This window comes from Allobosea sp. 10L422 (assembly GCF_056395345.1).
The window spans coordinates 226920-340381 of record NZ_JBFTJI010000004.1 but is presented as its reverse complement, the minus strand read 5'-3'; the positions used below and the strand labels follow the sequence as shown (position 1 = coordinate 340381).

The window sequence follows — 113462 nt, the reverse complement described above, 5'->3', positions numbered from 1 at the left end:
AGGCGCGAGATCGATGGCGGGGGAAATCGAGGCCCGCAGCGTCGGCAGGAGCGCCTTCACCCGGTCGACCACACCGATGATGTTCGCGTTGGGTTGCCGGAACAAGACGAGGAGAACGCCCGGCTTGCCGTCGACGAGCCCGGCATTGCGCAGATTCTCGACCGAATCCGTCACTTCCCCGATATCGGACAGCCGGATGGGGGCGCCGCCGCGATAGGCGATGGTTAGAGAGCGATACTGTGCCGCCTTTTCCGCCTGGTCGTTGGCGTAGATCTGGTAGCGTCGATCGCCGACATCGATCCCGCCCTTGGGGCTGTGGGCATTGGCGCTGGCTATGGCGGCACGGACATCCTCCAGGCCGATGCCGTATTTATAGACGGCCTGCGGATTCAACTCGACCCTGACGGCTGGCAGCGAGCCGCCGCCGACGAGGACCTCGCCGACACCCTCGACCTGAGACAGCTTTTGCGCGAGCACCGTGGTGGCCGCGTCGTAGAGTTCGCCCCGGGTCTTGGTATCCGAGGTCAGCGTCAGGATGAGCACGGGGGCGTCCGCCGGATTGACCTTTCGATAGGTCGGATTCGCACGGAGGCTTGCCGGCAGGTCGGCGCGAGCCGCATTGATCGCAGCCTGTACGTCGCGCGCAGCGCCGTCGATATCGCGGTTCAGGCCGAACTGGAGGGTGATCCGCGTTCCCCCGACCGTGCTTGACGAGGTCATCTCCGTCACATTGGCGATCTGGCCGAGATGGCGCTCCAGCGGGCTCGCGACGGTCGCCGCCACATCTTGCGGGCTGCCTCCCGGCAACGTGGCCTGGACCGAGATCGTCGGGAAATCGACTTCCGGGAGCGGCGAGACGGGGAGTTGGAAGAAGGCGACGGCACCCACCCCTGCCAGCCAGGCGGTCAGCAGCGTGGTCGCAACCGGGCGGCGGATGAAGGTCCGCGACGGGTTCATGGCCCAGGCACTTCGTGGGACGGCGGCAGGGCCAACCGGGCATCGGTGGCGCCGACGGCCAGCCGATCGAACCAGAGATAGATGACCGGCGTCGTGAACAGGGTCAGCAGCTGGCTGAGCAGCAGCCCGCCGACGATCGCGATACCGAGCGGATGCCGGAGTTCGGAGCCCGCGCCGGTTCCGAGCATCAGCGGCAGGGCCCCCAGCACGGCAGCCATCGTCGTCATCAAAATGGGCCGGAACCGCAGCAGACAGGCCTGACGGATCGCCTCGCGCGGTGTCCTCCCCTCGTTACGCTCGGCGTCCAGCGCAAAATCGATCATCATGATCGCGTTTTTCTTCACGATGCCAATCAGCAGGATGATGCCGATGATGGCGACGATGGTGAGTTGCTGGCCCGCCATCATCAGCGCCAACAATGCGCCGATGCCCGCCGACGGAAGCGTCGAGAGAATCGTGAGAGGGTGGATGAAGCTCTCATAGAGCACGCCCAGCACGATATAGACCGTCACGATCGCCGCGAGGATGAGCAGGATCTGGTTCGACAGCGACGACTGGAAGGCCTGCGCTGCGCCCAGGAAGCTGCTGGTCACGCTTTCCGGCAGGCCGATTTCGGCCTGGGCCTGCCTGATCGCAGTCACGGCTTCGCCGAGCGAGGTTCCGGGTGTCAGGTTGAAGGAGACCGTGGCCGAGGGAAACTGGCCGAGATGCGAGACCTGGAGCGGTGCGGTGCCCTCGCGGATCCTCGCGACGACCGCCAGCGGGACAGGTCCACCGCCCACCGCCGACGGCAAATAGATCGCCGAGAGCGAACGCAGGGAGGTCTGCAGCAGCGGATCGGCCTCCAGGATGACACGGTACTGGTTCGCATTGGTGAAGATCGTGGAGACGATGCGCTGACCGAAGGAATCATAGAGCGCGTTGTCGATCGTGGCCGGGGTGATGCCGAAGCGGGCCGCCTGGTCGCGGTCGATGTCGACGAAGACGGCGAGCCCTCGTGCGGAGATGTCGCTCGCGACCTCGGCGATCTGCGGCAGCGCCGCCAGCCGCTCGACCAGTTTCGGCGTCCATTCGGCGAGCTGAGCCGCATCGGCATCCTGCAGGACGAACTGGTACTGCATGCGGCTGACAATGCCCTCGACCGTGAGGTCCTGCACCGGCTGCATGTAGAGCGAGATGCCCGGCAGCGCGGCCGTGCGCTGTCGCAGGCGCTCCATCACCGCCGCGATGTTGGATCTGCGCTCCTCGTGAGGCTTCAGGTTGATCAGGATGCGCCCGCTGTTCAGCGTGCTGTTGGTGCCGTCGACCCCGATGAAGGAGGACAGGCTGGCGACATCGGGATCCTCCAGGATCGCGGCGGCGAGCGCCTGCTGCCGGCTGGCCATCGCGGCGTAGGAAACGGACTGCGGCGCCTCCGTGATGCCCTGGATGACCCCGGTGTCCTGCAGCGGGAAGAAGCCCTTGGGGATGACGGCGTAAAGGTACCCCGTCAGCCCGAAGGTCCCGAGCGCGATCAGCAGCACCAGCGTCTGCCGATCGAGCACCCAGTCCAGCATGCGGCCATAACCCGCAATGATGCTGTCGAAGGCTTCCCGGCTGACGCGCTGGAAGCGGTTCTCGCGCGCCTCGGCGGCCGGCTTCAGAAGCTTGGCGCAGGCCATCGGCACCAGCGTCAGGGAGACGACGGCCGAGATCAGGATCGTCACCGCCAGCGTCACCGCGAACTCGCGGAACAATCGGCCGACCACGTCGCCCATGAACAGCAGGGGGATCAGCACCGCGACCAGCGAGACCGTCAGCGAAATGATGGTGAAGCCGATCTGCTCCGAGCCGCGCAGGGCGGCCTCGAGCGGGGAATCCCCCTCCTCGATGTAGCGCGAGATGTTCTCGATCACGACGATCGCGTCGTCGACGACGAAGCCGGTCGAGATGGTCAGCGCCATCAGCGTCAGGTTGTTGAGGCTGAAGCCCATCAGATACATCGCGCCGAGCGTCCCTACGAGCGAGAGGGGAACGGACAGGCTCGGGATCAGCGTCGCGCGCGGGCTGCGCAGGAAGACGAAGATCACCAGCACGACGAGCATGACCGCCAGGGCGAGCTCGTATTCGACGTCGCGGACCGAGGCCCGGATGGTCACCGTGCGGTCGGTCAGAATCGTCATGTCGACGGCTTCCGGCAGCGACGCCTTGAGTTGCGGTAGCAGCGCCTTGATGCTGTCGACCACCGAGATGACATTGGCGCCCGGCTGACGCTGGATGTTCAGAATCACAGCCGGCGTCGCATTCATCCAGGCACCGAGCTTGTCGTTCTCGGCGCCGTCGACGACCTCTCCGACATCGCTCAGCCGAACCGGAGCGCCGTTCTTGTAGGCCACGATCAGGGAACGGTAGCCGTCGGCGGAGCGGATCTGGTCATTGGCATTGATCGTCGAGGCCCGCATCGGCCCGTCGAAACTGCCCTTGGGCGTGTTGATATTGGCATTGCCCAAGGTGGTGCGCAGGTCGTCGATGTTCAGGCCGTAGGCGGCGAGCTTGCGGATATCGGCGCGGATCCGCACGGCGGGGCGCTGGCCGCCGCTGATGGTAACGAGACCGACCCCGGGAAGCTGCGAAATCTTCTGCGCCAGCCGTGTATTGGCGAAGTCCTGCACCTGCGTCAGCGGAACGGTGGCGGAGGTCAGACCGAGCGTCAGGATCGGCGCGTCGGCAGGGTTGACCTTCGCGTAGATCGGAGGCGCCGGCAGGTCCGCCGGCAGAAGGTTGCCGGCGGCGTTGATAGCGGCCTGAACCTCCTGCTCCGCCACGTCCAGCGAGATGTTCAGGTCGAATTGCAGAGTGATGACCGAGGCGCCGCCCGAACTGACCGAACTCATCTGGTTCAGGTTCGGCATCTGGCCGAACTGCACCTCGAGCGGCGCCGTCACCGAGGAGGTCATCACATCGGGGCTGGCGCCCGGATAGAAGGTCTGCACCTGGATGGTGGGGTAGTCGACCTCGGGCAGAGCCGCCACAGGGAGAAACCGGAAGGCGAGGATGCCCGAGAGCATGATCGCCACCATCAGCAGCGTGGTGGCCACGGGCCGCAGAATGAAGGGCCGGGACGGGCTCACGGGCCTGGCCTCGCGCCCGTGCGGCGGCCGGAGCCCGCGGCCTGCGGCGGCGTTGCGTCGGGCGGCGCCCGCACGCTGATCCTGGCGCCTTCGCGCAGCTTGTCGGCGCCGTCGATGACGACCGCGTCGCCCGGCTTGAGGCCCGACAGGATCTCCACATGATCGCCATCGGTCACGCCGAGCTCGACCTTGCGAACCGAGACGGTGTCGTTGGGGTTGACGATATAGACGAAGGTGCCGGGCACGCCGCGCTGGACGCCCGCCGACGGGATTTGCGTCACGCCCCTGCGCGTGTCGAGCAACAGGCGGATATTGACGAACTGGTTGGGATAGAGCGATCGCTCCCCGTTCCCGAAGGTCGCGCGCAACTTGATCGTGCCCGTGGTGGGATCGATCTGGCTGTCGAAGGTCTTGAGGGACCCATCCGCGAGTTTCGTCGTGCCGCCGCGGTTGAAGGCCTGGACCGGCAATGTCGCGCCCGCCCGCAGGCGCGCGGCGATCGCCTGGAGATTGTCCTCCGGCAGGGTGAAGAGCACGCTGATCGGCTCGAGCTGCGTGATCACGACGATGCCGCTGGCGTCGCCGGCCGTGACGTAATTTCCCGCGTCGACCTGGCGTAGACCGGCGCGCCCGTCGATCGGCGAGACGATCCTGCAATATTGGAGATTGACCTCGGCGGCCGTGACCTGCGCGTGATCCGCCGCGACCGTGCCCTCATATTGGGCGACCAGCGCGACCTGCGTATCGAGAGTCTGATGCGGCACGGCGTTCTGGGCTGAAAGGCTCCTGTAGCGCTGCAGGTCGACCCGTGCCCCGCTGAGCAGCGCCTCATCGCGCGCCAATTGCCCCTTCGCCTGAGCCAGAGCGGCCTCATAGGGACGTGAATCGATCTCCGCGAGCAGATCGCCCTTCCGGAGATCCTGCCCCTCCTCGAAGTCCACCGCCAGGAGCTTTCCTGCGATCTGGGACCTGATCGTAACGGTCGCGAGAGCAGTCACGGTACCGAGAGCATCGAGGTTGATCGCGATATCGCCTTGCGTCGCTTGCGCGGACACGATCGACATCGCTGGAACGCTGCGATTGGACCCCGCTGGCTTCTCGCCGCCCGGTCGCACCCACCACCACAATCCGAGCCCTGCCGCGACCAGCGCGATCAGCACCAAACCAGGAAGGCCGGCCCGCGACTTCCGCGAGACCGCCGGCGAACGATCCGTGGCAGGAGCTAAGGCCGGGAACTCGGGCTTCTGGTTCATCGCTGCACCGATGCCGCATAGAACGCCCGCAGGATGCTATACGCATTTGCGCGGCGCCGCACATGAAACAGGCGTAATCCAGCGTTAATCTAGCCCGGAACGACGCGCTTCAGCCTGCATGAGGCGAACTGCTATGGTTGCTGCCGCATCAGCTTCGCATGCAACGACGGTGGCCGGTCATGCCAAGCAACGCAGCCCTCGCCGGATCGGAACAGCGCTCTTCCGGAGGCCCGTCGCATCCCAGGGATCTCGGGCGGAATGTGCTGGCGGGTTTGACGCTCGCGGCGATCACGATCCCGGAGCAGATGGCAACGGCGCGCCTCGGCGGCTTTCCAGTGCAGGCGGGGTTATTCGCCTTCGTCGCAGCGACGCTCGGTTTCCTGCTGCTGGGAGCCAGCCGTGTCCTCACCGTCGGCGCCGATTCGACGATCACCCCCATCTTTGCCGGCGCACTCGCCGCGCTTGCGGCGGGGGGCATCATCGCACCGACGGCTGCGCCGACCCTTGCCGTGCTGGTCGGCGTCCTCCTTCTGGGGGCCGGCTTCCTGCGCTTTGGCTGGATCGCGGATCTTCTCTCGACGCCGGTCGTGTCCGGCTTCCTGGCCGGCATCGCAGCCCATATCGTCGTGTCCCAGCTCCCGAGCCTGCTGGGGCTGAATGTGCAGGCGAGCAGTCTGCCTCCCCGGCTGGCGGAAATCTGGGCGGCGCGTGCAGGTAGCAATCCGTTCTCGGTCATGCTGGGTCTCGGCGTGCTGGCCGTCATCGTCGCCTGCGAAAAGCTCGCAGCCTGGCTGCCCGGCGCGCTGATCGCCTTCGCCTTGGCGACGGCGGCGGTCGCCGCTCTCGGTCTGGAGAGCCGCGGCGTCGCAGTGCTCGGCTCGTTGCCGACGGGGTTGCCGCCATGGCCCGGCTTCGATCTGTCCTGGGCCGATTTGCGGTCTCTCATTCCGCTGGCCCTGATCATCGCGCTCATCGTGATGATGCAGACGGCGACGGTCAGCCGATCCTTCCGCGATCCCGATGGGCGCGAGCCCGATGTCGGGCGTGATTATCTCGGACTGGCGGGTGCCAATCTGCTCGCCGGCCTGGCAGGCACCTTCCCGGTTAACGCCAGCCCGCCGCGGACGGCCATCGTCGTCGAGAGCAGGGGCCGGAATCCCGTCGCCGGTCTCGCCGCCGCGGCGCTGGTTCTGGGTCTCGCGCTCTTCGGCGGCGATGTTCTCGCCAATGTCCCGGAAGCGGCCTTTGCCGGCGTCCTCTTCTTCGTGGCCGGGCGGATTGTGAGGGTGGGACTGATCGCGCAGATCGCGCGCCAGAGCCCGCAGGAATTCGCCCTCGTCCTGCTGACCGCTTTTGCCGTTTCTCTGCTGCCGATCGAAAGCGGCGTGGCGATCGGCATCGGCCTGTCGCTGTTGCACGGCATCTGGATGACGACCCGCAGCCATCTGGTCGAGTTCGGTCGGATCGCGGGCACGACGATCTGGTGGCCACCGGGGTCGGGGCAGCCATTGACGACGCTGCCTGGCATCCTCGTCGCCGGCTTTCCGGCGCCGTTGCTCTTCGCGAATGCGTCAGGTTTCCAGCAGGAGCTGGTCGATCGGCTCGCAGCGCAAAAGCCGAGGCTGGTGGTCTTGGAGGCCAGCGGCATTGCCGCCATCGACTATACGGCGGCGCAGTCGCTGCTCGCCGTAGCCCGGGCCTGCGAAGCGCAGGGAGCGGCCTTCGCGATTGCGCGGGTGGAATCCGCACGGGCCCGCGAAGCGCTGGAGCGCTTCGGCATTATCCGCGCGATCGGAGAAGACCGGATTTTCCACAGCGTCGACGAAGCTGTTACCCGGCTTGGCGGTGTCCTTCCTAAATCTTGGGACCTCGCCACCCCCGCCGATCCGGCGCGTAGTGAGCGGCAACCCTAGACGGTGGCGTAAGGCGCTGGCGCGTTGGTCGACCTCGACGCGTCGTTGACCGCGTTCAGAGCCATCAAATGCTTGGCGCGCTCGAGGCAGGCCGGCTGCTCGCTGCGATAGCGCCGGCCGATCTCCATCATCAGGACGGTGCCGGGCAGGAACGTCAGCTCGGAGAAGATTTCGTCCCAGTCGATATCGCCCCAGCCAAGCGGCATGTGCAGGTCGCCGATGCCGAGCGCCGTGTATTCCTGCAGATGATAGCCCTTGTAGAACGCGGTTGGCCGCCCGAATGAATCATGGACGTGCAGATGGCCCGCGACGGGCGCCATGGCGCGAAGCTGCTCGCGGAAGTCGAGCCCCTTATAGGTCGCCTCGATATAGGCGTGGCTGAAGTCGATCAGGGCGACCAGATTGGGATGGTCGACGGCCCTCACCGTCTCCGCGATCCCAGCCGGTGTCTGACGGTATTGGCCAGCCTCCGTTGTGAAGATGTTCTCCAGCGCGATGCGCACGCCGTAGGATTTCGCGAATTCGGCAAGTTCGTGCAGAGCCTCGCGTTCCCGCCGGTCGGCATCAGCCCTTTCGAAGAGCTGCTCAGCGCGCAGAAAGCCGCCGTGATGGACGAGGATCCGCGAGCCGACCCGATCGCAGAGCTGGACCAGCGCTTTCGCCGCCTCGAGCTGATAGCGCAGCGTGTCCGGGTCCATGAAGTTGGACGAGACCAAGCCATGCATCGAGTAATTGAACGGGAACTGGGCTGTCAGCCTTGCGAGCCTGTCGGCGCGCTCCTCGATGATGCGCCCGCCCGCAATGAGATCGATGCTGGTCGGTGTCAGCTCGACCGTCTCCACGCCGAGATCTGCGAGACGCTTGAGATCGCTTTCCAGGCTGTCGAGTTCGCCGTCCGTCGAGGCGGCGACAAAGCCGGTCGAGATGATGTGATTCATGGAGGTCTCCAGTCGAAGCAAACTCAAGGATCAGGCCGTGATCGTCTCGCGCAGCGCGAGCGCCAAATCGGGGCTGTCCGAAGTCATGCGGCCGATATTGCGCCCGAGCCAATGGCGGATTCCAGCTTCGTCGTTGACCGTCCACACGCAGAGGCGGTCGAGTGCGAGCCTGCTTCGGATCAGCTCCCACTCGGCGTCCAGCAGCTCATGATGAACAGCCACGATCTCGGCCAGATCCTCGACGCGGTCGAGGAAGGCGGGGAGCCCACCCTGTCGCGCGGCCCAGGCAGCATTGACCGAGACGAGGCGAGCGACCTGCGGGGCATGGCGTCGGCATTCCTCCAGCACGGAGGTGTCGAAGGACGTCAGATACGACCGCTCCTCGATGCCGAAACGGGCCAGCTCGGCGGCCACGCGCGGGGCGATGCCGGGATAGGGAGTTCCGGTCTCGTCAATCTTGATCTCGACATGCAGCTCGATGGCCTTTGCGGGCGCCAGGATTTCGAGCACTTCCGCCAAGGTCGGGATGGTCTCGTCGGTGTCCTTAAGCTTCATGGCCTTGCGCGCTTCGGCCGATAACTCGCGCACCGGCCCCGCCCCCTCAGCGGTGCGGTCCAGCGTCGCGTCGTGGATGACGACGAGTTCGCCGGCCTTCGTCAGATGCACGTCGAACTCGATGCCGTCGACGCCGAGCATCAGCGCGTTTCGGAAACCGGTGAGCGAATTCTCCGGCCAGAGATTGCGGGCGCCACGATGGCCTTTGATCAGGGTCATGCCAATTCCCTCGGAAAGCGGCGTCTCTAGCGGATGGTCGGGTCGAGCTTGTCGCGCAGCCAGTCGCCGACCAGCGAGATGGAGAGCGTCGTCAGCATGATGACGATGGCGGGGGCGAGCATGATCCAGGGCGCGCGCGTGAGATATTCCCGCCCGAAGCCGACCATGTTGCCAAGGCTCGTTTCGGGTGGCTGCACGCCGAGCCCCAGAAACGAGAGGCCGGATTCCATCAGGATGATCTCGGGGAAAGTCAGCGTCATCGACACGATCAGCGTCGAGGCGACATTGGGCAGGATATGGCGCAGATAGACCCGCGTCGGCGTAGCTCCGAGCTGGACAACAGCCGCAGCATAGCCCTGCGCGCCGGCGGAGATCGCAAGGCCGCGCGCGATGCGCGCATAGCGCTCCCAGCCATAGAAGCCCATCAGGCAGACCAGGAGCACCATCGACGAACCGAAGAAGGCGAGCACCGCCAGCGACATGATGAGGAATGGCAACGCCGCCTGGAAATCGGCCAGAGCCAGCACGACATGCTCGACCGTTCCGCGAAACTGCGCCGCCAGGAAGCCGAGCAGCGTGCCGAAAAACGCCGAGAGCAATGTCGCTCCAAACGCGATCACCAGCGAAATGCGGATGGACTGGATGAGCCGCGAGAGCACATCGCGGCCGAGTTCATCGGTGCCGAGCAGATGCCTGAGACCGCCCGGCGCCGCGAGTCGGCTGGCCAGGTCCATGGAGGTGATGTTGTAGGGGCGAATCTGATCAGCGAAGGCGGCAACGATGATCATCGCCAGCAGCCAGATCACGCCAAGGCCGACTGTCAGGGGAAGCTTCAGCCGCAGAAGCGCGACAAAACCACCCCTCGGTTCAGAGGATGGTGCTTCGTGGAGATCGATGGCAGCCATGGGGTTTTTCCTCAATGACCGGAGGCCTGCGCGCGCAAGCGCGGGTCGAGCCAGCCATAGAGCAGGTCGACGACGAGGTTGGAGACGACCATGGCCGCGGCGACGATCAGCAGGATGCACTGCACCACGGCGAGATCGCGGTTCCCGACCGAGACGACCAAGAGCCGCCCGATCCCCGGCCAGGAGAAGATCGACTCCACCACCACGGCACCGGCGATCAGCGAGCCGACCATGAAGCCGACGATGGTGACGATCGGCACCGCCGCGTTCGGCAATGCGTGCCCCAGGACCACCTCGCGCCATTTCAGCCCCTTTGCGGAAGCCGTGCGAATATAGGGCTGGCCCATCACCTCGATCATCGCGCTGCGCGAGAAGCGGGCGAGGATGCCGATGCCGCCGATGCTCATTGTCAGGGTCGGCAATATGCCGTGCACCCAGGTGTCCTGTCCGCCGGAGGGCAGCCAGCGCAATGTGATCGAAAAGATCAGCACCAGCACCAGGCCCATCACGAAGGACGGGATGGTGAAGCCGAATACGGCGGCGAGCATGACGCCGCGATCGGTGAAGCTCTGGCGGTGCAGCGCGGCATAGACGCCCGCAGGGATGCCGATGATCAGCTTCAGGATCAGCGCCGGCAGGGTCAGCTGCAGGGTCGCCGGCACGCGCTCCAGCACCAGATTCAGGGCGGAGGCCTTGTCGCGCATCGACATGCCGAAATCGCCCGAGAAGATCGCTTTCAGATAGGCGACGTATTGCACCCAGAGCGGCTGATCGAGGCCCCAGGCCTTGCGGAAGGCGGCGAGGGATTCCAGCGGCACGTCGGGGCCGAGCATAACCTGCGCCGGATCGCCCGACATACGCAGCACGACGAAAGCGAACGTCACCACCGCCAAGATAGTGACAAAGGCGCGGAACAGGCGGACGAGAGCGAAGCGGAACATGGCGCCCTACCCTATGCGGCTGCAAGTGCGGGTTCGCCCGTCAGGACGTGGCAGGCTGCTGTCCGCCCCTCGCCGATCCGGCGCAACTCCGGCACTTCCGCCCGGCAGACGTCGCGCGCCAGCGGGCACCGTGGATGGAAGGCACAGCCGGAGGGCCTGTTGGCCGGGTTCGGCGGCTCCCCCTGCAGAATGACGCGCCCCTGCAGCTGCTTGCCAGGCTCCGGCACACTGGAAACGAGCGCTCTTGTGTAAGGGTGCTGCGGCGACCGGAAAAGCACATCGGAGGAGGCCCCCTCGACGATGCGGCCCAGATACATCACGGCGACCCGGTCGGCGATGTTGCGCACCACCTTCAGGTCATGGCTGATGAAGACCATGGCGATGCGGGTCTGATCCTGCAGGTCGCGCAGCATGTTGACGACCTGCGCCTGGATCGAGACGTCCAGCGCCGAGACCGGCTCGTCGCAAACCAGGAGCCTGGGTTTTGAGGCGAGCGCGCGGGCGATGACGGCACGCTGCCGCTGGCCGCCGGAGAGCTCGTGCGGATAGCGCCCGGCCTGATCCGGCCTCAGGCCCACAGCGGCCATCAGCTCCGCCACTCGGGCCCCGCGTTGTTCTCTCGGCAGCAGATCGTGGATCTCCAGCGGTTCGCCGATCTGCGCGGCGATCGTCAGGCGACGGTCGAGCGCCGCGAGCGGGTCTTGATAGACGAACTGCATACTGGCTCTGAGCGCCCGCCATGCGCCCGTATGGAGCGCCGGCATCGGCTGCCCGTCGTAGAGCACCCTTCCCTCCTGCGCGTCATCGATACCAAGCAGCATGCGGCCGAGGGTGGACTTGCCGGAGCCGGATTCTCCGACGATGCCCAGCGTTTCGCCGGGCATAACGGTGAGCGAGACGCCGTCCACCGCGCGCACCGGCACCGAGCGACCAAAGAGGCCGCGTCGGATCTGATAAACGCGCACAAGCCCGCGCGCTTCGACGAGCGGCGTCATGCCGGCACCCCCTCGGCAATTCGGGCCGGAACCGGCGCGGCGGGGGGAACCGGGCGGATGCAGGCGAGCTTGCGCCCATTGTCGAGAGCCAGCAGCGGCGGGCGCGCCTCGTGGCAGGCGTCCGCGACGCGCGGGCAGCGCGGCGAGAACGAGCAACCCTTCGGCAGATGCTGCGGATGGGGCACCGTGCCCGGGATAGGGCGCAGCCGCTCGCGCCCGCCATCGAGGCGCGGGATCGCGTCGAACAGACCACGTGTGTAGGGATGGCGCGGCTCCGCGAAGAGACCGGCGACGCGCCCCTCCTCGACGATGCGCCCGGCATACATGACGCAGACGCGCTCGCAGACCTGGCTGACGGCGCCGAGATCATGGCTGATGAAGACTGTCGCCATGCCCGTCTCGCGTCTCAGCCGGGCCAGCAGATCGAGAATCTGGGCCTGGATCGTGGCGTCCAGCGCCGTTGTGGGTTCGTCGGCCACGAGGACGTCCGGCTCCCCGGCCAGCGCCATCGCGATCATCAGGCGCTGGCACTGGCCGCCCGAAAACTCATGTGGGTAGAGGTCGAAGCGGCGGCGGGCGTCGGGGATGCCGACCATCTCCATCAGCCGCAGCGCCTCGGCGCGGGCCGCCTCGCCGCGAAGACCGCGATGGACGGCAAGCGCCTCGACGATCTGCCGGCCGATGCGCAGCACCGGGTTGAGCGAACTCGACGGGTCCTGGAAGATCATGGCGATCCGTCCGCCGCGCACGCCTTCGAGGACAGAGCGTGCCCCGCCGATCAGCTCCTGTCCCTCCAGCTTCACCGAACCGGAGACCGCGGCCTTGCCGGGCAAGAGGCCCAGCGCCGCCAGCCAGGTGACCGACTTGCCGCAGCCGGACTCGCCGACCAGGCCAAGCGCTTCTCCCCTGCCGACGTCCAGATCGATGCCATGGAGAACCTGCACGCCGTCGAAGGCGACCGTGAGGCCGCGCAGTTCGACGAGTCTGGAGTCGGCTGTGCCGAACATGCCCATAGCCATTCCGTCGTTTCAGAGAATGTCGAAGTCTCCGGCGGCCTTCCGGCCGCCGGAGATCATCACCGAGGGCCGATCAGATGGCCCAGTTCGCCGCGCGGAAGTCCATGGCGAAGGCCGGTGCAGCCTTCCACTTCAGCGAGGATTTCATGCCGGTGAAGACCGCGTTCTGGTGCAGGACCTGATAGGCCGGGTCCTCGCGCTCGCAGATCTCGAGCATGCGAGCGATGGCCTTCTTGCGCAGCGCCCGGTCGGTCGAGGTTTCCATGACCACGGAGAGCTGGTTCATCTCCGCGTTGGTCCAGTCCTTCATCTGCTGGAGCTCGCCGTTCGGGCCGTACTGGACGACCATCGGCGTGATCGGATCGTTGATGTTGTTCGAGGCTGACCAGTCGCGCACGCCCTTGACGCCGTTGCGATCATGGATCTGGCCCCAGTTCTCCTTCATCTCGATCTCGACGTTGAGGCCGACCTGCTTCCACATCTCGACCATGATCTGCCCGTTGGCGGTCTGGTTCGTGTAGTAATTGTTGAGCAGGCGGAAGGGGATGCGGTCCCCCTTGTAGCCGGCCTGTTTCAGCAGGTCGCGGGCGAGCGCGGGGTTGAATTCCGGCGCCTTCCAGCCTTCGATGAACATGTCCGTGGCCCGGAAGGACTCGAACTGCAGGCCGGCGGGGACGACGGTCTTGCCGGCCCAGAGCGCATCGACGATCGCCTGACGGTCGATCGAATGCGTCATGGCGCGGCGCACCAGCGGGTTCGCCAGGACCGGGTTCTCGATGTTGAAGACCGAGACGCGATGGTTCCAGATGGTCGAGCTCTGCACCTCGAAGCCCGGCGCTTTCTGGATGGTCGCGATCTGGTCAGGCGGCAGGTCGCAGGCGAAGTCGTACTCGCCCGAGAGCAGACCGTTGACGCGCGACGCGACTTCCGGGACCTCGACGAAGCGGATCTGCTCCAGCGGCGGGCGGCCGCCCCAATACTGGTCGAAGGCAACCAGCGTCAGCGAGACGTCCGGCCTGAACTCCGCGACCATATAGGGGCCCGTGGTGACCGGCTTGCGCGCCCAATCGGTGTAGCTCTTCGCCTCGTCCCAGGCGCGGCGATTGGTGATCTGGCTGCCGGCCGAGTAGAGGCGACCTTCAAGCGTCACGTCGGGCGTCGCGTTGTGGAAGCGCACGGTATACTTGTCGACGGCCTCGACGCCGGCGAGCGCCGGCCAGAGGCGGCGCGCGATGCCCGGCACGGAAGCCGGCAATTCCTTGACCGTGGTCGGCTTGTGATCGTCGGCGAAGATGGTCTTGCCGCCCTTCGGCTCGGTGTTGCCGAACAGGCGCTCCTTGGAGAAGGAGAACACGACGTCGGCAGCGGTCAGCTCGTCGCCATTGTGGAACTTCACGCCCTGGCGCAGCTTCAGCTCCAGCGTCTTGTCGTCGATGCGCTTCCACTCGGTGGCGAGACCGGGGAGCGGGCCCTGGTTGCCCATCCAGTCGCGCAGGATCAGGCCTTCCCACAGGTTCGGAAAGAAGACGCGTTCGCCGACATTGGACTGCTCGTTCCAGACGTCGAGCGTGCCGTTGATGGTGATCTTCTGCACTGCAATGGTGATGGAACGCCGCTTGCCCTGGGCAAGGACCGGGCGCGGCAGAATCAGGGAGCCGGCAGCCGCCCCGAACAGGCCGAGCGCGCCGCGTCGATTGATAGGAAGCACAGGGAGTCTCCTTCGGTCGCAACCGGCCTGGAAGGGGTCACGGTTGAATTTGCAGGAGGGCTCTAGGTCCGCGATTTAACATTCGCATGAAGGTTCGGACGGGTGCGGGGCCGGGCTCCGTCGACGTCCCGCATGAACCCGCCGGATCGGCTTCGCGCAAGCCGGCGGGGATGATCTCGATCGGCCTTCCGAACCGGCCAAAACTGACGAGAAAAATTTCGCTTGTCGGCCGGGCCATGGCCGCGAGTGCATTTCCGCAAGGCCGGGAAACATGGCTCGAAGGCGCCCAGCGCGGGACAACGCCTCATATTCCGCAGAACGCCGGCTATCGCGCGTGCGCCATCCTCTTCAGCGAGGCGATTGATATCGTCCACCGCGAACGTCGTCTGCCTCCCGCCGGCCGAAGCCGCGTGCCATCCAGAGCGCGCATGCCGTCAGCAAGAAGAGAAAAACACCTGGCGCGATCACGAGCCACGGCGCCCGCGAGAAATAGGGCCGTGCTTCGGCGATCATCGTTCCCCATTCCGGCGTCGGTGGCGCAACACCGATTCCCAGAAATCCGAGGGCGGCAATGTTCAGGATGTTGTGTCCGAACTGAAGGGCCAGCAGCCCGGAGAAGACAGGCAGGAGCTGGGGCAGGATGTGCCTCCTGACCAGGTACAGCCGCCGCCCTCCTGCGGCCCGGGCGGCGGTGACGAAATCGCGTTCCCGCAGCGAAAACGTCGTGGCCCGTGCGATCCGGGCATATTTCACCCAGCCTGCCGTGGACAGGGCGAGGACGAGCGAGAGCCCGCCACCGCCGAGATAGACCGACAGGATCAGGGCGATCACGATCTGCGGCAGCGCCGTCAGCACGTCCATCGCGAAGGTCAGGGAGCGGTCGAGCGTCCCGCCGATCGCGGCGGCCAGCGTGCCGATGCCCAGGCCGATCGCGAGGGACAACGCCACGATTGCCAACGAAAGGCCGATATCGAACACGAAGCCGTGTGCGATCCGGGCGAGCACGTCGCGGCCGAGATGGTCGGTCCCGAGGGGGAATTCCGCTCCGGGCGGCCGCAGGCTGTCGCGAAGCGAGCCGTCGAGGGGATCGCGCAGCAACCCGCAGCCGATCGGCACCAGCAGAAGCGCCGCCAGCAGGATGAGCGGCCAGGCTGCCCTCCAATGCCGCGTCATCATGCCCTCCCGTCGAGCTCGATGCGCGGATCGATCCGCGCGACGGCCAGATCGGCGGCGAGATTGACCGTGGACACGGCCAGCGCGATCGCGCCGATCGCGCCGAGAAAGGCTGGGCCATCATGGCTGTCGAGCGCCTCGGTCAGGTAGCCGCCCAGGCCGGGGATCGAGAATAGCCGCTCGACCACCACCACGCCGCCGATCAGGAAGGCGAATTGCAGCGCGAGATAGGGAATCAGCGGCACGAGCGCGTTGGGCAGGGCGTGGACGAGCAGGACCCTGCCCTCGCCCAGCCCCTTAGCTCGCGCCGTTGCGATGTGAGGGGCGTCGAAAGCCTCGCTCAGGGCATCGTCCAGCAGAATGGCGTTGAAGCCGAACTGGCCCAGAGCCAGGACGGCGACCGGCAAGACCAGATGCGCCCAGCCCGCGAAGCCGCTGACCGGCAGCCAATCCAGACCGATCGCGAAGAGTATGATCAGAAGCGCGCCGAGAAAGAAGGCGGGCAGCGCCACCGAACAGACGGCGAGAAGCTCGAGCCCCCGGGCGGCGAGCGGCGTCGCGACCGAGCGCTTCAAGGCGACGAGCCCGAAAGTCAGGACGAGCGACGAAAGCGTCGCCAAGATGGCGAGGAGGCCGGTCGCGGAGAGACGCCAGCCGAGCTCGGTCGCGACCGGCCGACCGGTCCGGATCGAGTGGCCGAGATCTCCCCCCAAGGCGCCGAGAAGCCAGCGGCCATATTGCACGACCAGAGGGGCATCGAGGCCGAAGCGCCCGGCGATGGCCGCGACATCCGCCCGCGAGACGGCCGCTGTCTGGTCCCGGACGAAGACCCGCGTGAGGATCACCGCTGCCGGCTCTCCCGGAACCAGTCGCAGAAGCACATAGGTCAGAAAGGTGGCGGCCAGGACGATCGTGACCGCCAGCGCCAGCCTCCTGACGACATAGGCCGTCATCTAGGGAGCGACCGTCATGCGCGGATCGAGCATGTAGTCATGGGCGATCGGATTGAAGGCGTAATTGGCGATGCCAGGCTTCATCACGACGTTGACGCCGTAATGCGCGATGGTCAGGCAGGGCTCGTCCGCGGCGACGATGCGCTGGACGAGGTTGTAGGCGGCAGTGCGTTCGGCTTCGTCGCGCGTCGTCAGCACCGTCGCGAGAGCCTGGTCGACCTCGGCATTGGCGTAGCCCCAGCTATTGATCACCCCCTTCGAGTGATAGGTCTGGCGCAGGTAGAAATCCGGATGCGGATACATGGCCGTCGCCAATGCGGCGAGCCTGGCATCGCCGGGCTTCATCTCCCTGGCGATGGCGGCGAAGGTCGTGACCTTTATCTCGACGGGCACCCCCAGCTTGCGGAGCTGGTTCTGGAGTGCCCCGGCGATCGGCACGAGCCCTGGTCGCTGCGCATAGGTGTATAGGGTGAAGCCGAGCGGCTTGCCGTCCTTCGCCATGACGCCGCCCGGGCCCGGCGCATATCCGGCTTCGGCCAGCAGCTTCCGAGCGGCCGCGAGATCAGGCTTGGGCAGGACGATCGATCTGTCGGCGAAGGCCATCGTGTCGGGAAAGGCCCCGATGCCCGCGCGGCCCATGCCGAACAACACGTATTGCACGATCTCTTCCCGATCGATGGCGAGCGAGAGCGCCTTGCGGATGCGGGCGTCGGCGAAGGGCGTATCCTTGAGACTGCCGAAGCTCAGCACGTAGTTGCGGGCGGTGACGTTGCGCGAGACGGTGAAGCCCTTTCCCGCGAGCATGTCGAGGTCGCCATAAGGGACCTCCGAGGCGAAATCGACGCTCCCCTTCTGCAGTTCGAGCGAACGTGTGGTCGGATCGGGAATTCCGCGGAAACTGATCGCGGGGATCGCAGGCTTCTCACCCCAATAACCATCGAAGCGCTCGGTGGCGAAGCTCTGTGCGGCCGGCTGCCAGGCCGAAATCCGGAAGGGGCCGGTGCCGATCGGGCGCTCGATCGCGCCATCGTCCAACCGTGGCGAAGCCGGCGACACGATCGCCGCGCTCGAATAGACCAGGGCCGCGGGTAGCGCCGGGAACGGCTCGGAAGTGGTGATCGCAACCGTATTGGTATCGCGCGCCGCGAGATCGGCGATCCTGGTGTAGCTTCTGACGGTGCCGCTTCGCTTCAGCGTGTCGGACAGGCTCGCGACCACCGCCTCGGCCGTCAGCGCCGAACCGTCATGGAATCTGACGCCCTGCCGCAGCTTGAAGAGCCAGACCGTGTCGCTTTCGCGCGTCCACGATATGGCGAGCCCCGGCCCGAGCGTGAAATCCGGGTTGCCGGCCACCAATGTCTCGGTGACCATCGCCTTTTCCTTCATCAGGGTGCCGTCCTGAGAAGGGTCGAGCGTGGGAATCTCCCAGATCTCGGCCACGCGCAGCGGCCGCTCCTGTGCGGCTGCGACGGAAGCGACGAACAGCGCCCCAATCAGAACCAGCTTGCGCAGATGGGCGCGAGGCATGAGGTGCCACCGTATGACGTTTTCGTCCAAAATTCATACGGCAGCGGCGGCGGGCTGTATCGCTGAAATGTTGAGCAGCACGGAGCCGAAAATGCTCAGTGATCGTGCTCGTGAGGATGCCGATCCTCGGTTGCGGTCGCGTCGGGCAGGATCTGAAGATGACCGTGCCGGACGCCGCGCTGGCTGATGACGCCGTCGGCAAAGGCGCGGACTTCACCGCTCGCTCCACGCAGCACCGAGACCTCCAGGCATTCATGTCGATCGAGATGGACATGGAGGGTGGCGACCGAGAGGTCGTGATGGTCATGCTGCCGATTGGTCAACCTGCGCGCGAGATCCCGCGTCTCGTGATCGAAGACATATGCCAGCGTCGCAAAGCAGGGAGCGGCGGGGTCGGTGGCGGTCTCCGTCCGGGCGGCATGGCGCAGAATGTCCCGGATCGCCTCGGAACGGCTGCCATAGCCTTTCGATACGCTGAGCGTATCGACGAATGCGAGAAGTTCTGCATCGATGGTGATCGTGACCCGTTCCACTTGCACCCCTATTCCGACCCCACGGCCCGGCTGGAAAATTGAGCGAGCACCCGACATTTGCGAGACGCAGATCGCTCGCGTCAGGCGCCGGTGTTGCCGCCTCTAGGATTGAAAGAGACGGCTGTATTGCGTTTCGTGCCAGGCGCTCGCCATGGCCAAGGCCGGGGACAGGCTGCCGATCTCGTCGTCGCCGATCGAGCGAGCGCATTCAGCCGCTTCCTCGATTGCGCCCGCGGCCTCGATGAGGATGCGCTGACCGGCGGTATGGCCGAGGGGGACCAGCCGGATCGCCGCGTTCACCTGTCCTTCGACATAGATCCACAGCAGGCCGCTCAGCGCCGCCGTCGGCGCAATGCACCAATGATGTGCGGCCAGGGCAAAAGCCCCCGCGAACGACAGCTCGCCGGCACAGTGGCCCGCGGCCGCGGGAACTGCGAGATCGGCGAGGAGGCGCAGAAGCGCCTCGCCCAGACGCCTGTCCTCGAGCTGGAATTCGCGGCTTTCGCGCCCCGCCGCGAGCCAGGCGTTGGCCGCGCGGAAGCGCTCAACGTCGCCGGCGGCCAGAGCGTTCGCCATGCGCCAGAACAGCGCGCCGTCCAACTGCGCCACATTCGTCCGGAGCGTGCCCAGTATCCAGTCGCCGGCGGTCCTCTCGTCACGAACCCAGCCGGCCGTAACGGCTGCTTCGAGGCCGCGAGAATAGGAGAATCCACCCACCGGCAAGCCCTGGCTGACCAGGCGCAGCAGATGCAGCGGCATGGTTTCCGGTCTCGGCGGCTGATCCGGCGCAGCGCCCATCGCTCACGCTCCCGCCGGGGCGGCCTCAGCCGGACGGCCCTCGAACAGCCCGCCCTGCTCGACGATGAAGTCGACGATGCCGTCGACGCCATGGCCGCGCGAAAGATCGGTGAAGCCGAAGGGCCGAGCTCCGCGCATCCGCGCCGCATCCCGCAGCATCACGTCGAGGTCGACATTCACATAGGGCGCGAGGTCGCTTTTGTTGATGACGAGGAAGTCGGAGCGGGTGATCCCCGGCCCGCCCTTGCGAGGGATTTCTTCGCCCTGGCAGACGGAGATGACGTAGAGCGTCAGGTCGGCAAGGTCGGGCGAAAAGGTCGCCGCCAGATTGTCGCCACCGGATTCGATGAAGACGATGTCGAGATCGGGAATCCGGCGATTGAGCTCGGCGATGGCCTGCAGGTTGATCGAGGCGTCCTCGCGGATCGCCGTATGCGGGCAGCCGCCGGTTTCGACGCCGACGATGCGATCCTCGGGCAGTGCCTGGAGGCGTGCCAGGATCATGGCGTCCTCCTTGGTGTAGATGTCGTTGGTGATGACGGCGATCGAGAACTTATCCCGCATCGCCTTGCACAGCTTCTCGGTCAGCGTGGTCTTGCCCGAGCCGACGGGACCGCCGATGCCGACGCGGAGAGGACCGTTCTTTGATATCATCGGTGCAAATGCCCTCGGGTTGGAAACCGGGCGAGCTTGCATGCAAGCTTCGCTCCGCCGGCTTCAGCCATGGTGATGATCATGATCCCCATGGCCGTGGGAATGCCCATGCGCGTGGCCATGGCCGGAATAGGCGCCGCGCACAGGGGTGAACGCCGAGGTGATCTCCTCTACGGCGGCGCCCAGCCCTTCGAGCATCGCCTTGATGACGTGATCGCGCAGGATCAGTATCCGGTCGGCCTCGATCGCCGCGGCCAGGTGACGGTTGCCGATATGCCAGGCCAGCTCGGCGACATGCAGGGCATCGCGGCCGCGGACCGCATAGAGCGGCTCTTCCGCGGCGGCGATCTCGACGACGCCGCTGCCTTCCAACAGCAACTCGTCCCCATCCGCGAGCACGACCGTGTCGGGGAGATCGATCAGAATCTTCCGTCCGTCCTCGAGCCCGATCGCTCGTCGGCGCAGGTGGCGCTCATCGTGCGGGAGAACTGCCCTGCCGAGCACCGGTTCGTGGCTTGGACCGCTCTGCGAAGCTCGCCTGACCGCAATCGCCTTCAACATATCGCCTCTCGCAGCCTGTGCCCCTCGCGGCGCTGGGACCCGTTCCGAGCCGGACGGGCTTTCCGCCGCCAAGGCAAGCGGAGGGCCAATGTCCCGAAACGACGTTCCCTGCCGCATTTGGTGGCTCTTCATCCCTGGCCAGGCAAGAGTCATGGTGGACCGGCAACGCCGAAACGGCGGGCATATGGCGCCGATTGAGGCAGTTTCAGCCAATTCTGCCGTTTTTGTAGACCGCCGCGCCCGATGGCCAGGATGACAGCAGACGAGGTCCCGACATAGTCTCGCATTCGAACCGCGAGCTGGAATCCCTGATCAAAACCTCATCCATGGATGCTCTCGCGCCAGTTCCCTCCGTCGAAGCCGCACGACCGCCCGCGGGCTCTGCCGAGCGCGCCCACTATACCGTCCAGCCGAGCGATTGGCTGGCGGAGCTGGAGCTGTGGTTCGCGGTTGCAGCCGGCAAGACCCGGCTTATGCGCCGGCGCCATCTCGGGCCGCTCGTCGTCCAGCAGCCCTTTCATCCCGAGAAGGACGGGACCTGCCATGTCTATCTGCTGCATCCGCCCGGCGGCGTGGCGGGCGGCGATCGGCTAGAGCTGAGCTTCCATCTCGAAGCCGGGGCCCGCGCCGTGCTGACGACGCCCGGCGCGACCAAGTTCTATCGCAGCGAGCACGGCTTGTCCGTGCAATCGAGCCGGGTCGCAGTCGGGCCAGGAGCGGTCTGCGAATACCTGCCGCAGGAAACCATCTTGTTCGACGGTGCCGATGCTCGTCTCGAAACGCAGGTGTCGCTCGCGCCCGACGCGACCTATGTCGGGTGGGATTTTCTCTGCCTCGGCCGTCCGGCCGCCCATGAACGCTTCACGACAGGCAAGCTGAGCCAGCGCGTAGAGATCACGCGAGACGGCAGGCCGATCTGGTTCGAGCGGGTCGAGATCGCCGGTGGATCTCCCCTTCTCAGCGCGGCCTTCGCGCTCGCCGGGCAGCCCATCTTCGGGACGATGGTCTATGCCGGCGCGATCGGCGAGGATGCGGCGGAACGCGTGCGCGCCGCCAGCGGCGCGAGCGGCGAAGGCGTGTTTTCAGTCAGCCAGCTCGAGGATGTCGTGGTCTGCCGTTATCTCGGGGCGCGGGTATCGGAAGGCAAATCGTTCTTCCTCCGTGCATGGGATTTGCTGCGGGCGGCCGGCCAGGGCAAGCCCGCCAGCCCGCCGCGCATCTGGGCGACCTGAAGAAGGTCGCTTGCACCCCGGAACAGCGGCAGCACGGTCAAAGGCAGGAACGAGAGAAGGCCATGGAACTTCTTCCACGTGAGAAAGACAAACTCCTCCTCTTCACGGCAGCCCTGCTGGCGGAACGGCGCAAGGCGCGCGGGGTCAAGCTCAATTACCCCGAGGCGGTCGCCTATATCTCCGCGGCCATCCTCGAAGGCGCACGGGACGGGCGCACGGTCGCCGAGCTGATGTCCTATGGCGCGACCCTGCTTGGCCGTGACGACGTCATGGAAGGCGTGCCGGAGATGATCCACGACGTCCAGGTCGAGGCCACCTTTCCCGACGGGACCAAGCTGGTCACCGTCCACAGCCCGATTCCGTGAGGTGCCGCGATGATTCCGGGTGAGTTCTTCATCGAGGATGGCGAGATCGAGCTCAATGCCGGGCGCGAGACGCGCTCGGTCGAGGTCGCCAATTCCGGCGACCGGCCGATCCAGGTCGGCTCGCATTATCATTTCTACGAGACCAATGCGGCGCTGCATTTCGATCGCGCGGCGGCGCGGGGCTTCCGGCTCGACATTCCGGCCGGGACGGCCGTGCGCTTCGAACCCGGCCAGTCGCGCACCGTCCGTCTCGTGGCGCTCGCCGGCGACCGGGCAGTCTACGGCTTCAACGCCAAGGTCATGGGCAAGTTGGAGAGCTGAGATGGCGCGCATCACCCGCGAGAACTACGCGTCGCTCTATGGCCCGACCAAGGGCGACCGCATCCGCCTCGCCGACACGGAACTCGTCATCGAGATCGAGGAAGACCACACCGTCTATGGCGACGAGGTCACCTTCGGCGGCGGCAAGGTCATCCGCGACGGTATGGGCCAGAGCCAGCGCAATGCCGCCGACGTGGTGGATCTCGTCATCACCAATGCGGTCATTCTCGACCATTGGGGGATCGTGAAGGCCGATGTCGGCATCAAGGATGGGCGCATCGCCGCGATCGGCAAGGCCGGCAATCCCGATATCCAACCCGGCGTCGACATCGTCATCGGCCCGGGCACGGATGTCATTGCCGGCGAAGGCAAGATCCTGACTGCCGGCGGCGTCGATGCCCATATCCATCTCATCGCGCCGCAGCAGGCGGAGATGGCGCTTGCCAGCGGCACGACGACCTTCGTCGCCGGCGGCACTGGGCCTTCCGTCGGCACGCTCGCCACCACCGTGACGCCGGGTCCCTGGTATATTCACCGCATGCTCGAGGCGATCGAGGAGCTGCCGCTCAATGTCGGCCTCCTCGGCAAGGGCAATGCGAGCCTGCCCGAGCCGCTGCGCGAGCAAATCCGGGCCGGCGCCATCGGCCTCAAGCTGCATGAGGACTGGGGCACGACCCCGGCCGCGATCGACTGTTGCCTCTCCGTCGCCGACGAAATGGACGTCCAGGTCGGGCTGCATTCCGACACGCTGAACGAGAGCGGCTTCGTCGGTGACACCTTCGCGGCGACGAAGGGCCGCGCGATCCATTCCTTCCATACGGAAGGTGCCGGGGGCGGCCATGCCCCGGACATCATCACGGCTGCCGGCCAGGAGAACATCCTGCCCTCCTCGACCAATCCGACCCGGCCCTACACGGTCAACACCATCGACGAGCATCTGGACATGCTGATGGTGTGCCACCACCTCAGCCCGCGGATTCCCGAGGACGTCGCCTTTGCGGAGTCGCGCATCCGCAAGGAGACGATCGCGGCGGAAGACATCCTGCACGATCTCGGCGCCTTCTCGATGATGTCGTCGGATTCGCAAGCGATGGGCCGTGTCGGCGAGACGATCCTGCGCTGCTGGCAGACCGCGCATAAAATGAAGGTGCAGCGCGGTCCGCTGCCCGAGGACAGCGAACGCAACGACAATTTCCGCTGCAAGCGCTATGTCGCGAAATACACGATCAATCCCGCGATCACCCATGGCTTCTCCCATGAGCTCGGCTCGATCGAAATCGGCAAGCGCGCCGATCTGGTGCTCTGGAAAACGGCCTTCTTCGGCGTCAAGCCGTCGCTGGTCCTGATCGGCGGCATGATTGCCACCGCGCCGATGGGCGACCCGAACGCCTCGATCTCGACGCCGCAGCCGGTGCATTACCGGCCGATGTTCGGCATCATGGGGCGTGCGCGGGCCAAGACCGGCGTCACCTTCGTCTCGCAGGCGGCGCTCGATGATGGAATCGGCGACAAGCTGCAGCTGCAAAAACAGCTGGTGGCGGTGAAAGGCACGCGCGGCATCCGCAAGAAGGACATGATCCACAATGCGCTGACGCCGAAGATCGAGGTCGATCCGCAGAACTATCAGGTGCGTGTCGACGGCGAACTCATCACCTGCGAGCCGGCGACCTCGCTTCCCATGGCGCAGCGATACTTCCTGTTCTGACGTCCGAGGGGTTCGGCACGGCCGCCTCGCCGTGCCCCCTGCCCGCTCCGCCGGGTTGAGCGTTCCTCGTCGGCAGGATCGTTCAGCGCGCGGCGGTGCAATCAGGTGGACCGCCGTCCGCGCCCATTGTCGGCAGCGAGACGCGCGTAACAGGCCGCTGGACAACCGCGTCGAGGCGATGCGGCAGACCGGCGTGGCCATGAAGAACCGGTTCAAGAAATCCAGCCTTCGCGGCTTCGCGGTCAATTTGCCCGAGCGTTGAACCGCCGCTTTATCCTATACCGCTCCGGTGGGGCTCTCGCCCGAGCAGACTCACGCTGAATAAGGATCTGATCGATGCTGGTGGATGACTTCCGTTCGGATACGGTCACGCGCCCCGACCAGGGCATGCGGGCCGCGATGGCTGGCGCCGAGGTGGGCGATGCCGTCTACGACGATTGCCCGCCCACCAAGCGCCTGGAAGCGATGACCGCCGAGAGGCTGGGAAAGGAAGCCGCCCTCTTCTTCCCCACTGGCACGCAGGCCAATCTCGCCGCTCTGATGGCCCATTGTGGCCGCGGCGACGAATATCTCGTCGGCCAGATGGCTCACACCTATCGGCTCGAAGGCGGCGGCGCGGCCGTGCTGGGCTCGATCCAGCCGCAGCCCTTGCCCAATGAGCCGGACGGCACGATCGCGCTCGACGCCATCGCCAATGCAATCAAGCCCAACGACTTCCATTTCGCGATGACGCGGCTGCTGGCGCTGGAGAACACCTTCAACGGCCTCGTCCTGCCCGATGCCTATTTGGAGGCTGCGACCGGGCTTGCCCGCTCGCGCGGCCTTGCCACCCATCTCGATGGCGCCCGGCTAATGAACGCAGCCGCGGCGAGCAACCGCGACGCGGCCTGGATCGCCGGGCAGTTCGACACGGTGTCGATGTGCCTCTCGAAGGGGCTGGGCGCGCCGATCGGATCGATCCTCGTCGGCCCGAAGGACTTCATCGAGAAGGCCCGCCGGATCCGGAAGATGCTGGGCGGCGGCATGCGCCAGACCGGCGTGATCGCTGCGGCCGCCATCTACGCCCTGGAGCACAACGTCGCGCGGCTCAGCGAGGATCACCGGCGCGCTGCGGATCTCGCGGCTGTGCTCGCGTGTTTTCCGGACCTCGGCGCGGGACCGGCGCGGACGAACATGGTGTTCATGACGCCGAAGGGGCTCGACACAGCCACCCTCGCCGCATTTCTGCGCGAGCGCGGCATCGGCGTCAGCGGCCGCTACGGGACGCTGCGCTGGGTTACCCATCTGGATGTGGATGACGCGTCCGTCGAGCGGGTTGCCGAAGCCTGCGAGGCCTTCTTCGACAAGCAGAAGCTCTCAACAGAGTTGAGATCCAACGCCTAAAGCGCGGGCCAGTCACCGTTTTTCCGGATTGCGAAAGCCGGGCGTGCGGCGCTTCTCCGCTGAAGCGTTGCAGCTCGCGCTGTGTGACCTGCATCACTGCGTGGCGCCACGAATGGACGCACATTCCCGGTCGCCGGGGGGCGAAAGCCAGTGCACCCGTTCCGGAGGAGCCATCATGCCTGCACACAGCCTTACGACGCTGACGGCCGGAAAGACGAGCATCGCGAGCTCGGCCGTCGAAGCATTTGCCGCACAGCTGAGCGGCAGCCTCCTCGCCCCGCATGATGCAGGCTATGACGACGCGCGCGCCATCTGGAACGGAATGATCGACCGCAAGCCCGGGCTGATCATACGCTGCATGTCCGCCGCCGATGTCGTCAGCGCGGTGCGGTTCGCGCGCGACAACGGGTTGCTCGTCTCGGTGCGCGGGGGCGGCCACGGCATCGCCGGGAACGCCGTTTGCGACGGCGGCCTGATGATCGATCTTTCGCCGATGAAATCAATCCGCGTCGACGCGGCAGCGCAGCGCGCCCGGGTCGAACCGGGAGCAACCCTCGCCGATGTCGACAGGGAGACGCAAGCCGCCGGGCTGATCGTGCCGACGGGCATCAATTCGACCACAGGCATCGCCGGGTTGACGCTGGGCGGGGGCTTTGGCTGGATCACACGGAAGTTCGGCCTGACCCTGGACAACCTCATATCGGTCGAGATCGTCACCGCCGATGGCGAACTCCGGCGGGCCAGCGAGACGGAAGAGCCCGACCTGTTCTGGGCCCTGCGCGGCGGCGGCGGGAATTTCGGCGTCGTGACGGCGTTCGAGTTCCGGCTGCATCGGTTTGGCCCTCAGGTCTTCTCGGGCCTCGTCGTCCATCCGCTCGACGATGCCGAGCTCATCCTGAAGAACTATCGCGCGGCGCTCGAAGCCGCCCCCGACGAGCTGACATGCTGGGCCGTGATGCGAAAGGCGCCGCCTCTTCCGTTTCTACCGGCGGAGTGGCACGGCAAGGAGGTGCTGATCCTCGCAATGTGCTACTGCGGCGACATCGCCGAGGGCGAAAAGGCCACTGCGATGCTGCGTTCGATCGGGAGGCCGATCGCCGATGTCGTCGGTCCCGCCCCGTTCACCGCGTGGCAACAGGCATTCGATCCCCTGCTCACGCCGGGCGCCCGCAACTACTGGAAGAGCCACGATTTCACCGAGCTCTCGGATGCTGCCATCGATATCCTGCTCCGTGCGGCGCGCCGGCTGCCGGGGCCGGAATGCGAGATTTTCATCGCGCATGTCGGCGGTGCCGCAGGCCGCGTGGCCGCCGCCTCCACGGCATTTCCCCAGCGCAGCTCCCATTTCGTGATGAACGTTCATGCGCGCTGGCGTGAACAAGGCATGGATCCGGCCTTCATTGGCTGGGCACGAGAGCTCTTCGAAACCGCGAGACCGCTTTCCGCCGGCACGGCCTATATCAATTTCATGCCGGCCGACGAGGCAGATCGCGTCCAGGAGGCCTACGGTGCCAGTTATCAGCGCCTCGCCATGCTGAAGTTACGCTACGATCCATCCAACCTGTTTCGCATGAATCAGAACGTGACGCCGATGACGAATACAATGGCGGCATAAGCACAGGGGCATTTCCACGCATTCCCGAACCGTGGAGATGCCCTATCGCTTGTTTTGGCGCGCTTTCTTTGCGCTATCGGGCGCCCGCTCGCCTGGAAGCGCCCTCGTCCGGCGGAAGCGGTTTCCGGCAGTCGCAGGGCGGCAAACGCCCCGGCGGCCGAGATCGACGAATGTCGGTGGCAGCGCCGAGATCGGCGATTGCTGCAGCGCCGCGAGCCGGAAGTTGCGATCGGGCCGATACGCAAGCGCCGCAAGCCTCAGCCGCCGGAAACGGCGTTCTTCGATTTATCCTGCCGGCCTAGTGTGCGCATACTTGCCGGATGGAGGGGGGCAGATGATGCGGGCTTTCTTGATCGCGTTTCTGTGCACGGCGATATCGACGGCGAGCGCGGCGGCCGACACGCTGGCACGGGCTCGCGAGACCGGCACGTTGCGGCTTGGCTTCCGGGCCGATGCGCCACCGTACTCCTATCGCACGTCCAGGGGCGATCCTTCCGGATACATCGTCGACCTCTGCCGCGAAGTTGCTGCCAGCGTGAAGAACGCGCAAGCCATCCCGGCGCTCAAGCTCGAATATTTCGAGGTCTCATCCGCGAATCGTCTCGAAGCCCTGCGCGATGGCAAGATCGATCTTCTTTGCGACCCGACTTCGATGACGATGTCGCGCCGCGCCATCGTCGATTTTTCGCTCCCGACCTTCATCGACGGCGCCGGCGTGCTGCACCGGAGCAACGAGGTCGTCCGCCTTGAGGATCTTCGCGGCAAAAGGATCGGCGTCCTGCGGGGCACGACGACCGAAGAAGTCCTGAAGGCGACGTTGGGGCAACTCGGAATCCAGGCCGAGATCATCCCGATGGCAACTCATCCCGACGGTGTCCGGAGCCTCTCCGCCGGCAAGATCGACGCCTATTTCGCGGATCGCGGGATCCTCAGCTATCATCTGCTGAACAGCCCGAACCGCTCGGGCATGAAGCTTTCCGACCAGTATTTCACGTTCGAGACCTACGCGCTGGCTCTGCCGCGCGGCGACGAAAAGCTGCGCTTGCTCGTCGACGCCACGCTGGCGGAGCTCTATCGCACCGATCGTGTGAAGGAGATCTACGCCCGCAGCTTCGGCAGCTTCCCGCCCGATCAGTTCACGCGCGCCCTCTTCGTCATCAACGGCGTGCCGAAATAAGGCGCGGGCCAGAGCGCGCGATACCCTGCGGACGACGAGCCCCGCCAGCGGGCAATTATGCAAGCCTGCGCTTGGCGCGGTTACGACGCGCCAAGCGCAATGGCGAGGGTCAGGGCCCGACGAGTTGCCCGCCGTCCACCACGATGCTTTGGCCGGTGACCCAGCTCGCCTTGGCGGAGGCGAGGAAGAGCACGACCTCGGCGACTTCCTCGGGCTTGCCCATCCGGCCAAACGGGATGGTGGCCAGCGTCGCCTGATAGAGCGCGGGGTTCGAGGTCTTTCGATCCTCCCAGGAACCGCCCGGGAACTCGATCGAACCGGGCGCGACGCAATTCACCCGGATCCCCTTGCGCGACAGCATCTTCGCCTGGCTCGCCGTATAGTGCATTACGGCCGCCTTGATGGCGCCGTAGGGCGCCGAACGCGAGGAGGCGCGCAGGGCCGAGATCGACGAGATGTTCACGATCGACGAGCCCGGTTCCATGTGCGGGATAGCCGCGTGGCTGCCGCGAACGACAGCCATCATGTCGACGCTCAGCGAGGCGGCCCAACCGTCCTCGTCGTCCGATTGGCCGAAACCGGAGGCGTTGTTGACGAGGATGTCCAGCCCGCCGAGGGCCTTCGCCGCCGCGGGCACATAGGCCGCAATCGCATCCGCGTCGGCGAGGTCGACGCTGGCCGCATGAGCGGTGACGCCGAGCGCCTCGATCTCCCGGCGCGTCGCCTCGAGCGGGCCAGCGCCCCGGGCACAGATCGAGACAGATGCGCCGCCCGCCGCGAAGCCGAGCGCGATGGAACGCCCGATGCCACGGCTGCCGCCCATCACGATCACGCGTTTGCCGGTGAATTCCTTGGTCATGCGGGCACTCCCCCTCCGCTTGTGCAGCGCCTTATAGCCGCGGTGAAGGGGGTGGCTTCAAGGCCCGCCAGCGCGCGGGCAGGGTTGCGCGGCGGGCGGGCGCGGATGTCAGGGCTCCCGCCGGTTTGACGTTAGGCGAGACAGCCGGACCAAACGCTGGCCCCTCAAGAAGGTCCGCTGCGGCTTCGCCTTCGCAATCGCCAACTCGACGCCAGGCAGATCGAACGACCGCGACTGGTCAGCCGCAGTCATGGCATATCTTTTCGGATATCCGGCGGATTGCCGGCCCGAGCGTGTTGCCGTGGACTAACTTGCCGCACGTCGCCGGCGGTATTCCGGGACTGGCAGGCCGCCCCACCCCCAGTTGTCGAGATCGACTTCCTCGATCACCACGAAGGTGGAGTCGAGCGGCTTGTTTAGGACATCGAACAGGAGCTGACTGTCGCTGGCGATGAGCCTGGCCTTCTCCTCGGCGGTTACCGAGGTACGGCCAGGGCCAGAGCCCTCCCGCGTGACCTGGATGGTGACGATCGGCATGAAAGCCTCCTTCTGGTTTGGCTTGCGCTTCAGTGGCCGGCGCTCTGTCCGCCGTCGACATGCAGGATCTCGCCCGTGACGAACGGAGCGCTCTCGAGGAACAGCACGGCGTCGACGATGTCCTTGATCTCGCCCATCCGCTTGACCGGGTGGAGATTGGCCAGGAACTCGTGCGTCTGGGGGGCGTGCATCGGCGTCTTGATCACGCCGGGCGAGACCGCGTTCACACGGATGCCGCTCTGAGCGTATTCGATCGCAAGCGCCTTGGTCGCCGAATTGATGCCGCCCTTGGTCAGATTGGCGAGCACGGTCGGGACGCCGGCGATCGCGTGGTCGGACAGGCTTGTGGTGATGCTGACGATGTGGCCCGAGCCCTGCTTCAGCATCGCGCCCGCGGTCTTCTGGGTGATGTGGAAGAAACCGGTGAGATTGGTCGCGATCTTGCTGGCGAAGTCTTCGGCCGTGTAATCGGTGAAGGGCTTGGCGATGAAGATGCCGGCATTGTTCACCAGCGTGTCCACCCGTCCGAAGCGGGCCAGCGCCTCACGGACGACCGCCTCGGCCGTCGCGGGATCGGCGATATCGCCGGGAACCGCGAGAATGTCCGGGTCAGCGCCCTGCTTGATGGAGCGCGACGTCGCGACGACGCGATAGTTGCGGTCGCGGAACCCCTTGACCAGAGCGGCGCCGATGCCCTGCGAGGCACCGGTGATGATCGCCACCTTCCGTTCGTTGCTCATGATGATCCTCGTCTTTGCGACAGCTCGCGGGACGCGCGCCGCCCGGCCGGTTCGGCCTGACGAGAACGATTTTCGGAAATTTCACCCTTCGACTGAATGCGCGACGTTCGGCAGTCATTCTTCCATAAATCGGAAGAGTTACTGTCTCAGCCATGCATCGCCACCGACTCCGCCGACAGCCGAGCGAAGTCCGCGCGCAGCCGGGGCACGGCGAAGTCGAGGAACGCCCTAACCTTCGGGAGGCTCGAACGCCCCTGCGGCAGCACGAGATTGACAGGGCGAGCCGGTGGCTCGGCGTCCCGCAGCAGGAGCTGGAGCGATCCATCCTGCACGCGCTCGGCGACGTGGTAGGTGAGGAGGCGGGTGACGCCCAGCCCACCGACGGCCGCACCCAGCGCCGCCCGCACGCTGTTGACGATGAGCCGCGGCTTGAACTGGACCGCGCGGGGAACCGAGCCGCCCTTCGCGGGCGGGAAGACCCAGGCATCGCGCCCGAAATCCGTGCAGGCGACAATGCTGTGCCTGCTGAGGTCGCCCGGCTCTTCAATGCGCGGGTGCTGGCTGAGATAGCGCGGTGCGGCCACGATCACCGGCCTGACGTCCCCGCCGATGCGGATCGCTGTCATCGCGGAATCGGGTAGCTCCAGGATGCGCAGGGCGATGTCGATCCGCTCCTCGATCAGGTTCGCGCCCCGCACGAGCAGGACGAGATTGACCGAGACAGCCGGGAAGGCCTCGACGAAGGCGTCGATAATAGGCCGCAGGATCTCCTCGCCGCTGATTGGCGGCGCCGTGATGGTCAGGGTGCCGCGCGGCGCGACACGCTCGCCGGCCGCCACGGCCTCGGCCTCCTGCAGCTCGGCAAGGACGCGGCGGCACGCGGCGGCATAGCGCTCGCCGATCTCGCTCAGCCTGATCGCCCGGGTTGTGCGGTGGAGCAGCGTCGCGCCGACCTGCTGCTCGAGGAAGGCGATCGCCCGGCTCACCGCTGCCGGGGAGCGCCCAAGCTGGCGCCCCGCCCCGGCGAGGCTCCCCTCGTCCAAGGCGGCTATGAAGACCTTCATCGCGTCGATGCGATCCATGCAGTGCCAATAGCCTCGTAGCGTCCAGCCTTCGCGGTTTCAGCAGCTTGTCAAGCGCGGAGGGCCGGCGACGGACAGCAGGCTTGCCCCATTGACGCGCGCCGCCGGGGCCGGCCCGGCGCGACGTCAGGGCCGTGCCGTACGGGCTTTCGTTCCTCTTTCCGTCCAGCGGCGGAAACCACCGGCTGCTGTTTGTGATCGGCGCCGCAGCGACGATTCTGGCCTCGGCCATCGACTCGCTGAGAACTGATCCGCAAGTGGCTCCCGGCGGACGCGCATCGCGGCTAAGCTCCGTTCCGCCCGCCGACAACCGGGCACCAATCGAAGAGGTTCATCGTGAGCGCGACAGGAAATACGAGACTTCTGGATCTCCTGGGCATCGAGCTGCCGATCATCCAGGGGCCCATGGCCCTCGCGACGACACCGGAGATGGTGATCGCCGTGAGCGAGGCCGGCGGGCTCGGCTCGCTGGCGGGTGCCCAATACAACGAGGCGGGACTGCGCGCAGCGCTCGACAAGGTGCGGGCCGGCACGCGGCGGCCGATCAACGTCAATTTCTTCTGCCATACGCCGCCGGCCGACGATCTGGCGCGCCAGGCGGCCTGGCTCGCAAGGCTGTCCGGCTATTATGCCGAGGCCGGGCTCGATCCGGACATGCCGAAGACGCCGGGCGGACGCACGCCCTTCGACGCCTCGCTCGCGACTGTCATCGAAGAATATCGGCCCGAGGTGGTCAGCTTTCATTTCGGCCTGCCCGCACCCGAATTGCTCGAGCGGGTGAAGCGCACCGGCGCCAAGGTCATCGCCTCCGCCACCACGGTGCCAGAGGCGCGCTGGCTCGCCGAGCACGGCGTCGACGCCGTCATCGCCATGGGCGCCGAGGCTGGCGGCCATCGCGGCACTTTCCTGACCGACCGGATCTCCGAGCAGGTCGGCACCTTCGCGCTGGTGCCGCAGGTCGTCGATGCCGTCTCCGTGCCTGTCGTCGCGGCGGGCGGCATCACGGACCGGCGCGGCGTCAGCGCCGCCTTCGCGCTCGGCGCCGCCGCCGTCCAGGTCGGCACCGCCTATCTGTTCACGCCGGAAGCGAGCATCTCGCCGATCTACCGCAAGGCCCTCGGCATGAGCGAACGGCCGACCGCGATCACCAACCTGTTCACCGGCCGGCCGGCGCGCGGCATCGTCAACCGCCTGATGGCGGAACTCGGACCGCTGTCGGGGCTTGCGCCGGCCTTTCCGACTGCCGGCACGGCGCTGGGGCCGCTGCGCAGTGCAGCCGAGGCGGCGGGGCGCGACGACTTTACCCTGCTTTGGGCCGGCCAGGCCTTCCCGCTTGCAAGACCAATGTCGGCGGCAGCTCTGACACGGACGCTGGCGGGCCTGGGCGCATGACGGTATCGGAAGGCTCGTGGACAACCATTGCGCGCTGCGGGATCGGCGCGTTGCAACCGAAGGCCGGATGCGCGGAGGTCCGCCTGCAACGATGTCGCCGCAGGTCGCCCTTGAATAGCGGCGCATGCCATGCGCATCATCGACGATCGTCAGCATCGGCGCGCCGGCCCATACCAGCAATGGCGATGCCAATGGCGCCCGCATCCGGAGCCGACGGCCTATGCCAAGCGCTTCACCGGCCAGTACGCGCACCCGCCATCCAAGCGCTGCATCGGCACAACTCGGCGCAGGAGGTGACACACAAGTTCGCCAAGGCAGCGATAGATGACGCCGGGGGCGATCAGGCCCTGGCGGACATGAGCGCGTAAACACACTCAAGACATTCGCAAAGGGAGGAGTCCGATATGAGCGACACTCTGCAACACAGCGAACCTGCGGGTGGAGCGGCCAAGGTGCCCGGTGTTGACCTGAAGCTCGAGGTCGTCGCCATCCCCGTCGCGGATGTCGATCGTGCGAAGCGCTTCTACGGCGGGTTGGGCTGGCGGCTGGATGCCGACTTCCGGGTCGGTGACAGTTTCCGCGTTGTGCAGTTCACGCCGCCGGGCTCGCCTGCCTCGATCCACTTCGGCACCGGCATTACTGCGGCTGCGCCCGGCTCGGCCAGCGGTCTCTATCTCGTCGTCTCGGACATCGAGATCGCGCGCGCCGAACTCGTCAAGGGCGGCGCCAAGGTCAGTGAGGTCTTCTACCGGACGGGGCCGGGCCAGCCGGCACTCAGCGGCCGGGATCCAGAGAGGCGCAGCTATCGCTCATACGCAACCTTCACCGACCCGGACGGCAATGGCTGGCTGCTGCAGGAGATCACCCAGCGCTTGGCCGGGCGCCTGGATAGCGGCAACACCGTGTTCGCCTCGCCAGGCGATCTCGCTGCTGCGCTCAAGCGCGCTGCGGCCGCTCATGGCGAGCACGAAAAGCGTACCGGCGAGCACGACGAGAACTGGCCGGAGTGGTACGCCGACTTCATGGTGGCCGAGCAGAACGGCGCGCCATTGCCGAGCTGAGCCGCGCCGCCTGGCACGAGGCCGGCGGCCCACATGAATGCGCCCGCGTTTGCTCTCGCAGCAAGGATGGAGGCTCACGCCATGGAGCAAAGCTTCGACGCCATCATCATCGGGGCCGGGCAGGCTGGCCCTTCCCTCGCGGCACGGCTGACCGCTTCGGGGATGAAGGTGGCCTTCGCCGAGCGCCACCTGTTCGGCGGCACCTGCGTCAATACCGGCTGCATGCCGACCAAGACACTCGTGGCAAGCGCCTATGCCGCGCATCAGGCCAACCGCGGCGCCGAGTACGGGCTCACGATCGACTGCCCGATCCGGATCGACATGGAGCGGGTTCGGGCCCGCGCCAACACCGTCACGATCAATGCCCGCACGGGCGTCGAGACCTGGCTGCGCGGCATGGACGGGGTGACAGTCTTCCTGGGGCATGCGCGTTTCGAAGGCCCTGACCGCGTCCGCGTCGACGAGGCCCTTCTGCGAGCGCCTCGCATTTTCATCAATGTCGGCGGGCGTGCGAGCGTGCCGGACATGCCGGGCGTCGAAGCGGTCGACTACCTCACCAACACCTCCATTCTCCGGCTCGGCACCGTCCCGAAGCATCTGGTCGTCGTGGGCGGGAGTTATATCGGCCTTGAATTCGCGCAGATGTATCGGCGCTTCGGCGCGGAGGTCACGGTCGTCGAGAAGGGGCCGCGGCTGATCGCGCGTGAAGATGAGGACGTCTCCGATGCCATCCGGGAGATCCTGACGGACGAAGGGATCGCGGTTCGCACGAACGCGACCTGCATCGCATTCAAGCCGCACCCGGACGGCGTGGCTGTTGGCGTCGATTGTACCGCCGGCGCCCCCGAGGTCGTCGGCTCGCACGTCCTGCTGGCGGTGGGCCGCCGGCCGAACACCGACGATCTCAGCCTCGACAGGGCCGGCGTGACGACGGATGCCCGGGGCTACGTCACCGTGGACGACGGCCTCGCCACCTCCGTTCCCGGTATCTGGGCGCTGGGCGACTGCAACGGCAGGGGTGCCTTCACCCACACCGCCTATAACGACTTCGAGATCGTCGCGGCCAATCTCCTCGACGGCGCGAGCCGCCGCGTCAGCGACCGCATCCCCGCCTATGCGCTCTATATCGACCCGCCGCTCGGCCGTGTCGGGATGACCGAGACCGAGGCCCGCAAGACCGGGCGCCCCCTGCTGGTCTCCAAGCGGCCGATGACGCGGGTGGGCCGCGCGGTAGAACGGGCCGAGACCAAGGGGTTCATGAAGGTCGTTGCCGACGCCGACACGAAGCGGATTCTCGGCGCCGCGATCCTCGGCATCAGCGGCGACGAGGCGATCCACGGCGTCCTGGACATGATGAACGCCGGCGCCCCCTACCCGACCCTGCAATGGGCCGTGCCGATCCACCCGACCGTCTCGGAGCTGATCCCGACCGTGCTCGGCGATCTGCGGCCGATCACTTGAACCATGGCCTTGGTGCAAAGGGGGCCCACTGACATGAGGTGACACCGAGTCATCGCTTCTGTGTGATCCGTCCATGGCAGCTGACCGCCGGGGCGACCGCAACTGTCCGAACGCGGAGGTATCTCGATGGCCGACGCATTGCCGGAACCGCTCAGGTCAACGGCCGGCACACTCCGGCAGTTCTCGAGCCTGCACGATTGGCGGCGGCAGGTTGCCGATCTCTATGCGACCGTCCGCTCCATGCCGGGACGCGAGGGCTGGGAGCACTGGCGCAGCACGCGCGACCGGCTCTTTCGCGAACACGCCCAGTCGCCGCTCCCGCCGGAACGGCGCGCCGGCTTCCGCGGCATCGACTGCTTCCCTTACGACCCCGCACTGCGCTTCGATGTCGGCCTGCAGAGCACCGGCGATCGCGAGGCGATCGACATCCGGCTCGGCGAGGACGAGGCGGTCCGGCTCGTCCCGTTCGCGCTTACCGACGGATTAAGTGCCGCGCTCGGCAAGGAGCTCACACTCTACTGGATGACCGGCTATGGCGGCGGCCTCTTCCTGCCCTTCGGCGACCTGACGAACCGCGACGAAACCTATCCCGCCGGGCGCTATCTCCTCGACACGATCAAGAGCGCCGACCTCGGCAAGACCGATGACGGCCGGCTGATCCTCGATTTCAACTTCGCCTACTTTCCATCCTGCGCCCATTCCGACGCCTGGGTGTGCCCGCTCGCGCCGATTGAGAATAGTTTGCCGGCAGCCGTCCGAGGCGGGGAACGGAACCCGCCGCCCACCGGATAGTTCGCGCATGAGCCTATCGGTCACCAGCCACCACGGCAGGGCAATTTCCTGCGCTATCGCTTGCACCGGCCGCCCCGCTTGCTAGCCTGTCATCCACCGACGCTCAGGAGCTTACCGCCATGCGTCCCATCTCCATGCTCTTCGCCGCTGCCGCGCTCATCGTCTCATCCGTGACGGCCGTCACGGCCCAGACCATCAAGATCGGCTCGAAGAACTTCACCGAGCAGTTCATCGTGGCGGAGCTTTATGCCGCCGCGCTGGAGAAGGCCGGCTTCAAGGTCGAGCGCAAGATCAATCTCGGCGGCACGCTGGTCGCGCATGAGGCTCTGAAGAGCGGCGCGATCGATCTCTATCCGGAATATACCGGCACCGGCTTCAACGCGGTGATGAAGGCGACGACGACCGAGACGGATCCCGAGAAGGTCCGTCAGATCGTCAAGGCCTACTACGAAAAGGAGTTCAACCTGACCTGGCTGAAGCCGTCGAACATCAACAACGGCTATGCGATCGTGGTCCGGCCGGAGACGGCCAGGGAATACAACCTCAAGACCCTCAGCGATCTCGGCAAGGTCGCGAACAAGCTCAGTCTCGGCGCCGGCACCGAATTCGTGGACCGGCGCGACGGCCTCGCCGGGCTGAAGGAGGTTTATGGCGCCGAGTTCCGCGAGTTCAAGCAGTTCGCAGCGTTGCGCCTGCGCTACGACGCGCTGACGCAGAAGCAGGTCGACATCGCCAACGGCTTCTCGACCGACTGGCAGATCGCGGCCGAAAAGTTCGTCGCGCTCGACGACGACAAGGGCCTGTTCCCGCCCTATTTCCTGGCGCCTGTCGTTCGCCTGGACATCGCGAAGAACGAGAAGGTGGTCGCGACCCTGGAGCAGGTGAACGCGCTGCTCGACAACGCCGTGATGCAGGAGCTCAACCGGCAGGTCGAGGTCGACAAGAAGGAGCCGCGCACCGTCGCGGCGAACTTCCTGAAAGCCAAGGGTCTGTAAGCGTTCGGCCCCGGCGGTCCTCTCATGACCTGGACGATCGAGAACTACGACCGCCTGCTTCTCGCGCTCTGGGAACATATCCAGCTCGTGGGAACCGGCCTCCTGATCGCGCTGGCGATCGGCCTGCCGCTCGGCGTCTTGTCCGCGCGGCGCCCGCGTCTGGCGCTCGGCGTCCTCCTGGTCGCCGGCGGGCTCTACACCGTGCCGGCCCTGGCGATCTTCGCGCTGCTCATTCCCTATCTCGGCCTCGGCTTCTGGCCGGCCATCGTGGCGCTCGTCGCCTATGCGCTCCTGATCATCATCCGCAACACCGCGACGGGCTTGCGCGAAATCCCACCGGACATCCTCGATGCGGCGGATGGCATGGGCTACGGCAAATGGCGCCGCCTCTTCGCCATCGAATTGCCGCTGGCGCTGCCGGTGATCATCGCCGGCATCCGCATCACCGTGGTGACTCAGGTCTCGGTCGCCACCGTCGCCGCCTTCGTCAATGCCGGCGGGCTCGGCGACATCATCTTCCAGGGCATCACCCAGGACTTCGGCGAAAAGGTCGTGATCGGCGCCGTCGTCACCTCGGCGCTGGCGATCTTCTGCGACGAGAGCCTGCGCAGGTTCGAGGTTTGGGTGCGCGCCCATCAGGCGGAGCAAGCCTGATGTTCGGCTGGATCTCGGCACATCCGCAGAGCTTCGTCTCCGCGATCCAGGACCATCTCTGGCTGAGCGCGACATCCCTCGCCGCCGTGCTGCTGATCGCCCTGCCCGGCGGCCTTGCCCTGACCCGTCATCGCAGCTGGGCTCAGCCCGCCATCGCGCTCGCCAACATCCTGAGGACCGTGCCTTCGCTGGCGCTGCTCGTCCTCATGCTGCCCGTCCTGGGAACGGGTTTCCCGCCCTCGGTCGTGGCGCTGACGCTCTATGGCCTGCCGGCCCTGCTGCTCAATACCTATACCGGAGTGACCGGGGTCGATGCCGACATCGTCGACGCGGCGCGCGGCCAGGGGCTGTCCGATGCCCAGTTGCTGAGGCGGATCGAGATCCCCCTCGCTCTGCCCGTGATCTTCGCCGGCATCCGCACCGCGGCCGTCCAGATCGTCTCGGCTGCGACGCTGGCCGCGTTCATCGGGGGCGGCGGGCTGGGCGAGCTGATCACCAGCGGCATGGCCAACTTCAATTTCCCGCAGCTGATCGCCGGGGCCGTCGCGGTCGCAGCCCTGGCCTTCGCGACGGAGATTTTCTTTGCGGGCCTCGAGCGGCTGACAACCCGCCGCCTGCAAACGGAAAGCGCATGACAATCCGGCTCGAACAGATCAGCAAGCACTTTTCCGGCGCAGCGCGCCCGGCCATAGACGGGCTCGATCTCACCGTCGAAACCGGCAAGCTTTGCGTCCTGATCGGCCCGTCCGGCTGCGGCAAGACCACGACGATGCGGATGATCAACCGGCTGATCGAGCCGAGTTCAGGCCACATCTTCGTCGGCGACCGCGACGTCACCCAGGCAGACCCGGTCGAGCTCAGGCGCCATATCGGCTACGTCATCCAACAGGTCGGGCTGTTCCCGCATATGACGATCGCCGAGAACGTGGCGACCGTGCCGAAGCTGCTCGGCTGGGACACCTCCCGCATCAGGGCTCGCAGCGAGGAGATGCTGGCGCTCGTCGGCCTCGACCCGGCGCAGTATCTGCCGCGCTACCCGCGCCATCTCTCGGGCGGGCAGCGCCAGCGCGTCGGCGTGGCGCGGGCTCTGGCCGCCGACCCGCCGGTGATGCTGATGGACGAGCCCTTCGGCGCGGTCGATCCGATCGCCCGCAGCCACCTCCAGGATGAGTTCCTGGCGATCCAGAAGCGGCTGAAGAAGACCGTGATCTTCGTCACCCACGACATCGACGAAGCCATCCGCATGGGCGACGTCGTCGCGATCATGCGCGACGGCAAGCTCGTCCAATACGACACGCCCGATCGTCTGCTCGCCGCACCGGCCGACGATTTCGTCGCCGATTTCGTTGGCGCCGACCGGGCGCTGCGCCGGCTCTCACTGGTCAACGCCGCCGACGCCGTCGAGCCGGGCTATGCTTCCGATGGTTTCGAGCTTCCCGGCTCCCTTCCGCTCCGGGGAGTGCTGTCGGCGCTGCTCGCGGAAGGCCGCGACGCCGCGACCATTGTCGACGAGCACGGTCGGCCCATTGGTCAGGTCACGCTGGCGGCGCTGCGGGCGCGCTGTGCCGGTCACCCCATTGCCGCGAGCGAAATGACCTGAATGAGTGCGGCGCAGGGATCGGTCGGGAGCCGACCGTTGCGGAGGTCAATGCCGGACGAGCTCAGCGCAGCCTGCATCAATGCGCCGGCCGCGCCCCGGCGGTGTCGTGGAGACGCGGCAGGAACCAGGCGAGGAGGCCGACCAGCGGGATGAAGGAACAGATCCTGTAGACCGTCTCGATGCCGAGGATATCCGCGAATCCGCCTAGCAACGCCGCCGCCAAGCCGCCGAGCCCGAAAGAGAGCCCATAGAAGAAGCCCCCGACGAGCCCGACGCGGCCGGGAAGCAATTCGAGCGCGTAGATCAGGATCGCGGCGAAGGCGCTCGACATGATGAGGTTGATCACGACGGTCAGAACGCCCGTCCAGAACAGATCGGCATAGGGCAGGATCAAGGTGAAGGGCAGCGCGCCCAGGATCGAGAACCAGATGATCTTGTTGCGGCCGATGCGGTCGCCCAGCATGCCGCCGCCCAGAGCGCCCACAGCCGAGGAGGCGAGGAACAGGAACAGCATGACCTGCGAATTCTGCACGGAGATGCCGAACTTGCCGATCAGGTAGAAGGTGTAGAACGAGGTGAAGCTCGCGGTATAGGCGTTCTTCGAGAAGAGCAGCACGATCAGGATCGTGATGGCGAAGGCGACCGAGCGGCGGCCGGGCCGGGCGGGCCGGGCGCCTGATGTTGCAGCGGGCTTGGACGGACGCGCACGGTCCAGCCGGGCATAGCTCGACGCCGTCCAGATCATCAGCATCATCGCGACGAGCGCCGCAACCGAGAACCAGGCGAGGCTCCCCTGCCCGCGCGGCACGATGATGAAGGCAGCAAGCAGCGGTCCGAGCGCGCCGCCTGTCTGCCCGCCGACCTGGAAGATGCCTTGCGCAAAGCCGTGCTGCCCACCGGAGGCGTTGCGCGCCATCCGGGTCGCCTCSGGGTGAAAGATCGAMGARCCRATGCCGACGCAGGCTGCCGACAGGAGCAGAAGCCCGTAGCTGCCGGCATAGGAGAGGCCGATCAGCCCGGCCAGCGTGAAGCCCATGCCCGCAACCATCGAATAGGGCATCGGGTGCTTGTCGGTATAGAGGCCGACGGCCGGCTGCAGCAGCGAAGCAGAGACCTGGAAGGTCAGCGTGATCAGGCCGATCTGGCCGAAGTCGAGGCGATAGGCCTCCTTGATGATCGGATAAATCGCTGGGATCAGCGACTGGATCATATCGTTGAGCAGATGCGTCACGCTGAGCGCGATCAGCACCGGCATCATGGCACGCTGAGGCAAGGAGGCGGTCTGTGCGCTGGTGGTCATCGCGGAGCCTTCCAGCACGCGCGGCCGGAACGATTCCTAACCGGCATGCAGAATGCGCTCTAGACGATCTCCGGGACGCAAACAATTTCGTAAGCCGGCGTCACGGCGATGCAAATAATGCATGCGCCAGCCACAAAGCGGCCGCATGGAGCGGACCCTGGACCTCCAACGCTGCGCGCGCAGCGCGAGCCTCCCGTTTCCCCCGCGCAGGAACGTGTGGTCAGGCTTGGCGCCGCTCTTGTCTCCGCATGAATTTTATCTTCAAGTTCGGCCCGTCACCTAGCCGACAGTCGCAACGTCCAGCGTCGGCACGATATGGATTGCTGGGACGGCGGGTTGCGAATGGTTTCGGTAGAGCTCAAGACCGTTTCGAAGAGCTGGGGCGGAGCCGCGGCCGTCGATGCCATCAGCTTCACCGTCGCAGGCGGCAACCTCGTCGCGCTGCTCGGCCCTTCCGGCTGCGGCAAGTCGACAACCCTCAGGCTGATCGCCGGGCTTGAGGACACCAGCAGCGGCACGATCTCGATCGGTGGCCGCGACGTCACGCATGCCTCGCCCTCGCGACGCGGCATCGCCATGGTGTTCCAGAACTACGCGCTGTTTCCGCATCTGAGCGTGGCCGAGAACATCCTGTTCGGGCTCAAGGTCCGCAAGGTCTCCCGCGCCGAGCGTGACGAGCGCCTGGCCCGCGCCGCCTCGATCCTCGGGCTCTCCGCCCTACTCGAACGCAAGCCCTCCCAGCTCTCCGGCGGCCAGCAGCAGCGCGTCGCACTGGGCCGCGCCATCGTCGCCGAGGCCCCGGTCTGCCTGATGGACGAGCCGCTCTCCAATCTCGATGCCCAGTTGCGCGTCGAGATGCGCCGTGAAATCCGGGAGCTGCAGCAACGCCTCGGCATGACCATGGTCTATGTCACGCATGATCAGATCGAGGCGATGACGATGGCCGATCAGGTCGTACTGATGCGCAACGGCAAGATCGAGCAGGACGCCCCGCCCGATGTGCTCTACGAGAACCCCGAGACGATCTTCGCGGCCCGCTTCGTCGGTACGCCGCCGATGAACGTGCTGCCGCTCACCGCCGTGCAGGGGCGCGGCGGCGCGCTGACCCAGCCTGTTGGCCTCGATCCGGCGGGGCTTGCGGTCGGCATCCGCCCGGAGATGATCGAGATCGGCGACAGCGGCGTCGCGGCAGAAGTCGTCGCGGTCGAATATCTCGGCTCGGACACGCTGATCGAGACCCGCGTCGACGGCCATTCCTTCATCGTCAAGCGCCCCGGCAAAGTGCGTGTCACAGCCGGCGAACAGATCTACATCACGTTGTCACAATCGGCGCTGCACTGGTTCGATCTGGCGTCGGAACGAAAGGTGGTTCGGGACTGAACCGGCCGCGCGAGTCGGACGCTCGAACCATCCCAGCAAGGGAGAGAGGACATTATGGACAGGCGTGAATTCCTTGGCGGCACCGCCGCTCTCGCGGGCGCGACCGCCCTGCCCGGCATCGCCCGCGCGCAGAGCACCGAGCTTTCCTTCTTCTACCCGGTCGCCGTGGGCGGGCCGATCACCAAGCTCATCGACGCCTATGCCGCCGGCTTCGAGAAGGAGAATCCCTCGGTCAAACTGAAGCCGATCTATGCCGGCACCTATCAGGAGACCATCGTCAAGGCGCTGACCGCGCACAAGAGCGGTAATCCGCCGGTGCTCTCGGTGCTGCTCTCGACCGACATGTTCACGCTGATCGACGAAGAGGCGATCGTTCCCTTCGACGACTTCGTCAAGACCGACGAGGACAAGAAGTGGCTGGCCAGCTTCTTCCCCGGCTTCATGGAGAACAGCCAGACCGGCGGCAAGGACCCTAACGAAAAGAAGACCTGGGGCATCCCGTTCCAGCGTTCCACGGTGGTGCTCTACTGGAACAAGGAGCTTTTCAAGGAAGCCGGGCTCGACCCCGAGAAGCCGCCGAAGACCTGGGCCGAACAGCTCGAGTTCGCGCAGAAGCTGACCAAGCGCGACGCCGCCGGCAACGTCACGCAATGGGGCATCCAGATCCCATCCTCCGGCTTCCCTTATTGGCTGTTCCAGGGCCTTTCGACCCAGGCCGGCGCAATCCTCGCCAACGCCGCGGGCGACAAGACCGACTATGCCAATCCAGGCGTCGTCGAGGCCCTTCAGTACTGGGTCGACCTCGCGCAGAAGTATAAGGTTCACCCGCCCGGCATCGTCGAATGGGGCACCACGCCGCGCGACTTCTTCGAGAAGAAGGTCGCGATGATGTGGACCACCACCGGCAACCTCACCAATGTCCGCGCCAATGCCAAGTTCCCCTTCGGCGTCGCGGTTCTGCCGGCCGGCAAGAAGCCGGGCAGCCCGACCGGCGGCGGCAATTTCTACCTGTCGAAGAAGGCGACCAAGGCCGAGCAGGAAGCCGCCTTCAGGTTCGTGCGCTGGATCACCACGCCCGAGCGCGCCGCCCAGTGGAGCGCAGATACCGGCTATGTCGCGGTGACACCGGCCTCCTACGAGACCGAGGCGATGAAGAAATACGTCGCCGATTTCCCGCAGGCGCTGGTCGCGCGCGACCAGTTGCCGAGCGCGGTCGCCGAGCTCTCGACCCATGAGAACCAGCGCGTCACCAAGGCGCTGAACGACGGGCTGCAGGCCGCGCTGACCGGCACCAAGACGCCGCAGAAGGCGATGGAGGATGCCCAGGCCGAGGCCGAACGCATCCTGAAGCCGTACCGCTGACCCGGACACCGAACTCTCGATGACGAACCGCGCGACCGCGACCATTCATGGCTGGCTGCTCCTGCTGCCCGCCATGGCGTGCCTGGCCCTGTTCACGCACTGGCCCGCGGTCGCGAGCTTCATCGAGAGCTTCTATTCGACCCCGAAAGCGCGCCGCCCGGCGCGCTTTGTCGGGCTCGACAACTATCAGCAGATGCTGGCCGACCCGATCTTCTGGAAGGCGCTGAGCAACAATTTCTGGTTCGCGCTCGGCACCATCCCGACCTCGATCGCGCTGGCGCTGCTGATGGCGGTCTGGGTCAACGACAAGATCGCGGGGCGGACGCTGGTCCGCATGGCCTTTTTCACGCCGACGATCCTGCCGATGATCGCGGTCGCCAATATCTGGCTGTTCTTCTACACGCCGCAATACGGGCTTCTGGAACAGATCATCGGCCTGTTCGGCGGCCGCTCGACCAACTGGCTGGGATCGCAGGACACCGCGCTCTACGCCATCACCGTCGTCGCGATCTGGAAAGAAGCCGGCTTCTTCATGATCTTCTACCTCGCGGCGCTGCAGGCGATCCCGCCCAGCCTCGGCGAAGCGGCTGCGATCGAAGGCGCCTCGCGCTGGACTTTCTTCCGGCGCATCCAGTTCCCGCTGCTGATGCCGACGACGCTGTTCGTGCTGATCAACGCAGTGATCAACGCCTTCCGCATGGTCGACCATATCGTGGTGATGACGCGCGGCGGGCCGGACAACGCCACCACGCTGCTGCTCTACTACATCTATCAGGTCGGCTTCGGCTTCTGGGACACGGCCTACGCGGCGACGCTGACCTGCGTGCTGCTGGTGCTGCTCGCGCTGGTCGCGTTCGTCCAGTATGGCTGGCTCGAACGCAGGACGCACTATCGATGAGCGCCCCGACGCGCACAGACCCTTACGCGCCCAAAGGCTTCTCGCTCACGCTGGAATCCACCGGCGCGATCCTGCTCGCACTCATCTGGGTGCTGCCGCTGGCCTATGCCGTCTGGGCCGCGTTCCACCCGGCCGAATACACCACGCGCTTCGTACTGACTGCGCCGCTGACGCTGGACAATTTCACCCGCGCCTGGGCCGCGGCGCCCTTCGCCCGCTATTTCCTCAACACCTTCATCCTGGTCACCATGATCCTCGCCTTCCAGCTCGTGCTGGGGACGCTCGCAGCCTATGCGCTGGCGCGGCAGGATTTCTGGGGCCGCGACGTCGCCTTCGTGCTGATCCTGGCGCAGCTGATGATCATGCCGGACGCGCTGATCGTCGAGAACTACCGCACGCTGGCCAAGGTCAACCTGATCGACACGATCCCGGCGATCGCCCTGCCCTACATCGCCTCGGCCTTCGGCATCTTCCTGCTGCGGCAGACCTTCAAGACCGTGCCGAAGGAACTGGACGACGCGGCGCGCGTCGAGGGTGCGAACCCGCTGCAGGTGCTGATGAGGGTCTATGTCCCGCTCGCGAAGCCGACCTACATCGCCTACGGCCTCGTTTCGGTCAGCTATCACTGGAACAACTTCCTCTGGCCGCTGCTCGTCACCAATTCGGTGGAGTCACGGCCGCTGACTGTCGGCCTGCAGGTCTTCTCCTCGGCAGACCAAGGCATCGACTGGGCGATCATCTGCGCGGCGACACTGATGACCTCGGCGCCGCTGCTCGTCGGTTTCCTGCTGTTCCAGCGCCAGTTCGTGCAGAGTTTTATGCGCGCGGGCATCAAGTGACATCGAGGCTGATCCGTTGAAGCTGATCACCTGGAACATTCAGTGGGCACGCGGCGTCGACGAGCGCGTCGATCCACGCCGCATCATCGACCACGCCCGGCAGATGGCCGATTTCGACGTGCTCTGCCTGCAGGAGGTCGCGGCCAACTTCCCCGACCTCGACGGCAACGACCGCACCGACCAGTTCGCCCTGTTCAGCGAGCTCCTTCCCGGCTTCACCGCGATCGAGGCTGTTGGCGTCGATGTCCCGGATGGCGAGGGCGGGCGCAAGCGCTTCGGCAACCTTCTGCTGACGCGGTTGCCGGTAGCGCAGGCGCTGCGCCACCTGTTGCCCTGGGAAGCGGCGGCGACGCGCAACATGCCGCGCGTGCTGGTCGAGGCGATGGTCGAGACACCCTTTGGGCCGATCCGGGTGATGACGACGCATCTTGAATATTCCTCTTCCATGCTGCGCACCGCGCAGGTCGAGGGCATCCGGCAGGTTCACCGCATGGCCGCTGCGCGACAGGCGACGCCGCGAGCGCCCGGTCCGCACACCTATGCTCCGACGCCTAACGCCGCGAGCGCGATCCTGACCGGCGATTTCAACATGCGCCCGGATGATGCCGGGCTGGCGCAGTTGCTCGCGCCGTTCGAGGGCGATGTGCCGCCGCTGGTCGATCTCTGGCCGGTTCTGCGCGGCGACGCGCCGCATCCGCCATCGGCCTTCATCTGCGACCAGACCTACGGCCCGCCCGGTTGCCTCGATTATGTGCTGGCGACGCCGGATCTCGCCGCACGGGCGCGCTCCATCGTCTACGACGTCGAGACGCGGGCCTCGGACCACCAGCCGATCCTGGTCGAGTTCGACCTCGGATGATCTTCACCCGGCAGGACCACGACCGGCTCCATGCGATCCTGAGCGAGGCGGCTCGCCGCGAGGTGATGCCGCGCTTTCGCCGGTTGGCTGATGGCGACATCCGCGCCAAGCAGGCACCCGGCGATCTGGTGACGGAGGCCGACGAGGCGGCCGAGCGCTTCATCTGCGCCGAGCTGGCGAAGGCCTTTCCGGGCGCGGCGCTTGTCGGCGAGGAGGCGGTGACCAAGGACCCCGCCCTACTCGGGCAATTGGCCGATGCCGATCTCGCCTTCGTCATCGATCCGATCGACGGCACGCTCAATTATGCCAGCGATCTCTCGCTCTTCGCGGTGATGGCAGCCGTCATCGTCAAGGGCGAGATCGCCGCCGCCGTGATCCATGATCCGGTCGCGGATGACAGCGCCATGGCGCTGCGCGGCGAAGGTGCATGGCTAAGGCGTGCGGATGGCTTCAGCCGCGACCTACGCGTCGCCCCGGCCGTCCCGACGCGGCACATGAACGGCATGGCGAGCTGGCAGTATTTCCCGGAGCCGATGCGCGGCACGCTTCCGGGCCGCTTCCCGGCCTTCCTCGAAGTCGGGTCGCTGCGCTGCTGCGGCCAGGAGTACCGGCTGGCCGCTGCGGGACGCTGCCAGTTCCTGCTCTACGGCGTCCTCAACCCCTGGGACCACGCGCCGGGCGTGCTGCTCTACGGCGAAGCCGGTGGCCATGCACGACTGCTCGATGGCCGGCGCTATTCCGCAACCGAGCGCCCGGCCGGGCTGCTCTGCGCGCCCGACGCGGAAAGCTGGAAGGAAATCCGCCGGATTCTGCTCGACTGAACAGCGCCCGCCCATGATCAGCGGGCCTACAGGCACTTTCCGAACGAGCCATCCCATCCGCGATTTCGCCGCTGGTCAGAGATCGCGCGCCACGCGGAAGCCGTTTGTATAGAAGCGCACATCGGCCTCGTATTTGAAGCGGGCGGCCGAGCGCAGATAGCGTGGATCGTTGTTGAAGGAGCCTCCGCGCAGCACGCGCTCGCGGCAGCCGGGCACCACATAGGCGCTGCCGTCGCGCGGTGCATTGCGATAACTTTCGCTCCAGCAATCCGCGACCCATTCGGCCGCATTGCCGGCCATGTCGTAGAGGCCGAGGGCATTGGGCGGATACTGGCCTGAAGGGACGGCGCTCCGGAGTGGCCGATCATTGCAGCCCAGGCAATTCGCGCGGTCCTTTTCCACGGTCTGGCCCCATGGATAGGTCGTCGTCGTGCCGGCGCGAGCCGCATATTCCCATTCGCTCTCGCTGGGCAGCCGGTAGCGCTTGCCGGTCTTGGCCGAGAGCCAAGCGAGATAGGCGTTGGCGTCGTTCCAGTGAATATCCGTGACGGGGCGCTTGCCGCGCCCAAGGCCGCGATCGTCGGGCCGGTAGTTGCAGCCGCCCTCGCTGACGCAGCGGTCCCATTCATCCAGGCTGATCTCGCGCGTGCCGAGATAGAAGCCGCGAATGGTGACGGGGTGAACCGGCTTCTCGAACTCATAGAGATCGTTCGAGCCCATCTGGAAGGAGCCGGGCGGTATCGCCGTCAGCTCGGGGCAGTCGCTGCAATCGCGGATCGGTCCGGTCTTCGGCGCCGGTGCGGCAGGCGTTGCCGCAGCCGGGGGCGGAGCGACCGAGGCTGCAGACACCCCGGGCTTGCCCCGGTAGAGTTGCTCGCGGGTGCGCGCCAGCGTCGAAAAGCGGCCATTCGGATAGGCGTCGAGATAGGCGCGGTACTCGCTGGCATTCTCGCTGTTGCGGATCGATTCCCAGAAGGCGAGTTCGAAGGCGTCCGGCGAGGCGTCGGGTCCGGTCGGTGGCAGGATGACGGCGCGGCTCGCCTGCGCCACCGCAACGGGCTGGCCGACAGGTGTCACCACCAGCCCCTTCGGCGGTTCGGATGAAAGCCAGATCTGCTGGCTGCGCCGGCTCGCCCGCGCCACCGCGTCGCGCACGCGGACGACAGCCGCCGCCATGTCGAGACCGGGCGTGCGGATCGCCTTCAGCCATTCCTCGACCGCGTGGTTCCCGCGGGGCCCGGAATCCGCGACCGTCTTTCCCGGCGAGGCCGTGAACATCACCGCGACGGTCTCGAGCGGCTCGGTCGCGCGAAGGCCCCTGCCCCGCGCCTGCCAGGGATTGTCGCGGCTGGCGTCGATCAGCACGAGGGCGCTTGACGGCTTGGCGATGATCAGCGGGTCGATCACCTCGTCGAGATCGACCGCGTCCTGCACAGGGTTAGGCGACATCGGCACGATGAAATTGCGGTCGCGCTGCTGCACGGCATGGCCGGAATAGAAGACGACGGCCTGCGCACCGGGCCGCAGCTTGCCGGCAAATTCGGCGATGGCCTGCCGCGTCTCCGCACGGGCGCCGTTCTCGATCGCGATCACCTCGAAGCCGCCGTCGCGCAGGGCCGCAGCGACCGCCCGCCCCTCTGCCGGCGCCTGCGCGACGGCGGCGTCGGGGTAGGTGCCGTTGGCGATCACCAGCGCGATGCGGGCGGGCGGCGCAGCCTCCTGCGGCAGGGCGGGACTGGCCGCAAGCGCGATGAGCGGCACGGCGAGAAGGAAGAAGCGCAACCAGTCCATGCTTGGCGACCATTCGTCATCGGCGGCTGGCTGGGGCCGCCGCGGGCTCAGCGAACATAGATCGTGATTTTCTTCGACATCACGGGCGGATCATGCGGCGTATGGGTGTGATCTCCGACCAATAATTGCAGCGTATGAGGCCCTTTCGGCAAGGTGACGACAACCTCCGTTTGACCGTTGCCAAGATGGATATTGTTGTAGTCGGACGGAATCGGCTGGTCCGGCGGGCCGGGATCGGTGTCGATCAGCAGATGATGATGGCCTGTCGCCGCGTGCTCGACGCCGGCAGGCGCGACGCCCATGTTCCGCAAGCCGATGCGGACCGTGAAGCGCTCAGGCACGCGCAATCCGTCGAGCGGGTAGTGGAAGTAGACCTCCGCGCCGGGGGGCGCCTTCTGCCGCGTTGCGGCCTGTGCCAGCGCGTCTGTCGGCTGGAAGAGGCCGGCCATCGCATAAGACCAGACTGCCAGGAGCACAGCGATGCCAGGGCGCGAACTTGTCATCGACGCCTCGCGGGTTTGCCGCCGCCGGGCATCACGATCACGGTGATGCGCTCCGACATGACCGGCGGATCGTGCGGCACATGGTTCTCGTCCGCGAGCAGGAGCTGCAGCGTGTGCTTGCCCGGCAACAGGGTGATGCGCCGCTCCGTCTGGCCGCCGCCGAGATGGATATGGTTGAGGTCCGAGGGGATGGGCTCGTCGAGCGCCGGGGTCGCGACATCGACCAACAGGTGGTGGTGCCCGGTGTTCGGCCTGGCGACGCCGGCAGGCGCCACACCCATGTTGCGCAAGCCAAAGCGGATCGTCGAGGTCGGGAAGATCGTCTCGCCATCCTTCGGATAGATGAAGTAAACCGCCGCGTCGTTGGGCGAAGCTGTGCGCGGACGCCCGCCTCCGGCCGCCGGGGCAGCGGGCGCCGCGGGGCCGACCTGCGCGGTGTCGACAACGCGCACCCGGATCCGCTCGGACATCACCGGAGGGTCATGCGGGACATGCTCGTGATCGCCCAGGAGGAGCTGCAGCGTATGCTCGCCAGGTGGAAGCGAGAGCTCCACCTCGGTCTGGCCACGCCCGAAATGCAGGTGATTGAAATCGCTGGGAATCTCGCGATCGAGCGGCGGAACCTCCGTATCGACGAGCAGGTGGTGATGGCCACCATTGGGGCTCATCGTGCCGGCCGGCGTGATGGCGATGCCCTCGACGCCGAAGCGGATCTTTGCATGCGCCGGAATCGTGGCGCCGTCCTTGAGGTCGATGAAGAAGACACGGGCACCGGGCGCAGCGGCGGAACGCGGCTTCTCGGCCGGATCGGCCGCGACCTCGACGGTGATCCGCTCGGACACGACCGGAGGGTCGTGCGGCACATGATTATGGTCGGCGAAGAGAAGCTGGAGCGTGTGCCGGCCGGGCGTCAGCGCGATCTCGGCCTCGGTCTGCCCACCGCCGAAATGGATATGGTTGAAGTCGCTCGGGATCGGCTGGTCGAGCGGAGGAAGTTCGGTGTCGATCAGCAGGTGATGGTGCCCGGCATTGCGTCTGGGCTGCCCGGCGGGCGCGACCTCCATGCCGCTGATCGCAAAGCGGACCGTGAACTTGCCGGGGACGCGGTCGTTATTGGCGAGCCCCACGAAGCTCAGCCTCGCAGTTGCCGGCGCCGGGCTGCGCTGCATCGCACGCGCCTGCGCCATCGCCCCGCCGATCGGAAGAGCAACGGCCAACGCCCATGCCAGAGCCGCCGGTACCAGGGCGGGTATAAGGCGCGGCGCCCTCGATGGCATCGACGTCTCCCATCCACGAGACGAACACTGCGAGGCTACCAGCGCGGCTGCGCCCCAGCAAGCGGAACACTCGGCGCTTACGTAGCTGGAGCGGCTTTGTTCTGGAGTCCGGCGAAGTCATGCGTTAGCCTCACGCGGGGAAGGCGGTCATGATCCTCATCGCCAGACTTTGCGGGCTGGTCATGCTCATGCTGACGGGGCTGGCCATGGCGGCGCCGGTTCCGGAGCGCCGTGTCGCGCTCGTCATCGGCAATTCCAGCTATCGCAACGCCCCCGCCCTGCCGAATACGGTCAACGACGCCCGCGACATGGCCGGGGCACTGCGCAAGGTCGGCTTCGAGGTGATCGACGGCATCGATCTCGACAAGCGCGGCATGGATGCGGCGCTCACGCGCTTCGCCCGGCTGGCGCAGGACGCCGATGCCGCGATGTTCTATTTCGCCGGCCACGGCTTCCAGTTCAACGGCGAGAACTACCTCGTGCCGGTCGAAGCCAAGATAGAGGACGAGGTCGGCGTCCAATATGAGACGACGCGGCTGAACGACGTCGTCACGGCGCTGAACTTCGCCAAGGGCGTCAAGATCATGGTGCTGGACGCCTGCCGCAACAACCCCTTCGTCAACCAGCTCGCCAAGAGGCAGGCGACGCGCGGCTTCTCTGTCAGCTCGGGCCTGGCGCCCGTGGCGCGGGCGCAGGGCATGGTCATCGCCTATGCGACGCAGGCCAACGACGTCGCCGCCGACGGCGCCGGCCGCAACAGCCCGTTCACGGCCGCGCTGGTGCGCGAGATCGACCAGCCAGGCCTGGAGGTGGCGACGCTGTTCCGCCGCGTCCAGAAGAGCGTCTACGATGCGACCTCCGGCCGGCAGACCCCTGAGCTCTCGCTGTCGCTGCTCGGCGATTTCTACCTCAACCGTGAGGAGACCGATGCCGATATCTGGCAGCGCATCCGCTCCAGCGACGAGCCCGGCGTGCTCCGGGATTTCATCCAGCGCTATCCGGCGAGCTTCTTCGCCATCGATGCGCGCACGCGTCTCGACCTGATCGAGCGCCGCTCGCTCGCGACGAATGAACGCGACCGGCTGGTGCGCGAGTTCGCAGAGCGCGAGCGCGCGCTGCTGGAGCGTGTCGAGCGAGCCGAACAGGGGCGCCAGCAGGCCGCGACCGATCTTGCCCGGCAGGAGCCCGACGAAGCGGTCCCGCCGCCGCCACCTGCGAGCGGGGACAGCACGCGGGCGAGGCCGGCTCCTATCCAGCCCAAGCCACCGACCGGGGACGCTGCCGAACGCTCCCGTCTCGCCGACGAACTGGCCCGGCGCGAGAAGGAACTGGCTGCGCTCGAAACCGAGAAGCGGCGCCTGGCTGAAGAGCGCCGCAATGTCGAGCAGGCGCTGGCGGCGCGGCTCGGCACTCTGACGCCCTCGCCGGCCGACCGGTCGGCGCAGCCGCAGGCCGTGCCGGCAAGTGCGCCGCGCCCGGCCGAGCGCCGTGCCGATCCGGCAGCCGGCGCGCCGGCCAAGACGAATTGCGGCGAACTCCTGCTCCGCGCCCAGCTCGGCGATCTCACGCCGGCGGCGCGCGAGCAGCTTCAGCAATGCCGCTGAGCGGCGTGGGACCAGGTGAGGCGAAAGCCGGCACGCACAGGGAGGAATGGAGCATGTCGATCGCCGCGCGCCTCGGCCGAATTTTGACTCCGCTGACGCTTCTGGCGAGCGCGGCCGCCTGGGCACAATCGCCGCCGCCGCCCACGCCGGCGCCTTTCCAGCAAGCGCTTCAGAAGGCTGCCGACGACCTCTTCGGCAAGGCCGCGCTCACTGAACAGCAGATCGATCTCGTCATCGACCCGCTGATCGACGCTGCCTCCGGCTCGCAATCCAGCGCCACGCGCACGATGCAGCAGACGCTGATCGAGATCATCGGCAAATCCTATCCGCGCTTCACTGTCCGCGCCTTCGATAGCGAGGCGCTGGCGCGCAAGCCTGTCGTGCTGGTCGGCACCTTCACCGCCGTCAACAACCAGGGTGCGGCGGACGGCCCGCGGGACGCCTATCGGATCTGCCTGACGCTGGCGGATCTGAAAACGAACAGCGTCGTCTCGAAGGGCGTGGCGCGTGCCCAGATCGAGGGCGTCGACGTGACGCCGACCCCATTCTACCGCGACTCGCCGCTCTGGGCGCAGGACCAGGCCACCAACGCCTATATCAAGACCTGTCAGGGCACGAAGCTCGGCGAGGCGATCGATCCGGCCTATGTCGAACGGTTGACGGCGAATGCCTTGGTCAATGACGGCATCCTTGCCTATGAAGCGCAGCATTTCCGCGAGGCGCTGGCCTATTATCGGGCCGCGCGCAAACTGCCTGGAGGCGAGCAGCACCGGGTCAGGATCGGGACCTACCTCGCCGCCACAAAGCTCGCGCGGCGCGACGACATGGTCGATGCCTTCGGCGACCTCGTCGATTACGGGCTGGGGACCAACCAGTTGATGGTGAAGCTGCTGTTCAAGCCCGGCACCACCCAGTTCATCGACGATCCGCGGATCACCGAACCCTATCCGATGTGGCTGAGCCAGATCGCGACGCATGCCCGTCAGAAAGGAGCCTGCCTGGAGATCGTCGGGCACACCTCGCACACCGGGCTACCGCAGGTGAACGAGCGCCTTTCGACGCTGCGCGCCCAGTTCGTCATGGATCTGCTGCTGACCGGCGCCCCGGATAACCGCAACCGCATGATCGCGACCGGGCGCGGCTTCAAGGAAAACCTCATCGGAACCGGCAAGGACGACAGCAGCGACGCGCTCGACCGGCGGGTGGAATTCAAGGTGATCGGCTGCTGACGACGTCCTTGCAGCGCCGGATATTCGCGACATTGATCCGTGCGCTGCTGCGAGGCCATTTTCCGACTTCGAACAATATCGACAGCGCCGGAATTGAACGCTACCTCAGCGGTGGGGCGGCAATCGGGGCTAAGACATGCATGAAGCATGGATCAGATTGGCGGGCACGCTGATCCTGTTCTTCGCCCGCTTCCTGACCGCCGTCCGCGGACGGTGGGTAGGTGTGGCCCCGGCCGCCGAGCAGCGGATCTATTATGCCAATCATGCGAGCCATGGCGATTTCGTCCTGATCTGGACCGTTTTGCCGCGCCGCATGCGATTTGAGACGCGGCCGGTCGCCGGGAGCGATTACTGGCTGAAGAGCCGCATGAGGCGCTTCATCGGTTGCGATGTCTTCAACGCCGTTCTGATCGATCGCGACCGCGCGAGCCGCACATGTGATCCGATCGCCCAGATGACAGAAGCGTTGGATGCCGGCTCGTCCCTCATCGTCTTCCCGGAAGGCACGCGCAACACCACGGAGGCCCCGCTCCTGCCGTTCAAGAGCGGGCTGTTCCACCTGGCAAAGGCGCGGCCGGACGTCGTCCTCGTGCCGGCCTGGATCGACAACCTCAACCGCGTCATGCCCAAGGGCGAGTTCGTGCCGATCCCGCTGATCTGCACCGTCACCTTCGGCGCGCCGCTCCGTCTTGCCGATGCGGAAACGAAGCAGGATTTCCTGGCAAGAGCCGAAGCCGCGTTGCTCGCCCTGTCCCCCAAGGCGAACGCGTCATGACGATGCCGCATCCCGATCTGGTGGCCGTGCTCGCCGGCATCCTCGGCGTCCTCGTCCTCGCCTCCGCTATCGGCTTCGTGCTGCAGCGCAGATTCTCGCCGGACGGCTCTAACGCCGTGGTCGAGAACCTCAACGACCGCATCCGGGCCTGGTGGGTCATGGTCGTGCTGATGGCGCTGGCGCTGATCGGCGGCAAGACCGGCGTGACGCTGCTCTTTACTTTCTGCTCCTTCGCAGCCCTGCGCGAGTTCATCACGCTGATCGATACGCGCCGGGCCGACCACTGGGCGCTGGCGGCCGCCTTCTTCGTCGTGCTGCCGGTGCAATACTACCTGATCTGGATCGAATGGTACGGGCTCTACTCGATCTTCATCCCGGTCTACGCCTTCCTGCTGATGCCGATCATCGCGGCTTTGCGCGGCGACACCGACCATTTCCTCGTGCGCATCGCCGAAGTGCAGTGGGCGCTGATGATCTGCGTGTTCAGCACCTCGCATGTGCCGGCGCTGCTGAACCTCGACATCGCCGGCTATCAGGGACGCAATGTCCTGCTGATCGCCTTTCTGGTCATCGTCGTGCAGATCAGCGACGTCCTGCAATATGTCTGGGGCAAGCTTTTGGGCCGCACCAAGATCGCGCCGAAGCTCTCGCCCTCGAAAACCGTCGAGGGCTTCGTCGGCGGCGCGCTTAGCGCGACCGCCGTCGGCGCCGGTCTCTCCTGGATGACGCCCTTCACGCCGCTCCAAGCCGCCTTCCTGTCGCTGGTGATCGTTCTGATGGGCTTCTTCGGCGGGCTCGTCATGTCCGCGATCAAGCGCGACCGCGGCGTCAAGGATTGGGGCCATCTGATCGCCGGCCATGGCGGCTTCATCGACCGGCTCGACTCGGTCGTGTTCTCAGCCCCGATCTTCTTCCATCTGGTCCGCTACGGATGGTCGGCCGTATGACCCGGCCGATCGCACGCCTGATGCGCAGCAGCATCGTCCATGTCGCCTTTGCCTTCCTCGCCATGGGGAGTTGGGCGGCCTTCGCCAACCGCGGCCATGCGATGCCGGCTCCGCTCCAAGCGGGGCTGATCCAGGGTGCGCTCTCGGCCTCGATCACGCTCGTCCTGAAGCGATGCATCGAATATCTCGCCGGCCGCTTCACCGGCCTCGCCGCGCTTCTGGCGCCGCCCTTGATCGCCGGGCTCGTCTCCGCAAGCGTGCTGACCGTCATCCACACGATCGGCGGCACGCCCGAGATCGCAAGGACGATCGCCGTGCCCCTCACCGTCGCGACGAGCTACGCCGCGCTCTACAATTATTCGCTCTGGCGTATCGGGAAGGCCTGAACGATGGCGCAGGACGAGAATCGACGCCCGCTCGCCAGCCGCGATTCCGGCTGGGCCCGCTCCATCGCCCGACGGCTGAGCGCTGCCGCTATCACGCCGAACCAGATTTCGATGGCGAGCATGGTGATGGCGGCTTTCGCCGGCATCACCTTCTGGCAGGCGGGCGCGGCGGAGGCCGGCCCACGCGCCGCCCTGCTCCTGGCCGCCGCCCTGTTCTGTCAGCTCAGATTGCTGTGCAACCTGTTCGACGGAATGGTGGCCATCGAAGGCAGCAAGCAGGAGCCCGATGGGCCGTTCTGGAACGAATTCCCGGATCGCGTTGCCGATATCCTCATTCTCGTCGGCGCCGGTTGCGGGGCTGGCGTGCCGGCCCTGGGCTGGGCGGCTGCCGGTTTTGCCGTGCTGACCGCGTATACGCGCGAACTCGGCCGCGCCTGCGGGCTGCCGGCCGATTTCTCGGGCCCGATGGCCAAGCAGCACCGCATGGCGACGATCACCGCGGCGGCCCTGCTGTCACTGCTGGAACCGCTCTGGCGCGGCCACAACGAGGTGCTGATTATCGCTCTCTGGCTCATAGCCGCCGGGGCCGCCATAACCGCAATCAGGCGAGCCATGAGTGTCGCACGAGGTTTGCGCGCACGCTGAAAGCTCGTGACCCGGCGCGGCGTCGAGATTCGAGAGAGGTTCGTCGAGGAGCAGGACCCTTCCGCTCGTAGACGAGGGCACGGCAGATCGCGACGCGCTGCTGCTGGCCACCGGACAACGGGTCGGGATAGCGTGCGGCAAGAGCCCGAAGTGCGCCATATCTCCTGGGAAGGATTTCCAAAGCGCTGTTTACGCGGCGGACGAGCTCGACGAGACTGCGAAGCTTCTGATCCTCCGCTCCGGCCGCAGCGACAAGCTTCGTGTTGAAACCGAAGTCGAGGAACTCAAGCGCGTCTTCGGGGGCTGAGCGCCATGTCTCTCACGATCGGTATGGTGGCCCATGACAGCAAGAAGCCGGATCTTGCGGCCTGGGCCGTACAGCATGCCGGCTTGATCGCGCGCCATACCGTGGTCGCGACCGCGACGACTGGTGGCGTGTTGAAGTCCTCGCTTCCCGATCTCACTATCCGCCTCGTCAAAAGCGGCCCGCTTGGCGGCGATCAGCAGGTTGGGGCGATGATTGCGCAAGGCGAATTGGACGTCCTTCTGTTCTTTCCGGATCCCCTCGCCGCCCAACCTCACGACGTCGACGTGAAGGCATTGCTGAGGCTGGTCCTGGTGTACGATATCCCGGCCGCCTTCAGCCCCAGCACGGCGAGCGCCCTCGCACGATCCGGGCTTTTCGATCGGTAACGACGACCAGGCGCAGAAATGGCGGCCCCGCAAAGGGCCGCCAGTTCGATAGGGACAATCCGTGGCTGGAAGCAGACCCCGGCGCAGCTCCGCGTCGGTCAGTAGGTCTGGCCCAGATATTCTGCGATGGCCTTGGCATCCTTGTCGTCGATGGGAGCCTTGTAGACCTTGATCATCTTCTGGACCTCGGCGTCCCAGAAGGCCTGCCCCTTCTTGCTCGGCTGATAATTGACGTAGTCGGCCGAGTGGCAAGCCATGCAGTTGTTTTTGGCGGCCTCGAAGCCCGGCTCGGCGCCGGGTTTGAGCGCGGCCGTCTCTTCCGGCAGCTTATAGGTCTTCGGAGCCGCGAGCGCGGTTCCGGCAAGAGTGCATGCGAGGATGAATGCGGCGCCGAACGCGCGCGGGCGAGTGATCGTCGTCATGACATTCTCCCTCACGCGGCCATGACGCGCGTCGTTTCGACGACGTTGCGCAGATAGCCGGACGGGTTCCAGAGCGGCTGCATCGGCTGGGTCTGCCCCTTGGCGTTGGTCGCCTTGACCATCAACTTCTGCTCGCCGGATGCGACGGAGACGTCCGCCTTCCATTCGCGGAAGGAGTACTTGCCGAGATCGTGCCCGAGGCCAGCCTTGACCCAGGTCTGGCCGCCATCGCCGGAAACCTGGACTTCGGCGATGCCGGAACCGCCATCGAAAGCGATGCCGCGCAGCGCAAGTCTACCAGCCTTGACCTTGGCCCCATCCAGCACATTAGTGATGAACGAGCGGACGGTGAATCGGTTGATTGGAATCGTCGCCACGGGCGCCTTTCCAGGCTCGACGCAGGCGCAGTCATTGTCGGGGATCCGGTAGGCCGTTTTCATCCAGAAGCTGTCGAGCTCCTTGTCCAGCACGGTGATCTCGTTCAGGTGCTTGACCCAATAGGTCCCGTAATAGCCCGGCACGACCAGGCGCAGCGGATAGCCGTTGAGCCAAGGCAGGTCGGTTCCATTCATGGCATAGGCCAGCATGACTTCGCCGTCGCGGGCATGGTCGAGCGCGAGCGCCTTCGTGAAATCGGGCGTATCGGGCGCAACCGGACCGTCGAGGCCGTCGAAGGAGACCTGCACCGCCCCTGGTTGGACACCGGCTCGCTCCAGGACGGCCTTGAGCGAGACGCCGCGCCAGCGCGCGTTGCCCATGGCGCCGTTTCCGAGCTGGCCGCCGGCGACCCGGGGCTCGACGAAGCCGCGGCTGTTGCCGGAGCACTGGTTGACCGCGACGACCTCGACCGCAGGGAAGCCGCTCTTCAACTCGCGCAGCGACAGCGAGAGCGGTTTGGACACCTTGCCCTTCACCTCGAGCCGAAACGTTTCCGGGTCGATCTCCAGCGGAATGTCGGCGAGATGGTAGCGAACGAAGAAGGCGTCGTTCGGCGTGACCACGCCGTCATTGAAGACCGAGAATGGCGTCTCGAGCTGCGGCGGGCGGGCTGTCTGCTGAATCAGCGGGCGTTTGCCCGGCACTTTGACGAGTTCGCGCTCGCCATTCTGGAAGGGCAATTTGACGGTTTCGGCGGCCAGGGCCGAGAAGCGCGATCCAGCGATCGCGGCGGCTCCCAGCCCCAAAGCCGCACGGCCGGCAGATGTGAGCATCTGTCGTCTGTTCAACATGGCGTTTCTCCCGAGGACACACTCCTCTGGAGATTGAGACGCATCAGAGCGTCGATCTATTCCATATCAAGGAAAGAAAACGGTCAGGCGCCGCAGGGCTGACCGATATTCGGCACGTCCCTGAGAGCCGCGACCTGCTCGTCCGTCGGCTCCAGCTTCTGACGGATCAGATTGGCGATGACATCGGCGAGGCGATCGAGCCGCGCGGGATCCATGCCGCTGCTCATCAGCGCGTAGTCGGCGCCGACCGTGCTCCAGGCGCGTATGCGCAATTCATCGCGATCGCTTTTCACCGGCGTCGCACCCCAGCGTCCGGAATGCGGCGCCATCCAGAGCCCGAGCCGGCAGCCATGGGGGCCGCGATAGCCCGCGAGCAGGCCGCCATTGCCGGAGGTCGGATCGAGCGAAAGATAGCTGAGCTCCAAGCCGGAGGCCCGCAAATCCGGAAGGTGTCCGCTCTGCGCTGCGGCGAGATCCACTCGCACGCGTCGCTCCGGCATTTCCGGCTGACCTTCTGCTATCCAGTGGCGATGAGCTGACATCGCGGCTGCGAGCCTCCGTCAGGAGCTTTCGCCGAGCCGGAGAGCAGGGCGAGGAAACCGATGCAGGCCGCGAGCGCCAGAGCGGCGGCGACAGGCAGGACCGCTCGCGAACGGCGCCGGGGCGGCAGCATGAATGCGGGCGGCGCCATTTCGGGAGGCAAGCGGCGTGCGACGGCGCGCAGCCGCGACAGCGTTGCCACACGCTCGGCCAGCCGTGGGTCACAGGCGATCGCCGCCGCAACCTCGGCCGCTTCCTCCGCAGAAAGCTCGTCGTCGACATAGGCATTCAGCCTATCGAGGGAAACTCCGCCGTCCCCGGCCGATTCCTCACCGTGCATGACGGCGGCGCCTCGACTGGAGGGGGCGCAGATTCTCGCGCTCGATGACGGCCAGCAATGCCTGCCTCGCCCGGCTCAACCGGCTCATGATCGTCCCTTGCGGCACCCCGAGAATAGACGCGACCTCGCCATAGCTGAAGCCCGCCAGATCGACCAGTTCGACGATCTCGCGGTGGTCGGGCGGTATCCGCTTCAAGGCCTGCCGAACGGTGATTTCGGCGATAAGGCTGTCATCATAGCGATGGTCGAAGCCAGGGCCCTCCTCCAGCGCTCCGCTTTCGGGCACATCAGGGATGTGGCGCGCGCGGCGATAATTGTCGATCCAGGCATTGCGGACGATCTTGAACAACCAGGCGCGAACGGCTTCAGGGCGAGGCTGAGCACCCGAGCTCCCGAGTGCCTTGAGAGCGCAGGACTGCACCAGATCCGCGGCAGCGTCGGGATTGTCGGTCAGGCGGAGCGCATAGGAAAAAAGGCTCTTCCAGTTGCTGCGCAACGCTTCTTCGATCATCGCTCGCAGGGTGACACCTCCCGAACCTGATGCCGTGTCGCTCCCGCTGGCAGTGACGCCGCCGGGAGCCTCGATGCAGACCTACGAGATGCCCAGCAGCCGGATCAGACCGACGCTGACCGCGGCAAGCGCGAGCAGAGAGAGCGAAACCGCAGCTGTTACGCTGCGGCCGGCCCTGGCAACCGCGCGGATGTCGACGCCTAGGCCCAATGCGGCCATCGAGATGATGGTGAGGATGGTCGCAGTTTGAGCGATAGGGCCAAGTGCGGCCTGCGGGATACCGCCGTGCGAACGGAGCGCCGCCATCGCCAGGAAGGCGATGATGAACCAAGGGACGAGCTTGTGCACGGGCACGCCGCGACGGGGCTGGTTCTCTGCGGTGAGGTTATTCGCCTTGGCCTGCGCTCGGCTGCTCAGAATTGAAAGGACGACGACGACCGGTCCAAGCATCAGCACGCGCACGAGCTTGACGAGCGTGCCGATCTGGACGCTTGCGGCCGCTACCGGCGCCGTTGCCGCGAGAACCTGCGGGACGGCGTAGACGGTGAGGCCAGCCAGCACCCCGTATTGGATGTCCGACAGATGCAGCAGCGGCACCAGCAGCGGCAGGCCCAGCACCACCAGGACGCCCAGCACAGCTGTGAATGCAATGGACGATGCAACGTCGTGACCGCTTGCGCCGATCACGGGCGCCACCGCCGCGATGGCCGAGTTGCCGCAGATCGAATTGCCGCAGGCGACCAGGACCGCCATGCGCTTGGGCAGGCCGAGCATGCGTCCGATCAGAAAGCTGACGGCAAGCGCGACGGCGACGACTGCGGCGATGCCGACGATCAGGCTCGGGCCGGCTGCGATGATGGCCTCGGCATTGAGCGACGCGCCGAGGAGCACGATCGCGATTTCCAGAACCGTCTTTGACGAGAACGCGATTCCCGGCAGCCAGAACTTCGACGGGGTCCAAAGGGTCCTCACCGTGGTTCCGAGCAGGATGGCCAGCACGAGAGCTTCCAGCCACGCACGCCCCGTAAAATGCGCTTCCAGCACTTCAAGGCCGTAGGCCGCAGCACTGATGAGCACGCAAAGCCCGAAGCCAGGCAGAAGTTGCCCGGCTCGCAGCATCGGCGAACGGAAGGGTCCGGAAACGTCATTCATGGATGGGGGCGCCAAGGATTAGAAAAACTCTTTCTCTGTGGCACCATCTTTTAGAAAAACGATCCAAGCAAACGCATTCAATCGAACGTTATGATCTACATCGCCGAACATTTGCGCTGGCCCCCGCTGCGGTGAGCGACCCCGAACGACCATCCGTCTGCCGCGATGACACAGGTCGCACCGAGGCCCTGGCAATCACATGAAGCCTGGGTTTCGCGGCAGATACTGCGTCCAGCCGCCATAGCCGGGCGACGCTATCAGCAGCATGGGAAAGCTGATACGCATGCCTTGTTTCACTGCAAGGCTTAAGACGCTGTCGCAGGTACCTGGCAGAAAAGCGGAAATCTTCTCGACAGAGCTATCTGCCGCCAATCGCAACGCCGTCGAGAAGGCATCGCGAAGAATGCCAGACCTCGTGACGGCGAGCGGCCCGATATGCCCGCTGGCGCTGATATAGGCGTAGCCGACGCATTCGCTGCCGGCGTGGAGCAAGACACCCCCGACCGCCGCGTCATTGAGCAGGTGGCGATGATGCTTTTCCCGCGAGATGCCGATGGCGCTTGAATCGATCGCGGCGAGCTTCTCCATGGTAGCAGCGCTGTCGTCGATCGCCGCGGCTCGCAATCGCGGCTCCGGCAACGCCTGCGCCACCCGATCGCGCGCGGCGTTGAACAAGTAGACCGGCATCCTGGGAAAGAGCCCGTGCCGCATATACAGGCCCTGCGAGACGCGATTGAAGGTGAAGGTAATCAACGCCTTGTGAGCCGCCCCTGATTTCCGGGCATGCTCCATGGTTCGTTCCAACAGCTCGTTTCCGATGCCCTCGCCCTGTCGGGCCGGATCGACGAAGAGCTGGGCCAGGAACCAGACATCCCCACAAACCCAGCTCCAGGCAAAGCCCAGCATCGCGCGGCTATCCTCAGCGACCCACAGGCCATCGGGGTCGTCTTCGAGCGAAAACAGCTGAAAGCTCGGGGGGCTGGCCGACGCCATGGGGCCGAAGCCATGACGAATAGTGAGTTCGTTGATGCTGGCCACCACCAGAGCATCGGCAGCTGCCAGATCGTTCGCTCGAGCTGGCCTATAAACAAGCGACATCGTGTCACTCCGGCACAGATTTCCAAGATTGAGAGCGAGCAACCATATCGACCATAGCAGTCTTCACGATTGCGGTCTCGCGCACCGCGAAACCCGCCTGCCGCATCCCGGATCGCGAGATCGGCGCGGCAAACCGCATAAGTGGTGCCCGGCGCCGCCCGGCTGCCTCATCGCGCGGGCCGAATTCAGTTGAATGCAGGGTCATTTGCGACCATGCTTGCTGCAGGTCTTGCGAATCGCAGCCCGTGCACGGCAGCCGCAGCAAGGCAATGATGGCACCACCGCCACGATGGCACGCGTGATGCATCATATCGTCAGGGCGCTAGGCCGCCGCCTGCAGCAGAGATGTCGGCCGCCCGAACGCTTGACTGCCCCGACGGCGCAGCGCCGTTGTCGCAGCAGCCGTTCAGGCACTGGACAGGAACTTGCACGACTATCATCTGTTGGATGTTGAGGGCCGTCGTCGAGGAGACCACCAATCGGTGGATGGCTGCCATGATCGAGAGAGACAGCGAGGTATTCCGCTTATTCTCCGAGGATTACCGGAGCTACTCACAGGAGGAGATGAGCCTGCAGGAATACCTGCTGGCATGTCGCGAAGATAAGTCGATGTACGCGTCCGCGGCCGAGCGGATGGTCGATGCGATCGGCGCACCGAAACTTCTCGATACCAGCAAGGATGAGCGGCTTGGTCGGATTTTCGCCAATCGGACCATCAAGATCTATCCTTCCTTCGCCGATTTCTACGGCATGGAGGATACGATCGAGCGGATCGCGGGTTATTTCCGCTATGCTTCGCAAGGGCTGGAGGAGCGCAAGCAGATCCTCTACCTGCTCGGGCCCGTCGGCGGCGGGAAGTCCTCGCTGGCAGAGCGGCTGAAGAAGCTCATGGAGGAGCGGCCGTTCTACACGCTCAAGGTGGGCGGCAAGATCAGCCCTGTTTTCGAATCGCCGCTGGGCCTGTTCCATCCGGAGCGCATGGGCGGCCTCTTCGAGGACAAATACGGCATCGCGCGGCGCAGGCTGAACGGCCTCATTTCGCCCTGGGCAGCGAAGCGACTGGACGAATTATCCGGCGACATCTCCAAGTTCAGCGTGGTCAGGCTGATGCCGTCGCGGCTGCGCCAGATCGGCATCGCCAAGACCGAGCCGGGGGACGAGAACAACCAGGATGTCTCGACACTGGTCGGCAAGGTGGATATCCGCCAGCTCGAAAATTTCAGCCAGTCGGACCCGGACGCCTATTCCTATAGCGGCGGGCTGAACCGTACGACGCAGGGCCTGCTCGAATTCGTCGAGATGTTCAAGGCACCGATCAAGGTTTTGCATCCCCTGCTCACCGCGACCCAGGAGGGCAGCTACAACGGCACCGAGAACTTCGGCGCATTCCCCTATCAGGGCATCGTGCTGGCTCACTCCAACGAGTCCGAATGGCTGCAGTTCAAGAGCAACAAGAACAACGAGGCCTTCCTCGACCGCATTATGGTGGTCAAGGTACCCTATTGCCTGCGCGTCACCGAAGAGCGGGAGATCTACGAGAAGCTGCTGCGCGAAAGCGAGCTTGCCGACAGCCCCTGCGCACCCGAAGTGCTCGATATTCTCAGCCGCTTCTCGGTCTCGACACGGCTGACCGAATTCGAGAATTCGCCCCTCTATACCAAGATGCGCGTCTATGACGGCGAGAACCTCAAGGAGCTGGAGCCGAAGGCGAAGGCGATCCAGGAATACCGCGACGCCGCCGGAGTCGACGAAGGCATGACCGGCGTGAGCACGCGCTTCGCCTTCAAGATCCTTTCGCAGACATTCAACTACGACACGCAGGAGCTCGCTGCCGATCCCGTGCACCTGATGTACATCCTGGAGGGAGCCATCAAGCGCGAGCAGTTCCCCAAGGAAACGGAAGCGGCCTATCTCGACTTCATCAAGTCGGAACTCGCGACGCGCTACGCCGAATTCATCGGCCACGAGATCCAGAAGGCCTATCTCGAATCCTACGGGGAGTACGGGCAGAACCTGTTCGACCGCTACATCGCCTATGCCGATGCATGGGTGGAAGATCAGGATTACAAGGACCCCGATACCGGCCAGATCCTCAACCGGCAGGTTCTGGACAATGAACTGTCCCAGATCGAGAAGCCGGCCGGCATCGCCAATCCCAAGGATTTCCGTAACGAGGTCGTGAAGTTCACGCTGCGTGCGCGGGCCCGCAACAACGGCCGCAACCCGTCATGGACCAGCTACGAAAAGCTGCGCGAAGTCATCGAGAAGCGGATGTTCGGACAGGTCGAGGACCTGCTGCCCGTCATCAGTTTCGGCTCGAAGCAGGACAGCGTGACTGAGAAGCGGCACCTGGGTTTCGTCGAGCGCATGGTGGAGCGGGGCTATACCGAGCGCCAGGTCCGGCGCCTCGTGGATTGGTACATGCGCGTGAACAAGGCGGGTTAACGTCGGCCCGAGCGGTCCCATGCCCATCTTCATCGACCGTCGATTGAACCCGAAGGACAAAAGCCTTGGCAATCGCCAGCGCTTCCTGCGCCGCGTGCGCACGGAGCTGAAGCGAAACATCCAGGAACAGATCCGAGCCGGGAAGATCGCCGACGCGGATGGTGAGCATGTCGTCTCGGTGCCGGCGAACGAGACGAGCGAGCCGAACTTCCGCGTTGCGAAGGATAGCGGACATCGCCAGTACGTCCTGCCTGGCAACAAGCATTTCTCCGCGGGCGACCGGATGCCGAAGCCGGGCCAAGGCGGCGGAGCCGGATCGGCACCGGGCTCGCAGTCATCCGAGGATGATTTTCGTTTCGTTCTGTCGCGCGAGGAGGTGCTCGACCTGTTCTTCGAGGATCTCGAGCTTCCCGACATGGTCAAGCTCAATCTCCAGGAAATTCTCGCCTTCAAGCCGCGACGGGCCGGCTTTTCGGTGAGCGGGTCGCCGACCAACATCAGCGTCGCGCGCACCATGCGGAACAGTCACGGCCGCCGGATTGCGCTCCGGCGACCCAAACGCGAGGAGCTCGAGGCGATCCTGCGCGAGCTGGCCAGCCTCGATTCCGGCCGGACCGATCCCGAGACCCGCCAGCGTATCGCCGCCTTGCGCGAGGAACTCGACCGGCTGGAACGCCGTCGTCGCGTTATCGCCTTCGTCGACCCGGTCGATATCCGCTTCAACCGTTTTGACCCGCAGCCCCTTCCGAACGCGAAGGCGGTGATGTTCTGCCTCATGGACGTCTCCGGCTCCATGGGCGAACGCGAAAAGGACCTCGCCAAGCGCTTCTTCGTCCTGCTGCATCTGTTCCTGAAGCGCCGCTACGACCGCACCGACATCGTCTTCATCCGCCATACCCATGAGGCCAAGGAGGTGGATGAGGAGACCTTCTTCTACAGCACGCAGAGCGGCGGCACCGTCGTCTCGACTGCGCTGGAGGAGATGCAGCGCATCATCACGCAGCGCTATCCCAGCCGGGAATGGAACATCTAAGCCGCCCAGGCGTCGGACGGCGACAACCTCGCGACGGATTCCGATCGCTGCCTCAGCCTGATGGACGGCGAGATCATGCGCCTGTGTCAGTATTTCGCCTATGTCGAGATCATCGACGAGCGCGAGAGCGAGATATTCGGCTCCACGGACAACGGGACATCGCTCTGGCGTGCTTATCGGACGGTCAGGGACAGATGGCCGAACTTCGACATGAGCCGCATCGCCAAGGCGGCCGACATCTACCCGGTCTTTCGCCAGCTCTTCACGAAGCAACCGGCACTGCAGCGCGACTGAAAGGAGCGCCGATGCCCAGGTACGCGCACAGATCCGACTTGCTGTTTTCCGGCTCCGACTGGAACTTCCAGACCCTCTCGCATGCTTACGACGTCATCGAGGCCGTCGCGAAGGAAGAACTCCATCTCGATATCTATCCGGTTCAGATGGAAGTCATTTCTTCCGAGCAGATGCTCGATGCCTACTCTTCCATCGGCATGCCGCTGATGTATCGCCACTGGTCCTTCGGCAAGCATTTCCTCCATCACGAACTGCTCTATCGCAAGGGCGGGCGCGGCCTCGCCTATGAGCTGGTGATCAACTCCAATCCCTGCATCGTCTATCTGATGGAAGAGAACACCATGGCCTTGCAGGCCCTGGTGACCGCTCACGCGGCATTGGGCCACAACCACTTTTTCAAGAACAACTATCTGTTCCAGCAATGGACGGATGCCAGCGCCATCCTGGGCTATCTCGATTTCGCCAAGGGCTTCATCGCCCGCTGCGAGGAAAGACACGGCGTCGCGGCGGTGGAAGCGATTCTGGATGCTGCGCACGCGCTGATGGACCAGGGCGTGTTTCGCTATCGCCGCCCTCCCAAGCTCTCATCCGACAAGCAGCGCGAAGGACTGCGCGAGCGGCTGGAGTACGAAGAGCGCTCCTATAACGATCTCTGGCGCACCGTCCCGCGCCCGGCCGATGGCAGCAAGGCCGACGAGGCGGAAGCCAGCGTCGCCGAGCGGAAGAAGGCGCTCAATCTCCCGGAAGAGAACCTCCTCTATTTCCTCGAAAAGAACAGCCTGATCCTCGAGCCCTGGCAGCGCGAGATCCTCAGAATCGTCCGCGTCATCGCGCAGTACTTCTACCCCCAGCGGCAGACGCAGGTGATGAACGAAGGCTGCGCGACCTTCGTGCACTATACGGTCATGAATGCGTTGTTCGACCAGGGCCGGATCAGCGAAGGCGCCATGCTGGAAATCCTGCGGAACCACTCGAATGTCATCTTCCAGCCTGCCTTCGACGATCCCCGCTTTTCCGGCATCAATCCTTATGCGCTCGGCCTGGACATGATGCAGGACATCCAACGCATCGCCACCGAGCCCACTGCTGAGGATCGTGACTGGTTTCCCGAAATCGCGGGCAAAGGCGATTGGCGCGCAATCCTGCTCGACGCCTGGGCCAATCACCGCGACGAATCCTTCATGCGCCAGTATCTGAGTCCGGCTCTGATCCGAAAATGGCGGATGTTCGTGCTGTCTGACGCGGCCGATGAGCGCTTCTACACCGTAGCGTCGATCCATAACGAACGCGGCTACGAACGGATACGCGCCGCTCTCGCCCAGAAATACGACATCGGAACGAGCTATTCGGATATCCAGGTCGTGGATGTGGATCTGCTCGGCCAGAGGCATCTGCGCCTGCAACACCGAGTCAATGGCGGCATTCTGCTGGAAAGCGCGAGCTGCGATGCGACGCTGCGCCGTATCCACCAGCTCTGGGGCTATGACGTCGTTCTGGAGGGCGTGGATGCGCAGACGGGAGCCAGGATCTACGAACGGTCCAGCCGTCAGCTAGCGTAACGCCTCCGAGAGGACCGGCCCCTGAACTGCGTTTTTCAGGCGCGCCGGCGCCGGATGGCCGGCAATTCGCGGCCACCTTTCACCTGAACCTCGAAAACGGACATTAACCGGGCACCCGGTTCGGCGGAATGGGCTGCAGAGCGGCGCCTGGTGTCTTGATCCCGCGAAACGGAGAGAAGCCCAGCCAACCTATCGCAGGCGTCCGTCATTGCTGTCCCCGCGCCCGATCACCAACGGTCATCGTAGTCGCGGCGATAGCCATATGCCGGCGCCCAGGGCGGCGGACCGCCATATCGGCGTCCGTAGCCGTATCCGCCACCATAGCCGTGACGGCGTTCATAGTAGCGCTGGCGCCCCATATTCTCCTGAATGATCATCAGGCGCTCGCGCTTGGCTTCGCTCATCGTGAATTCGGCCGCCTGCTTGTCGAGGCGCCGAGCAACGTCTCTGGGCAGTGCCTCGCCGGCATGCACCGACGTCAACGAAGCGGCAATACCGAAGCCAACAAATGCTGTGATTGCTAACCGACGCATGGGAATCTCCCTTTTTGCTCCAGCCAAGTAGAGCAGTCGGTTGTGGAACGCGGCCTGAACGGGATTGTTCGCGTACGTTCATCTTCCAAGCAGCCACTCCGGCTCGGCGTTCCCTCAGAAAAGGACGGCTGGCGGCAGCACGCGCTTAGGGAAGCGAAAACGCCGAATGAAGCGCGCATGAAGGCGCACGCTGGAAGGAGGTCTCGGGCGGCGGTTCCTCTTCGCGTGGGCGATCAAGGAGCAGCCATACACCGGCCGATCGAATGCCAAACGGTGGGCCGCGGTTCGGCGTCTATCGGGAACCGGGCAGCAGGAACGGCTCGCCCTTCACCGACACGAAAACGGTCTGTCCAATCTGCGGCCGGTCCATGCTCGAAACCTGCGCAGTGAAACGGATGCCCCCTCCGCCGTGGTTCGTCCGCAGCGTCACAGTGCATTGTGCGCCCCGGAATGCGACGTTCTCGATGAAGGCTTCGTGACCTGGACCGACTGGCGACAGCAGGAACTGCTCCGGCCGGAGCATGATCGTGCCTGCCCCGCGGCGGCCGCCGGTCTCGGCTTCGAACTCGCCCAGCCCGCAGGAGACACTCCCCTCCGCGATTTCGGCCTCGAACAGGACGGCATTACCAAGGAACAGGGCTGTTTCGACATCCGCCGGCCGCCAGTAAAGCTCGGCTGGTCGTCCCGTTTGCACCAACCGGCCCTCCCGCATCACCGCGAGTTGATCGGCAAAGGACAGCGCCTCGCCCTGATCGTGGGTGACAAGGATTGTGGTGATGCCAGCCTTGGCCAGCACGCGCGCAACAGCTTGCCGAACACTCTCGCGCAGCCCGGTATCGAGCGCCGAGAACGGCTCGTCGAGCAGCATCAGCGCCGGCTTCCGGGCCAGTGCGCGGGCAAGCGCAACGCGCTGCTGCTGCCCTCCCGAGAGTTCGTGCGGCCGGCGCTCCAGCATCGCTGGATCAAGCTCGACCAGCTCCATCAGCTCGCGCAAGCGGGCCGCCCGGTCAGGCTCGTTTCGCGGGATGCCGAAGCCCACATTGCCGGCCACGTCGAGATGCGGGAACAAGGCCCCGTCCTGGGCGACATAACCGATCCGGCGCCGATGCGCGGGGGCGATCGCCGGCCCGTCGGCCAGCACCTGCCCGTCGAGCACCACCGTTCCCGCATCGGGCGCTTCGAAGCCGGCGATGACGCGCAGCAGCGTCGTCTTTCCCGACCCGGAAGGGCCGACGATGGCGACGCGGCGGCCCGCCTCGACGGCAAGGGATACGCGATCCAGCGCCGCGATGGCGCCATAGCGCTTCGAGACATCCGAGATGACGAGCTGGGTCATGCGCCGAGGGATTTGCGTGCCTGAGCGTGCAGCAGCGCGGTCATCGGCAACGAGAGAAGGATCATCAGCACGGCATAGGGCGCAGCATTCGCATAGTCGAGCTCGCTGGTGAGCGCCCAGAACTCGGTCGCCAGCGTCCGGGTGCCGTTGGGAGCAAGCAGCAATGTCGCGGTCAGCTCGGTCGCCACGCCCATCGCGACCAGCGCCATCGCAGCGGCGACGCCGGGCGCCGCGAGCGGCAGCGTCACCGTCAGAAGCGCGTGGGCCGGGTTGCGGCCGAGCGCCGCCGCGGCGCGCTCCAGTTCGACCGGAACCTGCGCGATGCCTGCACGCAGCCCGACCAACGCGCGCGGCAGGAACATCAGGACATAAGCGAAGACCACGGTCGCGACGGTCTGGTAGAGCGGCAAGGCGATGCGCACGGTCACGGTGACGAGGGCCAGCGCTACCACGACGCCCGGCAGCGCGCCCAGATAACTGTGGCAGCTCTCCAGGAAGCGGGTGACCCGGCCGGGCGCGCGCACCGACAGCCAAGCCATCGGCAGCGCTGCCGCCGCCGCGACGCAGGCGCCGGCAGCGGCATAGCCCAGCGTCTCGGCAAGGGATGCGGCCAGCGCGTTCTGCCGCCAGACATCCTCGCCCGCGGCCATGAGCCAGCGCGTGAGTGTCAGGATGGGCACGCCGAGACTGAGGGCGGCGAAGGCAAGCGGCAGCGCCAGGGCCGGCAGCCGCCAGCGCCCCAGCCGCTGGCGCGGCGCCGGGCGCGGGGCGCCGGAGCCGAGCCGGGCGTAGCGTGCGCCGCCGCGCAGCAGCCATTCGAGCCCGATGAGGCCGCAGCAGCTCAGCACCAGCACGCCCGCGAGCATGTTCGCCGCCGGGCCGTTATAGCTCGACTGGAACTGGTCGATGATCGCGGTGGTGAAGGTGTCGAAGCGGATCATGGCGTAGAGCCCGTATTCCGCGAGCAGATGCAGCCCGACCAGCAGGCTGCCGCCACAGATCGCCAGCCGCAGCTGCGGCAGAACCACCCGCAGGAGCACGCGCGGCGGAGACTGCCCGAGCGAGGCCGCGACATGCTCGAGTTCAGGGTCGAGCCGGCGAATCTGCGCGGCCACGGGCAGATAAAGGAATGGTAGATAGGCGAGGACCGAAACCAGCACCGCCGCCGCAAGCCCGTGGAAGCGCGGCAGGAGGCTGACCCAGGCGTAGGACTGGACGAAGGCTGGCACTGCGAGCGGTGCGACCGCGAGCCAGGAAAGGAATTTCGCGCCGGGCATGTCGCTGCGCTCGGTGAGCCAGGCCAGCGCCACCGCCAGCAGGATCGCGGGCGGCAGCGTGCACAGTTCCAGCAGCAGCGTGTTGACGAGCAGTTCGCCGACGCGCGGCCGCCAGATCAGCGAGAAGGCCGTCTGCCAGCCGGTTTCGATCGCAATCCAGACGATGAATCCCAACGGCAGCAGGGCGCAGACGGAGACGCCCCCGGCGAGCAGCAGCATTGCCCGGCCAGCGAGATTGCGTTGCCGTCTGAGCGGCAAAACCGGCAGAGCCGGCGTATCGACGGACAGAGAAACGGTCATGGGACAATGCGCGTGCGAGGGCATCTCGCACGCGCATTCGATCGACGCAACCGGGTCAGAGCAGGCCGGCGGCGGTCATCAACTCGGTGACCTTCTTGCTGTCGAGCTGCGAGGGCTCGACCTTCGGTGCGTCGAGCTTGGCGATCGGCTCCAGCTTCGGGTTCGAAGCCTCGCCATTGCCGATGGCGTATTCGAAGGAATCGCCCTCGCGCAGCACGGCCTGGCCGTGCTTGCCGGTCATCCACTTCACGAAGGCCTCCGCCTCCTTCTTGTGCTTGCTGGATTCGAGCACGCCCGCGCCCGAAGTGCTCAGGAAGGCGCCGGGGTCCTGGCCGCGGAAATAGTGCAGCCCGACATTGCCACTGTTTTCGCCCGTCTTCGCCTGATCGCCGAAGTAATAATAATGGTAGATCAGCGCGCCCTCGACCTCGCCGGCATTGACCGCCTTCATGGCGACGCTGTTGCCGCGGTAGGCGCTGGAGTTGTCCTTCATCGCCTTGAGCCAGTCGCCCGTGGCCTTCTCGCCCTTGAGAACGAGGAGCGCGCCGACGATCGCCTGGAAGTCGGCGCCCGACGGCGAGGCGGCCCAGCGGCCCTTCCACTTGGCGTCGGCGAGGTCCAGCATCGACTTCGGCAGGTCGGCTTCCTTCAGCTTGCGCTTGTCGTAGACGAAGACGGTGCTGCGCGCGGCAACGCCCGTCCAGCGCCCGCTCGCCGGACGAAACTGCGCCGGAACCTGATCGAGAACGTCCTTGGGCAGCGTCTCGAACAACCCGGCCTTCTCGACCAGCACCATGGCCGGGGAATTCTCGGTGACGAAGACGTCCGCTGGAGAGGACGCGCCCTCCTGGACGATCTGGTTCGCGAGTTCGGTATCCGACCCCTTGCGGATCGTCACCTTGATGCCGGTCTCCTTGGTGAAGCCGTCGGCCCAGGCCTGCGTCAGGCTGGCATGCTGGGCGTTGTAGACCGTGATTCCGTCCTGAGCCCGAACCGCGTTCGCCGCGGCGAGGGTGACGGCGAGAACGCCGATACGGAGAGCAAGGGACGAGTACGACGCCATGGTGACCTTCTCCTGCCAACGCAGTTCGTGAACTGGGCCGGCGTTAGATTCCCAAGCGTCAAAGCTGTCAATTATTATTGTCTAGTTTATAATCTTTCGAAACAATACGAATCCGCCGACAGGCACTACTTTCGGGGTTCGTTTCACCGCCCTCCCCGGCAAGATCTTCGACGAGCCGGCTATGTCTCGCGGGATGCCTCGACCCCGGCACGCTCAGCGTCGCGATTGTCGCGGACAAGCTGTTCGGCCGCGCCGGACCGCCGACGACGCCCGCTCACACCGTCCGCGTTACCTTGGCCAAATGGGGCGGCCGATCGGGATCGAGGCCGCGGCTTTTCGCCAGCGTTGCGACCGCACCGTAAAACGCGCGAACCTGTGCCAAGGGTAGCAACGGAGCGGGCAGCGCAGGCGGCAGCGGCAGGGGCAGGCTCTTGTCGCCCCTCTCCTCGCTCGCACCGGCATAGCGCAGGTCCGCGCCGAGCTGCGCCAGGGCAGATGCGGCGGCGGCGACGCTCGCGCTACCTTCGTCGCCGGGGTCCAGAGCCAGCGCCGGGAAGCCCGGCTCGACCAGAGCCAGCGGGCCGTGCCGCACCTCGGCGGCGCTGAAGGCCTCCGCGTGGATCCGGCAAGTCTCCTTGAACTTGAGCGCGATCTCCTGCGCGATGCCGAAGCTCAGGCCTCGCCCGATCACATAGAGGCTACGCGCCTCGCGCCAGGTCGAGAGAGCCGGTCCCCAGTCGCAGTGCCCGGCAGCGCCGAGCGCTTCGGGCGCCTGCGCCAGCGCGGCGGACAGGGCATCGTCCCGTGTCCATTCAGCCGTGAGATGCAGGAAGGCGAGACAGGTGGCGAGAAAGCTCTTGGTCGCTGCGACGCTGTGCTCCGGCCCGGCCCGCAACGGCACGAGCACGTCCACCATCCCGGCGAGCGGCGAGGCCTCGTCATTGACGAAGCCGACCACGAGCGCGTCGGCGCGTTTTGCGGCTTCGGTCAGGCGCAGGGCGTCGGGGCTGCGGCCCGACTGCGACACGGCGATGAACAAGGCTCGGGAGAGGTCGAGCTCGCCGCCATAGACCGAAGCGAGGCTGGGTCCGAGCGAGGCGACCGGCAGACCGAGAGCCAGCTCGATCAGATATTTGCCGTAGGTTGCGGCATGGTCCGACGAGCCGCGCGCGCAGGTCGTGACGAAGGCCGGCCGCTTGATGCGCAGGCGCTCGGCCAGATCGACCATGATGGCCGCGTTCTCCGCCCGTTGGCGGAGCGCGACCGCTGCGGACTCGGCCGCTTCCAGGGTAAGCAGTGCTTCAACCATGACGGCGCAAAGGTGTTTCGAGCAGTTGGTCGGCGAGGTGACCCACCTGCCGCGGGTCGAGCCTGCTGCCTGCCCCCCCGACACTCTGCACCGAAAGCGTGCCGCTGACGATGCCCTCGGCGAGCGCACGCGCGGGCGAGCTTCCCGCAAGCCAGGCTGCAAGGAAGCCGGCATTGAAGGCGTCGCCGGCGCCGGTGGTATCGAGCACCTCACGGCAAGGCGCAGCGGGCAGGATGATCTGCTCGCCGCCGTGGTAGAGCCGGGCACCGGCGCCGCCATCCTTGATCGCCACCAAGGCGAAGTGCTCGGCGAGGCGCTGCCCCGCGAGGTCGAGATCGTCGCAGCCGGCGATCACGCAGGCTTCGGCGGCGTTGGGCAGGAAGATATCGATGCCGCTGCATCGCGCGATGAGATCGGGCCAGCGGATGAGCGCGTCGTCCCAGCTCGGATCGAGCGAGACCGTGAGGTTGTGCCGGCGGGCTTCGCTCGTCAGATCGGGAATCTCGGCCAGCGTCGCGAATTCGGCGATGTGGAGATGGCAGGCACGGGTATCGGCGAGTGCTGCCTCCAGTGTCGCCGGGCGTGCCGGGCCGGCACGGCGCGAGAGAAAGGCGCGCTCGCCATCCTTGATCATCGCGACGGTGAGCTGCGGACCGGCATCGGCCGCACATTCGAGAAAGGCGAGATCGACGCCGCTGTCTTCCAGTGCGGGCCGCAGCGCCTGCGAGATCGGGTCCTCGCCGAGGCGCGCGAGCAGGCCGGCCGCCCGGCCGAGCCCGATCAGATGCGCAGCGGTAATGAAGCCGCCGCCACCGGGCACGACGGCGACCTCGTCGGCGAAACGCTCCTCGCCAAGCCGCGGCATGGCCGCCAATCCCCGGAAAACGAGATCGCAATAGAGCCGGCCAATGCTCAGCACCAGACCGTCCGACTGTGGTCGATCGGCCATCACAGGGCCTGCTCGCTTTTGGCGTCGAACAGACGCAGCGCCGATGCCGGTGCGCCGAGCCTGACTGCGGCGCCGATGGCAGGCGGCCGCTTGGCCGGCGCCGAGGCAAGCAGGAGGCCGCCCTCGGCCTCGACATGCACGAAGGTCTCTGGCCCGAGCGGCTCGACCACTGCGACCGGCCCGCAGAGAACGAGGTCAGCGCCCTCGCCCGGCTCCAGCACGCGCAACTCCTGCGGGCGGACGCCGACCAGCAGGTCGGCCGGAAGCGGGCCGGACCAGGAGAGCGGGGCCTCGCCGAGCTGGAGGATGCTCCGACCGGCTTCGGAGGTCGCTTTCGCCGGCACGATGTTCATCGTCGGCGAGCCGATGAAACGGGCCGTGAAGACATCCGCCGGCTTCTCGTAAAGTTCCATCGGCGCACCGACCTGCAGGATGCGCCCGTCGCGCATCACCACGATCCGGTCGGCCAGCGTCATCGCCTCGACCTGGTCGTGGGTGACGAAGACGATGGTGGTGCCAAGCCGCTGATGCAGCCGCTTGATCTCGAGCCGCATCTGCCCGCGCAGCTGTGCGTCGAGATTGGAGAGCGGCTCGTCGAACAGGAAGACGGCCGGATCGCGCACCATGGCGCGCCCGATCGCGACGCGCTGACGCTGGCCGCCGGACAGGGCCGAAGGCCGGCGTTCCAGCAACGCGGTCAGGCCGAGCACTTCGCCGACCTCCTCGACGCGCTTGCGCTTCTGCGCCTTGTCGAGCCCGGAGGTGTAGAGGCCGAAGGCAATGTTCTCGGCCACGCTCATATGCGGGTAGATCGCATAGTTCTGGAACACCATGGCGATGTTCCGCTGCTTGGGCTCCAGCTGGTTGACGACGCGCCCCCCGATCGCGATGGAACCGCCGTCGATCTCTTCGAGACCGGCGATCATGCGCAGCGTCGTCGACTTGCCGCAGCCGGAGGGGCCGACGAAGACGACGAACTCGCCATCGCGGATGTCGAGGTCGATGCCGTGCACGACCTGCGTCGGGCCATAGCGCTTGACCAGCTTCTCGATCGCAATCCCGGCCATCAGACGGCTCCTGCCAAGGCGGCGAATGCGCCGTTCAATTCCTGCCGCGCGGCCTCCTCGCGCTGCGCCATCGCGGTGGCGGCGTCCTCGGCTGCAGCAAGCCCGGTGCGATAGCCGGCCAGCGCTGCGCCCAAGGCCTTCGGGCCCGGCCCGCCGAAACGCTCGCGCAGGGCGACGAAGTTCTCCGGCGAGACGGCGAGCGCGAAATCCTCGCGGCTCAGCGCAGGCTCGCGACCGGCGGCATGGCGGAAGGCATTCGCAAAGGCCTCGTAGCCATCCCGCTGCAGGTCGCCATCCTTCGCGACCACGGCGCGCGCGACCGCCGAGGCGATCTCGTGCGCGACGCGGAACGGCACCCCCTCACGGCGCACCAGCGTGTCGGCAAGCTCGGTGATCGTGATGCAGGACCGGCGGATCGTCTCGGCGACACGGCGGCTGTCGACCGTAAGCGTCGGCAGCAGCGCGGCGAGCAGATCAAGCACGCGCTCACCCGTCTCGAAGGCCTGATAGCCCGCTTCCTGGGTCTCGCCCTCGCTGTCGTTCATGTCGGTGAAGGGCGTGTTGTGGACGATGTCGCGGGCCATGCGGGCGCGGCTCATCGTCTGCGAGGAGAGGTGGCGCAGATGCTCGATCGGCACCGGATTGCGCTTCTGCGGCATGATCGAGGAGATCTGCACGAAGGCATTGGGAACATAGATCTGCCCGACCTCGAAGGCGGTCCAGAACTGCAGGTCCTGGATCACGCGACCGAGATGCAGAAAGACGAGTTCGACCGCGCTGAAGACGCTGGTCACGTAATCGACCGCGGCAATGCAGCCATAGGAGTTCTGCAGCGGCGCCTTGAAGCCGAGCAGATGCGCGACACGGTGACGATCGAGCGGGAAGCCGGATGTGGTGATCGCTGCGGCACCCATCGGGCAGCGATCGAGGAGTTCGCGCGCCTGCATCAGCCGCTGATGGTCGCGCAGCATCACCTCGATGGCGGCGGCGAGATAGTGTCCCAGCGTCGAGGGCTGGGCCGGCTGACCGTGGGTATAGGCGACGATCAGCGTCGCCTTTTCGCGCTCGGCCAGCGTCAGCGCAGCGGCAATGACGGCGCGCAGACGTTGGCTTAGCCGGTCGAGCCGTGGCTTCAGCGCCAGCTTGAACAAGGTGTGGTCAATGTCGTTGCGGGACCGGCCGGTGTGCAGCCGGCCGTCATCCTCCGGTTTCAGGCGCTTGCGCAGCTCGGCCTCGACCAGGAAGAAATAATCCTCGACCTCGCCGGTGTAGCTGAGAGTCGCGGGATCGATTTCCTGCTCGATCGCAATGAGGGCTCGGGCGATCTCCGCAGCCGCCTCACAGGGGAGAATGCCTGTCTCGGCCAGCATGAGGAGATGTGCGCGGTCGATGGCGCGGAAGCCCTCGACGTGATGGGTCCTCGCCCCGTCGAAGAGCGGGCGCAGCACCGTCTCCTTGTAGACCGGGTCGGGAAAAACGGAGTTGTCGCGCAGGCGTGGGTCGGTGTTGTCTTTCATCGGACCTTATCCCTTCAACCCGGCGAGCACGACACCGCGGACGATGTAGCGCTGCAGCACCAGGAAGACGGTGAGCGTCGGCAGGGTCGCAAGCGCCGCCCCCGTCATGATCAGCTCCCACTGCACCTGCGCCTCGACGGCGAAGCTCGTGAGGCCGACAGGGAGCGTGTAGAGTTCCTTGCTGGTCGTCACGATCAGCGGCCAGATGAAGGCCGTCCAGTTGCTCAGGAAGGTGAAGATCGCGAGCGCCGAGAGTGCCGGCGTCACCAGCGGCATGGCGATACGCCAGAAGATTGCGAACTCGTTGAGGCCGTCGACGCGCGCTGCCTCGAGGAAGTCGTTGGGCACCGTCTCGAAGAACTGCTTCATCAGGAAGGTGCCGAAGGCGGTCATCATCCCCGGGAACATGATGCCCCAGTAGCTGTCGAGCCAGCCGAAGTTCTTGGCCATGACGTACCAGGGGATGACCAGCATCTCCGTCGGAATCATCAGGGTCGAGAGGATGGCGATGAAGACGAGATAGCGACCGCGGAACCGGAACTTCGCCAGCGTGTAGCCGACAAGGCTGTCGAAGAAGACGTTGGAGAGCGTCACGACGGCCGCGATGCCGAAGGAATTCGCGAACCAGCGCAGGAAACGGCCGTCAGAGAGAACCGTGACGTAGTTCTCGAGCGTCGGATGGGCCGGGAAGAAGGCGAGATCGTAGATCTCGGAGGAATCCTTCAGCGAGGTCGCGAACATGAAGGCAAGCGGCGTCACCATGATGAGGCCCCCGCCGAAGAGCAGCAGCCAGACGAGGATGCGACCCGGCGTGGCGCGGCCGGCAGGAGACGAGGCGATGGCGCTCATCAGCGATCCCTCAGCAGGCGGAGCTGCAGCAGCGAGACGCAGAGCAGGACGAGGAAGAGCACGACGGTCTGGGCGGCGGCATAGCCCATGTCGAACGAGGAAAATGCAGTCTGGTAGATCATCAGCACGAGCGGCTTGGTGGCGTTCAGGGGACCGCCGGGATCGCTGCTCGTCTGGCTCGTCATGTTGTAGACCTGATCGAAGATCCGCAGGAATCCGATCGAGGAGAAGACGACGAGGAAGATGATCGTCGGCTTGAGCAGCGGCAGGGTGATCCGCCTGAGGATGGCGAAATCGGGAAGCCCGTCGATGCGCGCCGCCTCGTAATATGTGGTCGGGATCGCGCGCAGGCCGGCGAGGAAGATCACGACCTGGAAGCCCAGCCCCGCCCAGATCGCCGGAGCGAGCACGGCAGGCAGCGCCTGCGTCGTGGAGCGCAGGAACGGCTGCTGTGCGATGCCGAGCCCGGCGAGCAAATTGTTGAACAGGCCGATCGGCACCGGCTGGTAGAACCAGCGCCAGACCCAGGCCATCGCCGCCGCCGTAGTGAGGAAGGGCAGGAAGTAGAGCGCCCGGATGAAGCCGTGCATGAAGCGGACCCGGTCGAGGTGATAGGCGATCACGAAGGACAGGATCAGGCTCAGCGGCGTGCCGATGACGAGGTAGAGGAAGGTGTTCGCGAACACTTTCCAGAACACGGGATCGGTCAGCAGGCGCTCGAAATTGGCGAGGCCGACGAAGGTCGGCGGCGTCATCAGGTTCCACTTCGTGGTCGAGATCACGAAGGCCTCGAGCGTCGGATAGAAGCGGACCAGCCCGTAGAACAGGATCGGCACGGCCAGGAAGGTCCAGGCCCAGGCGACCTGCTTCTGCCGCAGGCTGAGGCCTTGCCAAAGGCGCCCGCCGGAGCGGGCGACGCCGGTGTCGATCGTCATATGCGTCCTGTCCCGATGGGCTGCTCAGACCGCCGCGGTCACTTCTTGTAGAAGCGGTCGAGGATCGCCTGCTCGGCCTTGGCGGCCTCGGCAAGCGCCGCCTTGGGCTCCTGGTCCTGGAGCAGAACGCGGTTGGCCATGTCGAGGATCACCTGGCGCTGCGGCATCTCGTCGACGAACACCGTCGCCTGCGAATAGTTCAGCGCCTTCAGGAACGGCCCGTAAACGGGATGGGCGAGGTTCTTCTCGGTCTCGGCGGCTGACTTGCGCGCCGGCAGCTCGCCGACCGTCTCCAGCCAGAGCTGCATCGATTCAGGCGTGGTCACGAAGGCCATGAACTTCTTGGCAGCCTCGAGCTTCTCGCCGGTCGGCTTCGTGGTGATGGCGTTGACCCAATAGCTGGCGAAGTTCGACTTCGTCCCGTCCGGGCCGGCCGGCAGCTCTGCGACGCCCCATTCGAAGTTCTTGATGCCCCCGAATGCGCCGAGGCGGAACGAGCCGTCGATCGTCATCGCCGCACGGCCGGCGCGGAAGGCAGCCTGCCCTTCGTCCATGAAGCCGGCGAGCCCGACCTTGTGGACGCGCTGGAGATCGGCATACCAAGCCAGCGACTTGGCGCCGGCCTCGCTGTCATAGGTGACGGTCTTGTTGTCGTCGGAATAGGGTTTGCCGCCCATCTGGCGCAGCAGCACCTCGCGCCACCAGTGATAGTCCTGGCCGGGGATGTCGAGCGTCACGCCGGCTTGCAGCATGTTGCCGGCGCCGTCGCGCTTGGTGGTCTTCTTGGCGACGTCGAGGAATTCGTCGAGCGTCTTCGGCGGCTTGGCCGGATCGAGACCCGCCTCCTGGAAAATCTTCTTGTTGTAGAACAGCGCCAGCGAGCGCACCGCCGTTGGCAGGCCGTAATACTCGCCATCGCGCTTCATCGCCGAGACGATCGGATAGAATTCCTTCTCGATCATCTCCGGCGGGAAGGCGTCGCGCGGCAGCGGCCGGATGACCTTGCCGGCGATGAAGTTGTCGACCCAACCGTAGAAGAGCTGGACCACGTCCGGCCCCTGGCCGGCGGGCGCCGCCGCGACGATCTTGGTCTGGTAGTCGGCATAGGGGAAGGTCGTGTGCTTGACCTTGATGTTCGGATTGGCGGCCTCGAAGCGCTTGATCAGCTCGTTCATCGCCTTGACGCGAGCGTCGAACACATACTGCCAATATTCGATCTCGACCGCCTGGGCGCGGGCGCCGGCGATGGCGCCGACCGACATCAACATGCCCAGGAACAATCCGCGAAAGCCGCGCATGGCCTCTCCCCTCTGGTTACGACGCCCGGTTGCTCCGCTCTCCGGCGGCTGGGCTGTCTGGCGCCATGCTTTTCCCGGCACCGGATCGCTGTCAACCTATTAATTCACTTGAATTGAATTAATAGCCGTCGCAGCTTGGCCAGACGAAGAAGCTTGGTTCCCGATGCCTCACCGCAAGCCTTCCCCAGCGCATAGTGCCGCCCTCGGCGCCAACCCCGAGCGGGCGCGCCACCACAACCGCCGCGTTGTGCTCGAGACCTTGCGACAGCATGGCCGGCTCGGCCGCTCGGACATCGCCCACTTGACCCGGCTGACCGCCCAGACCGTCTCGAACATCGTCGCCGAGTTGCTGGACGAGGGATATCTGATCGAGCTGGGCCGCCGGCGCACGGCGCGGGGCCAGCCGCCGGTCGAGTTCGCGATCAATGCCGATGGTGGCCTGACCGCCGGCATGGAAATCGCCGCGGACCACATCACCACGGTGCTGGTCGACCTGTCCGGGGACGTCAGGGCGCAGCGCGTCGCCCCCCTCCCCGACCTCGCGGTGGAGGCGGTGCAGGCACTTGCTGCGGCGGAGCTGGCGCGGGCGCGGGCGACGCCAGGGCTGCCGGAGCGACTGCTCGGCTGCGGGGTCGTGATGCCCGGCCCCTTCGATTTCGAGGGCACGCTCACCGTCGGCTCGACGGCGCTGCCGGGTTGGACCGGTCATGATGTCACGGCGCTGATGAGCGCGGCGCTCGGCACCCCGGTCACCATCGAAAACGACGCTACCGCTGCCGCCGTCGGAGAACATCTCTACGGGATCGGCCGCAATCTGCGGCATTTCTGCCTGGTCTATTTCGGCCTCGGTCTCGGCCTTGGGTTGATGTTCGACGGCGAGCCCTATCGCGGCGCCTTCGGCAATGCCGGCGAGATCGGCCATATTCCGGTGGTGCCGCATGGCGAGGCCTGCATCTGCGGCCGCCAGGGCTGCCTGGAACGCTATGTTTCGCCGGCGGCGCTGCGGGACGCTTTGCGCCGCGCCGGCATCGACCAGATCGATGCCGACGGAATCGCGCGCCTCCATGCCGAGGGGCATCCCGTCGTGACGGGCTGGATCGCGCAGGCGGGGTCGTTGCTCGCTCCAGTGCTGGGGTTGCTGGAGAATCTGTTCGATCCGGAGACCATTGTGCTTGGCGGCGCGATGCCGGACAGCATCATCGATGCACTGATCGCGGCAGCCGGGCCGTTGCCGCTCTCGGTGGCGAGGCGTGGCGATCGCTCTGTCCCGCGTGTCCAGCGCGGCGCCACCGGCCAATTCACCGCAGCGCTCGGCGCGGCAGCGCTGCCGCTCCTTGACGCGACGGCGCCGCGGCTGGTGCGCAACCCGACAAATGCCGACGAAGGCGAGCCAGCGGCGGCCGACGGCGCTTCGCCATCCTGAGCGCGGACATGCCGACGAGCACACGCACCCAGAGCAGCCAAGCTCGGCAGCCAGATGCGCGCGATGACCGCGGCGGGCCCCCCCGAATAGCGTGATGGCGATGGCGGAGAACGCCTAGACGGCCCGGCTGTAGCGGCGCGGCGACTGTTCGACATGGGCATCGAAAACCGACGCGACCTTGCGCACGAACAGGCGCGCATTCTCCGGGAGCAGCACGCGGCTGCCGTCGAAGTCGACCACCCCCTCCGACGCCAATTGATCGAGGGCGCGCAGCGCAGGGGTCAGCACCTGGGGATCGACAGGGTGCCGCGCGCAGACCGCGTCGATATCCACTGCGAGATCGCACATCACGCGCTCGATCAGTTCCGCCCGCAGACGGTCCTCGGCGCTCAAGCGGTAGCCCCTGGCTGTGGGCAGCACGCTCTCGGCGATGCGCTCCGCATAGCGGCCGGTGACCACCTCGTTCTGGACATAGCCCTGCGGCAGGTGCCCGATCGCCGATGCCCCGAAGCCGATCAGCGCCTCGCAGGGATCGGTTGTGTAGCCCTGGAAGTTGCGGCGGAGCCGGCCTTCCGGCAGCGCCCGGGCCATCGCATCGTCCGGCCGGGCGAAATGATCGAGCCCGATGCGGACATAGCCGGCCGCGGCGAGGCTGCGCGCCATTGCCTCCGCCTGCTCGTGCCGCGCAGGTCCGCCGGGCAGGTCCTCGGTGGCGATCCGGCGCTGGCGCTTCTTGAATTCCGGCACATGGGCGTAGCCGAAAATCGAGAAGCGGTCGGGCGGCATCGCCAGGCATTGCTCGACCGTGTCGAGGCAGGATTGCAGCGTCTGCTGCGGCAGGCCGTAGATCAGGTCGAAGCTGATGGCGCCGATTCCCGCCTCGCGAAGCCCCGCGACCACGGCGGCGGTCTGCTCGACGCTCTGGATGCGGTTGATCGCCTTCTGCACGGCAGGGTCGAAGCTCTGCACTCCGAGGCTCGCGCGGTTCACGCCGGCAGCGGCCAAGGCGGCAGCCATGGGCGGTTCGAGGCGGCGCGGATCGATCTCCACCGCGATCTCGGCGTCGGGGTGGACGGTGAAATGCCGGCGCAGCAATCCGACCAGCGCGACGAAATCCGCCGGCTCGAGGATCGTCGGGGTGCCGCCGCCGAAATGGATGTGACGCACGTCGACGGGAGAGGAAAGGTGCTCGGCCACCAAAGCGATTTCGCCGCGCAGCGCTGCGAGATAGTCGATGATCGGGCCGTTGCGCAGCGCCACCGTGGTGTGGCAACCGCAATACCAGCACATCGAGCGGCAGAACGGGACGTGCAGGTAGAGCGACGTGGTCGTCCCGGCCGCAAGCGTCTTCAGCCACTTCGCATAGGATGGCCCGTCCACTTCCGCGTGGAAGTGAGGGGCTGTCGGGTAGCTGGTGTAACGCGGCAGCCGCTCGTCTCGATATGGCGTGGCCTGCATGGCGCGGCTCCAGTCGACGTTCAATTGAGCCCTTGTTTAGTTGTCAGGCCCAATCGTCGTCTTTGACATGCGGCAAACAGCGATGTGTCAGCCGGCTTCCATGCGCGCGTCAGTTAGAGACCGTCTGGAAACTCCAGCCCTCATCCCGAGGAGCGCCGTAAGGCGCGTCTCGAAGGATAGTCGAGAGGGTTCAGGAGCCTCCTGGAGCATCCTTCGAGACGCCATTCCCAAGGGAATGGCTCCTCAGGATGAGGGCTCAGTGAATTTTCTAGCGGGCTCTTGGGCTCTGTCAGCGGGTCCAAGCTCCTGCGCCGCAACGGTTCGGACCGCCAGTGTGAGCTGGTCGAGCAGCCGGGCCGCCAATCGTGTGCGCTGCCAGTAAAGCGCAACCTCGATCCGCCTCTGAGGCGGCAGCTCGATGAGGCGGCCGGCGGCAACCAGCGGGCTCGCGAGAGACACAGGGGCCATCGACCATCCAAGCCCGGCAAGCGTCATGTCCAGCATGCCCTGGGTCGATGGCGTCCAGTGAATGGGCGGCGAGATCGTCGCTCCCCATGCCTCCCGCGCCCATCGAGACTGCAGTTCATCGCGACGGTCGAAGCGCATCATCGGCGCGCGCTGCAAGCTCGATGCATCGACGCCCGCCGGAAAATGCCTGCTCGCAAATACCGGACTGGCCACGGCCAGGTATTCGACGATGCCGAGCGGATGAATTCTGCAGCCGACGACGGGGGCCGGGTCCGCCGTCACCGCCGCCAGGACATCGCCAGTGCGAAGCCGCTCGGCAGTATGGGCCTCGTCGTCCAGAACAAGATCGAGCAAGCCACCTGTTTCAGCCGCAAATTGAGCTGCTGCCCGGGGAAACCATGTGCTGACGCTGTCGGCGTTGACCGCGACACGCATCGCATAGGAGCCGGTTTCCGGACCGGCCGTCAGCCCGGGCAGAGCGCCGACGACTTCGGTCTCGATGAGCCGGACCTGCTCGACATGGGCACACAGCCTGGCGCCGATCTCCGTGGGGCGGCAAGGCGTGCCTCTCGTCAGGAGGATCGCTCCGAGCCTTTCCTCGAGTCCTTTTACGCGCTGGGAGACGGCCGACGGCGTAACGCCCAGCGCCGCCGCCGCCTTCTCGAAACTGCCTTCGCGCGCGACGGCGGCGACTGCTGCCAGCGCCTGATAGTCGAGCATTAGTCTTCCTAAATCGTCGTAAGAGAATTTAGTTAGACTACATTGGTGGCCGGGCGCATCAAGCCCGCATGACCAGCGCTCTCCTGCCAGCCTTCGCCAAGGGCTTTGCCCTCTCCGCCGGCCTCATCATCGCCATCGGCGCCCAGAACATGTTCGTGCTCCGACAGGGGCTGAAGCGCGAGCATGTCTGGCCCATCGTCCTCTTCTGCGCAGCGGCCGATGCCTGCCTGATCGTCGCGGGGGTGAGCGGCCTCGGCAGCGTGCTGGCGGTCGTTCCGGGATTGTCGCTGGCTCTCGGCCTTGGCGGCGCTGCCTTCCTCGCCTGGTACGGTGTCTCGGCGCTGCGTCGGGCAGCCAGCCCAACCGCACTCATCGTCGATCAGCAGGTGGGTGTCAGTCTCGGTGCCGCACTTGCGGGCACCGCGGCCTTCACCTTCCTCAACCCGCATGTCTATATCGACACGGTCATGCTGATGGGCGCCGTCGGGACGAGCCTGCCTCCTGTCGAGCGCGCGCCGTTCATGGCCGGAGCGGCGAGCGCGAGCTTCGCCTGGTTCGCTTCGCTGGGCTTCGGCGCTCGCTTCCTGGCGCCGCTCTTCGCCAAGCCGGCAGCGTGGCGCATCCTGGATCTCGCGATCGGCGTCATGATGCTGGCGCTCGCCGCGAGCCTGCTTCGCGGCGCGCTGGCGAGTTGACGCGCGCTAAGCCCTCTGCATCAGGGCCGAACGCAGCTCAAGCAGTTCCTCGCACACCGCCTCGAGCTCCTGCACCGCGAAGCCGTCGCGAAGAGCGGGGCAGTGTTCGGCGAGCCTGCCGCCGAGAATGCCGGTGAAGACGACCTTGCCTTCAGGCGAGACGACGAGACCGTTTTCCTGCTCGAACGACGCATTCCAGGCGACGGCTTCGGCTTCTGTGATGCCCGCCGGAAGGTCGAGTTCGAGCGCGCCATCGACGAGCCGGACCGGATAGCCGCCGGGCAGGCCGTTCGGCCCCGGCACATGCCCGCGCCAGGAGCGGCCAGCGGCCATGGCGAGCAGCATCGGGACGCCACTCGCGCCGGAGATCTCGATGACCGGTTCGGGCGTGAGCTGGATGTCTGCGAAGCGCGCGTAGACGTCCGCAACCTCAGCACCGTCCAGCCAGACGCGCGGCGGCCGCCCACCCCGATCTTCCGGCCGGCGGCGCCAGGCAGCGAGGTTCTGGTAGTGGGCGAGAACCTCGACCTCGCTTCCCGCTGGCGTGGCGGCCGAACCGGCGAAGACGTTGGACAGGATCGCGACATTGCCCATGCCGCAGGCGACGTCATGGCCCATCGCGCGGATCATGCCGTTGACCACGTCGGGAAAGCCGCAATTGACCAGTGTCACCGGCTTGCCGGCGCGCGTGATCGCCGCAGCGACGCGCGACGAGAGCAGCGCCTGGAACACCGCCGTGGCGCTCAGGCCGCCCTCGGCCACGAGCTGCGTCCAGGCATTGCCGCTCTGGGCGATCACCTGCGAGGTCTGGATCGAGGCAGCCTGGACGACGATTCGCGGGCCGGTCTCCGCGAGCATCTCGTCCGAGGCGTTCGGAGCAAGCAGGTCCACCGCATGGGTGGTAAAGCGCGCCTTCTTGCCGAACAGCGCCGCGCGGGCATTCGCAGCGGTCCGCAGCCAGTTCAGGCGCTCGCGATTGCGGCCGGCGATAACAACCTCGACAGGCTCGTCGGCCGTCGCGGCGATGTCGAAGGCGATGCGCGCAGCAAAGCCGCCGGTTCCGGAAACAAGGATATCGCAGCCAGCCATCTCAGCGCCCGATTGCCATCGCCGCCCTGTCCCAGCAATCATCGAGCCGAGGTGAGAGCTTATGCTTCATGATGCGCTGGCTCGCCGTGCGTTCGAACTCGTCGACGACGGCGATGTAGCGCGGGTTCTGGTAGGGCGCGAGGCGTTGGCCGAGCCAGCCGGACAGCGCTTGCGGATCGATGACGGCGCCGCCGCGCGGCTTGATGAAGAGCTTGATGTCCTGCTCGCCGACATCGGCGGCGACGCCGATCATCGCGCAATCCTCGACCGCCTCATGCTCGGCCGCGACATGCTCGACCTCCCAGGCCGAGACGTTCTCGCCCCTGCAGCGCACGCTGTCGGTCATCCGGCCATGGAAATAGAGATTGCCGTCGGCATCGAAGGAGCCGAGATCGCCGGTGTGGAAGCCGTCCGCGCGCAGGGCCTTCGCCGTCGCCTCCGGATTGTCGAGATAGCCGGGGAAGATCGCGCCGGGGATGCTGGTCTCGATCACGATCTCACCGCGCTCGCCGGTGGTGACCGCCCTGCCCTCGGCATCCTGCAGCTTCACCGTGAACCACGGCATCGGCGTTCCGACCGATCCCACGGCACCGGTCACATTGCAGGTCGTGAGGCTGGAAGCTTCGGTCATGCCGTAGCATTCGCGGATATCGATGCCGAAGCGATCGCGGAACGCAGGCCAGATGTCGGCGGGACAGCCGCCGCCCCAGGCGATGCGCACGCCATGTTCGCGATCGCGCGGCGAAGCCGGCTGCTTGAGCAGGATTTGCAGGATGCCGCCGAGGTAGTGGATATGGCTCGCACCCTCCGCCCTGACCTGATCCCAGAAGCGGCTGGCGCTGAATCGCTCGACCATGGCGAGCGTGATGCCTCGGATCATCGGCAGGGGCAGGAGCTGCGCGCCGCCGATATGGTAGAGCGGCTCCCAGACGAAGAAGACGTCATCCTGCTTCGCGTCGGACAGCAGCGCGACGCTCTCCGCCGCGAGCCGCAGCATGCGGTGCGAGACGATCACGCCCTTCGGCCGCCCGGTCGTCCCGGAGGTGTACATGATCGCGAAAACCGCATCGGCCGGCGGCGCGGGATCCTCGAAGACGTCGGTGCCGGTCAGAACCGCATCGAGCTCGCCGCCCGGCGCATGCGCGAGCCGCGGCAGCTCCGCTTCCGACGCCATCGCCTCGGCGATCTCCGGCACGAGCTCGGCATCGGCGACGACGAGGCGTGGTTGCGAATGGGTCAGAAGATAGCGCAGCCCCTCGCCGCGCTGCTGGGCGTTGACCGGCACCCAGGCGACGCCGGCCCGGGCGAGGCCGAAGACCACTGCGATGGCCGCGATCGAATTGCGCATCATCACGGCGACCCGATCGCCGGCCACGATGCCGCGCGCTCGCAGATGTCCGGCGAAGGCGGCCGAGCGCCGCTCGATCTCGGCATAAGTCACGGGCTCGCCGCAGAAGCGCGCATAGACGCGCTCCGGCTGCGCCTTGGCATGCGCTGTCAGAAGGCTCACGAAGCCGTTTTCGTCGGGGGGCGTCATGTTCGTCGGTCAGTCGTGTCGGGAAGAGGAGCGGAAGCGTTCCGCGATGAGCAGCATCGCCGTCACCACGACGAAGACCACGACGGACACCGCCGCGAGCGTCGGGTTGAGCTGCAGGATCATGTCGTCCCACATCTGCTTGGGCAGCGTCGTCTTGATGCCGCCCGAGACGAAGATCGCGATGGTCAGTTCGTCGAAGGAGGTGATGAAGGCGAAGAGGAAGGCGGCGACGAGGCCGCCCTTGACCAACGGGATGGTGACGCCCGTCAGCGTCCGCACCCGGTTGGCGCCGAGCGTCGCCGCCGCCTGATCGAGGCGCTGGTCATAGGTCTTCAGCACGGCGGCGGTGGTGACGAGCGTGAAGGGAATCGCCAGCACCGTGTGACCGATGACGAGGCCGAGATCGGTCGCGATCAGCCCCAGCCGCGCGAAAAGGTAGAACAACCCGACGGCGATGACGATGCGCGGCACGATCATCGGCGCGAGGAAGAAGGCGAAGATCAGCCCGGCCCAGCGGGTGCGGCTGTTCGCCAGAGCCAGCGCCGTGAAGCCGCCGATCGCTGTCGCCGCGAGGGCCGTGACGAAGGCAACCGCGAAAGAGCGGATCGTCGCCTGAATCCACAAAGGCGAGCTGAAATAGGTCTGGAACCAGCTCAACCCATAGCCGGGCGGCGGGAACTCCAGGAACTGCGAGGAGGTGAAGGCCAGCGGGATGACGAGCAGCGTAGGCAACACCAGGAAGGCGATGACGAGCCAGCAGAAGCCGGGCAGCAGCATCGCGCAGACGCGTTTGCCGAGCAGCGAGCGTGCGAACTCCGCGAGCCGCCCCACCACCGCCGCGATGGCGGAGAGAATCGCCAGGCCGAGGTCGCGAATACGGCCGGTGCCGACCTGAGCCGAGCCGCCGGCGATGGTCGAGAGCCCGAAGATCCGGTCGTAGACAACGCAGGAAATCAGAGCCGCCGCCAGCATCATCGCGGAGAGCGCCCCGGCGAAGGACCAGTTCAGCAGCTCCTGCACCTGCGTAATGATGAGCTGCGCGAGCATCGTCTCCTGGCGCCCGCCGAGGAAGGCCGGGACGATGAAGAAACCGAGCGAGGAGATGAAGACGAGCAGCCCCGCCGCCGCCACGCCGGGCAGCGAGAGCTTGAAATAGACCAGCCAGAAGGCGCGCACCGGGGCGGCCCCCAGCGTCTGCGCCGCCTGAACGAGGCGCCGGTCGATGCCGGCCATCACCGGCAGCATGGTCAGCACCGCCAACGGAACCATGGCGTGGACCATGCCGACCATGACGCCGAACTGGTTGTTGATCAGCGACAGCGGCTGGTCGACCACATGCGAGCCGGTCAGCAGGGAGTTGATCACGCCGCTGCGGCCCAGGATCAGCATCCAGGCGAAGGTCTTGACGAGATAGCTCGTCCAGAACGGCACCATGACGAAAAGCAGCATCCGCCCCCGGAACATATCGGGCAGGCGCGCCAGCCAGTAAGCGAGCGGATAGCTGATCAGCAGCGACCACAGCGCCGTCCAGCCGGCGATGCGGAAGGTGATGCCGAGCACGCGCAGATAGACGTCGGTCGCGGCGATGCGCTGATAGGAGCCCGCCGAGAAAGCTCCGCTCTCCGGGTCGACGATGCTCAGGCCGAGGAGCTGCGCGACCGGCCAGACGAAGAAGACCGCGAGGAACAGGATGCCGGGCACCGCCAGCCAGAGGGCATTGGGGCGCAGCCTGCTCGTGCGCGCCGGCGCGCTGCTGATGCTCACGGCGCTCATGCGACCAGCACCGCCTTGTCGCGTGGCCAGCCGGCGACAATGACCTCGTCGATCGTCGGCACCGCATCGTCGGGGCCGAGGCGCAACACGAGCTGACCGCCATCCTTGAGCGTGGCGATGACGCGCGTCTCGGAGCCGGCATAGACGATCTCGCAGACCCGCCCGTTCACAGCGTTTTCGTCCAGCGCGCCGAGGCGCAGGTTCTCGGGCCGGATCACCAGCGCCGCATCCTGGCTCTCGCAATGCGCCCCGCGCGGCAAGGCGAAGCGGCCATGCGCCGTTTCAAGCGAGCCGTTGCCGTCCCAGCGGCCGCGGAAGATGTTGGAAATGCCGATAAAATCGGCGGCGAAAGCGGTGCGCGGTCGCTCGTAGATCTCGCGCGGTGTGCCGAGCTGCTCGATCTTGGCATGGTTCATCAGGCAAATGCGGTCAGACATCGCGAGCGCCTCCTCCTGATCATGCGTGACATAGACAATGGTGGCGCCGCTCTCGCGGTGCAGGCGCTTGATCTCGATCTGCATGTGCTCGCGCAGCTTCTTGTCGAGTGCGCCGAGCGGCTCGTCCATCAGGATGATCGAGGGCTGGTAGACGAAGCAGCGTGCCAGCGCGACGCGCTGCTGCTGGCCACCGGACAATTCGCGCGGGAAGCGCCCCGCGAGATGCCCGAGATGCACCATCTCCAAGGTTTCCGAGACACGCTTCGCGATCTCCGCGCCCGGGCGCCCACGCATCTTGAGCGGAAAGGCGATGTTCTCCGCCACCGTCAGATGCGGAAACAGCGCATAATGCTGGAAGACGAGGCCGATATCGCGCTGATGCACCGGCATGGCCGACTGGTCCCGGCCATCGATGACGACCCTGCCCTCGCTCGCCTCGACCAGCCCGCAGATGAGCTGCAGCAGCGTCGTCTTGCCGGAGCCCGAAGGCCCCAGCAAAGTCAGGAACTCGCCCTCGGCGACACTGAGCGAGCTGGGCTCGAGGGCCGTGGTCGCGCCGTAGCGCTTGCACAGGCCCTCGACGACGAGCTTGGCGGTTCTTGTTTGGGTCATGGTCATCGCGGCGCTCGTCGCCATCGCCATCAGGTCAGGAGCCAGGAGTTGAACCGCTCGCTCACCTTGGCGCGGTTGGCGCTCCACCAATCCTCATTGGCGATGGCCATCAGTTTCAGGTTCTCCGGCGAGGTCGGCAGGACCTTGGCGCGCTCGGCGGGGATCGTCTGATAGGCGTCGAGGTTGGTCGGGCCATAGGCCAGGGCGTCGGTGAAGACCGCCTGCGCCTTCGGGTCCGAGCAGAAGCGGACGAACTGGCGGGCGACATCCGCCTTCGGCCCCCCCTTCGGCAGACCCCAGCCCTCGATCGAATAGAGGCCCTGGTTCCAGATGATCTTGGCCGGAGCGCCGCCATCAATCGCCGCCTGAAGGCGGGCGTTCCAGCCCGTGGTCATGTCGACCTCGCCACTCTGCAGGAGCTGCGTCGACTGGGCGCCGCCGGTCCACCAGACCGCGATATGCGGCTTGATCTTGTCGAGCACCTTGAAGGCGCGTTCGACATCGAGCGGGTAGAGCTTGTCGAGCGGCACGCCGTCGGCGAGCAGGGCCTGCTCGAGGCTGTCGATCGGGTTCTTGCGCATCGAGCGCCGGCCCGGGAACTTCTCGACATTGAAGAAGTCGGTCCAGCTCGCCGGCGCGTTCTTCACCTTGTCGGTCCGGTAGGCGAAGATCGTCGAATAGACGTCGGTGCCCATGAATTCGGGCGAGATCGCCTGCGGCATCAGCTTCGGCACGTCGGCATGGGCGAAGCCGATCGGATCGAGCAACCCTTGCGCCTTCAGGATATCGCGGGCCGAGAGCGTCAGCGTGCAGACGTCCCAGGTATAGGATTTGGTTTCGACCATCGCCTTGAACTGGGCGGTCGGCTCGGCTTCGCGGGCGACGTTGACCACCTTGTTGCCGGTCGCCTTCTCGAAGGGATCGTAGAAAGCCTTGCGGAAGGCCAGGCCGAACGGGCCGCCGGGATCGGCGACGGTGATCTGGGTCGCCGCCCTGGCCGTGCCGATGAGATAGGGCGCCGCGAGCGCGCCGGCGGCAGCGCCGCCAGCGAGCTGCAGCAGGGTACGCCTCGTCGGATTCGTGGTTTTGTTCATCGTCTTCTCCCCTTCAAGCGGTTTTCCGCATTTCCCCATGGGTGGTCAGATCAGCAGGCGCTCTGGCCTTCAGGCGCTCTTGCGCGCAGCGCGCTTGGCGAGGAACTCTTCCATCATCCGCGCCGGTTCGCCGGAGGCGTAGGCCTCGCGCTGCGTGCGGATGCCGGCGGCGAGACACTCGCGGAAGCTCTCCTCGGTCACCTCGCGGAAGCGGGCCTTGTTGAGCCGCATGGCGACCGGCGCCTTCGCCGCGAGTTCATCGGCCAGGGCAAGCGTTGCCTCCATGACCTTCTCCTTCGGCACGATCCGGTTGATCAGGCCGATGCGGAAGCACTCGTCGGCATCCATCATGCGGCCGGTCAGGGTCAGGTCGATCGTCCGGGCAAGCCCGATCATCTCCTTCATGATCCAGGGACCGGTGACCGAGGCGATGCCGGAATTGATCTCGGGCTGGCCCATGGTGACGCCGTCATGGCCGATACGCAGGTCGCAGAGCAGCGCGACCTGGAAGGCAGAGCCGGCTGCAACGCCGTTCAGCGCCGCAATGATCGGCTTCGAGAGCGAACGAATCCGGTCGTAGAGGCGCTCCCATTCGCCCATCCAGACTTCGGCCCGGTCGGCATCGAAAGTCTTGGTCTCGTTCAGGTCCTGGCCGGCGCCGAAGGCGCGATCGCCCGCACCGGTGAGGATGATGGCGCGCACCGCCTGGTTCGCCTCCAGCTCCTCCAGCCCCTCGACGAGGCGGGCGCGCATCGGCGCATTCCAGGCGTTGAGGACCTGCGGGCGGTTGAGGGTCAGGATGCCGACCGCGCCGCGCACCTCGACCAGAACGGAATCCTTCATGACGCTCTCCGATGAATGTTTATTTCTATACGATAACTTCTATTGAATAGTCGACGAAGTTGCGCCACCTTGTCAAGGCCGTCGGTCACAGCCATTGATCGATTCAGGAGAGCTGGCCCCGATGACGATGCCCGAAGCGAGACAGAACGGCCGCAAGCGCGCAGCCGCGGCAGGCGAAGGAGCCGGCCGCAAGGACGACGTGCTGATGGTCAATTCGGTCGAGAAGGCGTTCCGGGTGCTCTCCGCCTTCGGACGCCAGCACCAGACACTGAACCTGTCGCAGGTCGCGTCCGAAACCGGCATGGACCTCAGCGCCGCGCAGCGCTTTACGCATACGCTGACCAAGCTCGGCTATCTCAGGAAGGATGCGCAGACCAAGCGCTTCGAACTGACCGCCAAGACGCTCGATCTCGGCTACCATTTCGTGCGCAGCAGCCGCCTGCTCGACCGGGCGATGCCCTATCTCATGCATCTCAGCAAGGAGACGGAGGAGACCATCAACCTGACCGTGCGGGACGGGACCGAGATCATCTTCGTCTCACGCTTCCTCAGCCGGCACGTGCTGAATACCGACGTCATCATCGGCACACGGATGCCGGCCTATGCGACGGCGCCGGGCATCGCCATGCTGTCGCGCCTGCCCGAGGAGGAGGCGATGGCGATCATCGATGCGTCCGACCTCAAGCAACACACCCCTTCGACCACCTGGCAGCGCGAGGCGCTGCGCGAGAAGCTGCGCCAGTCGGCGGCCCAGGGCTACGCCACCGCCTTTGAAGAGGTCTATCTCGGTGATGCCTCGATAGCGGCCGTGATCGTCGATCATTACGGTCACCCGGAGGCCGCCGTCAATATCGCCACTTCGACGTCGCGTTACAGCCATGCCGAGGTCGTTGCGCGCTTCTCCTCGCTCGTCATCGCAACCGCCCACGCCATTTCCCGCGTCTGAGCAGCGCCGAGGAAGCGCTTGACAGCCCGACTGCCGACTTATCATTATTCAAGAGAATTTATTGCATTGAAATAATCTATCAGGATTCGCATGGACGCTCCGAAGCCCCAGTTCCGCCGCGTGGCGGTGCGCGCCGGACAGCAGGCGACGCTCAGCTTCGAAGGCACGACCATAACGGCGACGGCGGGCGACAGCGTTCTTGCAGCGCTGCTCGAAAGCGGCGCACTGATCCGCCGGCTCGAGTTCGGCGGCGAGCCGCGCGCCGGCTTCTGCCTCATGGGCGCCTGCCAGGACTGCTGGGTCTGGAGCGCGGAAGGCGGACGGATCAGGGCCTGCACCACGCCGGTCTCCGACGGCATGATCCTGTTCGCCGAGCCGCAGCCGATGGCCGCCATTCATGGCTGAGATCGTCATCATCGGCGCCGGCCCGGCCGGCATCGGCGCTGCCGAGGTGCTGTGCGCGAAAGGGCTGAGGCCCATTCTGATCGATGAGGGGGCCAGGGCGGGTGGGCAAGGCTATCGCCGCCCGTCCGAAGACCTCGCCTTGGACATGAACCGCCTGATGGGCTCGGAAGCGCAGCGCTACACCGCGCTGCACAGCCGTTTCGAAGCGCTCCTCCCCGCAATCGACTATCGCCCGCGCACGCTGGTATGGGCCATCGACGGCAACCAGCTGCATCTCCTGCACGAGGGCAAGGCCGAGGCGCTGTCCTTCGACAAGCTTCTGATCGCGAGCGGCGCGATGGACCGTATCGCTCCCCTGCCCGGCTGGACGCTGCCGGGTGTCTTCACCCTCGGCGGCGCACAGGTGGCGCTCAAGGATCAGGGTTGTCTGATCGGGAGCCGCGTCGCTTTCCTCGGCGCCTCGCCGCTGCTGGCGCTGGCGGCCAAGCAGTATCGCGACATGGGCGCTGAGATCGCCGTCATCGCGGACACCACCCCGTTTGCGGCCAAGCTCGCCGCCTTTCCGGCATTGCTGAGAGCGCCGCGCACCCTGCTCCGCGGGCTTTGGTATATGGCAGCGTCGCTGCAAGCAGGAACCGCCATGCTGCATGGGGTGACGCCGATCGCAATCGAGGGCCGGAACCGTGTCGAGGCGCTCGTGCTGCGCGACACCGGCGGACGCGAGCGCCGCTTCGCCTGCGACGCGGTGGCGCTTGGCTATGGCCTGAAGCCCGAAACGCAGCTTGCCGACCTGGCCGGGGCGCAATTCGCTTACGACGCCGATTTTAGGCTGTTCCTGCCGGTGATCGACGGAATGGGCCGGTCGCGGCCGGGCCTTTATCTGGCCGGCGACGGCGTGCGGATCGGCGGCGCCGATGCCGCTGAGGCAAGCGGGGCTCTGGCCGCCCATGCGATCCTGTCCGATCTCGGGCAGGCCCAAGAAATCGACGCCGCACGCGCACTGGCACGACGGGTCGAGCGCCTGCGCGACTTCCAGCGCGGGCTTGCGCGCGCCTTCGCCTGGCCGAAGGCACAAATCGCAGGCCTGCCCGATTCCGTGACCCTCTGCCGCTGCGAGAACGTGACCATCGGCGAGGTCCGCTCGGCTATGGCGAAGGAGCTCGGCCCGATCGAGGTCAACCGGGTGAAGGCGATGACACGTTGCGGAATGGGGCGCTGCCAAGGCCGCGTCTGCGGCCCGGCCCTGCAGGAGATCGTCGCGGCCGGTGCCGGTGGCGACGGCGTCGCAGCCGGGCGGCTGCGTGGCCAGGCGCCGGTCAAGCCGATCGCGCTCGCGGCAGCCGGAGATGCGGCATGAACGGGCCCACGACGGATGTCGCCATCGTCGGCGGCGGGCTCATCGGCGCCTGGACCGCCTACTTCCTGGCACGGTGCGGCCAGCGCGTGACCCTGATCGAGAAGGGCGTCGTCGGCGCCCAGTCGAGCGGCGTCAACTTCGGCAATCTGCGCCTCCAGGGACGATTTCCCGGCCAGTACCCCCTCTCGCTCCGCTCCCAGGCGCTGTGGGAGGATTTTGAAGCGTTGATCGGCGAAGACTGCGAGTTCGAGCAGACCGGGCACCTCTACCTCGCCTATGACGAGGAGGAGCACGCCAGGCTCGAAGGCTACGCCAAAATCTCCGAATCCTATGGCCTCGCCATCGAGCGCGTCGGCCCCGCCGATCTGAGGAGGCGCTGGCCCTGGCTGACCGAGCGTGCCGTCGCCGCCACCTACTCGGCCCGTGACGCCACCGCCAATCCGCGCCTTGCCACGCCCGCCGTCGTGCGCGCCGCAGCGCGGCATGGGGCCGTCATTCGCGAGAACACGCGCGTCGCCTCGATCGATCGTTCGGGCGATGGCTTCGTGCTGGCGCTCGCGGATGGCGGGACTCTGAGCTGCGGCGCGCTCGTCAACAGCGCCGGTGCCTGGGCGCTGGAGATCGCGGAGCGCTTCGGCGAAACGGCGCCGCTGTTTCCCGCCGGCCCGCCTCAGTTCGTGACGGAACCCTTCCCCTATCTGATCGAGCCTTCCGTCCAGGCGATCGACGGCTCGGTCATCTTCCGCCAGATTCCGCGCGGCAACATCATTCTCGCCGGCTATCCGCGCACGGCCGCCGACCCGCTGGCGAACCGCGCGCCCGTGCCGCCGCTCAAGACGCTCGCCGCGATGAAGGCGCTGGCGCGCGTCGCGCCCATGCTCGCGCAATGCCATGTCATCCGCGTCTGGTCGGGGATCGAGGCCTATCTGCCCGACATGATCCCGGTGATCGGCCCGAGCGAGACGACGCCTGGGCTGTTCCACGCCTTCGGCTTCTGCGGCCATGGCTTCCAGATCGGCCCCGGCGTGGGGCTCTGCCTGAGCGAGATGATCCTCGACGGTGGGACGCCGACCCCTCTGGAGCCGTTCTCGATCGGGCGCTTCCGCTCGGCAACAACAGTGAGCGAGAAGTTCCGCAAAGAATTCGACTGAACCGGCCGATCAACGCGCGGCCGTTCGAGCGCCGGTCATGTCCGCGCAAGGATGAGGCGCGCCCGCGTCATCCCGCCCTCGCGTCGCACCGCAAGTTCTCCGCCATGAGCCTTCGCGACCTCCAGCGCGATGGACAGCCCCAGCCCCGAACCGCTGGAGGCAGCGCCCTTCGCGAAAGGGCGGAACAGCTCCGCGGACGGCTCCGGAAATCCGTCGCCATCATCGGCGACGTCGACCCAGAGGTGCTCTGCGTCTTCGCCCACGGTCACGACAAGCCGGCTGTCGGCACCGTGCTTCAATGCATTGTCGATCAGGTTCCCCAGAGCTTCGCGCAGGCTCACCGCATCGCCATTCACGATTGGCGGCGGCTCGGCCGGGATGAAGGCGATGTCGACCTCGCGGGGCAGCGAGAGCGGCACCGTCTTGGCCAAAACGGCTTTGGCCAGCTGGTTGAGATCGACCGCTGCCGCGGCGGCGGCATCCTTGCGGTGAATCACCATCGCATGGTCGAGCAACTGCCCGGTGAGGCGGCCGAGCTCTGCCGTGCGTTCATGGATTCGCTTGACGGTGTCGGCCTTGCGCCGTGATGCGGGCGTCGCGAGCAGGATTTCGACCTGGGCATCGAGCGCCGCCAGCGGCGTGCGGATCTGATGGGCGGCGTCGGCGATGAAGCGCTGCATGATCGCCATGCGCTCGGACAGGCGGCGCATGAAGTCGTCTATCGCCTCGACGAGATTCCGGATTTCCGCCGGAGGCTCGGCCGCGATCGGCCTGAGATCGTCGGGCCGGCGGTTTGCGATCTCGCGCTCGATGCGCGTCAGCGGCTTCAGCGCCAGTGTCACGGCATAGCCCGTCGCGAGAAGGGCGAGCAGGCTCATAACGGTGATGACGCCGAGCGCCTTGAGCGTCAGGTCGCGGGCAAGCGCGCGCCGCGCCTCGGTCGTCTGCGCGACGACGATGGTCGCCCAGTTGTTGGTTCCGGGAAGATCGATCTGCCGGGCCAGGGTGGCGATGCGTACCGGCTGGCCCTGATAGAGGCCGTCCTCAAGGACCACACCGGCGCGGATATCCGCGGGATCGGCCTCCGAAGCGAGATCGTCGTAGCCCGCGACCACGACGCCACGGGGATCGACGATCTTGTAGAAGACGAGGTCATAGGCCGCGAGCGTCGCGATCGCGGAAACGGGCGGATCGAGCGTCACTACCCCGCCCTGGACGTAGACGTTCTCGGCGATCTGCACTGCCCCGCCGGCGAGCAGCCGGTCATAGGCCTGACGCGCCGCCAGAGAGGCCGAATGCCAGGCCGCAAGGCCGAGCACGACCGCTCCCGCCGCCAGCACCGCCGTGAGGACGGCGATGATGCGGAAGCGCAGCGAAAGGCGAAGCTCAGACCACCGCAAGCTGGTAGCCCAATCCGCGCAGGGTCCGGATCTCGACCGGCGTGTCGGCAAGCTTGCGGCGCAGCCGCGCGACGAATTGCTCGACCGCGTTGGGGCTCGGCTCCTGGTCGAAATTGAAGAGCTGCTCGACGAGCTCCTCTTTCGGCACGATCCGTTCGGGCCGGGCGGCGAGGATTTCGAGCACGGTCAGCTCGCGGCGCGTCAGGTTGAGCGGCCGGTCGGCGATGGTCGCGACCCGCCCCGCCCGGTCGATCGCGAGCGGCCCGACTCGCAGCAGATTGTCGGGTTGCCCGGCGCTGCGCCGCAGCAGTGCTCGCGCCCGCGCTTCGAGCTCGCCATAATCGAAGGGCTTGACCAGATAGTCGTCGGCGCCGAGATCGAGCGCCCCGATGCGCTCGTCCACGGCCGAGCGCGCTGTGAGCACCAGCACCGGCGTTGCCAGCCGCCGCGCCCGCATCTGACGGAGAACCGCGAGCCCATCCTGTCCGGGCAGGCTGAGGTCGAGGATGACGAGGTCATAGGCCTGCACCGCCAGCAGTTCGGCCGCCGTAACGCCGTCCTGCTCCCAATCGACGGCGTGGCCAATCTTCTCGAGCCGCATCACCACGGCCTCGGCGATATCGGCGGTGTCTTCGACGACGAGCACGCGCAAGCGGATTGACCTCCCTGGACGCGCTCCGACCCGCCGGGCGGCGCCAGTCAGGTTCACGTCAGCTTACTAGGCTATCCCATCTCGCAAGCGCCCATAAGTGCGCATGGAAACGAGACATGGGAGGGTGCATGCTAGCCCCGTTCGACGCCGCTTCTGCGACTCCGCTCCTCTCGGTCGAGGGCGTGACGCTGCAATACAAGACGCCCGACGTGGTGGTGACCGCGACGCGCCGCGTCTCCTTCGACGTCTATCCGTCCGACCGTTTCGTCCTGCTCGGCCCGTCCGGTTGCGGCAAGTCGACCCTGCTCAAGGCGATCGGCGGCTATCTCACGCCGGTCGAGGGCGAGATCAGCCTGAAGGGCCGCAAGGTTTCCGGCCCCGGTCCCGACCGCATGATGGTCTTCCAGGAATTCGACCAGCTCCTGCCCTGGAAGACGGTACGCGAGAACGTCGTCTTCGCGCTGACGGCTTCCGGCCGCGCCACCCAGGCCGAGGCCGAGGAGCGCGCCCGCTCCTATATCGACAAGGTCGGCCTCTCCAAGTTCATCGACAGCTATCCGCATATGCTGTCCGGGGGCATGAAGCAGCGCGTCGCCATCGCGCGCGGCATGGCGATGGAGCCCGACGTCCTGCTGATGGACGAGCCCTTCGCAGCGCTCGACGCCCTCACCCGCCGCAAGATGCAGGACGAACTCCTGCGGCTCTGGGACGACACCAAGTTCACCGTGCTCTTCGTCACCCACTCGATCGAGGAGGCGATCAAGATCGGCACCCGCATCCTGCTGCTCTCGCCACATCCCGGCGAGGTCAAGGCCGAGCTCAACAGCGTGCCGCCCGAGGAGATGGGCACCGGCAAGCAGGCCGCGCTCGAAACCCGCATCAACGACATGCTCTTCGCGCATCATTGAACCGGAGGAGACCGACATGACCGACCTCGTCAGCTTCCGCCCGGAAATCATCCGCGACGTCAATTCCAGCGACGCCCCCGTCGTCGCCAAGACCATCGGCTGGGCCGAGCGGATCTACCGCCTCGGCTTCGTCCGCAAGGGCCTTATCCTCGCCGTCCTCGCCATCGCCTGGGAGGCCTATGGCCGCTGGCTCGGCAATCCCCTGCTGTTCCCGACCTTCGGCCAGACCGTCACGGCCTTCGTCGAGAACATCGTCAACGGCGTCATCCCGCAGCGCATGCTGGTGTCGCTGCAGACGCTGATCATCGGCTACAGCATCGGCATCGTACTCGCCGCCCTGCTGACGACGCTGGCCATCGGATCGCGCATCGGCGCGGACCTGCTGGAAACCCTGACATCGATGTTCAACCCGCTGCCGGCGATCGCGCTTTTGCCGCTGGCGCTGATCTGGTTCGGGCTGGGCACCGGCAGCGTGATCTTCGTGCTCGTCCATTCCGTGCTCTGGGCGATCGCGCTCAATACCCATGCCGGCTTCCGCTCGGTCTCGAACACGCTGCGCATGGTCGGGCAGAATTACGGATTGCGGGGCCTGAAGCTGGTGCGGCTCATCCTGATCCCGGCCGCCTTCCCGGCGATCCTGACCGGCCTCAAGGTTGGCTGGGCCTTCGCCTGGCGCACGCTGATCGCAGCCGAGCTGGTCTTCGGCGTCTCGTCGGGCTCCGGCGGCCTCGGCTGGTTCATCTTCGAGAACCGCAACCAGCTGGAGACGGCGAATGTCTTCGCCGGCCTGTTCACGGTGATCCTGATCGGCCTCTTCGTCGAGAACGTCATTTTCGCCACCATCGAGCGCAAGACGATCCGGCGCTGGGGCATGCAGCACTGACTGTTCATATCCACAAGGCCGAACGGCCGTCACTCGGAGGGAAACACCTATGGCATTCAAGACATTCCTGCGCAGCGCCTTCACCGTCGCAGCGCTCGGCGCGGCACTCACCGCCCCGGCCCGCGCCGAGGTGAGCGAGGTCCGCGTCTCCAAGGGCTTCGGCATCCTCTACCTGCCGCTCATCGTGATGCAGGACCAGCAGTTCCTGGAGAAGCGCGCCAAGGCCGCGGGCCTCGGCGACGTCAAGGTGACCTGGCTGATGCTCGACGGCGGCAACGTCATCAACGACGCGATGATGGCCGGCACGCTCGATTTCGCCGGCACCGGCGCACCGGGCTTCGTCACGCTCTGGGCCAAGGCCAAGGGCATCCCGGGCGTCGAGGTTGTCGGCGTCTCCGGCATGAGTTCGACCTCGCTCTGGCTGATGTCGAACAAGCCTGAGCTGAAGTCGCTCAAGGACTTCACCGGGACTGACAAGATCGCCCTGCCCGGCATCAAGACCTCGCTCGCCGCCGTCGTGCTGCAGATGATCGCGGCCAAGGAATTCGGCGACGCCAACTACGCCAAGATGGACCCGATGACGGTGAGCCTGCCGCATCCGGAGGCGCTCGCGGCCCTGATCGGCGGCAAGACCGAGATCAAGGCGCATTTCACCTCGCCGCCCTTCCAGTACATCGAGGCCAAGAGCCCCGGCATCCACCGCGTACTCAACTCGGTCGATTATCTCGGCAATCTGACGCTCGACGTCACGTTCGCGCCGAAGAAGTTCGTCGATGCCAACCCTAAGATGACCCAGGCCTTCATCGACGCGATGGACGACGCCAACGACCTCATCGCCAAGGACAAGAAGCTTGCCGCCGAGATCTTCGCCAAGAGCTCGAAGGTCAAGGTCGACGCCGCCGAGGTGCAGCAGATGATCGAAGACAAGGATTCGCGCTTCACCGCGACGCCCGAGGGCGTGATGAAATTCGCCGAGTTCATGCACAAGGCCGGCTCGATCAAGGTGAAGCCCGCCAAGTGGAGCGACATGTTCGTGCCGCAGATCGCCGGCCGCCAGGGCAGCTGAGCGGAACGCGGATCGAACCTAGCTATGTGGCGGGACGCGACCACGCGTCCCGCGGCGCAGGACTGGCGAGCAGCGGCACGCGGACCGGCTCAGGACAGCCAGCGCGGCAAACGCGCTGGCGCGGCGCCGGAGAGAGCCGCTTCGATGCAGTCCTCGAATGTTCCGAGCCTGACGGTGCAGCCCGAGAGCCCGGGTCCGTAATGCGCATATTTTCCGGAGTTGGTGAGGACCACCTTCGCCCTCTCCGGAAAGACCGGGCGCGTGATCGAGCACCAGCAGAGATCGGGGATGACCTCGACGCCGCTCTCTCGAAGACTTGCCAGGGTCCCCTCGGCCTTGGCAGCGGCGAGGACGTCCCGGCCCGTCGTGATGATGACGGAGAGATTGCCTGCAAGGCGGTGTCCGCCAAGCCGCTCGGCGACGGCCCTGCACTCTTCCGGTGAGGCGTGAGGGCTGCCGATCGCGACGAGATCGATGCCTGCCGGCCCGTCGTTCAGCTGGCGCCAGCCGGCTGCCAGCGCAGCACGCGTGATGACGACCTCGTCTTCGGGGCTGCTGCCGAGGCTGTCCGCTTCCGGCGTGATACCCTCGATATGCAGCATGGCCGCCGCCGAGGTCGTACCGAACGCGGCGCAGAGCGCCTTGAGATCGTCCCGCGTCGGGCGCGCCTGCGCGAGCCCTTTGATCAACGGGACCCGATCCGGCGCGGCCAGTCCGGCGAGATAGCCGATCAACGGCCAGGCCGCGCTGTCCGCCCCCTCCGGCAAATCCACCCGAACCGCACGGCGGGCGCGCCGGCCTTCGTCGAGGAACGCCCCGGCAAGTGGCGCGCGGCCGGTGACCGCGATGCAGAAGTCCAGGAAATCGGGGTGCTTCGCCGTCCGGGCTCCCAAGACCGAATTGGCGAAGATCACCGCATTCGATTCCGACCAGCCGATCGCCTCGCCCAGCCCGGGCGGCTCCGGCAGGGAATAGGGAGCGCAGGTGAAGCTCGGCCGGCAGCCCATGCGGACATAGGCATCGGCCAAGTGCGCGGCAGGCTCGCCGAACGCCGGCGCCACGCCCTGTCGGCGCCAGTTGGCGTGATCCACCGAAATCGCGTTCATGGTCGTCGGGACGCGAACGCGGGCTGCCAACTCCTCCATCTTCTCGGCGAAGATCAGATTGGCCGGTCCGGCATAGATGCAGCCATCGACATGAGCCCGCGTGACATCGACGAGCGCGGTCGCGCCCTGCTGTTGGGCCATGGCGCAGACGATACGCATGGCCTGCTGTGCGGCCACTCCTTCGCCGCCCGTGAGCAAGCGGCGATCGCTGGCTGACAGCTCCAGGTCGCCATGCGCAGCGGCGGAAAGCGGGATATGGAGCCGCCCGCCATCGGCCAGGACCGCGTCCGACATAACCTGCGCCCCGGACGCGGAAGAGAGCGCGTCGAACGCTTCTGTCGGCAGGCGAATAACCGGAATGGGATGTCCGAACATTTCCGCGGCGACGATGGCGCCCAGCGTCAGCGTATCCTCGGGGCCGGCAAAGACCAGAGCCGCGGGGCTGCGCCCGGAAAGCGCGAGTTCCAGCAGCACGCCCGAGCCCGAGCAGGAGCCGCGGCTGGTCGGCATCAGCACCACGGCTCCGGCGAGCGAGACGCCGTGCGACGGGTGGTGCACGTCGATCACCGTTCCCGTGGCCGCATCGACCCCGCCCCAGAAACTCAACGGCTCCCCCAGCACGACGACCGGCCCGGAGGCCGTGCCGGGAAGGAGCGAGATTCCAACGTCGCGGCGCAAAGATAAATCCCTCTCGCTGGTCATCGGGTGGAGCGGAAAAGGTACCGCGAAGGCGCGTAGCAGCACCCTCGCCGGCACGAAGCCATCTCACCTGATCAGCGGGACTTATTGAAGCCCCCTTCGCCGCGGACCATTCATCGTCTCGCAGCCGCGCCGGACGAGCTGGTGCCGAACGAGAGCGGCGCATCCCTCCAGAATTTGCCGAGGGTTCCGTTCCGACGAGCCCAAACCCTTGTCGAGGAAAGGACCGTAAAATTCTGGGAATGCTATAAGAATGGCGCGGTTAGCCCCTCGCGTTTTTGCTGAGGCACGCGCGTAGTCGCAGCCGCATGGACGGGGATTTCCGCCCCCGCCTCGTGGCGAGGTTCATCGGCACCGAACCCTACGACCGGCCGCCGGAAATCCACCAAACGCTGGAGGAGCAAGCCGCAAGCGGCAATTGCTGGCGAATGCCCGTCGCCCTAGCCCCTGAGATCAGGTGATCAAGTTCGCGAGCATGACCTGGACGATCGAGCTGCCGTCGGATGCCCCCGCGGAAAGCAGGCGCGCAGCCGCTGCCGCGATCATTGCACAGTGCAGATAAAATTGAGCGAGGCATTGCCTGTCGTTTTCGAGGTTCTCAGGCCCGAGCTCGCGCAGCGTGGAAAACCCGATCTGGCAAGGCGCTCGCCTGGGCCCATCCACCATCCAGAACCTGACGCTCTGCCGCCAGTTCGCAAGATCGGGTGCGGTTTTCTCGTCGAAAACGAAAGCCATGGTCTGCCTCATCAACTCGAATGCGGGATATTCCTCAAAAATGCGCCGGAGCAGGAGTTTCTCGGGCCGGCGCCCCAAGCCCAACATCGCCAGAATGGGCGAGTTCCACCCGGCAACGCTATTGTCGAAAGCTGACCCAAACGTGACGCTGGCGCTGGCTGTCAGCCCCGCTCACGGAGACTTGTCCAGCAGGCGCGGACGAGCACTTTCCAACGACATCTACAGCTGGGCCCGTTGCAGCCGGAAAGGCCGGTGGTGCCGCGTCTTCGCGCGCGGCACCATGGGAATTCCGTGGGGCTCGAGTTCGAGGAGGGCTTCAAGATGGTCTGCTCGGAGGAGCTGGCGGAGATCGAACAACCGGGGCGCGTTCAGGCGCGGACCCGTGAGCGTTCGGCGGCGCTCGATCGGGCGTTTTCTGACATGCGACAGTCGGGCCCTGTCGGAGGGACGGCGGGCGGTGCCGACCCTCAGGCGGTGTCGGCCAAGATCGCCAGTACCCTTGCTGCCTCCACCCGACTGCGGAAGAATCCGGTCGACCTGGCGACAGTGCGGGAAGTGGATGCGATAAGGAGAGGGGCCGAGCCAAACGTCGCGAGAACAAAACGCGACGAAAATTATAACCGAGTCGGCCGGAATTTCTACCGGAAGCAAGAGATTAGCGACTAACCTCTTGATTTATATGGCGCGGGCGACGGGGCTCGAACCCGCGACCTCCGGCGTGACAGGCCGGCACTCTAACCAACTGAGCTACGCCCGCGCTGGGCGGCTGAGGCATTCGCCGTCAGCGACGTGGTGAGTATTGCCCCCGGCTGGAAGTGTCAAGCGCGTGATGCCGGCAAATTCACATCTGGGGAAAAATCCCTTCGCCGGCATTCACGGTTCAGGCGTGCCCCCTCCCATGTCAGGCGATGCGAGGCAGGGATCGAGCAGCACGTGTCGGCGGTCCTGACGGTTATATCCGCCTCGCAGGAGGGCTTTGTCGCCCAATTTGAGATCGTTGGCGCTGTAGGTCACGCACAGCACGCGGATGCCGGGTTCAGCGCAGACAGCGACATACCAGAGCGTCCCATCGGTCTGAATCAAGGACACGGTGCCGGTGATCGCCATATCCACACGCGAATCTGGCGGGATCGAACCGGGCAATTGTCCGGCGACGTCTTCGCAACTTGCCGGTTGGCCCGGTTGCTCGGGTTGCGAGAAGGCCGGGCGGCCAGCAAAAAAGGAATCCGGGAGCAGCGTTTGCGCCAATGCCGGCTCCAGCCCCAGAGCGGCTGCGAGAGCCGCGACGGCAAGGGGCCGCCGGCAGCGCGAGCGGAAGCGATTCTGCAAAGATGCGTTCACCCCGGCCAGCCTGCCGATCAAGATGGCGGAATTCGGCCGGAAGCCGCGATTCGTCCACACACGAGCGACGGGGGGCGCTTGCGATGCGACGCTTCAGGCCTTAAACGGCAAGCACCGGGGGCGGTTAGCTCAGTTGGTAGAGCGCCTCGTTTACACCGAGGATGTCGGCGGTTCGAGCCCGTCACTGCCCACCAGCCCTTCCCGGACATCGTGGCCTAGCCATGGTCCAGACCCTGCTGACGACCGCGCGTCGCAGCAAAACGCGGGCGTAGCTCAGTCGGTTAGAGTGCCGGCCTGTCACGCCGGAGGTCGCGGGTTCGAGCCCCGTCGCCCGCGCCAGTTTCCCCGGACATGCCGGCCAGTCCTACCCGGATGGATCATCCTGCCGGCACCCAAAAGAAAACCGCCGGCGCTTGCGCACCGGCGGCTCTCATTCCTCAGGCCGAAAGTCAGTGGGCGACGACGCCCGCCGCCTCGTCGTCCGCCCCCGGAGCGGGCACGGCCTTCAGATCCTCTTCCCAGACGATAGGAACCGGCTGGCGGGTCAGCGCATGCTGCAGCACCTGCTCCATGCGCGAGACCGGGACGATCTCCATGCCGTCCTTCACCGACTTGGGAAGATCGATCAGATCCTTGGCGTTCTCCTCCGGGATCAGCACCTTCTTGATGCCGCCGCGAAGCGCCGCCAGGAGCTTCTCCTTTAACCCGCCGATCGGCAGCACCCTGCCCCGCAGCGTGATCTCGCCGGTCATGGCGACGTCACGGTTGGTCGGGATGCCGGTCAGGATCGAGACGATGGCGGTCGCCATCGCGATGCCTGCCGAAGGCCCGTCCTTCGGGGTCGCCCCTTCCGGGACGTGCACGTGGATGTCGCGCCGGTCGAAGAGCGGCGGCTCGATGCCGAAATCGACGGCCCGCGAGCGGACATAGGACGCCGCCGCCGAGATCGATTCCTTCATCACGTCGCGCAGGTTGCCGGTGACGGTCATGCGGCCCTTGCCGGGCACCATGACGCCCTCGATCGTCAGCAATTCGCCGCCGACCTCGGTCCAGGCCAGGCCGGTGACGACACCGACCTGATTCTCCGTCTCCGCCATGCCGTAGCGATAGCGCGGCGGGCCGAGATATTCCTCGAGCAGCTTCTCGTCGACGACGACCTTGTCCTTCTTGCCGAGCACGATGTCCTTCACGCCCTTGCGGACGGTGTTGGAGATCTCGCGCTCGAGGTTACGGACGCCGGCCTCGCGGGTGTAACGCCGCACCAGGGTCTGCAGAGCCTCGTCGGTGATCGACCACTCCTTGCCGGTCAGCCCGTGCTTCTTGATCGCGTTCGCGATCAGGTGCTTGCGCGCAATCTCGGTCTTCTCTTCCTCGGTGTAGCCGGCGATGCGGATCACCTCCATCCGGTCCAGCAGGGCCGGCGGGATGTTCAGCGTGTTCGCCGTCGTCACGAACATCACATTCGACAGGTCGTAGTCGACCTCGAGGTAATGGTCGTTGAAGGTCGAGTTCTGCTCGGGGTCGAGCACCTCTAGCAGGGCCGCCGAGGGATCGCCACGAAAGTCCTGGCCCATCTTGTCGATCTCGTCGAGCAGGATGAGCGGGTTGGAGGTCTTGGCCTTCTTCATCGACTGGATGATCTTGCCGGGCATCGAGCCGATATATGTGCGCCGGTGACCGCGGATCTCGGCCTCGTCACGCACACCGCCGAGCGACATGCGGACGAACTCGCGCCCCGTCGCCTTGGCGATCGACTTGCCGAGCGAGGTCTTGCCGACGCCGGGAGGGCCGACAAGGCACAGGATCGGGCCAGCGAGCTTGTTGGCGCGCTGCTGCACGGCGAGGTACTCGACGATGCGGTCCTTGACCTTGTCCAGGCCGAAGTGATCGTCGTCCAGCACCAGCTGGGCGGCGTTGAGGTCCTTCTTGATCTTCGAGCGCTTGCCCCACGGGATGCCGAGCATCCAGTCGAGGTAGTTGCGCACGACGGTCGCCTCCGCCGACATCGGCGACATCTGGCGCAGCTTCTTCAGCTCGGCCGTCGCCTTGTCGCGGGCTTCCTTGGTCAGCTTCGTCTGGGCGATGCGCTCCTCCAGCTCGGCCAGCTCGTCACGGCCTTCCTCGCCGTCGCCCAGCTCCTTCTGGATCGCCTTCATCTGCTCGTTGAGGTAGTACTCGCGCTGGGTCTTCTCCATCTGGCGCTTGACGCGCGAGCGGATGCGCTTCTCGACCTGGAGCACGGACATCTCGCTTTCCATGAGCGAGAGCACCTTCTCCAGACGATGGGCAACGTTGGTGATCTCCAGCACGCCCTGGCGATCGGCGATCTTCACCGCCAGATGCGAGGCGACCGTGTCGGCGAGCTTGGCGGGCTCGTCGATCTGCGAGACCGCAGCGACGATCTCACCCGAGATCTTCTTGTTGAGCTTCACATAGCTCTCGAACTCGCTGACGACCGAACGGGCCAGCGCCTCGACCTCGACCTTCTTGCCTTCCTCCTCGGCCTGGCCGGTGGCCTCCGCCTCGTAGTAGGACTCGGTCGCGGAATAGGACAGCGCCTTGGCGCGGCCGACGCCCTCGACCAGCACCTTCACGGTGGAGTCGGGCAGCTTGAGAAGCTGCAGCACGCGGGCGAGCGTGCCGATTTCATAGATATCCTTGGTCTGCGGGTCGTCATCGCCGGCGTTCTTCTGSGTCGCMAGCAGGATSAGSCCGTCSGTCTTSACCACTTCCTCGAGSGCGCGGATCGACTTCTCGCGCCCGACGAAGAGCGGGACGATCATATGCGGGAAGACGACGATGTCGCGCAAAGGCAGAACCGGGTAGGTGCCGGTCTCGCCTGGGACGAAGGGAGCGCGTGGCGTCGAGCCAGTCATGGCAGTTCCTTTGCAGTTGCGCCCGGCACCCCCCCAAGATGGGCTGAGCGATCGGACGTATGCGGCCAGAGCGACCATTCGCTCCTCCGCCCCCGCGCATCGCACCCTAGCTAGGCATGCGACTCTCGCAAGTGCACCTAAGGTGGAGACTTCCTCGCCGGCTTTCAAGCGAGGTATCCGGGCCATGCACCGCTGTCCTGCAGCAGGCGAAGGACGGAAACCAAGACCTGCGACGGTTCAATCTCCCACGAAGCTGTCGCAGTACGGCACTGCGACGAGCCAATGCCCATCACAACGCAAAACGCGCGCCAATGGCGCGCGTCGCGTTGTCACAAGGCTTGAAAAATCTCAGGCCGAGGCGGTTTTGGTCTCGTCCTCGCGCTCCGCGTAGATGAACAGCGGCCGCGCCTTGTTCTCCACCGCTTCCGGGCCGATCACGATCTGCTCGACGCCCTCGAGGCCGGGCAGCTCGTACATGGTTTCGAGCAAAATGCCCTCCATGATCGAACGCAGGCCGCGCGCGCCGGTCTTCCGCTCGATCGCCTTGCGGGCGATCAGGCTGACGGCCTCGTCGGTGAAGGTCAGCTGCGTGTCTTCCATCTCGAAGAGGCGCTGATACTGCTTGACCAGCGCGTTCTTCGGCTCGGTCAAAATCGTCTTCAGCGCGGCCTCGTCGAGATCCTCCAGCGTCGCCAGAACCGGAAGGCGGCCGACGAACTCCGGGATCAGGCCGAACTTCAACAGATCCTCGGGCTCGACCTCGCGGAAGATCGCGCCGGTGCGGCGCTCGTCGGGCGCCTTGACGGTCGCGCCGAAGCCGATCGAGGTGCCCTTGCCGCGGCTCGATATGATCTTGTCGAGACCGGCGAAGGCACCGCCGCAGATGAAGAGGATGTTGGTGGTATCGACCTGCAGGAATTCCTGCTGCGGATGCTTGCGCCCGCCCTGCGGCGGAACCGAAGCGACCGTGCCCTCCATGATCTTCAGCAGCGCCTGCTGGACGCCCTCGCCCGAGACGTCGCGGGTGATCGAGGGATTGTCCGACTTGCGRCTGATCTTGTCGATCTCGTCGATATAGACGATGCCGCGCTGCGCCCGCTCGACATTGTAGTCGGAGGCCTGGAGCAGCTTCAGGATGATGTTCTCGACRTCYTCGCCGACATAGCCGGCCTCGGTCAGCGTCGTCGCATCCGCCATGGTGAAGGGCACGTCGAGGATGCGGGCGAGCGTCTGCGCAAGCAGGGTCTTGCCCGAGCCGGTCGGCCCGATCAGCAGAATGTTGGATTTCGCCAGCTCGACGTCGTTGTGCTTCGTCGCGTGGCTGAGGCGCTTGTAGTGGTTGTGGACCGCCACCGAGAGCACCTTCTTGGCATGATCCTGGCCGATGACGTAGTCGTCCAGAACCTTGCGGATCTCCTTGGGAGTCGGCACGCCGTCCTTCGACTTCACCAGCGCGGATTTCGATTCCTCGCGGATGATGTCCATGCAGAGCTCGACGCATTCATCGCAGATGAACACGGTCGGGCCCGCGATGAGCTTGCGGACCTCGTGTTGGCTCTTGCCGCAGAAAGAGCAGTACAGCGTGCTCTTAGAGTCGCCGCCGGGCTTATTAGCCATTGTCCATCTCCAGTTCCGGAGACCGGGACCACATCAGCCGAGGCGGATGCAACCGTCGTCTCTCCGTCATAAATAAGCGCTCAGATCACGATGATTAGGTTAACGACCCGTTCCGATACATCCGGAAACGCAGGGCCAATCCAAACCGGATCATAGTGGAGCGCTCGTCCGCTCACCCCCGACCCCATGCAAACACGGGGCCGATCTTCTTTCAATATGGCCCCTGTGAGCCGGCACGCCAACCCACAGGTTCGACACCCCGCGTCGCGGGGCTCAGGCCGCCTCTTCCGGCCGCTTCTCGATGACCTGATCGATCAGGCCGAACTCCTTGGCCTGCTCGGCGGTCATGAAGTTGTCGCGCTCCAGCGCGGCGTGGACTTCCTCGTAGCTGCGGCCGGTGTGCTTCACGTAGATTTCATTGAGCCGCTTCTTCAGGCTTTCGACTTCCTTGGCGTGGATCAGGATGTCGGTGACCTGGCCCTGAAAGCCGCCGGAAGGCTGGTGGACCATGATGCGGGCGTTCGGCAGGGCGAAGCGCATGTCCTTGGCGCCGGCCGTCAGCAGCAGCGAGCCCATCGAGGCGGCCTGGCCCACGCAGAGCGTCGTGACCGGGCAGCGGATGAACTGCATCGTGTCGTAGATCGACAGGCCGGAGGTGACCACGCCGCCGGGCGAATTGATGTAGAAGGAGATTTCCTTCTTGGGGTTCTCGGCCTCGAGGAAGAGAAGCTGCGCCACGATCAGCGACGCGGAGAAATCCTCGACCGGGCCGGTCAGGAAGATGATGCGYTCSCGCAGCAGGCGCGARTAGATGTCGAAGGCGCGCTCGCCRCGGCTCGACTGCTCGACCACCATCGGGACGAGATTGTTGTAGGTCTCGATCGGATCGCGAAGCATGGCTCAGTCCTCGGGTGATAGCGCCGGATTGCGGCGGTTTATCGAATCAACGGCTGCTAGGAAGACAACCACATAAGCACGGCGAACGCGGCTGAAAAGGGAAGCGCCGCCGGTCTTGAAGGCCGGCGGCGCGAATGTTGGCATTAAGGTTGCCGGCGGCCTCAGGCGGAGGCGTCGTCAGCCTTCTCGCTGGCCTCGGCCTTCTTGGCCTTCTTGGCGGCGGCCTTCTTCGGCTTGGCCTCGGCAGTCTCCTCGGCCTCGTCGTCGGCATAGAGCGTCTCGCGAGAGACGGTCTGATCCTCGACCTTCACCTGGCCGAGGAGGTGGTCGACGACCTTCTCCTCGAAGATGGGGGCACGGATCTCGGCCAGCGCCTGCGGGTTCTTGCGATAGAACTCCCAGACCTGCTTCTCCTGGCCCGGGAACTGGCGGGCGCGCTCGATCAGGGCCTGGGTGACCTCGTCATCCGAGATCTGGACCTTGGCCTGCTCGCCGATCTCGGCCAGCACGAGGCCGAGGCGCACGCGGCGCTCGGCGATCTTGCGGTAGTCGGCGCGGGCTGCGTCCTCGGTGGTGTCCTCGTCGGCGAAGGTCTTGTTGGCGGCCTTCATGTCGGCCTCGACCTGACTCCAGACGCTGTTGAACTCCTGCTCGACCAGCGTCGGCGGCAGCTCGAAGGTGTACTTGCCGTCGAGCGCGTCGAGCAGGCCCTTCTTCAGCTTACGGCGGGACTGGGCCTGGAAATCACGGCCGATCTGCTCGCTCACGGCGGCCCGCAGGGCATCCAGCGACTCCATGCCGAAGGCCTTGGCGAGCTCATCGTCGATCTTGACGGCATCCGGGCCCTGGACTTCGGTGACGGTGACCACGAACTCGGCCGCCTGGCCGGCGAGATGGGCCGCGCCGTAGTTCTCCGGGAAGGTGACCTTGATCGTGCGGGTCTCGCCCTGCTTGGCGCCTTCGAGCTGCTCCTCGAAGCCGGGGATGAACTGGCCGGAGCCGAGATCGAGCGGGATGCCCTCGCCGGTGCCGCCCTCGAAGGCGTTGCCGTCGATGGTGCCGACATAGGAGATGATCAGGCGGTCGCCGCTCTCGGCCTTGGCCTTCTCGCCCTTCGGCGAATAGGTGCGGTTGCCGGACGCCATGCGCAGCAGGGCGGCGTCGACATCGGCGTCTGGAACCTCGGCGACGGGCTTGGTCAGCGAAACGTCGGAGATGTCGGCCAGCTCGATCTTCGGCAGAACCTCGAGCGCGACGGTGAAGGCGAGATCGCCCTTGGCCTCCATCGCGGCCTCGATCTCGTCCTTGTTCTCGGGGAAGCGGATCTGCGGCTCGAAGGCGAGCTTCAGGTTGTTGTCGGCGACGATCTTCTGGTTGGCTTCGTTGACGGCGTTCTGCAGCACGTCGGACATCACCGAACGGCCATAGAGGCGGCGCAGATGGGCGACCGGCACCTTGCCCGGACGGAAGCCGTTGATCTTGGCCTTGCCCTGAAGGTCCTGCAGGCTGTCGTCGAGCCTCGTCTTCAGGTCGGCGGCGTTCAGCACCACCTGGAATTCGCGCTTGAGGCCCTGGGACAGGGTTTCGGTCACGTTCATTTTTTTTACCGCCAACAGCTCGTTTACGTCTCAATGTCCAAAGCGCGACGCCGGTTCCGACCGCCGCCGCGCTCGCGAAAAACTCTCGCATCGGACCAAAAAGTGGAACCCACTCCTCGGAAAATCCGATGCGGCAACAAACACATAGACCGCCGTTCCGCACCCGCAAGGGCGCGCGGCGATCTAGGCCGATGGTGCGGGCGGAGGGACTCGAACCCCCACGACTTTCGCCGCTGGAACCTAAATCCAGTGCGTCTACCAGTTCCGCCACGCCCGCCGGCCCGATAGCGCTGCGTGCGAGCAAACGCAGCGCGGCCATCGTTAAGCCGCGGTGCTATACGCATTTCGGCCGGCGCTTGCAGCAAAAAAATGACGGTTCTGCAAAGAACCCTTCCGGCGCGTGTTTCCACGGCGCGCCGCGTGGCGCCTCTCGCCAGAGCAGCCCACGCGGATTATGCGATATGTCATGACGAAACCACGCCTTGCCCGCCCCGCCCTGTTGTCCCGCCGGCATCTGCTCGCCGGGTTCGGCAGCGCCGGATTGCTGGCGCCGTCGACGGGCTTCGCGCAGGCGCAGGCCGCGCCAGCGAAAGCGCCGGATGTCGCGCAGCCCCGCATGCTCACGGCTGCCCCGGCCAAGGCCCGGCTGCGCCCCACGCCCGCCGCCGAGACGGAGATCTGGGCCTTCGACGGGGTGACGCCGGGCCCGACGCTGCGAATCAAGCAGGGGGAAACGCTGAGCCTGAAGCTGGAGAACCGGACGACGACCCCGCTCGGGCTGCATTGCTACGGTCTGCGCGGCCAAGCAGCACGCGACGGCGTCGGCGGCTTCAGCCAGCCGCCGATCCCTCCGGGCGAGACCGGCGAAATCCGCCTGACCCCGCCGGACAGCGGCACCCTGCTCTACCGGCCCCTGGTCCTCGGCGGCTCCTCGGAGCCCTGTGGCCGCGGTCTGAGCGGCCTGCTGATCGTCGAGGAGCCGGAGCCGCCTGCGGTCGAGCTCGACCTGCCCGTGCTGGTGACGGACTGGCTCCTGGGCGACGACCAATCGCTCCAGCCCTTCGTCCTGCAAGGCAACCCCGCAGCCTCCGCCGGCCGGCTTGGCAGCTGGCTCACCGTGAGCGGCCGCTCCCCGCCGCTGCCGGTGACCGCAAGGCCGGGCGCGCGGATCCGCTTGCGCCTCGCCAATGCCTGCAACGCCCGGATCATGCGGCTGCGCTTCGATGGCGGCAAACCGACCGTGATCGCGGTCGACAGCCAGCCGACGGAGAGCTTCGAGCCGGTTCGCTCGCAACTGCCCTTCGCGCCCGGGACGCGCTACGATGTGGTCCTCGATCTGCCGATAGAAGTCGGCGCCTCGGTCAACGTCACCGCCCTGATCGGGCCGGGCCTGCCGCTGGTGCGAATCGTGACCGCGGGCGAGCCGAAGGTCCCGCCCGCGGCGGTTCCCGCGCTCAAGCTCAACCCGTCGCTGCCCGCCGCCGTCCGCATGCAGGATGCGACGCGTCCGGAGATCGTGATCGAGGGGGGCGCGAAGCTCGGCGACGACCAGAAGCTCGACTTCTCCGGCCTCGATCTCGCCCGGCCCTGGCTGGTCAATGGCGGCGTCGGCAGCCTCGACGCCAAGCCGC

At 66.1% G+C, this 113462-nt stretch carries 103 protein-coding genes, 4 tRNA genes and 2 pseudogenes (2 of these 109 cut by a window edge); 46 read left to right on the top strand and 63 right to left on the bottom strand.

Going from position 1 to position 113462, the window contains the following annotated elements; translation table 11 throughout:
* The 3 genes in view from AC1DEZ_RS11695 to AC1DEZ_RS11685 are tightly spaced (each overlapping or abutting the next) and all read right to left on the bottom strand, a layout consistent with a single transcriptional unit that may run on beyond the window.
* A protein-coding gene (locus AC1DEZ_RS11695) for an efflux RND transporter permease subunit (protein ID WP_476779705.1) crosses the window boundary here: on the bottom strand, positions 1-957 show its beginning. 2319 nt of this gene lie to the left of the window's left edge; 957 of the gene's 3276 nt are visible here — the first part of the coding sequence; it begins with the start codon at positions 955-957; its stop codon lies off the left edge, out of view.
* Positions 954-4067 carry an MdtB/MuxB family multidrug efflux RND transporter permease subunit gene (locus AC1DEZ_RS11690; RefSeq protein WP_441511498.1) on the bottom strand — a complete coding sequence of 1038 codons (3114 nt, stop codon included), beginning with the start codon at positions 4065-4067 and terminating at the stop codon, positions 954-956. Before AC1DEZ_RS11690 ends, AC1DEZ_RS11695 begins: the two co-directional genes overlap by 4 nt.
* Complete coding sequence (locus AC1DEZ_RS11685) at positions 4064-5320, bottom strand: MdtA/MuxA family multidrug efflux RND transporter periplasmic adaptor subunit (RefSeq protein WP_441511497.1); 1257 nt, start codon at positions 5318-5320, stop codon at positions 4064-4066. Before AC1DEZ_RS11685 ends, AC1DEZ_RS11690 begins: the two co-directional genes overlap by 4 nt.
* Before the next feature lie 179 nt (positions 5321-5499).
* On the opposite strand from AC1DEZ_RS11685, the gene AC1DEZ_RS11680 reads away from it, so the two are divergent.
* Positions 5500-7233, top strand: a complete 1734-nt coding sequence (locus AC1DEZ_RS11680; protein ID WP_441511496.1) for a SulP family inorganic anion transporter — start codon at positions 5500-5502, stop codon at positions 7231-7233.
* Here the strand turns inward: AC1DEZ_RS11680 and AC1DEZ_RS11675 are convergent.
* The 14 genes from AC1DEZ_RS11675 to AC1DEZ_RS11610 form a co-directional block, all read right to left on the bottom strand.
* Positions 7230-8171: a TIM barrel protein gene (locus AC1DEZ_RS11675; RefSeq protein WP_441511495.1), complete on the bottom strand. Its 942-nt coding sequence runs from the start codon at positions 8169-8171 to the stop codon at positions 7230-7232. The two genes, AC1DEZ_RS11680 and AC1DEZ_RS11675, sit on opposite strands and share 4 nt — an antisense overlap.
* A gap of 30 nt (positions 8172-8201) precedes the next feature.
* The gene (locus tag AC1DEZ_RS11670) at positions 8202-8945 is read right to left on the bottom strand and encodes a glycerophosphodiester phosphodiesterase family protein (RefSeq protein ID WP_441511494.1); all 744 of its coding nucleotides are present in this window, start codon (positions 8943-8945) and stop codon (positions 8202-8204) included.
* Between the two features lie 26 nt (positions 8946-8971).
* Positions 8972-9850 (bottom strand): ABC transporter permease, encoded by an 879-nt coding sequence (locus AC1DEZ_RS11665; protein ID WP_441511493.1) that lies wholly within the window; start codon positions 9848-9850, stop codon positions 8972-8974.
* Between the two features lie 11 nt (positions 9851-9861).
* Positions 9862-10791 (bottom strand): ABC transporter permease, encoded by a 930-nt coding sequence (locus tag AC1DEZ_RS11660; protein ID WP_441511492.1) that lies wholly within the window; start codon positions 10789-10791, stop codon positions 9862-9864.
* An 11-nt stretch (positions 10792-10802) separates the two neighbouring features.
* The gene (locus AC1DEZ_RS11655; RefSeq protein WP_441511491.1) at positions 10803-11786 is read right to left on the bottom strand and encodes an ABC transporter ATP-binding protein; all 984 of its coding nucleotides are present in this window, start codon (positions 11784-11786) and stop codon (positions 10803-10805) included.
* The gene (locus AC1DEZ_RS11650; RefSeq protein WP_441511490.1) at positions 11783-12793 is read right to left on the bottom strand and encodes an ABC transporter ATP-binding protein; all 1011 of its coding nucleotides are present in this window, start codon (positions 12791-12793) and stop codon (positions 11783-11785) included. Before AC1DEZ_RS11650 ends, AC1DEZ_RS11655 begins: the two co-directional genes overlap by 4 nt.
* 82 nt (positions 12794-12875) lie before the next feature.
* Positions 12876-14510: an ABC transporter substrate-binding protein gene (locus AC1DEZ_RS11645; RefSeq protein WP_476779704.1), complete on the bottom strand. Its 1635-nt coding sequence runs from the start codon at positions 14508-14510 to the stop codon at positions 12876-12878.
* A gap of 348 nt (positions 14511-14858) precedes the next feature.
* A complete protein-coding gene (locus AC1DEZ_RS11640; protein WP_476779703.1) occupies positions 14859-15683 on the bottom strand; it encodes an ABC transporter permease in 825 nt (274 codons plus the stop codon).
* Entirely contained in the window at positions 15683-16636 is a 954-nt protein-coding gene (locus tag AC1DEZ_RS11635; protein ID WP_441511487.1) for an ABC transporter permease, read from the bottom strand. The genes AC1DEZ_RS11640 and AC1DEZ_RS11635 overlap by 1 nt, the downstream gene beginning before the upstream one ends.
* Positions 16637-18163: an ABC transporter substrate-binding protein gene (locus AC1DEZ_RS11630; RefSeq protein WP_441511486.1), complete on the bottom strand. Its 1527-nt coding sequence runs from the start codon at positions 18161-18163 to the stop codon at positions 16637-16639.
* 95 nt (positions 18164-18258) lie between these two features.
* Entirely contained in the window at positions 18259-18696 is a 438-nt protein-coding gene (nikR, locus tag AC1DEZ_RS11625) for a nickel-responsive transcriptional regulator NikR (RefSeq protein ID WP_441511485.1), read from the bottom strand.
* 102 nt (positions 18697-18798) lie between these two features.
* A complete protein-coding gene (locus AC1DEZ_RS11620) occupies positions 18799-19455 on the bottom strand; it encodes an urease accessory protein UreF (protein WP_441511484.1) in 657 nt (218 codons plus the stop codon).
* A gap of 42 nt (positions 19456-19497) precedes the next feature.
* The gene (gene ureG, locus AC1DEZ_RS11615; RefSeq protein WP_441511483.1) at positions 19498-20148 is read right to left on the bottom strand and encodes an urease accessory protein UreG; all 651 of its coding nucleotides are present in this window, start codon (positions 20146-20148) and stop codon (positions 19498-19500) included.
* Between the two features lie 63 nt (positions 20149-20211).
* Positions 20212-20709: an urease accessory protein UreE gene (locus AC1DEZ_RS11610; protein WP_441511482.1), complete on the bottom strand. Its 498-nt coding sequence runs from the start codon at positions 20707-20709 to the stop codon at positions 20212-20214.
* Between the two features lie 326 nt (positions 20710-21035).
* On the opposite strand from AC1DEZ_RS11610, the gene AC1DEZ_RS11605 reads away from it, so the two are divergent.
* From AC1DEZ_RS11605 to AC1DEZ_RS11575, 7 genes are all read left to right on the top strand, one after another.
* The gene (locus tag AC1DEZ_RS11605) at positions 21036-21941 is read left to right on the top strand and encodes an urease accessory protein UreD (RefSeq protein ID WP_441511481.1); all 906 of its coding nucleotides are present in this window, start codon (positions 21036-21038) and stop codon (positions 21939-21941) included.
* 62 nt (positions 21942-22003) lie between these two features.
* Positions 22004-22306, top strand: a complete 303-nt coding sequence (gene ureA, locus AC1DEZ_RS11600; RefSeq protein WP_441511480.1) for an urease subunit gamma — start codon at positions 22004-22006, stop codon at positions 22304-22306.
* A 9-nt stretch (positions 22307-22315) separates the two neighbouring features.
* Positions 22316-22627 (top strand): urease subunit beta, encoded by a 312-nt coding sequence (locus AC1DEZ_RS11595; protein WP_441511479.1) that lies wholly within the window; start codon positions 22316-22318, stop codon positions 22625-22627.
* Between the two features lies 1 nt (position 22628).
* Positions 22629-24332 (top strand): urease subunit alpha, encoded by a 1704-nt coding sequence (gene ureC / locus AC1DEZ_RS11590; RefSeq protein ID WP_441511478.1) that lies wholly within the window; start codon positions 22629-22631, stop codon positions 24330-24332.
* A 336-nt stretch (positions 24333-24668) separates the two neighbouring features.
* Entirely contained in the window at positions 24669-25715 is a 1047-nt protein-coding gene (gene ltaE, locus AC1DEZ_RS11585) for a low-specificity L-threonine aldolase (RefSeq protein WP_476779702.1), read from the top strand.
* A gap of 175 nt (positions 25716-25890) precedes the next feature.
* Positions 25891-27330, top strand: a complete 1440-nt coding sequence (locus tag AC1DEZ_RS11580) for an FAD-binding oxidoreductase (protein WP_441511476.1) — start codon at positions 25891-25893, stop codon at positions 27328-27330.
* A 334-nt stretch (positions 27331-27664) separates the two neighbouring features.
* Entirely contained in the window at positions 27665-28507 is an 843-nt protein-coding gene (locus AC1DEZ_RS11575; RefSeq protein ID WP_441511475.1) for an amino acid ABC transporter substrate-binding protein, read from the top strand.
* Positions 28508-28616: 109 nt separating this feature from the next.
* Here AC1DEZ_RS11575 and AC1DEZ_RS11570 read toward each other — a convergent pair whose 3' ends face one another.
* The 4 genes from AC1DEZ_RS11570 to AC1DEZ_RS11555 form a co-directional block, all read right to left on the bottom strand.
* A complete protein-coding gene (locus tag AC1DEZ_RS11570) occupies positions 28617-29366 on the bottom strand; it encodes an SDR family NAD(P)-dependent oxidoreductase (protein ID WP_441511474.1) in 750 nt (249 codons plus the stop codon).
* Between the two features lie 306 nt (positions 29367-29672).
* Entirely contained in the window at positions 29673-29903 is a 231-nt protein-coding gene (locus AC1DEZ_RS11565) for a tautomerase family protein (protein ID WP_441511473.1), read from the bottom strand.
* Between the two features lie 29 nt (positions 29904-29932).
* Positions 29933-30643 (bottom strand): SDR family NAD(P)-dependent oxidoreductase, encoded by a 711-nt coding sequence (locus tag AC1DEZ_RS11560; RefSeq protein ID WP_441511472.1) that lies wholly within the window; start codon positions 30641-30643, stop codon positions 29933-29935.
* 146 nt (positions 30644-30789) lie between these two features.
* Positions 30790-31725: a LysR family transcriptional regulator gene (locus AC1DEZ_RS11555; protein WP_441511471.1), complete on the bottom strand. Its 936-nt coding sequence runs from the start codon at positions 31723-31725 to the stop codon at positions 30790-30792.
* Between the two features lie 336 nt (positions 31726-32061).
* Here AC1DEZ_RS11555 and AC1DEZ_RS11550 point away from each other — a divergent pair, with 336 nt between their 5' ends.
* From AC1DEZ_RS11550 to AC1DEZ_RS11510, 9 genes are all read left to right on the top strand, one after another.
* Entirely contained in the window at positions 32062-33117 is a 1056-nt protein-coding gene (locus AC1DEZ_RS11550) for an NAD(P)H-dependent flavin oxidoreductase (RefSeq protein ID WP_441511470.1), read from the top strand.
* A 129-nt stretch (positions 33118-33246) separates the two neighbouring features.
* Positions 33247-33414: a hypothetical protein gene (locus AC1DEZ_RS11545; RefSeq protein WP_441511469.1), complete on the top strand. Its 168-nt coding sequence runs from the start codon at positions 33247-33249 to the stop codon at positions 33412-33414.
* 107 nt (positions 33415-33521) lie between these two features.
* Positions 33522-34178 (top strand): VOC family protein, encoded by a 657-nt coding sequence (locus AC1DEZ_RS11540; protein WP_441511468.1) that lies wholly within the window; start codon positions 33522-33524, stop codon positions 34176-34178.
* 81 nt (positions 34179-34259) lie between these two features.
* Positions 34260-35639, top strand: coding sequence for an FAD-containing oxidoreductase (locus tag AC1DEZ_RS11535; RefSeq protein WP_441511467.1), 1380 nt, complete (start codon positions 34260-34262; stop codon positions 35637-35639).
* Between the two features lie 126 nt (positions 35640-35765).
* Positions 35766-36431, top strand: a complete 666-nt coding sequence (locus tag AC1DEZ_RS11530; RefSeq protein WP_441511466.1) for a DUF1684 domain-containing protein — start codon at positions 35766-35768, stop codon at positions 36429-36431.
* Positions 36432-36550: 119 nt separating this feature from the next.
* The gene (locus tag AC1DEZ_RS11525; RefSeq protein WP_441511465.1) at positions 36551-37426 is read left to right on the top strand and encodes a glycine betaine ABC transporter substrate-binding protein; all 876 of its coding nucleotides are present in this window, start codon (positions 36551-36553) and stop codon (positions 37424-37426) included.
* Between the two features lie 24 nt (positions 37427-37450).
* Complete coding sequence (locus tag AC1DEZ_RS11520) at positions 37451-38080, top strand: ABC transporter permease (RefSeq protein WP_441511464.1); 630 nt, start codon at positions 37451-37453, stop codon at positions 38078-38080.
* Complete coding sequence (locus AC1DEZ_RS11515; protein ID WP_476779701.1) at positions 38080-38715, top strand: ABC transporter permease; 636 nt, start codon at positions 38080-38082, stop codon at positions 38713-38715. Before AC1DEZ_RS11520 ends, AC1DEZ_RS11515 begins: the two co-directional genes overlap by 1 nt.
* Positions 38712-39680, top strand: a complete 969-nt coding sequence (locus tag AC1DEZ_RS11510; RefSeq protein WP_441511462.1) for an ABC transporter ATP-binding protein — start codon at positions 38712-38714, stop codon at positions 39678-39680. Before AC1DEZ_RS11515 ends, AC1DEZ_RS11510 begins: the two co-directional genes overlap by 4 nt.
* 76 nt (positions 39681-39756) lie before the next feature.
* Here AC1DEZ_RS11510 and AC1DEZ_RS11505 read toward each other — a convergent pair whose 3' ends face one another.
* Complete coding sequence (locus AC1DEZ_RS11505; protein ID WP_441511461.1) at positions 39757-40980, bottom strand: MFS transporter; 1224 nt, start codon at positions 40978-40980, stop codon at positions 39757-39759.
* A 342-nt stretch (positions 40981-41322) separates the two neighbouring features.
* On the opposite strand from AC1DEZ_RS11505, the gene AC1DEZ_RS11500 reads away from it, so the two are divergent.
* Genes AC1DEZ_RS11500 through AC1DEZ_RS11475 form a run of 6 tightly spaced genes read left to right on the top strand, consistent with a single transcriptional unit; the run spans position 41323 to position 47139 of the window.
* Positions 41323-42360: an ABC transporter ATP-binding protein gene (locus AC1DEZ_RS11500; protein WP_441511460.1), complete on the top strand. Its 1038-nt coding sequence runs from the start codon at positions 41323-41325 to the stop codon at positions 42358-42360.
* A gap of 54 nt (positions 42361-42414) precedes the next feature.
* Entirely contained in the window at positions 42415-43722 is a 1308-nt protein-coding gene (locus AC1DEZ_RS11495) for an ABC transporter substrate-binding protein (protein ID WP_441511459.1), read from the top strand.
* A gap of 19 nt (positions 43723-43741) precedes the next feature.
* The gene (locus AC1DEZ_RS11490; RefSeq protein ID WP_441511458.1) at positions 43742-44620 is read left to right on the top strand and encodes a carbohydrate ABC transporter permease; all 879 of its coding nucleotides are present in this window, start codon (positions 43742-43744) and stop codon (positions 44618-44620) included.
* The gene (locus AC1DEZ_RS11485) at positions 44617-45459 is read left to right on the top strand and encodes a carbohydrate ABC transporter permease (RefSeq protein ID WP_441511457.1); all 843 of its coding nucleotides are present in this window, start codon (positions 44617-44619) and stop codon (positions 45457-45459) included. Before AC1DEZ_RS11490 ends, AC1DEZ_RS11485 begins: the two co-directional genes overlap by 4 nt.
* A gap of 16 nt (positions 45460-45475) precedes the next feature.
* Positions 45476-46318 carry an endonuclease/exonuclease/phosphatase family protein gene (locus tag AC1DEZ_RS11480; protein WP_441511456.1) on the top strand — a complete coding sequence of 281 codons (843 nt, stop codon included), beginning with the start codon at positions 45476-45478 and terminating at the stop codon, positions 46316-46318.
* Positions 46315-47139, top strand: a complete 825-nt coding sequence (locus AC1DEZ_RS11475; protein WP_441511455.1) for an inositol monophosphatase family protein — start codon at positions 46315-46317, stop codon at positions 47137-47139. The genes AC1DEZ_RS11480 and AC1DEZ_RS11475 overlap by 4 nt, the downstream gene beginning before the upstream one ends.
* Before the next feature lie 75 nt (positions 47140-47214).
* Here AC1DEZ_RS11475 and AC1DEZ_RS11470 read toward each other — a convergent pair whose 3' ends face one another.
* The 3 genes from AC1DEZ_RS11470 to AC1DEZ_RS11460 are packed head-to-tail and all read right to left on the bottom strand — an operon-like array spanning position 47215 to position 50650.
* A complete protein-coding gene (locus AC1DEZ_RS11470) occupies positions 47215-48930 on the bottom strand; it encodes an SUMF1/EgtB/PvdO family nonheme iron enzyme (protein WP_441511454.1) in 1716 nt (571 codons plus the stop codon).
* Between the two features lie 47 nt (positions 48931-48977).
* Entirely contained in the window at positions 48978-49433 is a 456-nt protein-coding gene (locus AC1DEZ_RS11465) for a DUF4399 domain-containing protein (RefSeq protein ID WP_441511453.1), read from the bottom strand.
* A complete protein-coding gene (locus tag AC1DEZ_RS11460; protein WP_441511452.1) occupies positions 49430-50650 on the bottom strand; it encodes a DUF4399 domain-containing protein in 1221 nt (406 codons plus the stop codon). Before AC1DEZ_RS11460 ends, AC1DEZ_RS11465 begins: the two co-directional genes overlap by 4 nt.
* Before the next feature lie 209 nt (positions 50651-50859).
* Here AC1DEZ_RS11460 and AC1DEZ_RS11455 point away from each other — a divergent pair, with 209 nt between their 5' ends.
* The 6 genes from AC1DEZ_RS11455 to AC1DEZ_RS11430 all read left to right on the top strand — a co-directional run bounded on the left by AC1DEZ_RS11455 (position 50860) and on the right by AC1DEZ_RS11430 (position 56296).
* The gene (locus AC1DEZ_RS11455; RefSeq protein WP_441511451.1) at positions 50860-52314 is read left to right on the top strand and encodes a caspase family protein; all 1455 of its coding nucleotides are present in this window, start codon (positions 50860-50862) and stop codon (positions 52312-52314) included.
* Between the two features lie 53 nt (positions 52315-52367).
* Complete coding sequence (locus tag AC1DEZ_RS11450; protein WP_441511450.1) at positions 52368-53543, top strand: OmpA family protein; 1176 nt, start codon at positions 52368-52370, stop codon at positions 53541-53543.
* Between the two features lie 136 nt (positions 53544-53679).
* Positions 53680-54318 (top strand): lysophospholipid acyltransferase family protein, encoded by a 639-nt coding sequence (locus tag AC1DEZ_RS11445; protein WP_476779700.1) that lies wholly within the window; start codon positions 53680-53682, stop codon positions 54316-54318.
* Positions 54315-55265: a phosphatidate cytidylyltransferase gene (locus AC1DEZ_RS11440; protein ID WP_441511448.1), complete on the top strand. Its 951-nt coding sequence runs from the start codon at positions 54315-54317 to the stop codon at positions 55263-55265. The genes AC1DEZ_RS11445 and AC1DEZ_RS11440 overlap by 4 nt, the downstream gene beginning before the upstream one ends.
* Positions 55250-55651: a hypothetical protein gene (locus AC1DEZ_RS11435; protein WP_441511447.1), complete on the top strand. Its 402-nt coding sequence runs from the start codon at positions 55250-55252 to the stop codon at positions 55649-55651. The genes AC1DEZ_RS11440 and AC1DEZ_RS11435 overlap by 16 nt, the downstream gene beginning before the upstream one ends.
* 3 nt (positions 55652-55654) lie before the next feature.
* Complete coding sequence (locus AC1DEZ_RS11430; protein WP_441511446.1) at positions 55655-56296, top strand: CDP-alcohol phosphatidyltransferase family protein; 642 nt, start codon at positions 55655-55657, stop codon at positions 56294-56296.
* Positions 56297-56314: 18 nt separating this feature from the next.
* Here AC1DEZ_RS11430 and AC1DEZ_RS11425 read toward each other — a convergent pair.
* Positions 56315-56522: pseudogene (locus AC1DEZ_RS11425) on the bottom strand (ATP-binding cassette domain-containing protein); the annotation flags it as partial.
* 86 nt (positions 56523-56608) lie between these two features.
* On the opposite strand from AC1DEZ_RS11425, the gene AC1DEZ_RS11420 reads away from it, so the two are divergent.
* Positions 56609-56989: a methylglyoxal synthase gene (locus AC1DEZ_RS11420; RefSeq protein WP_441511445.1), complete on the top strand. Its 381-nt coding sequence runs from the start codon at positions 56609-56611 to the stop codon at positions 56987-56989.
* A gap of 98 nt (positions 56990-57087) precedes the next feature.
* On the opposite strand, the gene sorB is transcribed toward AC1DEZ_RS11420, so the two are convergent.
* The 7 genes from sorB to AC1DEZ_RS11385 all read right to left on the bottom strand — a co-directional run bounded on the left by sorB (position 57088) and on the right by AC1DEZ_RS11385 (position 62281).
* Entirely contained in the window at positions 57088-57411 is a 324-nt protein-coding gene (gene sorB / locus AC1DEZ_RS11415; protein ID WP_441511444.1) for a SorB family sulfite dehydrogenase c-type cytochrome subunit, read from the bottom strand.
* Positions 57412-57422: 11 nt separating this feature from the next.
* Positions 57423-58640, bottom strand: coding sequence for a SorA family sulfite dehydrogenase catalytic subunit (sorA, locus tag AC1DEZ_RS11410; protein ID WP_441511443.1), 1218 nt, complete (start codon positions 58638-58640; stop codon positions 57423-57425).
* Positions 58641-58723: 83 nt separating this feature from the next.
* Positions 58724-59125, bottom strand: coding sequence for a hypothetical protein (locus tag AC1DEZ_RS11405; protein ID WP_476779699.1), 402 nt, complete (start codon positions 59123-59125; stop codon positions 58724-58726).
* Positions 59126-59157: 32 nt separating this feature from the next.
* Positions 59158-59520: a zf-HC2 domain-containing protein gene (locus AC1DEZ_RS11400; protein ID WP_476779698.1), complete on the bottom strand. Its 363-nt coding sequence runs from the start codon at positions 59518-59520 to the stop codon at positions 59158-59160.
* Positions 59510-60031 (bottom strand): RNA polymerase sigma factor, encoded by a 522-nt coding sequence (locus AC1DEZ_RS11395; RefSeq protein ID WP_441511441.1) that lies wholly within the window; start codon positions 60029-60031, stop codon positions 59510-59512. The genes AC1DEZ_RS11400 and AC1DEZ_RS11395 overlap by 11 nt, the downstream gene beginning before the upstream one ends.
* Positions 60032-60112: 81 nt before the next feature.
* Positions 60113-61150 (bottom strand): YeiH family protein, encoded by a 1038-nt coding sequence (locus tag AC1DEZ_RS11390; RefSeq protein ID WP_441511536.1) that lies wholly within the window; start codon positions 61148-61150, stop codon positions 60113-60115.
* 228 nt (positions 61151-61378) lie between these two features.
* Positions 61379-62281 carry a GNAT family N-acetyltransferase gene (locus AC1DEZ_RS11385; protein ID WP_441511440.1) on the bottom strand — a complete coding sequence of 301 codons (903 nt, stop codon included), beginning with the start codon at positions 62279-62281 and terminating at the stop codon, positions 61379-61381.
* Between the two features lie 495 nt (positions 62282-62776).
* Between AC1DEZ_RS11385 and AC1DEZ_RS11380 the strand changes: the two genes are divergently transcribed.
* From AC1DEZ_RS11380 to AC1DEZ_RS11370, 3 genes and pseudogenes are all read left to right on the top strand, one after another.
* Positions 62777-64726, top strand: coding sequence for a PrkA family serine protein kinase (locus AC1DEZ_RS11380; protein ID WP_441511439.1), 1950 nt, complete (start codon positions 62777-62779; stop codon positions 64724-64726).
* A gap of 19 nt (positions 64727-64745) precedes the next feature.
* A pseudogene (locus tag AC1DEZ_RS11375) lies at positions 64746-66053 on the top strand (YeaH/YhbH family protein).
* 11 nt (positions 66054-66064) lie between these two features.
* Positions 66065-67612: a SpoVR family protein gene (locus tag AC1DEZ_RS11370; RefSeq protein WP_476779712.1), complete on the top strand. Its 1548-nt coding sequence runs from the start codon at positions 66065-66067 to the stop codon at positions 67610-67612.
* Positions 67613-67839: 227 nt separating this feature from the next.
* Here AC1DEZ_RS11370 and AC1DEZ_RS11365 read toward each other — a convergent pair whose 3' ends face one another.
* From AC1DEZ_RS11365 to AC1DEZ_RS11315, 11 genes are all read right to left on the bottom strand, one after another.
* Positions 67840-68145, bottom strand: a complete 306-nt coding sequence (locus tag AC1DEZ_RS11365; RefSeq protein ID WP_441511436.1) for a hypothetical protein — start codon at positions 68143-68145, stop codon at positions 67840-67842.
* A 292-nt stretch (positions 68146-68437) separates the two neighbouring features.
* A complete protein-coding gene (locus AC1DEZ_RS11360; RefSeq protein WP_441511435.1) occupies positions 68438-69481 on the bottom strand; it encodes an ABC transporter ATP-binding protein in 1044 nt (347 codons plus the stop codon).
* A complete protein-coding gene (locus tag AC1DEZ_RS11355; protein WP_441511434.1) occupies positions 69478-71058 on the bottom strand; it encodes an ABC transporter permease in 1581 nt (526 codons plus the stop codon). The genes AC1DEZ_RS11360 and AC1DEZ_RS11355 overlap by 4 nt, the downstream gene beginning before the upstream one ends.
* 55 nt (positions 71059-71113) lie before the next feature.
* Positions 71114-72121 carry an iron ABC transporter substrate-binding protein gene (locus AC1DEZ_RS11350; protein ID WP_441511433.1) on the bottom strand — a complete coding sequence of 336 codons (1008 nt, stop codon included), beginning with the start codon at positions 72119-72121 and terminating at the stop codon, positions 71114-71116.
* A gap of 274 nt (positions 72122-72395) precedes the next feature.
* The gene (locus AC1DEZ_RS11345; protein WP_476779697.1) at positions 72396-73349 is read right to left on the bottom strand and encodes an SIS domain-containing protein; all 954 of its coding nucleotides are present in this window, start codon (positions 73347-73349) and stop codon (positions 72396-72398) included.
* Positions 73350-73422: 73 nt separating this feature from the next.
* Positions 73423-74379 (bottom strand): carbohydrate kinase family protein, encoded by a 957-nt coding sequence (locus tag AC1DEZ_RS11340; RefSeq protein WP_441511431.1) that lies wholly within the window; start codon positions 74377-74379, stop codon positions 73423-73425.
* Positions 74379-75446: an ABC transporter ATP-binding protein gene (locus tag AC1DEZ_RS11335; RefSeq protein WP_441511430.1), complete on the bottom strand. Its 1068-nt coding sequence runs from the start codon at positions 75444-75446 to the stop codon at positions 74379-74381. The genes AC1DEZ_RS11340 and AC1DEZ_RS11335 overlap by 1 nt, the downstream gene beginning before the upstream one ends.
* A complete protein-coding gene (gene argH, locus AC1DEZ_RS11330; RefSeq protein WP_441511429.1) occupies positions 75446-76963 on the bottom strand; it encodes an argininosuccinate lyase in 1518 nt (505 codons plus the stop codon). The genes AC1DEZ_RS11335 and argH overlap by 1 nt, the downstream gene beginning before the upstream one ends.
* Positions 76964-76969: 6 nt before the next feature.
* On the bottom strand, positions 76970-77812 hold the full coding sequence (locus tag AC1DEZ_RS11325; RefSeq protein ID WP_441511428.1) for a carbohydrate ABC transporter permease: 843 nt from the start codon (positions 77810-77812) through the stop codon (positions 76970-76972).
* A complete protein-coding gene (locus AC1DEZ_RS11320; RefSeq protein ID WP_441511427.1) occupies positions 77812-78747 on the bottom strand; it encodes a carbohydrate ABC transporter permease in 936 nt (311 codons plus the stop codon). Before AC1DEZ_RS11320 ends, AC1DEZ_RS11325 begins: the two co-directional genes overlap by 1 nt.
* 38 nt (positions 78748-78785) lie before the next feature.
* Positions 78786-80045, bottom strand: a complete 1260-nt coding sequence (locus AC1DEZ_RS11315) for an extracellular solute-binding protein (RefSeq protein ID WP_441511426.1) — start codon at positions 80043-80045, stop codon at positions 78786-78788.
* Positions 80046-80208: 163 nt separating this feature from the next.
* On the opposite strand from AC1DEZ_RS11315, the gene AC1DEZ_RS11310 reads away from it, so the two are divergent.
* Positions 80209-81468, top strand: a complete 1260-nt coding sequence (locus tag AC1DEZ_RS11310; protein ID WP_441511425.1) for an ROK family transcriptional regulator — start codon at positions 80209-80211, stop codon at positions 81466-81468.
* Positions 81469-81582: 114 nt separating this feature from the next.
* Here AC1DEZ_RS11310 and hemN read toward each other — a convergent pair whose 3' ends face one another.
* Both hemN and AC1DEZ_RS11300 read right to left on the bottom strand, forming a co-directional pair.
* Positions 81583-82926: an oxygen-independent coproporphyrinogen III oxidase gene (hemN, locus tag AC1DEZ_RS11305; protein ID WP_441511424.1), complete on the bottom strand. Its 1344-nt coding sequence runs from the start codon at positions 82924-82926 to the stop codon at positions 81583-81585.
* A 243-nt stretch (positions 82927-83169) separates the two neighbouring features.
* Positions 83170-84114 carry a LysR family transcriptional regulator ArgP gene (locus AC1DEZ_RS11300; RefSeq protein WP_441511423.1) on the bottom strand — a complete coding sequence of 315 codons (945 nt, stop codon included), beginning with the start codon at positions 84112-84114 and terminating at the stop codon, positions 83170-83172.
* Positions 84115-84182: 68 nt separating this feature from the next.
* Between AC1DEZ_RS11300 and AC1DEZ_RS11295 the strand changes: the two genes are divergently transcribed.
* Positions 84183-84809 carry a LysE/ArgO family amino acid transporter gene (locus AC1DEZ_RS11295; RefSeq protein WP_441511422.1) on the top strand — a complete coding sequence of 209 codons (627 nt, stop codon included), beginning with the start codon at positions 84183-84185 and terminating at the stop codon, positions 84807-84809.
* A gap of 6 nt (positions 84810-84815) precedes the next feature.
* Here the strand turns inward: AC1DEZ_RS11295 and AC1DEZ_RS11290 are convergent, their stop codons facing one another.
* The 6 genes from AC1DEZ_RS11290 to AC1DEZ_RS11265 all read right to left on the bottom strand — a co-directional run bounded on the left by AC1DEZ_RS11290 (position 84816) and on the right by AC1DEZ_RS11265 (position 92194).
* Positions 84816-85898, bottom strand: coding sequence for a hypothetical protein (locus tag AC1DEZ_RS11290; protein WP_441511421.1), 1083 nt, complete (start codon positions 85896-85898; stop codon positions 84816-84818).
* Between the two features lies 1 nt (position 85899).
* Positions 85900-87408: a class I adenylate-forming enzyme family protein gene (locus AC1DEZ_RS11285; RefSeq protein WP_441511420.1), complete on the bottom strand. Its 1509-nt coding sequence runs from the start codon at positions 87406-87408 to the stop codon at positions 85900-85902.
* Positions 87409-87444: 36 nt separating this feature from the next.
* The gene (locus tag AC1DEZ_RS11280) at positions 87445-89208 is read right to left on the bottom strand and encodes an ABC transporter permease subunit (protein WP_441511419.1); all 1764 of its coding nucleotides are present in this window, start codon (positions 89206-89208) and stop codon (positions 87445-87447) included.
* Positions 89205-90263 (bottom strand): ABC transporter ATP-binding protein, encoded by a 1059-nt coding sequence (locus tag AC1DEZ_RS11275; RefSeq protein WP_441511418.1) that lies wholly within the window; start codon positions 90261-90263, stop codon positions 89205-89207. Before AC1DEZ_RS11275 ends, AC1DEZ_RS11280 begins: the two co-directional genes overlap by 4 nt.
* Before the next feature lie 23 nt (positions 90264-90286).
* Positions 90287-91351, bottom strand: coding sequence for an ABC transporter substrate-binding protein (locus AC1DEZ_RS11270; protein WP_441511417.1), 1065 nt, complete (start codon positions 91349-91351; stop codon positions 90287-90289).
* 69 nt (positions 91352-91420) lie between these two features.
* Positions 91421-92194 (bottom strand): enoyl-CoA hydratase/isomerase family protein, encoded by a 774-nt coding sequence (locus tag AC1DEZ_RS11265; RefSeq protein ID WP_441511416.1) that lies wholly within the window; start codon positions 92192-92194, stop codon positions 91421-91423.
* Positions 92195-92315: 121 nt separating this feature from the next.
* On the opposite strand from AC1DEZ_RS11265, the gene AC1DEZ_RS11260 reads away from it, so the two are divergent.
* From AC1DEZ_RS11260 to AC1DEZ_RS11245, 4 genes are all read left to right on the top strand, one after another.
* Complete coding sequence (locus AC1DEZ_RS11260; protein WP_441511415.1) at positions 92316-93140, top strand: IclR family transcriptional regulator; 825 nt, start codon at positions 92316-92318, stop codon at positions 93138-93140.
* Between the two features lie 90 nt (positions 93141-93230).
* The gene (locus AC1DEZ_RS11255) at positions 93231-93545 is read left to right on the top strand and encodes a (2Fe-2S)-binding protein (protein ID WP_441511414.1); all 315 of its coding nucleotides are present in this window, start codon (positions 93231-93233) and stop codon (positions 93543-93545) included.
* The gene (locus AC1DEZ_RS11250) at positions 93538-94902 is read left to right on the top strand and encodes an FAD/NAD(P)-dependent oxidoreductase (RefSeq protein WP_441511413.1); all 1365 of its coding nucleotides are present in this window, start codon (positions 93538-93540) and stop codon (positions 94900-94902) included. The genes AC1DEZ_RS11255 and AC1DEZ_RS11250 overlap by 8 nt, the downstream gene beginning before the upstream one ends.
* Positions 94899-96053 carry an NAD(P)/FAD-dependent oxidoreductase gene (locus AC1DEZ_RS11245; RefSeq protein WP_441511412.1) on the top strand — a complete coding sequence of 385 codons (1155 nt, stop codon included), beginning with the start codon at positions 94899-94901 and terminating at the stop codon, positions 96051-96053. The genes AC1DEZ_RS11250 and AC1DEZ_RS11245 overlap by 4 nt, the downstream gene beginning before the upstream one ends.
* A gap of 35 nt (positions 96054-96088) precedes the next feature.
* Here AC1DEZ_RS11245 and AC1DEZ_RS11240 read toward each other — a convergent pair whose 3' ends face one another.
* Together AC1DEZ_RS11240 and AC1DEZ_RS11235 are read right to left on the bottom strand one after the other, a co-directional pair.
* Positions 96089-97453, bottom strand: coding sequence for a sensor histidine kinase (locus AC1DEZ_RS11240; protein WP_441511411.1), 1365 nt, complete (start codon positions 97451-97453; stop codon positions 96089-96091).
* Complete coding sequence (locus AC1DEZ_RS11235) at positions 97440-98105, bottom strand: response regulator (RefSeq protein ID WP_441511410.1); 666 nt, start codon at positions 98103-98105, stop codon at positions 97440-97442. The genes AC1DEZ_RS11240 and AC1DEZ_RS11235 overlap by 14 nt, the downstream gene beginning before the upstream one ends.
* 128 nt (positions 98106-98233) lie before the next feature.
* Between AC1DEZ_RS11235 and AC1DEZ_RS11230 the strand changes: the two genes are divergently transcribed.
* Genes AC1DEZ_RS11230 through AC1DEZ_RS11220 form a run of 3 tightly spaced genes read left to right on the top strand, consistent with a single transcriptional unit; the run spans position 98234 to position 100962 of the window.
* Entirely contained in the window at positions 98234-99013 is a 780-nt protein-coding gene (locus AC1DEZ_RS11230) for an ABC transporter ATP-binding protein (protein ID WP_441511409.1), read from the top strand.
* 16 nt (positions 99014-99029) lie between these two features.
* A complete protein-coding gene (locus AC1DEZ_RS11225) occupies positions 99030-99896 on the top strand; it encodes an ABC transporter permease (protein WP_441511408.1) in 867 nt (288 codons plus the stop codon).
* Positions 99897-99945: 49 nt separating this feature from the next.
* Positions 99946-100962 (top strand): ABC transporter substrate-binding protein, encoded by a 1017-nt coding sequence (locus tag AC1DEZ_RS11220; RefSeq protein WP_441511407.1) that lies wholly within the window; start codon positions 99946-99948, stop codon positions 100960-100962.
* Between the two features lie 89 nt (positions 100963-101051).
* On the opposite strand, the gene lhpI is transcribed toward AC1DEZ_RS11220, so the two are convergent.
* Both lhpI and AC1DEZ_RS11210 read right to left on the bottom strand, forming a co-directional pair.
* On the bottom strand, positions 101052-102770 hold the full coding sequence (gene lhpI / locus AC1DEZ_RS11215) for a cis-3-hydroxy-L-proline dehydratase (RefSeq protein WP_476779696.1): 1719 nt from the start codon (positions 102768-102770) through the stop codon (positions 101052-101054).
* Positions 102771-103220: 450 nt separating this feature from the next.
* Positions 103221-103502, bottom strand: coding sequence for a DUF1488 family protein (locus AC1DEZ_RS11210; protein WP_441511405.1), 282 nt, complete (start codon positions 103500-103502; stop codon positions 103221-103223).
* 291 nt (positions 103503-103793) lie between these two features.
* Here AC1DEZ_RS11210 and AC1DEZ_RS11205 point away from each other — a divergent pair, with 291 nt between their 5' ends.
* Positions 103794-104168 carry a hypothetical protein gene (locus tag AC1DEZ_RS11205; RefSeq protein WP_441511404.1) on the top strand — a complete coding sequence of 125 codons (375 nt, stop codon included), beginning with the start codon at positions 103794-103796 and terminating at the stop codon, positions 104166-104168.
* 14 nt (positions 104169-104182) lie between these two features.
* Here the strand turns inward: AC1DEZ_RS11205 and AC1DEZ_RS11200 are convergent.
* Together AC1DEZ_RS11200 and AC1DEZ_RS11195 are read right to left on the bottom strand one after the other, a co-directional pair.
* A tRNA-Asp gene (locus AC1DEZ_RS11200) sits at positions 104183-104259 on the bottom strand.
* Positions 104260-104375: 116 nt separating this feature from the next.
* Positions 104376-104864 (bottom strand): hypothetical protein, encoded by a 489-nt coding sequence (locus AC1DEZ_RS11195; RefSeq protein WP_441511403.1) that lies wholly within the window; start codon positions 104862-104864, stop codon positions 104376-104378.
* A gap of 97 nt (positions 104865-104961) precedes the next feature.
* On the opposite strand from AC1DEZ_RS11195, the gene AC1DEZ_RS11190 reads away from it, so the two are divergent.
* Positions 104962-105037, top strand: a tRNA-Val gene (locus AC1DEZ_RS11190).
* A gap of 68 nt (positions 105038-105105) precedes the next feature.
* Positions 105106-105182, top strand: a tRNA-Asp gene (locus tag AC1DEZ_RS11185).
* A gap of 110 nt (positions 105183-105292) precedes the next feature.
* Here the strand turns inward: AC1DEZ_RS11185 and lon are convergent.
* From lon to AC1DEZ_RS11160, 5 genes are all read right to left on the bottom strand, one after another.
* Positions 105293-107719, bottom strand: a complete 2427-nt coding sequence (gene lon, locus AC1DEZ_RS11180; protein WP_441511402.1) for an endopeptidase La — start codon at positions 107717-107719, stop codon at positions 105293-105295.
* 348 nt (positions 107720-108067) lie between these two features.
* A complete protein-coding gene (gene clpX / locus AC1DEZ_RS11175) occupies positions 108068-109336 on the bottom strand; it encodes an ATP-dependent Clp protease ATP-binding subunit ClpX (RefSeq protein WP_441511401.1) in 1269 nt (422 codons plus the stop codon).
* Positions 109337-109609: 273 nt separating this feature from the next.
* Positions 109610-110233, bottom strand: coding sequence for an ATP-dependent Clp protease proteolytic subunit (locus tag AC1DEZ_RS11170; RefSeq protein WP_441511400.1), 624 nt, complete (start codon positions 110231-110233; stop codon positions 109610-109612).
* A gap of 161 nt (positions 110234-110394) precedes the next feature.
* Positions 110395-111831, bottom strand: a complete 1437-nt coding sequence (gene tig, locus AC1DEZ_RS11165; RefSeq protein ID WP_441511399.1) for a trigger factor — start codon at positions 111829-111831, stop codon at positions 110395-110397.
* Positions 111832-112023: 192 nt separating this feature from the next.
* A tRNA-Leu gene (locus AC1DEZ_RS11160) sits at positions 112024-112108 on the bottom strand.
* A gap of 189 nt (positions 112109-112297) precedes the next feature.
* Here AC1DEZ_RS11160 and AC1DEZ_RS11155 point away from each other — a divergent pair.
* Positions 112298-113462, top strand: the 5' portion of a protein-coding gene (locus AC1DEZ_RS11155; protein WP_441511398.1) for a multicopper oxidase family protein. It continues 272 nt past the right edge of the window; the window shows 1165 of its 1437 coding nt (coding positions 1-1165); the start codon lies at positions 112298-112300; its stop codon lies beyond the right edge, outside the window.

Bases quoted from the DNA above. Each gene is read 5' to 3' on its own strand.
- AC1DEZ_RS11685 (WP_441511497.1), bottom strand. From the start codon at position 5,320: ATGAACCAGAAGCCCGAGTTCCCGGCCTTAGCTCCTGCCACGGATCGT.
- AC1DEZ_RS11680 (WP_441511496.1), top strand. From the start codon at position 5,500: ATGCCAAGCAACGCAGCCCTCGCCGGATCGGAACAGCGCTCTTCCGGA.
- AC1DEZ_RS11675 (WP_441511495.1), bottom strand. From the start codon at position 8,171: ATGAATCACATCATCTCGACCGGCTTTGTCGCCGCCTCGACGGACGGC.
- AC1DEZ_RS11670 (WP_441511494.1), bottom strand. From the start codon at position 8,945: ATGACCCTGATCAAAGGCCATCGTGGCGCCCGCAATCTCTGGCCGGAG.
- AC1DEZ_RS11665 (WP_441511493.1), bottom strand. From the start codon at position 9,850: ATGGCTGCCATCGATCTCCACGAAGCACCATCCTCTGAACCGAGGGGT.
- AC1DEZ_RS11660 (WP_441511492.1), bottom strand. From the start codon at position 10,791: ATGTTCCGCTTCGCTCTCGTCCGCCTGTTCCGCGCCTTTGTCACTATC.
- AC1DEZ_RS11655 (WP_441511491.1), bottom strand. From the start codon at position 11,786: ATGACGCCGCTCGTCGAAGCGCGCGGGCTTGTGCGCGTTTATCAGATC.
- AC1DEZ_RS11650 (WP_441511490.1), bottom strand. From the start codon at position 12,793: ATGTTCGGCACAGCCGACTCCAGACTCGTCGAACTGCGCGGCCTCACG.
- AC1DEZ_RS11640 (WP_476779703.1), bottom strand. From the start codon at position 15,683: ATGACGCGGCATTGGAGGGCAGCCTGGCCGCTCATCCTGCTGGCGGCG.
- AC1DEZ_RS11635 (WP_441511487.1), bottom strand. From the start codon at position 16,636: ATGACGGCCTATGTCGTCAGGAGGCTGGCGCTGGCGGTCACGATCGTC.
- AC1DEZ_RS11630 (WP_441511486.1), bottom strand. From the start codon at position 18,163: ATGCCTCGCGCCCATCTGCGCAAGCTGGTTCTGATTGGGGCGCTGTTC.
- AC1DEZ_RS11620 (WP_441511484.1), bottom strand. From the start codon at position 19,455: ATGCCGCTGCATCTGCTGCGCCTGGTCAGCCAGGGCTTGCCGGTGGGT.
- ureG (WP_441511483.1), bottom strand. From the start codon at position 20,148: ATGATATCAAAGAACGGTCCTCTCCGCGTCGGCATCGGCGGTCCCGTC.
- AC1DEZ_RS11610 (WP_441511482.1), bottom strand. From the start codon at position 20,709: ATGTTGAAGGCGATTGCGGTCAGGCGAGCTTCGCAGAGCGGTCCAAGC.
- AC1DEZ_RS11605 (WP_441511481.1), top strand. From the start codon at position 21,036: ATGGATGCTCTCGCGCCAGTTCCCTCCGTCGAAGCCGCACGACCGCCC.
- ureA (WP_441511480.1), top strand. From the start codon at position 22,004: ATGGAACTTCTTCCACGTGAGAAAGACAAACTCCTCCTCTTCACGGCA.
- AC1DEZ_RS11595 (WP_441511479.1), top strand. From the start codon at position 22,316: ATGATTCCGGGTGAGTTCTTCATCGAGGATGGCGAGATCGAGCTCAAT.
- ureC (WP_441511478.1), top strand. From the start codon at position 22,629: ATGGCGCGCATCACCCGCGAGAACTACGCGTCGCTCTATGGCCCGACC.
- ltaE (WP_476779702.1), top strand. From the start codon at position 24,669: ATGCTGGTGGATGACTTCCGTTCGGATACGGTCACGCGCCCCGACCAG.
- AC1DEZ_RS11580 (WP_441511476.1), top strand. From the start codon at position 25,891: ATGCCTGCACACAGCCTTACGACGCTGACGGCCGGAAAGACGAGCATC.
- AC1DEZ_RS11575 (WP_441511475.1), top strand. From the start codon at position 27,665: ATGATGCGGGCTTTCTTGATCGCGTTTCTGTGCACGGCGATATCGACG.
- AC1DEZ_RS11570 (WP_441511474.1), bottom strand. From the start codon at position 29,366: ATGACCAAGGAATTCACCGGCAAACGCGTGATCGTGATGGGCGGCAGC.
- AC1DEZ_RS11565 (WP_441511473.1), bottom strand. From the start codon at position 29,903: ATGCCGATCGTCACCATCCAGGTCACGCGGGAGGGCTCTGGCCCTGGC.
- AC1DEZ_RS11560 (WP_441511472.1), bottom strand. From the start codon at position 30,643: ATGAGCAACGAACGGAAGGTGGCGATCATCACCGGTGCCTCGCAGGGC.
- AC1DEZ_RS11555 (WP_441511471.1), bottom strand. From the start codon at position 31,725: ATGGATCGCATCGACGCGATGAAGGTCTTCATAGCCGCCTTGGACGAG.
- AC1DEZ_RS11545 (WP_441511469.1), top strand. From the start codon at position 33,247: ATGCGCATCATCGACGATCGTCAGCATCGGCGCGCCGGCCCATACCAG.
- AC1DEZ_RS11540 (WP_441511468.1), top strand. From the start codon at position 33,522: ATGAGCGACACTCTGCAACACAGCGAACCTGCGGGTGGAGCGGCCAAG.
- AC1DEZ_RS11535 (WP_441511467.1), top strand. From the start codon at position 34,260: ATGGAGCAAAGCTTCGACGCCATCATCATCGGGGCCGGGCAGGCTGGC.
- AC1DEZ_RS11530 (WP_441511466.1), top strand. From the start codon at position 35,766: ATGGCCGACGCATTGCCGGAACCGCTCAGGTCAACGGCCGGCACACTC.
- AC1DEZ_RS11525 (WP_441511465.1), top strand. From the start codon at position 36,551: ATGCGTCCCATCTCCATGCTCTTCGCCGCTGCCGCGCTCATCGTCTCA.
- AC1DEZ_RS11520 (WP_441511464.1), top strand. From the start codon at position 37,451: ATGACCTGGACGATCGAGAACTACGACCGCCTGCTTCTCGCGCTCTGG.
- AC1DEZ_RS11515 (WP_476779701.1), top strand. From the start codon at position 38,080: ATGTTCGGCTGGATCTCGGCACATCCGCAGAGCTTCGTCTCCGCGATC.
- AC1DEZ_RS11510 (WP_441511462.1), top strand. From the start codon at position 38,712: ATGACAATCCGGCTCGAACAGATCAGCAAGCACTTTTCCGGCGCAGCG.
- AC1DEZ_RS11500 (WP_441511460.1), top strand. From the start codon at position 41,323: ATGGTTTCGGTAGAGCTCAAGACCGTTTCGAAGAGCTGGGGCGGAGCC.
- AC1DEZ_RS11495 (WP_441511459.1), top strand. From the start codon at position 42,415: ATGGACAGGCGTGAATTCCTTGGCGGCACCGCCGCTCTCGCGGGCGCG.
- AC1DEZ_RS11490 (WP_441511458.1), top strand. From the start codon at position 43,742: ATGACGAACCGCGCGACCGCGACCATTCATGGCTGGCTGCTCCTGCTG.
- AC1DEZ_RS11485 (WP_441511457.1), top strand. From the start codon at position 44,617: ATGAGCGCCCCGACGCGCACAGACCCTTACGCGCCCAAAGGCTTCTCG.
- AC1DEZ_RS11475 (WP_441511455.1), top strand. From the start codon at position 46,315: ATGATCTTCACCCGGCAGGACCACGACCGGCTCCATGCGATCCTGAGC.
- AC1DEZ_RS11470 (WP_441511454.1), bottom strand. From the start codon at position 48,930: ATGGACTGGTTGCGCTTCTTCCTTCTCGCCGTGCCGCTCATCGCGCTT.
- AC1DEZ_RS11465 (WP_441511453.1), bottom strand. From the start codon at position 49,433: ATGACAAGTTCGCGCCCTGGCATCGCTGTGCTCCTGGCAGTCTGGTCT.
- AC1DEZ_RS11455 (WP_441511451.1), top strand. From the start codon at position 50,860: ATGATCCTCATCGCCAGACTTTGCGGGCTGGTCATGCTCATGCTGACG.
- AC1DEZ_RS11450 (WP_441511450.1), top strand. From the start codon at position 52,368: ATGTCGATCGCCGCGCGCCTCGGCCGAATTTTGACTCCGCTGACGCTT.
- AC1DEZ_RS11445 (WP_476779700.1), top strand. From the start codon at position 53,680: ATGCATGAAGCATGGATCAGATTGGCGGGCACGCTGATCCTGTTCTTC.
- AC1DEZ_RS11440 (WP_441511448.1), top strand. From the start codon at position 54,315: ATGACGATGCCGCATCCCGATCTGGTGGCCGTGCTCGCCGGCATCCTC.
- AC1DEZ_RS11435 (WP_441511447.1), top strand. From the start codon at position 55,250: ATGGTCGGCCGTATGACCCGGCCGATCGCACGCCTGATGCGCAGCAGC.
- AC1DEZ_RS11430 (WP_441511446.1), top strand. From the start codon at position 55,655: ATGGCGCAGGACGAGAATCGACGCCCGCTCGCCAGCCGCGATTCCGGC.
- AC1DEZ_RS11420 (WP_441511445.1), top strand. From the start codon at position 56,609: ATGTCTCTCACGATCGGTATGGTGGCCCATGACAGCAAGAAGCCGGAT.
- sorB (WP_441511444.1), bottom strand. From the start codon at position 57,411: ATGACGACGATCACTCGCCCGCGCGCGTTCGGCGCCGCATTCATCCTC.
- sorA (WP_441511443.1), bottom strand. From the start codon at position 58,640: ATGTTGAACAGACGACAGATGCTCACATCTGCCGGCCGTGCGGCTTTG.
- AC1DEZ_RS11400 (WP_476779698.1), bottom strand. From the start codon at position 59,520: ATGCACGGTGAGGAATCGGCCGGGGACGGCGGAGTTTCCCTCGATAGG.
- AC1DEZ_RS11395 (WP_441511441.1), bottom strand. From the start codon at position 60,031: ATGATCGAAGAAGCGTTGCGCAGCAACTGGAAGAGCCTTTTTTCCTAT.
- AC1DEZ_RS11390 (WP_441511536.1), bottom strand. From the start codon at position 61,150: ATGCTGCGAGCCGGGCAACTTCTGCCTGGCTTCGGGCTTTGCGTGCTC.
- AC1DEZ_RS11385 (WP_441511440.1), bottom strand. From the start codon at position 62,281: ATGTCGCTTGTTTATAGGCCAGCTCGAGCGAACGATCTGGCAGCTGCC.
- AC1DEZ_RS11380 (WP_441511439.1), top strand. From the start codon at position 62,777: ATGATCGAGAGAGACAGCGAGGTATTCCGCTTATTCTCCGAGGATTAC.
- AC1DEZ_RS11370 (WP_476779712.1), top strand. From the start codon at position 66,065: ATGCCCAGGTACGCGCACAGATCCGACTTGCTGTTTTCCGGCTCCGAC.
- AC1DEZ_RS11365 (WP_441511436.1), bottom strand. From the start codon at position 68,145: ATGCGTCGGTTAGCAATCACAGCATTTGTTGGCTTCGGTATTGCCGCT.
- AC1DEZ_RS11360 (WP_441511435.1), bottom strand. From the start codon at position 69,481: ATGACCCAGCTCGTCATCTCGGATGTCTCGAAGCGCTATGGCGCCATC.
- AC1DEZ_RS11355 (WP_441511434.1), bottom strand. From the start codon at position 71,058: ATGACCGTTTCTCTGTCCGTCGATACGCCGGCTCTGCCGGTTTTGCCG.
- AC1DEZ_RS11350 (WP_441511433.1), bottom strand. From the start codon at position 72,121: ATGGCGTCGTACTCGTCCCTTGCTCTCCGTATCGGCGTTCTCGCCGTC.
- AC1DEZ_RS11345 (WP_476779697.1), bottom strand. From the start codon at position 73,349: ATGGTCGATCTGGCCGAGCGCCTGCGCATCAAGCGGCCGGCCTTCGTC.
- AC1DEZ_RS11340 (WP_441511431.1), bottom strand. From the start codon at position 74,379: ATGGCCGATCGACCACAGTCGGACGGTCTGGTGCTGAGCATTGGCCGG.
- AC1DEZ_RS11335 (WP_441511430.1), bottom strand. From the start codon at position 75,446: ATGGCCGGGATTGCGATCGAGAAGCTGGTCAAGCGCTATGGCCCGACG.
- argH (WP_441511429.1), bottom strand. From the start codon at position 76,963: ATGAAAGACAACACCGACCCACGCCTGCGCGACAACTCCGTTTTTCCC.
- AC1DEZ_RS11325 (WP_441511428.1), bottom strand. From the start codon at position 77,812: ATGAGCGCCATCGCCTCGTCTCCTGCCGGCCGCGCCACGCCGGGTCGC.
- AC1DEZ_RS11320 (WP_441511427.1), bottom strand. From the start codon at position 78,747: ATGACGATCGACACCGGCGTCGCCCGCTCCGGCGGGCGCCTTTGGCAA.
- AC1DEZ_RS11315 (WP_441511426.1), bottom strand. From the start codon at position 80,045: ATGCGCGGCTTTCGCGGATTGTTCCTGGGCATGTTGATGTCGGTCGGC.
- AC1DEZ_RS11310 (WP_441511425.1), top strand. From the start codon at position 80,209: ATGCCTCACCGCAAGCCTTCCCCAGCGCATAGTGCCGCCCTCGGCGCC.
- hemN (WP_441511424.1), bottom strand. From the start codon at position 82,926: ATGCAGGCCACGCCATATCGAGACGAGCGGCTGCCGCGTTACACCAGC.
- AC1DEZ_RS11300 (WP_441511423.1), bottom strand. From the start codon at position 84,114: ATGCTCGACTATCAGGCGCTGGCAGCAGTCGCCGCCGTCGCGCGCGAA.
- AC1DEZ_RS11295 (WP_441511422.1), top strand. From the start codon at position 84,183: ATGACCAGCGCTCTCCTGCCAGCCTTCGCCAAGGGCTTTGCCCTCTCC.
- AC1DEZ_RS11290 (WP_441511421.1), bottom strand. From the start codon at position 85,898: ATGGCTGGCTGCGATATCCTTGTTTCCGGAACCGGCGGCTTTGCTGCG.
- AC1DEZ_RS11280 (WP_441511419.1), bottom strand. From the start codon at position 89,208: ATGAGCGCCGTGAGCATCAGCAGCGCGCCGGCGCGCACGAGCAGGCTG.
- AC1DEZ_RS11275 (WP_441511418.1), bottom strand. From the start codon at position 90,263: ATGACCATGACCCAAACAAGAACCGCCAAGCTCGTCGTCGAGGGCCTG.
- AC1DEZ_RS11270 (WP_441511417.1), bottom strand. From the start codon at position 91,351: ATGAACAAAACCACGAATCCGACGAGGCGTACCCTGCTGCAGCTCGCT.
- AC1DEZ_RS11265 (WP_441511416.1), bottom strand. From the start codon at position 92,194: ATGAAGGATTCCGTTCTGGTCGAGGTGCGCGGCGCGGTCGGCATCCTG.
- AC1DEZ_RS11260 (WP_441511415.1), top strand. From the start codon at position 92,316: ATGACGATGCCCGAAGCGAGACAGAACGGCCGCAAGCGCGCAGCCGCG.
- AC1DEZ_RS11255 (WP_441511414.1), top strand. From the start codon at position 93,231: ATGGACGCTCCGAAGCCCCAGTTCCGCCGCGTGGCGGTGCGCGCCGGA.
- AC1DEZ_RS11250 (WP_441511413.1), top strand. From the start codon at position 93,538: ATGGCTGAGATCGTCATCATCGGCGCCGGCCCGGCCGGCATCGGCGCT.
- AC1DEZ_RS11245 (WP_441511412.1), top strand. From the start codon at position 94,899: ATGAACGGGCCCACGACGGATGTCGCCATCGTCGGCGGCGGGCTCATC.
- AC1DEZ_RS11230 (WP_441511409.1), top strand. From the start codon at position 98,234: ATGCTAGCCCCGTTCGACGCCGCTTCTGCGACTCCGCTCCTCTCGGTC.
- AC1DEZ_RS11225 (WP_441511408.1), top strand. From the start codon at position 99,030: ATGACCGACCTCGTCAGCTTCCGCCCGGAAATCATCCGCGACGTCAAT.
- AC1DEZ_RS11220 (WP_441511407.1), top strand. From the start codon at position 99,946: ATGGCATTCAAGACATTCCTGCGCAGCGCCTTCACCGTCGCAGCGCTC.
- lhpI (WP_476779696.1), bottom strand. From the start codon at position 102,770: ATGACCAGCGAGAGGGATTTATCTTTGCGCCGCGACGTTGGAATCTCG.
- AC1DEZ_RS11210 (WP_441511405.1), bottom strand. From the start codon at position 103,502: ATGGCTTTCGTTTTCGACGAGAAAACCGCACCCGATCTTGCGAACTGG.
- tig (WP_441511399.1), bottom strand. From the start codon at position 111,831: ATGAACGTGACCGAAACCCTGTCCCAGGGCCTCAAGCGCGAATTCCAG.